General features: G+C 40.1%; 91 protein-coding genes, 5 tRNA genes and 1 riboswitch (1 of these 97 running past the window's edge). Of the genes, 47 read left to right on the top strand and 49 right to left on the bottom strand.

Annotated elements, in window-relative coordinates; all coding sequences use genetic code 11:
• Positions 1-1,448 carry the 5' portion of an energy-coupling factor transporter ATPase gene (locus tag ACTJLE_RS04390; RefSeq protein WP_481267585.1) on the bottom strand. The gene continues 943 nt to the left of window position 1, outside the view, so 1,448 of the gene's 2,391 nt are visible here — the first part of the coding sequence; the start codon lies at positions 1,446-1,448; its stop codon lies off the left edge, out of view.
• Positions 1,449-1,469: 21 nt separating this feature from the next.
• Positions 1,470-2,039 (bottom strand): ECF transporter S component, encoded by a 570-nt coding sequence (locus ACTJLE_RS04385; protein WP_481267584.1) that lies wholly within the window; start codon positions 2,037-2,039, stop codon positions 1,470-1,472.
• Between the two features lie 6 nt (positions 2,040-2,045).
• Positions 2,046-2,191, bottom strand: a riboswitch (FMN riboswitch).
• A 71-nt stretch (positions 2,192-2,262) separates the two neighbouring features.
• On the opposite strand from ACTJLE_RS04385, the gene ACTJLE_RS04380 reads away from it, so the two are divergent.
• From ACTJLE_RS04380 to ACTJLE_RS04370, 3 genes are all read left to right on the top strand, one after another.
• Complete coding sequence (locus ACTJLE_RS04380; RefSeq protein ID WP_481267583.1) at positions 2,263-3,306, top strand: glycosyltransferase; 1,044 nt, start codon at positions 2,263-2,265, stop codon at positions 3,304-3,306.
• Positions 3,307-3,435: 129 nt separating this feature from the next.
• Entirely contained in the window at positions 3,436-4,212 is a 777-nt protein-coding gene (gene ppgK, locus ACTJLE_RS04375) for a polyphosphate--glucose phosphotransferase (RefSeq protein WP_119487174.1), read from the top strand.
• A gap of 96 nt (positions 4,213-4,308) precedes the next feature.
• On the top strand, positions 4,309-5,493 hold the full coding sequence (locus tag ACTJLE_RS04370) for a pyridoxal phosphate-dependent aminotransferase (RefSeq protein WP_481267582.1): 1,185 nt from the start codon (positions 4,309-4,311) through the stop codon (positions 5,491-5,493).
• A gap of 64 nt (positions 5,494-5,557) precedes the next feature.
• Here the strand turns inward: ACTJLE_RS04370 and ACTJLE_RS04365 are convergent, their stop codons facing one another.
• Positions 5,558-7,768: a beta-carotene 15,15'-monooxygenase gene (locus ACTJLE_RS04365; protein WP_481267581.1), complete on the bottom strand. Its 2,211-nt coding sequence runs from the start codon at positions 7,766-7,768 to the stop codon at positions 5,558-5,560.
• A 103-nt stretch (positions 7,769-7,871) separates the two neighbouring features.
• Positions 7,872-9,473, bottom strand: coding sequence for an ABC-F family ATP-binding cassette domain-containing protein (locus tag ACTJLE_RS04360; protein WP_481267580.1), 1,602 nt, complete (start codon positions 9,471-9,473; stop codon positions 7,872-7,874).
• 233 nt (positions 9,474-9,706) lie between these two features.
• Here ACTJLE_RS04360 and uvrA point away from each other — a divergent pair, with 233 nt between their 5' ends.
• On the top strand, positions 9,707-12,661 hold the full coding sequence (gene uvrA, locus ACTJLE_RS04355; protein WP_481267579.1) for an excinuclease ABC subunit UvrA: 2,955 nt from the start codon (positions 9,707-9,709) through the stop codon (positions 12,659-12,661).
• Between the two features lie 96 nt (positions 12,662-12,757).
• Complete coding sequence (gene uvrC / locus ACTJLE_RS04350; protein ID WP_481267578.1) at positions 12,758-15,115, top strand: excinuclease ABC subunit UvrC; 2,358 nt, start codon at positions 12,758-12,760, stop codon at positions 15,113-15,115.
• A gap of 156 nt (positions 15,116-15,271) precedes the next feature.
• Here uvrC and ACTJLE_RS04345 read toward each other — a convergent pair whose 3' ends face one another.
• Entirely contained in the window at positions 15,272-15,790 is a 519-nt protein-coding gene (locus ACTJLE_RS04345) for a hypothetical protein (protein ID WP_481267577.1), read from the bottom strand.
• 399 nt (positions 15,791-16,189) lie between these two features.
• Between ACTJLE_RS04345 and ACTJLE_RS04340 the strand changes: the two genes are divergently transcribed.
• From ACTJLE_RS04340 to ACTJLE_RS04260, 17 genes are all read left to right on the top strand, one after another.
• Positions 16,190-17,320, top strand: coding sequence for a GuaB3 family IMP dehydrogenase-related protein (locus ACTJLE_RS04340; protein ID WP_481267576.1), 1,131 nt, complete (start codon positions 16,190-16,192; stop codon positions 17,318-17,320).
• 245 nt (positions 17,321-17,565) lie between these two features.
• Positions 17,566-19,626 carry an AMP-dependent synthetase/ligase gene (locus ACTJLE_RS04335; RefSeq protein ID WP_481267628.1) on the top strand — a complete coding sequence of 687 codons (2,061 nt, stop codon included), beginning with the start codon at positions 17,566-17,568 and terminating at the stop codon, positions 19,624-19,626.
• Between the two features lie 45 nt (positions 19,627-19,671).
• On the top strand, positions 19,672-20,160 hold the full coding sequence (locus ACTJLE_RS04330; protein WP_481267575.1) for a peptide deformylase: 489 nt from the start codon (positions 19,672-19,674) through the stop codon (positions 20,158-20,160).
• A 299-nt stretch (positions 20,161-20,459) separates the two neighbouring features.
• Positions 20,460-21,278: a 30S ribosomal protein S2 gene (gene rpsB / locus ACTJLE_RS04325; RefSeq protein ID WP_119487183.1), complete on the top strand. Its 819-nt coding sequence runs from the start codon at positions 20,460-20,462 to the stop codon at positions 21,276-21,278.
• Between the two features lie 101 nt (positions 21,279-21,379).
• Positions 21,380-22,231, top strand: a complete 852-nt coding sequence (tsf, locus tag ACTJLE_RS04320; protein ID WP_481267574.1) for a translation elongation factor Ts — start codon at positions 21,380-21,382, stop codon at positions 22,229-22,231.
• 215 nt (positions 22,232-22,446) lie between these two features.
• The gene (gene pyrH / locus ACTJLE_RS04315) at positions 22,447-23,196 is read left to right on the top strand and encodes a UMP kinase (RefSeq protein WP_481267573.1); all 750 of its coding nucleotides are present in this window, start codon (positions 22,447-22,449) and stop codon (positions 23,194-23,196) included.
• A gap of 19 nt (positions 23,197-23,215) precedes the next feature.
• On the top strand, positions 23,216-23,770 hold the full coding sequence (gene frr / locus ACTJLE_RS04310; protein ID WP_119487186.1) for a ribosome recycling factor: 555 nt from the start codon (positions 23,216-23,218) through the stop codon (positions 23,768-23,770).
• Positions 23,771-23,803: 33 nt separating this feature from the next.
• A complete protein-coding gene (locus ACTJLE_RS04305) occupies positions 23,804-24,829 on the top strand; it encodes a phosphatidate cytidylyltransferase (protein WP_481267572.1) in 1,026 nt (341 codons plus the stop codon).
• Between the two features lie 35 nt (positions 24,830-24,864).
• Positions 24,865-25,809: a prolipoprotein diacylglyceryl transferase gene (gene lgt / locus ACTJLE_RS04300; RefSeq protein ID WP_481267571.1), complete on the top strand. Its 945-nt coding sequence runs from the start codon at positions 24,865-24,867 to the stop codon at positions 25,807-25,809.
• Positions 25,810-25,856: 47 nt separating this feature from the next.
• Positions 25,857-26,522 (top strand): ribulose-phosphate 3-epimerase, encoded by a 666-nt coding sequence (gene rpe / locus ACTJLE_RS04295; protein WP_481267627.1) that lies wholly within the window; start codon positions 25,857-25,859, stop codon positions 26,520-26,522.
• A gap of 227 nt (positions 26,523-26,749) precedes the next feature.
• Positions 26,750-27,355, top strand: coding sequence for a CDP-alcohol phosphatidyltransferase family protein (locus ACTJLE_RS04290; RefSeq protein WP_481267570.1), 606 nt, complete (start codon positions 26,750-26,752; stop codon positions 27,353-27,355).
• 102 nt (positions 27,356-27,457) lie between these two features.
• Positions 27,458-28,426, top strand: a complete 969-nt coding sequence (locus tag ACTJLE_RS04285; RefSeq protein WP_481267626.1) for a DUF881 domain-containing protein — start codon at positions 27,458-27,460, stop codon at positions 28,424-28,426.
• Between the two features lie 2 nt (positions 28,427-28,428).
• Positions 28,429-28,761: a small basic family protein gene (locus tag ACTJLE_RS04280; protein WP_119487192.1), complete on the top strand. Its 333-nt coding sequence runs from the start codon at positions 28,429-28,431 to the stop codon at positions 28,759-28,761.
• Between the two features lie 3 nt (positions 28,762-28,764).
• Positions 28,765-29,601, top strand: coding sequence for a DUF881 domain-containing protein (locus tag ACTJLE_RS04275; RefSeq protein ID WP_481267569.1), 837 nt, complete (start codon positions 28,765-28,767; stop codon positions 29,599-29,601).
• Positions 29,602-29,619: 18 nt separating this feature from the next.
• Entirely contained in the window at positions 29,620-30,060 is a 441-nt protein-coding gene (locus ACTJLE_RS04270; RefSeq protein WP_119487194.1) for an FHA domain-containing protein, read from the top strand.
• On the top strand, positions 30,038-30,676 hold the full coding sequence (locus ACTJLE_RS04265; RefSeq protein WP_481267568.1) for a MerR family transcriptional regulator: 639 nt from the start codon (positions 30,038-30,040) through the stop codon (positions 30,674-30,676). The genes ACTJLE_RS04270 and ACTJLE_RS04265 overlap by 23 nt, the downstream gene beginning before the upstream one ends.
• Before the next feature lie 5 nt (positions 30,677-30,681).
• Positions 30,682-31,128, top strand: coding sequence for a hypothetical protein (locus tag ACTJLE_RS04260; RefSeq protein ID WP_481267567.1), 447 nt, complete (start codon positions 30,682-30,684; stop codon positions 31,126-31,128).
• A 142-nt stretch (positions 31,129-31,270) separates the two neighbouring features.
• On the opposite strand, the gene ACTJLE_RS04255 is transcribed toward ACTJLE_RS04260, so the two are convergent.
• The 12 genes from ACTJLE_RS04255 to hisS all read right to left on the bottom strand — a co-directional run bounded on the left by ACTJLE_RS04255 (position 31,271) and on the right by hisS (position 46,329).
• Positions 31,271-32,005 carry an HAD hydrolase-like protein gene (locus ACTJLE_RS04255; RefSeq protein WP_481267625.1) on the bottom strand — a complete coding sequence of 245 codons (735 nt, stop codon included), beginning with the start codon at positions 32,003-32,005 and terminating at the stop codon, positions 31,271-31,273.
• On the bottom strand, positions 31,998-32,345 hold the full coding sequence (locus ACTJLE_RS04250; RefSeq protein ID WP_481267566.1) for an RNA polymerase-binding protein RbpA: 348 nt from the start codon (positions 32,343-32,345) through the stop codon (positions 31,998-32,000). The genes ACTJLE_RS04255 and ACTJLE_RS04250 overlap by 8 nt, the downstream gene beginning before the upstream one ends.
• Before the next feature lie 172 nt (positions 32,346-32,517).
• On the bottom strand, positions 32,518-35,073 hold the full coding sequence (locus ACTJLE_RS04245; RefSeq protein WP_481267624.1) for a DEAD/DEAH box helicase: 2,556 nt from the start codon (positions 35,071-35,073) through the stop codon (positions 32,518-32,520).
• Between the two features lie 90 nt (positions 35,074-35,163).
• Positions 35,164-35,502 carry a hypothetical protein gene (locus tag ACTJLE_RS04240; protein WP_481267565.1) on the bottom strand — a complete coding sequence of 113 codons (339 nt, stop codon included), beginning with the start codon at positions 35,500-35,502 and terminating at the stop codon, positions 35,164-35,166.
• Position 35,503: 1 nt separating this feature from the next.
• Positions 35,504-37,426, bottom strand: a complete 1,923-nt coding sequence (locus ACTJLE_RS04235; protein ID WP_481267564.1) for a helix-turn-helix transcriptional regulator — start codon at positions 37,424-37,426, stop codon at positions 35,504-35,506.
• Between the two features lie 299 nt (positions 37,427-37,725).
• Positions 37,726-39,153, bottom strand: coding sequence for a UTP--glucose-1-phosphate uridylyltransferase (locus ACTJLE_RS04230; RefSeq protein WP_481267563.1), 1,428 nt, complete (start codon positions 39,151-39,153; stop codon positions 37,726-37,728).
• A gap of 254 nt (positions 39,154-39,407) precedes the next feature.
• Complete coding sequence (locus tag ACTJLE_RS04225) at positions 39,408-40,493, bottom strand: amino acid ABC transporter permease (protein ID WP_481267562.1); 1,086 nt, start codon at positions 40,491-40,493, stop codon at positions 39,408-39,410.
• Positions 40,494-40,498: 5 nt separating this feature from the next.
• Positions 40,499-41,176, bottom strand: coding sequence for an ABC transporter permease subunit (locus tag ACTJLE_RS04220; protein ID WP_481267561.1), 678 nt, complete (start codon positions 41,174-41,176; stop codon positions 40,499-40,501).
• A gap of 1 nt (position 41,177) precedes the next feature.
• Positions 41,178-42,011, bottom strand: a complete 834-nt coding sequence (locus ACTJLE_RS04215) for a glutamate ABC transporter substrate-binding protein (protein WP_481267623.1) — start codon at positions 42,009-42,011, stop codon at positions 41,178-41,180.
• Positions 42,012-42,079: 68 nt separating this feature from the next.
• A complete protein-coding gene (locus tag ACTJLE_RS04210) occupies positions 42,080-42,850 on the bottom strand; it encodes an amino acid ABC transporter ATP-binding protein (RefSeq protein ID WP_415700142.1) in 771 nt (256 codons plus the stop codon).
• 188 nt (positions 42,851-43,038) lie between these two features.
• The gene (aspS, locus tag ACTJLE_RS04205; RefSeq protein ID WP_481267560.1) at positions 43,039-44,835 is read right to left on the bottom strand and encodes an aspartate--tRNA ligase; all 1,797 of its coding nucleotides are present in this window, start codon (positions 44,833-44,835) and stop codon (positions 43,039-43,041) included.
• Positions 44,836-44,928: 93 nt separating this feature from the next.
• Positions 44,929-46,329: a histidine--tRNA ligase gene (hisS, locus tag ACTJLE_RS04200; protein WP_481267622.1), complete on the bottom strand. Its 1,401-nt coding sequence runs from the start codon at positions 46,327-46,329 to the stop codon at positions 44,929-44,931.
• A gap of 95 nt (positions 46,330-46,424) precedes the next feature.
• On the opposite strand from hisS, the gene ACTJLE_RS04195 reads away from it, so the two are divergent.
• Complete coding sequence (locus ACTJLE_RS04195; RefSeq protein ID WP_119487206.1) at positions 46,425-47,795, top strand: DUF349 domain-containing protein; 1,371 nt, start codon at positions 46,425-46,427, stop codon at positions 47,793-47,795.
• A 71-nt stretch (positions 47,796-47,866) separates the two neighbouring features.
• On the opposite strand, the gene ACTJLE_RS04190 is transcribed toward ACTJLE_RS04195, so the two are convergent.
• The 4 genes from ACTJLE_RS04190 to ACTJLE_RS04175 all read right to left on the bottom strand — a co-directional run bounded on the left by ACTJLE_RS04190 (position 47,867) and on the right by ACTJLE_RS04175 (position 55,415).
• Positions 47,867-48,997: an Mrp/NBP35 family ATP-binding protein gene (locus ACTJLE_RS04190; RefSeq protein ID WP_481267559.1), complete on the bottom strand. Its 1,131-nt coding sequence runs from the start codon at positions 48,995-48,997 to the stop codon at positions 47,867-47,869.
• 3 nt (positions 48,998-49,000) lie between these two features.
• The gene (gene ligA, locus ACTJLE_RS04185) at positions 49,001-51,868 is read right to left on the bottom strand and encodes an NAD-dependent DNA ligase LigA (protein ID WP_481267558.1); all 2,868 of its coding nucleotides are present in this window, start codon (positions 51,866-51,868) and stop codon (positions 49,001-49,003) included.
• A gap of 97 nt (positions 51,869-51,965) precedes the next feature.
• Positions 51,966-55,265, bottom strand: coding sequence for a tetratricopeptide repeat protein (locus ACTJLE_RS04180; RefSeq protein ID WP_481267557.1), 3,300 nt, complete (start codon positions 55,263-55,265; stop codon positions 51,966-51,968).
• Positions 55,266-55,339: 74 nt separating this feature from the next.
• Positions 55,340-55,415: transfer RNA gene (locus ACTJLE_RS04175), tRNA-Gly, on the bottom strand.
• A 377-nt stretch (positions 55,416-55,792) separates the two neighbouring features.
• Here ACTJLE_RS04175 and adhP point away from each other — a divergent pair.
• Complete coding sequence (gene adhP, locus ACTJLE_RS04170) at positions 55,793-56,803, top strand: alcohol dehydrogenase AdhP (RefSeq protein WP_481267556.1); 1,011 nt, start codon at positions 55,793-55,795, stop codon at positions 56,801-56,803.
• Between the two features lie 243 nt (positions 56,804-57,046).
• On the opposite strand, the gene ACTJLE_RS04165 is transcribed toward adhP, so the two are convergent.
• The 6 genes from ACTJLE_RS04165 to ACTJLE_RS04140 all read right to left on the bottom strand — a co-directional run bounded on the left by ACTJLE_RS04165 (position 57,047) and on the right by ACTJLE_RS04140 (position 61,325).
• Positions 57,047-57,119 (bottom strand) — tRNA-Val (locus ACTJLE_RS04165).
• Between the two features lie 40 nt (positions 57,120-57,159).
• Positions 57,160-57,231, bottom strand: a tRNA-Val gene (locus ACTJLE_RS04160).
• Positions 57,232-57,262: 31 nt separating this feature from the next.
• A tRNA-Cys gene (locus tag ACTJLE_RS04155) sits at positions 57,263-57,333 on the bottom strand.
• Positions 57,334-57,361: 28 nt separating this feature from the next.
• Positions 57,362-57,434, bottom strand: a tRNA-Gly gene (locus ACTJLE_RS04150).
• A 575-nt stretch (positions 57,435-58,009) separates the two neighbouring features.
• Positions 58,010-58,768, bottom strand: a complete 759-nt coding sequence (locus ACTJLE_RS04145; RefSeq protein WP_481267555.1) for a DUF3800 domain-containing protein — start codon at positions 58,766-58,768, stop codon at positions 58,010-58,012.
• Positions 58,769-59,060: 292 nt separating this feature from the next.
• Complete coding sequence (locus ACTJLE_RS04140) at positions 59,061-61,325, bottom strand: KAP family P-loop NTPase fold protein (RefSeq protein WP_481267554.1); 2,265 nt, start codon at positions 61,323-61,325, stop codon at positions 59,061-59,063.
• A gap of 513 nt (positions 61,326-61,838) precedes the next feature.
• Here ACTJLE_RS04140 and ACTJLE_RS04135 point away from each other — a divergent pair.
• A complete protein-coding gene (locus tag ACTJLE_RS04135) occupies positions 61,839-62,381 on the top strand; it encodes a hypothetical protein (protein WP_481267553.1) in 543 nt (180 codons plus the stop codon).
• Between the two features lie 147 nt (positions 62,382-62,528).
• On the opposite strand, the gene ACTJLE_RS04130 is transcribed toward ACTJLE_RS04135, so the two are convergent.
• The 5 genes from ACTJLE_RS04130 to ACTJLE_RS04110 all read right to left on the bottom strand — a co-directional run bounded on the left by ACTJLE_RS04130 (position 62,529) and on the right by ACTJLE_RS04110 (position 67,335).
• Positions 62,529-62,735 (bottom strand): hypothetical protein, encoded by a 207-nt coding sequence (locus ACTJLE_RS04130; RefSeq protein WP_481267552.1) that lies wholly within the window; start codon positions 62,733-62,735, stop codon positions 62,529-62,531.
• 335 nt (positions 62,736-63,070) lie between these two features.
• Entirely contained in the window at positions 63,071-64,060 is a 990-nt protein-coding gene (locus ACTJLE_RS04125) for an Abi family protein (protein ID WP_481267551.1), read from the bottom strand.
• A 316-nt stretch (positions 64,061-64,376) separates the two neighbouring features.
• Entirely contained in the window at positions 64,377-65,150 is a 774-nt protein-coding gene (locus ACTJLE_RS04120) for a helix-turn-helix domain-containing protein (protein ID WP_481267550.1), read from the bottom strand.
• A gap of 192 nt (positions 65,151-65,342) precedes the next feature.
• On the bottom strand, positions 65,343-66,446 hold the full coding sequence (locus ACTJLE_RS04115; RefSeq protein ID WP_481267549.1) for a hypothetical protein: 1,104 nt from the start codon (positions 66,444-66,446) through the stop codon (positions 65,343-65,345).
• A 13-nt stretch (positions 66,447-66,459) separates the two neighbouring features.
• Positions 66,460-67,335 carry a DUF2971 domain-containing protein gene (locus ACTJLE_RS04110; protein ID WP_481267548.1) on the bottom strand — a complete coding sequence of 292 codons (876 nt, stop codon included), beginning with the start codon at positions 67,333-67,335 and terminating at the stop codon, positions 66,460-66,462.
• A gap of 204 nt (positions 67,336-67,539) precedes the next feature.
• Between ACTJLE_RS04110 and ACTJLE_RS04105 the strand changes: the two genes are divergently transcribed.
• From ACTJLE_RS04105 to ACTJLE_RS04085, 5 genes are read left to right on the top strand one after another with little or no spacing between them, the layout of a single operon-like run.
• A complete protein-coding gene (locus ACTJLE_RS04105; protein ID WP_481267547.1) occupies positions 67,540-67,788 on the top strand; it encodes a hypothetical protein in 249 nt (82 codons plus the stop codon).
• 9 nt (positions 67,789-67,797) lie between these two features.
• The gene (locus ACTJLE_RS04100; protein ID WP_481267621.1) at positions 67,798-67,932 is read left to right on the top strand and encodes a helix-turn-helix domain-containing protein; all 135 of its coding nucleotides are present in this window, start codon (positions 67,798-67,800) and stop codon (positions 67,930-67,932) included.
• Between the two features lie 4 nt (positions 67,933-67,936).
• Complete coding sequence (locus ACTJLE_RS04095) at positions 67,937-69,898, top strand: DNA methyltransferase (RefSeq protein WP_481267546.1); 1,962 nt, start codon at positions 67,937-67,939, stop codon at positions 69,896-69,898.
• Positions 69,899-69,901: 3 nt separating this feature from the next.
• Positions 69,902-72,514 carry a DEAD/DEAH box helicase family protein gene (locus ACTJLE_RS04090; protein ID WP_481267545.1) on the top strand — a complete coding sequence of 871 codons (2,613 nt, stop codon included), beginning with the start codon at positions 69,902-69,904 and terminating at the stop codon, positions 72,512-72,514.
• 13 nt (positions 72,515-72,527) lie between these two features.
• Positions 72,528-73,232: a hypothetical protein gene (locus tag ACTJLE_RS04085; RefSeq protein WP_481267544.1), complete on the top strand. Its 705-nt coding sequence runs from the start codon at positions 72,528-72,530 to the stop codon at positions 73,230-73,232.
• Positions 73,233-73,834: 602 nt separating this feature from the next.
• Here ACTJLE_RS04085 and ACTJLE_RS04080 read toward each other — a convergent pair.
• The 5 genes from ACTJLE_RS04080 to ACTJLE_RS04060 form a co-directional block, all read right to left on the bottom strand.
• Entirely contained in the window at positions 73,835-76,432 is a 2,598-nt protein-coding gene (locus tag ACTJLE_RS04080; RefSeq protein ID WP_481267543.1) for an ATP-dependent Clp protease ATP-binding subunit, read from the bottom strand.
• 72 nt (positions 76,433-76,504) lie between these two features.
• A complete protein-coding gene (locus ACTJLE_RS04075; RefSeq protein ID WP_481267542.1) occupies positions 76,505-77,767 on the bottom strand; it encodes a DUF3027 domain-containing protein in 1,263 nt (420 codons plus the stop codon).
• Positions 77,768-77,784: 17 nt separating this feature from the next.
• The gene (locus ACTJLE_RS04070) at positions 77,785-78,174 is read right to left on the bottom strand and encodes a cold-shock protein (RefSeq protein WP_479691588.1); all 390 of its coding nucleotides are present in this window, start codon (positions 78,172-78,174) and stop codon (positions 77,785-77,787) included.
• A gap of 252 nt (positions 78,175-78,426) precedes the next feature.
• Positions 78,427-80,388: a sensor histidine kinase gene (locus ACTJLE_RS04065; protein WP_481267541.1), complete on the bottom strand. Its 1,962-nt coding sequence runs from the start codon at positions 80,386-80,388 to the stop codon at positions 78,427-78,429.
• Positions 80,389-80,390: 2 nt separating this feature from the next.
• On the bottom strand, positions 80,391-81,131 hold the full coding sequence (locus ACTJLE_RS04060; RefSeq protein WP_479691590.1) for a response regulator transcription factor: 741 nt from the start codon (positions 81,129-81,131) through the stop codon (positions 80,391-80,393).
• 381 nt (positions 81,132-81,512) lie between these two features.
• Here ACTJLE_RS04060 and ACTJLE_RS04055 point away from each other — a divergent pair, with 381 nt between their 5' ends.
• Entirely contained in the window at positions 81,513-81,806 is a 294-nt protein-coding gene (locus ACTJLE_RS04055; RefSeq protein ID WP_481267540.1) for a WXG100 family type VII secretion target, read from the top strand.
• A 163-nt stretch (positions 81,807-81,969) separates the two neighbouring features.
• Here the strand turns inward: ACTJLE_RS04055 and groL are convergent, their stop codons facing one another.
• On the bottom strand, positions 81,970-83,595 hold the full coding sequence (gene groL / locus ACTJLE_RS04050) for a chaperonin GroEL (protein ID WP_481267539.1): 1,626 nt from the start codon (positions 83,593-83,595) through the stop codon (positions 81,970-81,972).
• 256 nt (positions 83,596-83,851) lie between these two features.
• Positions 83,852-84,538, bottom strand: a complete 687-nt coding sequence (locus ACTJLE_RS04045) for a LytR C-terminal domain-containing protein (RefSeq protein WP_481267538.1) — start codon at positions 84,536-84,538, stop codon at positions 83,852-83,854.
• A 126-nt stretch (positions 84,539-84,664) separates the two neighbouring features.
• On the opposite strand from ACTJLE_RS04045, the gene ACTJLE_RS04040 reads away from it, so the two are divergent.
• The 12 genes from ACTJLE_RS04040 (at position 84,665) to ACTJLE_RS03985 (ending at position 97,438) form a co-directional block, all read left to right on the top strand.
• Complete coding sequence (locus ACTJLE_RS04040; RefSeq protein ID WP_481267537.1) at positions 84,665-85,381, top strand: uracil-DNA glycosylase; 717 nt, start codon at positions 84,665-84,667, stop codon at positions 85,379-85,381.
• Positions 85,382-85,473: 92 nt separating this feature from the next.
• Positions 85,474-86,598, top strand: coding sequence for an AAA family ATPase (locus ACTJLE_RS04035; protein WP_481267536.1), 1,125 nt, complete (start codon positions 85,474-85,476; stop codon positions 86,596-86,598).
• The gene (locus ACTJLE_RS04030) at positions 86,595-87,536 is read left to right on the top strand and encodes a DUF58 domain-containing protein (protein WP_481267535.1); all 942 of its coding nucleotides are present in this window, start codon (positions 86,595-86,597) and stop codon (positions 87,534-87,536) included. The genes ACTJLE_RS04035 and ACTJLE_RS04030 overlap by 4 nt, the downstream gene beginning before the upstream one ends.
• The gene (locus tag ACTJLE_RS04025) at positions 87,536-88,063 is read left to right on the top strand and encodes a hypothetical protein (RefSeq protein ID WP_481267534.1); all 528 of its coding nucleotides are present in this window, start codon (positions 87,536-87,538) and stop codon (positions 88,061-88,063) included. Before ACTJLE_RS04030 ends, ACTJLE_RS04025 begins: the two co-directional genes overlap by 1 nt.
• The gene (locus ACTJLE_RS04020; protein WP_481267533.1) at positions 88,063-89,199 is read left to right on the top strand and encodes a vWA domain-containing protein; all 1,137 of its coding nucleotides are present in this window, start codon (positions 88,063-88,065) and stop codon (positions 89,197-89,199) included. The genes ACTJLE_RS04025 and ACTJLE_RS04020 overlap by 1 nt, the downstream gene beginning before the upstream one ends.
• Positions 89,196-90,362 (top strand): vWA domain-containing protein, encoded by a 1,167-nt coding sequence (locus tag ACTJLE_RS04015; RefSeq protein ID WP_481267532.1) that lies wholly within the window; start codon positions 89,196-89,198, stop codon positions 90,360-90,362. The genes ACTJLE_RS04020 and ACTJLE_RS04015 overlap by 4 nt, the downstream gene beginning before the upstream one ends.
• The gene (locus ACTJLE_RS04010) at positions 90,359-90,955 is read left to right on the top strand and encodes a DUF6466 family protein (RefSeq protein ID WP_481267531.1); all 597 of its coding nucleotides are present in this window, start codon (positions 90,359-90,361) and stop codon (positions 90,953-90,955) included. The genes ACTJLE_RS04015 and ACTJLE_RS04010 overlap by 4 nt, the downstream gene beginning before the upstream one ends.
• Before the next feature lie 141 nt (positions 90,956-91,096).
• Positions 91,097-91,285 (top strand): hypothetical protein, encoded by a 189-nt coding sequence (locus ACTJLE_RS04005; protein WP_119486638.1) that lies wholly within the window; start codon positions 91,097-91,099, stop codon positions 91,283-91,285.
• Position 91,286: 1 nt separating this feature from the next.
• Positions 91,287-92,930, top strand: a complete 1,644-nt coding sequence (locus ACTJLE_RS04000) for an esterase/lipase family protein (protein ID WP_481267530.1) — start codon at positions 91,287-91,289, stop codon at positions 92,928-92,930.
• Between the two features lie 132 nt (positions 92,931-93,062).
• Positions 93,063-94,505, top strand: coding sequence for an adenylosuccinate lyase (gene purB / locus ACTJLE_RS03995; RefSeq protein ID WP_481267529.1), 1,443 nt, complete (start codon positions 93,063-93,065; stop codon positions 94,503-94,505).
• Positions 94,506-94,520: 15 nt separating this feature from the next.
• On the top strand, positions 94,521-96,959 hold the full coding sequence (locus ACTJLE_RS03990; RefSeq protein ID WP_481267528.1) for a lysylphosphatidylglycerol synthase transmembrane domain-containing protein: 2,439 nt from the start codon (positions 94,521-94,523) through the stop codon (positions 96,957-96,959).
• A 197-nt stretch (positions 96,960-97,156) separates the two neighbouring features.
• Entirely contained in the window at positions 97,157-97,438 is a 282-nt protein-coding gene (locus tag ACTJLE_RS03985; protein ID WP_004119480.1) for an HU family DNA-binding protein, read from the top strand.
• Positions 97,439-97,530: 92 nt separating this feature from the next.
• Here the strand turns inward: ACTJLE_RS03985 and ACTJLE_RS03980 are convergent, their stop codons facing one another.
• From ACTJLE_RS03980 to ACTJLE_RS03970, 3 genes are all read right to left on the bottom strand, one after another.
• Entirely contained in the window at positions 97,531-99,882 is a 2,352-nt protein-coding gene (locus tag ACTJLE_RS03980; protein ID WP_481267527.1) for a RelA/SpoT family protein, read from the bottom strand.
• 137 nt (positions 99,883-100,019) lie between these two features.
• On the bottom strand, positions 100,020-100,499 hold the full coding sequence (gene dut, locus ACTJLE_RS03975) for a dUTP diphosphatase (protein ID WP_119486643.1): 480 nt from the start codon (positions 100,497-100,499) through the stop codon (positions 100,020-100,022).
• Positions 100,500-100,793: a DUF4193 domain-containing protein gene (locus tag ACTJLE_RS03970; protein ID WP_119486644.1), complete on the bottom strand. Its 294-nt coding sequence runs from the start codon at positions 100,791-100,793 to the stop codon at positions 100,500-100,502.
• 159 nt (positions 100,794-100,952) lie between these two features.
• On the opposite strand from ACTJLE_RS03970, the gene sepH reads away from it, so the two are divergent.
• Positions 100,953-102,173 (top strand): septation protein SepH, encoded by a 1,221-nt coding sequence (gene sepH / locus ACTJLE_RS03965; RefSeq protein WP_481267526.1) that lies wholly within the window; start codon positions 100,953-100,955, stop codon positions 102,171-102,173.
• A 44-nt stretch (positions 102,174-102,217) separates the two neighbouring features.
• Here the strand turns inward: sepH and ACTJLE_RS03960 are convergent, their stop codons facing one another.
• Positions 102,218-103,492, bottom strand: a complete 1,275-nt coding sequence (locus ACTJLE_RS03960; RefSeq protein WP_481267525.1) for an alkaline phosphatase family protein — start codon at positions 103,490-103,492, stop codon at positions 102,218-102,220.
• Between the two features lie 162 nt (positions 103,493-103,654).
• On the opposite strand from ACTJLE_RS03960, the gene ACTJLE_RS03955 reads away from it, so the two are divergent.
• Both ACTJLE_RS03955 and ACTJLE_RS03950 read left to right on the top strand, forming a co-directional pair.
• Positions 103,655-106,327: a DNA gyrase/topoisomerase IV subunit A gene (locus tag ACTJLE_RS03955; RefSeq protein ID WP_481267524.1), complete on the top strand. Its 2,673-nt coding sequence runs from the start codon at positions 103,655-103,657 to the stop codon at positions 106,325-106,327.
• A 223-nt stretch (positions 106,328-106,550) separates the two neighbouring features.
• Positions 106,551-108,359 carry a PASTA domain-containing protein gene (locus tag ACTJLE_RS03950; RefSeq protein WP_481267523.1) on the top strand — a complete coding sequence of 603 codons (1,809 nt, stop codon included), beginning with the start codon at positions 106,551-106,553 and terminating at the stop codon, positions 108,357-108,359.
• A 212-nt stretch (positions 108,360-108,571) separates the two neighbouring features.
• Here the strand turns inward: ACTJLE_RS03950 and ACTJLE_RS03945 are convergent, their stop codons facing one another.
• From ACTJLE_RS03945 to ACTJLE_RS03920, 6 genes are all read right to left on the bottom strand, one after another.
• Positions 108,572-110,587, bottom strand: coding sequence for a leucine-rich repeat protein (locus ACTJLE_RS03945; protein WP_481267522.1), 2,016 nt, complete (start codon positions 110,585-110,587; stop codon positions 108,572-108,574).
• 419 nt (positions 110,588-111,006) lie between these two features.
• Positions 111,007-111,240, bottom strand: a complete 234-nt coding sequence (locus tag ACTJLE_RS03940) for a DUF3791 domain-containing protein (RefSeq protein WP_481267521.1) — start codon at positions 111,238-111,240, stop codon at positions 111,007-111,009.
• Positions 111,241-111,246: 6 nt separating this feature from the next.
• Positions 111,247-111,741 carry a DUF3990 domain-containing protein gene (locus ACTJLE_RS03935; protein ID WP_481267520.1) on the bottom strand — a complete coding sequence of 165 codons (495 nt, stop codon included), beginning with the start codon at positions 111,739-111,741 and terminating at the stop codon, positions 111,247-111,249.
• Positions 111,738-111,980 (bottom strand): DUF3791 domain-containing protein, encoded by a 243-nt coding sequence (locus ACTJLE_RS03930; protein WP_481267519.1) that lies wholly within the window; start codon positions 111,978-111,980, stop codon positions 111,738-111,740. Before ACTJLE_RS03930 ends, ACTJLE_RS03935 begins: the two co-directional genes overlap by 4 nt.
• On the bottom strand, positions 111,973-112,155 hold the full coding sequence (locus ACTJLE_RS03925) for a hypothetical protein (RefSeq protein ID WP_481267518.1): 183 nt from the start codon (positions 112,153-112,155) through the stop codon (positions 111,973-111,975). The genes ACTJLE_RS03930 and ACTJLE_RS03925 overlap by 8 nt, the downstream gene beginning before the upstream one ends.
• 227 nt (positions 112,156-112,382) lie before the next feature.
• Positions 112,383-114,500, bottom strand: a complete 2,118-nt coding sequence (locus ACTJLE_RS03920; RefSeq protein WP_481267517.1) for an InlB B-repeat-containing protein — start codon at positions 114,498-114,500, stop codon at positions 112,383-112,385.
• Between the two features lie 287 nt (positions 114,501-114,787).
• Between ACTJLE_RS03920 and ACTJLE_RS03915 the strand changes: the two genes are divergently transcribed.
• Positions 114,788-115,195, top strand: coding sequence for a hypothetical protein (locus tag ACTJLE_RS03915; protein ID WP_481267516.1), 408 nt, complete (start codon positions 114,788-114,790; stop codon positions 115,193-115,195).
• Positions 115,196-115,343: the final 148 nt, after the last annotated feature.

Below are 115,343 nucleotides of genomic sequence, written 5' to 3'. Positions count from 1 at the left end.
ACGCCTTGATTATTAAGCTTGCGAAGAATTTCTAGAATACGCGACGATGCTTCAAAATCCAATCCTGCTGTTGGCTCATCAAGAACAATAACGCGCGGCTTACAAGCAAGAACGCCTGCTATTGCAACAAGACGCTGCTGTCCTCCAGAAAGCAAAAAAGGCGATTTTTCAGCCAAATCTTCAATATTGAGCATTTTTAACGTTTCGTCTACGCGCTCTTTAAGTGCGTCTGCGCTTATCCCAAAATTTTTCGGACCATAAGCAACATCATCTCGTACAGTTTCTGCAAAAAGCTGCTGCTCGGGAAGTTGCATAACGTATCCAATAGTTTCGCGAAGTTTTTGACGATTCTTTTTAGAAGATTTCGCGCTAACAGGTATTTTTTCTACGCTTATTGATCCAGATTTTGCTTTCAACAGTCCGCACAAAGCTTTAGCAAGAGTGGATTTTCCGCATCCGTTTTCTCCCATTATTGCAACGATTTCGCCCTTTTTTACTTCCAGCGAATAGTCGCTAATTGCATCCGGCAATTTATCGTCGTAGCTAACAGTTAAGTGCGATATTGAAATTGCTGTATTTGCGTCTTCGCTATTAGCTTTTTTTGAGAAATTCGGCTTTGAAAAATCTCCCTTCGAAAAATCCTGCTTCGAAAAATCTGCCTTAGAAAAATCCGGCTTAAAATTATCGAAATATGATTCCAGCTTTTCTAAACTAATTTCGCGAAGTACACCATCTTCTAAAAGAAGTATTCGATCTGCACGCTTGCATTCGTCAAATCTGTGCGTAATTTGCACAATACTCGTGCCGTTTTTATGCAAATTTCCAAATAATTCATCAACATCTTCTAAAGCTTTAGAATCCAGCATAGAAGTTGGTTCGTCTAGCACAAGTAGCTTTGATTGCATTGCAATTGATCCTGCTAAAGCAACTCGCTGCATTTGCCCGCCGCTCATAAGACTAGGATCAGATAATCGATGTTTTTCCATGTGAACAGCTTTTAAAGCATTATCTATAAGTTTTCGCATTTTATGCTGTTCGACGTTTAAATTTTCCAGCCCAAAAGCAACATCATCTTCAGTAACAGTGGTCACAATCTGATCTTCTGGGCTTTGAAACAGAGCGCCAATAAACTTTCGCGCGTTTCTGTAAGCATCAGCATAAGCAGTAGTATTCTCAAAAACTTTTTCGCCGCACAACTTAACGTAACCGCTATCTGGGGCGGCTAGTCCTGCAATAATTTTCGCTAGAGTGGATTTTCCGCATCCGTTTGTGCCAACAATTGCCACGCGCTCACCAGAGTAAATTGTAAGACTCAGATTATTAAGCGTCCAAGTTTTTCCACCGTCGTAGCTAAAGCAAATATTGCGCAGTTCTACTGGCGTATTTTCGCTAACAGTGCATGTTACTGTTTCTTTGAGATTGCTACTGCTTGTGCTTTTATTTTGCATAATTTATGCCGTTTAGAAGATTTACTTGCTTTGGTGAAGTAGTTTAGAAATTGGCTTGTAAACAATTATCGTAACTACAACGTGAATCGCAAGTTTAACAATATTAAACGGGAGTAATGCCGGAATAATAAGAGCCGCAACTTGCGAAACAGTCATGTGAGCGTAAAGCGGCGTAATAACAAGATTTCCTGCTATTGCGAGCGCAATCGCAACAATTGAGCCAGCTATAAGGCTAATTATCGCGCCTTTTTTGGTATGCATTTTTTTGTATACGATTGCTGCTGTAACGCTAGCTCCTAAAGAAACTAGCACTGCCATAACTGTGCCGAGTGGGTTTGTAAACAAGTGCGGCGCGAATCCTAGTATGCTTACGATTGCTGCAGCTGCAGGCCCGTATGCGAATCCTGCAACTAGGCACACGATTCCTGAAGGATCGTATTTTAGGAATGAAAAGTCTGGAATAAGTGGGAATTCTATAAAACTTACGGCCATTGAAAGTGCTACAAATAGCGCATATTTTGCTATTTTTTCGCTTGACCAGCGCGCGTTTGAAGAGTTGATTTTATGACTATTCGTATTAGAAATGCCCATGACGGGTCTCCGTTTCTTCCATCCGGACTGTAACCGTTGGCTTCGGAATTTAACCGAATCAGCAGCCTAAGCTGCTCGCGGGCTTCAAAAAACGCGTAAAATACGTTTTTTGTTACCGCCAGTAAGGATTTTCACCTTCCCTGAAACTACTATTCTTTTGTATCTCATGCTAGGAACATTGTTTAGAAAATAGTGTGGCGAGGGTAAGTGCAAGAATACAAGTATGAGCAATATGGGAACGAATAAAATTGTTAATGGCAAAGCTAATAGCGTAAATAAAAGTATTGATAAGCTTGCTATTGTTGTAGTCACTTATAAGCGTCAGGAACTTTTGGATAATTTGTTCCATTCTTTTGAATGTTTGAACGAATGCCCTTGGCGAATTGTTGTTGTTGACAATGAGTGCAGCGATAAGACTCGTGAAATGGTTTCGCGTCTTGAATCTGATTTAACTAATCGTTGGGGCAAAGCAGAAAAAGACGATGAAGGAAATGAGTTGCACGTTGTTTACGCTCCTCAAGATGAAAATCTTGGTGGTGCTGGCGGTTTTAGTGCCGGAGTAAAGAAAGCTTATGAGCTTGGAGCTAAATGGTTCTGGGTTATGGATGATGATGTTGAGACGGTTCCTGAGTCTATTGAGCGTCTTTATCCTTGGACCAAGAGCCACGCTGTTATTCAAGGAAGCCGCTTAGATTATGACGGCGGTAAATTCTACTGGCAGTATGATTTTTTGGTTCCTCTTGGCATTCCAAATCCTATTGCTCCTGCAGCTTTTGGAAAAGCGGGATATCGTGTGATGAATACGATGTGCTTCGAAGGTGGTTTGATTCGTCGAGATATTGTTGAAAAAATTGGTTTCCCGGATTCGCGATACTTTATTTACTGGGATGATACTACTTACGGGTATCTTGCAAGTAAAGTGACGAATCCTATTGTTATTCCAGATATTATTCTTCGTCGAACTCGCGATATTCCAAACTGGGATATTGCAGGAGTTCGTCAGCTGAACTCAACTTCAGATATGAACCGTTACCATATTATGCTAAATCGTGGGTTTATGGCTCGCTACTTTATGGTTCATGGTGATTTTCGACCGTTTATGTTTGCGCTTGGAACTGCTTTAACTGCTGCTAAAGAGCTTATTCGCCTTCTTGCTGTTGATCGCGAGCATATTCTTTCTGGAATTGGTAAATTATTTACTGGCTGGCTTGATTCTAGAAAAATTTTGCATGATAGCATGTGGGAACCTATGCCACCTTTGAAGTAGAAGTTAAGCAGAAGCTGAGCAGAAATAAAGTAGAAGTTAGTAATCAGCAAGCGTGTCGCGCTAGATTTACGATAGAATACTTTTGAATATCCTGTTATCAGCACACATTCAGAGGGGAGTGTTAGTGAGATGATTGACACTGCACAAGCATTTGGCGTCGATATTGGTGGTTCTGGAATTAAGGCTGCTCCAGTAAATTTGGAAAAGGGCGAGTTTGCAGAACCTCGTTATAAGATTCTCACTCCTGCAGTTTCTACGCCTCAAGCGGTTGCGGATATTGTTCGTCAACAGCTTGAGCATTTTGAAGTTCCTGCAGATGTTCCTGTTGGAATTGCGTTCCCGGCTCCAATTAAGCCAGGCAAGAAGCTTGATTTTATGGCAAATCTTGACCAGTCTTGGATTGGTGTGGATGTTACTGAAGTTTTCAGTGAAGCTTGTGGTCGTCCTGTAACGGTTGTTAACGATGCTGACGCTGCAGGTTTAGCTGAGCAGAAATTCGGTGCCGCTAAAGACAAAGAAGGCTTAGTTATTGCAACTACGCTTGGAACTGGTATTGGTACTGCTTTGATTTACAATGGCGTACTTATTCCAAACACTGAGCTTGGTCATATTCAGCTCGAAAAAGGTAAGGGAGATGCTGAAAAGTATGCTGCTTCTTCCGTACGTGAAAAGCTTGATATGGGCTACAAGAAGTGGGCTAAGCGCTTAACTAAGTACTATGGTTTGATGGAAAAGTACTTCAACCCTGATTTGTTTGTTGTTGGTGGTGGAGTTAGCCGCGTAAGCGAAAAATTCCTTCCACATATTGATATTAAGACTCCTATTGTTGTTGCAACTTTGCATAATGAGGCTGGAATTATTGGTGCAGCTTATTACGCAATGCAAAAGCAAAATCAACAGGACTAAATATTAATAAAATACTATTTATTTGTTGTTGTTTTAAGCTGGGCGCAGATTTAATCTGTTGCCCAGCTTTTTTATGCCAAGTGTTAGTGTAGTGACGTGCGATTTTCTTCAAGAGTAGACGTAAGCGAGCCAAATCCTATTATTGTAGCGCAGCGAAAAGCTGTTGCTCAAGGCATAAAGCTTACTAAATTAAACGATTCTAATCCTACTGTTCACTCTCTTGCACCTAAATGTTTATCTGAACGTTATGCTGCAAATCCTAGAGGACCTATTGAATCTCGAAAACTGTTAGCAGACTTTATTAACAAGCGCGATAATCGCACTAATACTTCTGTTCCATCAACTCTTAATCCGGATCAGCTTTACGTACTTTCTTCAACATCTCAAGCTTACGCGTGGCTTATGATGCTTCTTTGTGATGCAGGAGATGCTGTTATTGGGCCAACTCCTGGATACCCGCTTATTGAGTCGATTGCGCGATTGCAGTGCGTGAACGCAATACCGTATCCTTTGCACTATGACGGTTCTTGGACTATTGATTTGCCTCGCGTAAAAGAGTTAATTGAAAATAAGTCTTTGCGCATTAAAGCGCTTGTGCTTATTAACCCGAATAATCCTACTGGCTCTTATGTAAAGAGTGAAGAGCGTAAAGAATTATTGCAATTATGCCATGATAATGACGTTGCGATTATTGCTGACGAAGTGTTCTACGACTATTATCTTGAACCTTTTGAAACAAACGCCAGGCTTGCTGGTGAATCCTCTACGCTTGTTTTTGCGTTGGACGGTTTTTCTAAAATGCTTGCAGCTCCTCACGCAAAAGTTGGTTGGATTGAAGTTTCAGGCCCTAAGGATGACGTTTACGAAGCTCAAAAAAGGCTTGACGTTATTGCAGACGACTTTTTGCCTATTGGAACAACTGTTTCTGAACGCATACCTGAGCTGTTAGAATACGCTTCTTCGCAAACTCAAAAGGTGCGTAACAGGGTTAGCGAAAATCTTAAAACTCTTCGTGAGATTTTAGCGTCTTGGCCTAATTGTTGCGTCACTGCTTTGCGCGCTGAAGGCGGTTGGAATATTTTATTGCGCGTGCCGTCTTGTATTGACGATGACGTTTTAGCATTAAAACTTATAGAAGATTACAGATTAGTTTCACAGCCTGGATACTATTTTGACATGCCTGCAAACGGGTATCTTGCGCTTTCCTTACTTCCTGAACCTAATCAGTTTGTTGATGGTGTAGAAAAATTATTGCGTACTGTAGATTCTTTACTTGCGTAACAATAGCTTGCGTAACAATAGCTTTCGTAACAATTGCCAGCAATTAGTCATACGCAATTTTGTTTTACATTAGCGTAAGCCAGAATCGAACCGTATACCACAAGTCTGGATTAAATCGAAGAGTGCTATCTTCACGACCTGTAACGAACCAGCTTAATGCTGCAATAATAATAGAAATCAGCAATAAAACTAAAATTACTGTGCGAAGTAAGTAAACAAAAGTTTTTTTGCGCAAAGAATCTTCTTTTTGAACTGTAGTATTTTCAAGAAGAAGCGTAATTCCAACAACCGCAACAATTGCAAAAGCCCAAGCAAAATCAGCAATATAACGCCATCCGATTCCAGCTTCCAAACTATCGAAAACAACAAGCACACTTCCTATTGTTAATGCTGTTAGGCAAGTGTGCCAAGCAATGCTTAAATGGCAACGTTTTCGCATAATAAAAGCGAATATTACGCCTAGTAAAGCAAGAGGGGAAAGCACAAACATTCCGCCAATCATAGGCTCAGCGTACTGCCATCTGTCAAAAGATACTGGCTGAATGCCAATCCAAGGGAAAGTTGGAATAAAACGCAAAGGCAACGCAATATAGCTAAAAATAGACGGCAAAATATTTTGCAATGGCAAACGCATAGTCGTCATATCAGTAATAGTGATTTGGTATTTGTTACCAAAGTTCAAAATTGAGCCAAAACGAAGGAAATTATATATTCCAAACGGAATAGCAGTAATTATGCAAGGAAGTATCCAAGACGCAACGTAGCGCAAAGGCTTACTCCAATAATTTTTGTTATTCCAATTATTAATAAGATTTTTAATATTAATTAAAGTATTAAGACCAGTATTAAAACAAATAACAGGTATTGCAAAAAGAACAGCTATAACAAACGTAGGTCGGCAGCCTAAGTTCAACGTAATAAAGAAAGAGCCGAGAATAATATTTCTTAAAGGATGCGCTTTTAAGGCTCCAAGGTAGAACCATACGCCAATTGATGTGAAGAAAAGCGAAGCTGCCATTGGAACAGAATAGAATGATGTTCTAAACCACAAATAAACAGTATTTGCGCTAATAAAGAACAGTGCTAAAGCAATTGATACTGTTCCTAACGAAACGCTTTTTTTAGTATTCTCAATAATTCGAATAACAAGTAAAGATCCTGAAATAAGAAAAGCAATCAGAAACACAAGAGTTGCAACAGTAGTTGGAAGCATTGCGCCTCCAGGAATCCAAATGCTAGTAATAACGCGGTAAGGTAAGAACAGTAATACTGCAGGAAGCACACCAAAATACGAATACCAGTGACCCTTGTAATATGCGTAATCCCAGTACATGTTGTGCACGTAACGGTTAAGAAGATTATTCCTAGCCATAGGATCATAAGGATTTTGCAATTGAGTTAATTCGTGAGGAACTGGAAGATTAAGATGCACTTGACCTTTTAGAAGAGCGTCAGCTGTGTGAGCGTACTGGTCGAAATCGTAAGTGTAATTTCCTGCGGTGTCAAAATGCATTGGCGTAGCGTTACGCAAATTCCAAATAATTGTTGCTACTCCAATAGCAATAAACGGCAGCCACGATAACGCAAGATACAAGCGCTGGCGTAAGCAACTAGTGTCTAATTTAATGCGCCAAAGCTTAGACCATGGATTCCATAAAGCTATAAGCATTGCAAAAACAACTAGAATCCCTACTCGTCCCCAAGACCAGCTAAAAGGCGCTCTAACATTCGCTCTAGCATCTTCAACATCAAGTACAGTTCCTAAAGGATGTTGCAGCCACACGCGCACAACGCAAGGTTGGCCGATTGCTTCATTCGGAAGTTTTAGTAAAGAAGCATATAATGCGCGAGGATTTGTGCTTTGAGGCTCGCTCATATACTGGTTTGCTTCAACTAGGACTCGAACGTCGTAAGTAATTTTATTATTCGCATTTGCTTTCTGCTTTTTAATATTTGCCGGTTGCAAGCGAATATAAGGAGATGTGCCGTCTGAATTTACTTCCAAGTATGCTTCGGAAGGGTCTGTTATAAGAAGACCGCCCGATTTTAGTCTTTTAACACCGCTTCCAAGAGTGTTATGAACAGATTCGCTATCGGTGCTGCCGGTAACACTATTCCAAAAAGGAAGATTTCCAATCGAGAATTCAAATAGCGTAATAGCAATCAAAATGATAATAGGAATACGCAAAAAATTTAATACGCGACGCATGCGACTACCTTTAGTGTCACTACTGCGATTGGTATCGTCACATAATTGCGACAAATCTTTAGACATACTCGTTGCGGTCACCACATAACCATTCTATTGCAAAGTTTCAATCAAATGTAACTTAGCTTATTCTTTCAGCTTGTTCATCTATCTTGTTCATTTAGTTAGCTTATTCTTCAGCAACCAAATCAAGATACTCGTCATTCCACAAATCTTCATCACCATCAGGCATAAGAAGAACGCGCTCAGGTTGCAAAGCTTCAACAGCACCCTCATCGTGCGTAACAAGCACAATCGCACCCTCATACTTGGCTATAGCTTTTAAAATCTCGTCACGAGACGCAGGATCCAAGTTGTTAGTAGGTTCGTCGAGAAGAAGCACGTTAGCTTGAGACGTAACAAGTGTTGCGAGCGCAAGACGCGTTTTTTCGCCGCCTGAAAGCACTTTGGCAGGTTTCATTGCGTCGTCGCCTGAAAACAGGAAGCTGCCGAGCATTGATCGAGCTTGAGTGTCGTCCAAATTTGGCGCAACGTGTTGAAGATTTTCAAGAACTGTAGCGTCTAAGTCCAAAGTGTCGTGTTCCTGAGCAAAATAGCCGATTTTGCATCCGTGACCGTATTCGACTTCGCCAGTATCTGCTGTTTCTTCTCCTGCTAGAATGCGCAAAGTTGTGGTTTTTCCGGCGCCGTTGTATCCCAAAATAACGACCCTAGAACCTTTGTCTATTGCGAGATTGATTCCAGCAAAAACAATATTAGAACCGTACGCTTTAGAAATATCTTTTGCCATAATTGGCGTGCGGCCGCATGGTGCTGGCTCTGGGAAGCGAATGTCTGCAACTTTTTCCTGTTTTTGAGCTTCGCTTGTTTCGCTAAGCAAACGTTCGGCTCTTCGCATCATGTTTTGAGCTGCTACTGCTTTTGTGGCTTTTGCGTGCAAGCGAATGCCTTGCTTCATAAGGCGTTCTGCTTTCTTTTCGGCAACTTCGCGCTCGCGGCGGCGGCGTTCTTCGTCCACTACTCGCTGATGCAAGTATGCTTTCCAACCCATTGAATACATGTCTATTTGAGCAAGTTGAGCGTCCAAATGCCAAACTTTATTAACTACTTCGTCAAGCAGTTCCGTTGAGTGGGAAATAACAAGGAATCCGCCTTCAAAGCGTTTCAAATAATTGCGCAACCAAATAATCGAGTCGGCGTCCAAATGGTTAGTAGGCTCGTCAAGAATAAGAGTGTCTGCGTCAGAAAACAGAATTCTTGCGAGTTCAATGCGCCTGCGCTGGCCGCCGGAAAGAGTGCCGAGAGTTTGTTGCATTACTTCTTGAGGTAACCCTAGGCTTGCTGCCATTGAGATTGCTTCAGATTGCACAGAGTAGCCGCCCGCTTTTTCAAAATCTTGCATAGCTTTGTCGTAGCGGTTCATTGCTTTAGTCATCACGTCCGGATCAGGGTCTGTCATTTCCTTTTCGGCCTTGCGAATCCTAGAGACAATAGAAGAAATATCGCGAGCGCTCATAATGCGATCGATAACGCTTTGTTCTGGGTCTGCTGCGTGAGTATCCTGCGGCAAATAACCCAAGCCGCCGCTTACTCTAACGGATCCTCCTGCTGGAAGCATATCTCCAGTAATAACTCGAGTAAGTGTTGTTTTGCCTGCGCCGTTTCTGCCAACTAAACCAATTTTGTCACCTTTAGTAACGTGAAAATCGGTAGGATTTAACAGCGTTCGCGCACCAATTTGAATGGTTAATGCTTGTGCGTCAATAGGCATAATTTGTAATCCGTTCCCCGAAAAAAGTAGGCTTATATTTTATGTGTACTAAGTAAGTATTAGCCAAACCAACTATTATACTCTGTAGTGTTAACGAATATTTTTAGTAACCATTTTGGGAAAAATTCACTTTACTTTTTCGAACACTTGTTCTATACTTTATTGGTATAAGATTACGCATTTAAGGGGAATTTGCGTTTCTTCGTTCTATTATTGATGCTTTTGGAGGTCCAATGGTTCAGCAGGGGAATAAACAGTCGGATGCTTTAGAAAACTTGCTTAATAATGCGCCGATTAGTGAAAATAATGGGACGATTATATCCGATTTATCAAAAGTTCCTTCGGAATGGAAAATAACTATTCAGGGAGCGCGTGAACACAATCTTAAAAATGTTAGTTTATCTATTCCTAGAAATCGCATGGTTGTGTTTACTGGGCTTTCTGGGTCCGGAAAATCTTCTTTAGCTTTCGACACACTTTTTGCAGAAGGCCAACGCAGGTATGTTGAGTCGCTTAGTGCTTACGCTCGCCAATTTTTAGGCAGAATGGATAAGCCGGATGTTGATTTTATTGAAGGTTTAAGCCCAGCTGTTTCGATTGACCAAAAAACTACCAATCGTAACCCTCGTTCTACTGTTGGCACAATCACAGAAATATACGATTATTTAAGATTGTTATTTGCTAGAGTTGGAGTTCCTCACTGCCCAGAGTGTGGTGAGTTGGTAAGCGCGCAAACTCCTCAACAAATGACTGATACTTTGCTTTCCATGCCGGAGCGCACAAGATTGCAAATTTTGGCTCCTGTTGTTCGAGGACGCAAGGGAGAGTTTAAAGATACGCTAGAATTGTTGCGCGCAGACGGGTATGCTCGAGCAATTATTGACGGCAAAATGTTAGAGCTTTCCGAAGATATTACTCTTGCTAAACAAAAAAAGCACACTATTGAAGTAGTAATTGACCGTCTAGTTATAAAAGACGGTATTCGCGTTCGACTAACCGATTCAATTGAAACAGCACTAAAACTTTCTAAAGGTGTTATGGTTGCGGATTTTGTTGACGAAGATGAAAACTCGCCAAAAAGACGACAACTATTCTCAGAGCATCGAGCATGCCCAAATAATCATCAACTAGAACTTGACGAAATAGAGCCTCGCACATTCTCATTCAACGCACCATACGGAGCATGCCCAGAATGTTCCGGAATTGGGTACAATCTTGAAATCGATCCTGAGCTCGTAATACCAGACCCAAGCAAATCTCTTGCGCAAGGAGCAATCGAACCTTGGGCAATGAATAAGTCTGCAGGAATGTACTACCAGCACCTACTATCCGGCCTTGCAGAAGACTTAGGCTTTAGCATGAGCACACCGTGGAAAGACCTGCCTGAAAACATACAACAAGACATCATGTACGGACACGATTTTACCGTACAAGTTTCATACACAAACAGGTGGGGTAGGCAGCGCGAATACTCAACAGGATTCGAAGGAGTCGTACGAACGCTTATGCGCAAACACGACGAAACAGACTCCGAACAAATGCGACAATACTACGAATCGTACATGCGCGAAGTTCCATGCCAAAGCTGCAAAGGTAAACGCTTACGCCCAGAAGTACTAGCAGTTACAGTAGCAAACACATCAATTGCTGAAGTATGCGACATGCCAGTTGAGCGCAGCCTAGAATGGGTAAACGCGCTAAAACTAGAAGGCTCCAAAGCGCTTATTGCAGGAGAAGTATTAAAAGAAATACGAGCACGCCTTGGCTTCTTAAACGACGTAGGACTAAGCTATCTTACTCTTTCGAGAGCTGCAAAAACATTATCTGGAGGCGAAGCACAACGCATTAGACTCGCAACACAAATAGGATCAGGATTAGTCGGCGTTATGTACGTGCTAGACGAACCATCCATTGGACTTCACCAGAGAGACAATGAGAGACTTATTGCCACACTGCACCACTTAAGAAACCTCGGCAACACGCTTATTGTTGTAGAACATGATGAAGATACTATTCGACAAGCAGACTGGCTTGTAGACATAGGACCTGAAGCAGGCGAAAACGGTGGAGAGGTAGTATATTCTGGACCATCTGCACAAATCACAAAAGCAAAACGCTCAATCACCGGAGACTATATTGCTCACAGGCGATTAATTGAAATACCAAAAAAACGCAGACTTGTAGACGAAAACCGTATGCTAAATATTCTTGGCGCTCGCGAACACAATCTTAAAAACATTGACGTAAGCATACCGCTTGGAGTATTTACATGCATAACTGGAGTATCGGGATCTGGCAAATCAACACTAATAAACTCAATCCTCTACCCGGTTCTTGCAGACAAACTAAACGGCGCTCGCATTGTGCCAGGAAAGCATACGCGTGTGGAAGGATTAGAATATTGCGACAAAGTAGTTCATGTTGACCAAAATCCTATTGGTCGAACTCCGCGCTCTAATCCTGCAACATACACAGGCGTGTGGGATAAAATTCGCACTCTTTTCGCTCAAACTCCGGAAGCAAAAGTTCGAGGATATGGTCCTGGAAGATTCTCCTTCAACGTAAAAGGTGGCCGCTGTGAAGCATGCCACGGAGACGGCACGTTGAAAATTGAAATGAACTTCTTGCCGGATGTGTACGTAGAATGTGAAGTTTGCCACGCGAAGAGATACAACAGGGAAACTTTGGAAGTTACGTATAACGGGAAGTCTGTTTCTGATGTTCTTAATATGCCAATTTCTGAAGCTGCAGAATTCTTCAAAGCGTATCCTTCAATTTCACGCTACTTGGATACTTTAGTAAAAGTTGGATTAGGCTATATTCGTTTAGGTCAAAGCGCAACAACGCTTTCTGGCGGCGAATCTCAACGTGTAAAACTGGCAACTGAATTGCAACGCAGGTCAACTGGAAAAACAGTTTATATTCTTGACGAGCCGACTACTGGACTTCATTTTGAAGACGTGAGAAAACTATTAACTGTGTTGCAATCTCTAGTAGATAAAGGCAATAGCGTTATTGTTATTGAGCACAATCTTGACGTTGTAAAGTCTGCAGATTGGATTATCGATTTAGGTCCAGAAGGTGGAGATAAAGGCGGAACTGTAGTTGCAGAAGGAAGCCCAGAAAGCGTTGCGCGTTGCAATAAAAGCTGGACTGGAAAATTCTTAAAAACAATGTTAAATGTTTAAATGAACGTTTAAACGGGTGCGTAAAAAATCAAAGTCTCATATTGTCGTAAAACTTACGAAAAATTGTTTATATTTATTGCTTGAAAGGAGGTGAAAATGGAAAGTAATAATACTAAATATTTGCAAAAATCGTCGGATTTGCAAGAAGAAAATCAAATTCAAAACAACGAAAACTGGCATAAAACTAAATCTGCTATAGTAAATCAGCTTAATGAAGAAGAACAAAACAAAAATGGTGTTAATGCTTTAGGAGCGCCATTATTAGGGGATACTCGTGACTTATTCCGCCCAGCTTCGAAAGATATTCCTGCACAGCCTGGAGTGTATAAGTGGCGTGACGCAGAAGGTCGCGTAATTTATGTTGGAAAAGCAAAAAATTTACGCAACCGTTTAGCAAACTATTTCCAACCTCTATACCAGTTGCATCCTCGAACTCAATCCATGGTTCTTACTGCTCGAAGCTTGGAATGGACTGTTGTTGCAACAGAATTTGAAGCTTTAACTCTTGAATACACTTGGATTAAAGCATTCGACCCGCGTTTTAACGTTGTTTTTCGAGATGATAAAACATACCCTTACGTTGCAGTTACAGCTGGTGAAACTTTTCCTAGAGTGTGGATTACTAGAAATCGTGGTTCCAGAAACACAAGGTATTTTGGACCGTACGCAAAAGTGTGGCCTTTGAGACACAGTTTAGATTCTCTACTTAAAACTTTTCCTGTGCGAACTTGTTCGGCAGCTGTTTTTAATAAAGCGCACAGAACCGGTAGACCATGCTTGCTTGCTTCAATCGGCAAATGTTCAGCTCCATGCGTCGGCAAAATTAAACCAAAGGATCATCGTGAGCTAGTTGAACGTGTTGTTGGTATTCTTACAGGCAGTGTTGGAGCATCGTATGTTGCGCAAATTACTCGTGAAATGAAGCAGGCGAGTGAAGATTTAGAATTTGAGCGTGCTGCTAAATTGCGCGATGAGATTTCAGTTCTTAATACTGTTTTGCAGCAGAATGCTGTGATGTTTGATGAAGATGTAGAAGCTGATGTTTTCGGATTGTGCTCAGATGAGCTAGAAGCTTCGATTCACGTATTTTTTGTGCGTGCTGGAATGATTCGTGGAGAGAGAAATTGGTCAGTTGAGCGCAATGATCAAATTTTTGACGGCGAATTATTGGCTGATTTATTAACTCACGTGTATGCGCAATACGAGCAGGATGCTTTACAAAATCAACAGGATTCTATAAATATTAAGCAAACTCGTGATGCTGTTGGCAGCACGCAGCAGGCTACAGCAACTGATTCTATTTTGCGAGCGCAAGCTACTCGTGCTCGCCGTGAGAGGCAAGAAACTACAGGTAGAGAAGACTTGCTTGCACCTATTTCGCCAGTTCCGCGCGAAATTATTGTTCCAATTGATATTCCTAAAAGTAGGCTTGAAGAGCTTGAATTGTGGTTGAGTAATATGCGCGGCTCTAAAGTTAGTATTCGAGTTGCTGAGCGTGGTGAAAAACGTGCTCTTATGCAACGAGCAAACGATAATGCTAGCCAAGCGTTGACTCGAATGAAATCAAGTCGTATTAACAGCATAGAAATGCGCACTGAAGCTATGAATGAAATTTCTAAAGCTCTTTTTATGAAAGAAGCTCCTTTGCGCATAGAATGTTACGATATTTCAAATACCGTAGACGGAAGTTATCAAGTTGCTTCAATGGTTGTATTTGAGGATGGTATTGCTCGCCCTAGTGAGTATCGTCATTTTAAAATTCGCGGCGAAAATGGTGATGGGAAGCTTGATGATTTAAGCGCAGTATACGAAACCATATTTAGAAGGTTTAAGCACGAGGATTCTGCTTCTGCCTCTGCTTCTGATTCTGCTTCTTCTTCTGATATTGTTTTTGCTTCTGATTCTGCAACTAGGCAACGTTTTGCTTATAAACCACAGTTGGTTATTGTCGATGGAGGACGTGAGCAAGCAAAAGCTGCAAGACGAGCTATTAGAGATGCGTGCGGCGAAGATATTACAGTATGCGGTTTAGCTAAAAAACTTGAAGAAGTGTGGCTTCCGGATGACGATTATCCGATTATTTTGAAGAGAAGCTCTGAAGGCCTGTATTTGTTACAAAGAGCTAGAGATGAATCCCACCGTTTTGCTATTTCGTATCATCGTCAAAGTCGCAGAAAAGGTGCGTTGCATTCAGCTTTTGATGACATTCCTGGGGTTGGAACAGTTTATCGTAAACGCTTACTTTCTGCTTTTGGCTCGTTAAAAGAATTAAAAAAAGCTTCGTTAGAAGATTTGCAAAAAGTTCCTGGAGTTGGGGAGAGTCGTGCGAAAACTATTTATGAAGCTTTGCATATTCAAATGGCAAAAGCTGAAGCAAACGCGGCAAACGCGGCAAACGCAGCGAACGCGGCAAACGCAGCGAACGTGGCAAACGTAGCAGACGCAGAAATCTAAAAAATAATAACAAAAACTCCTCTATGCATCTCGTTTATTGCGCATTTTATTTGCGAAATATCAAGACACACAGAGGAGTTTTATGTAGTTTTGTTTGTACATCATAAAGCTATTTATGTGTATTTCAACATCACTAACTTTTGATTTCATAATTAATTATCCTAAATCCGCATAAGTGCAAATCCATTTATTTTGTCTCAACTCCAAAACTAGCGATAGCCAATATTTTTTAGGACCTGCAGTAATTCTTACGACGCTCTCAAAATGCTTCGGGTTTACGTATACGCCATTAATGAAATCTGGGATCGGTGGCATGCTGCATGATATTGGATGATTCTTATGTGCTTTATTAGGTACATTATTATCAGTTACCACTTTCCACATATTATTCAGTTTAGTAATACATTTTTTCGTTAATAGCTGTGCCATGGTTGGAGAAATAGGCCTGCCGCGCGAAATATCAGTAGCAATGCAAGCAATTTTGCATGTTCGCAATGCAATATCAATGAATTCTTTTTCTTCTCTACTGCCAGAATAACATTTGCAAATATGGTACTCTAATTTTCCACGCGAAAATGCAATAGGCAAGTTACCTTCGCATAGTGGCAGAAGATTTTTCTCATTGTACATACCATTCGGCGGACGGCATATTTTATTGCCATCGTTATTTTCCACATTGTTTTTTGTTTCGTCGTTATTTCTGTGTTGCTCATGTCAGAAGCGTCTACAAAATCTATTTTCATTTTCCTTCTTCTCCCTATCTAAATGGGTTCAAAAGCTAATGTTTCCAACGCTTTCTTAATTCATATTTCTATGAATATAAGAAAGTTAAGATAAAATTCTACAGTGTAATTTTTGCGTAACTGCATAATTGGCAAAATTGTGGATAAATTTCAAAATATTTGCCATTTTTGTTGAAAATAAACGCTTTTTAGCGTGTCGAATTATACACATTACGGTTTTTGAATAATTTTGTCATAGCAAAATCGACGTAAATAAGCATCAAAGTAATACTATTTTGCTCAAAGATGTTAAAAATTAAATTCGTCAGCATAGGGAACTAGCCTAAGAAGTATGTCTCAAGAAATTGAAATTGGTTTGGGCAAAAAAGCCCGAGTTGCATATTCGCTTGACGATATTGCTATTGTTCCTTCGCGCCGTTCGCGCGATCCGAAAGCAGTATCTACTGCATGGCAGGTAGATGCTTACACGTTTGATATTCCAATTATTGCTGCTCCAATGGATTCGGTTACTAGCCCGGATACTGCGATTGCAATTGGGCAAATGGGTGGTCTTGGAGTTCTTGATTTGGAAGGTTTGTGGACTCGTTACGAGAATCCAGAGCCTCTTCTTAAGGAAATATCTGAGCTTCCAGCCGATGTTGCTACTCGTCGTATTCAGGAAATTTATGCTGAGCCTATTAAGCCGGAATTAATCGCTAAGCGTTTGCACACTATTCGTGACGCTGGTGTTACTGTTGCTGGTGCTCTTTCTCCGCAGCGTACGCAAGAATTCTACAACACAGTGTTAGAAGCTGGAGTTGACTTATTCGTGATTCGCGGAACTGCTGTTTCTGCAGAACATGTTTCTAAAGATCATGAGCCTCTTGATTTGAAGAAGTTTATTTACGATCTTGACGTTCCTGTGATTGTTGGCGGTTGCGCTGATTATACTTCCGCTCTGCATTTAATGCGCACTGGTGCTGCAGGCGTTTTGGTTGGCTTTGGCGGCGGAGCTGTTTCCGCAACCATGAATACTTTGGGTGTTCAAGCTCCAATGGCTACTGCAATTGCTGATGTTGCTGAAGCTCGTCGCGACTACATGGATGAATCCGGCGGCCGCTACGTTCAGATTATTGCTGACGGTGGCATGGGCAATTCTGGAAACTTCATTAAGGCTCTTGCAATGGGTGCTGACGCTGTTATGCTTGGCACTCCTCTTTCTCGCGCAACTGAAGCTCCAGGCCATGGCACTCATTGGGGTGCTGAAGCTCGTCATTCCTCGCTTCCTCGCGGCGTGCGTTCAAAGGTTGGCACGGTTGCTCCTTTGGAGAATATTCTCTTCGGTCCAAGCCATGAAGCTGACGGCACTACCAACTTTGTTGGAGCTTTGCGACGCACAATGGCATCTACTGGATACGTTGACGTAAAGAGTTTCCAACGTTGCAGCGTTGTAATTAACCCATTCCATCAAGATGTGCGTTAATAAAACTAAATAATCTAAAGTTAATAGAAAATAGTATTTCTATAGCTTTTATTACGCAAAAATAGCGGTTCGGCAATGTATGCGCTGAGCCGCTATTTTAGTATTTAGCTACAAATATTTTAAGTTGCTATATTTACTAAGTTCCTACATTTAGTAATGCTTTTGTTTGTTAATTACAATATTTATTGATATTTTTTGTAGCAAGTGCAGTCGTGTCGAAAATGTTATCAAGTACAATGAATAGTATGCTCCGAGAATTTGCTGTAGAAGCCATTCACCCAACTCAAGACGGTGATACTATTTATTCCCTCCTTGCTAATCGTGCAATGCGTGACCCTCAAGGCTTAATTGCGCAATGGCAAGATGACGATACTCGTAAGTGGCATGACGTTACTGCCGCTGAAATGCTTTCAAAAGTTCGCTCTGTAGCTCGAGGCTTGATTGCTCTTGGCGTACAACACGGCTCAAAGGTTGTTATATACTCTGCTACTTGCTACGAGTGGGGTATTGTAGATTTTGCTTGCGCCTGCATTGGAGCTGTGAGTATTCCAATTTATGAAACGGATTCGGCTCTTCAAGCTGCAGATATTATCGATGAAGTTAAGCCGGTTATTGCTTTTGCTGGCGATGATGCTCATGCGCAATGCTTGGAACGTGTGCGTCAAGATCATAAGCGTATTACTTTAAAAACTGTTTTTAATTTCAAAGCTGGCGGCTTGGAAGCTGTTATTGATTTTGGTAAATCAATAAGTGACGACGAGTTAAATAAAAGTATTGCGTCTGTTAAAGCAGATGATTTGTCTACTATTGTTTACACCTCCGGTTCTACTGGTAAGCCAAAGGGAGCAATGCTTTCGCACCGTAACTTTACGCATATTGTTTTTGCAGGATACGATGTTCTTAGCGACATGCTTTGCAAGCCAAATCGTCTTCTTTTGTTCCTTCCTTTAGCTCATTGCTTCGCGCGCTATATTCAATACGTTGCAATTGGTGCTCACGGTGTTATTGGCTATGTTCCTAATGCGAAGCATTTGCTTGCAGACTTGCGTAGCTTTAAGCCTACATATTTGCTTGGCGTGCCTAGAGTTTTTGAGAAAGTTTATAATGCTGCTTCTCAAAAAGCTGGTGCTGGTATTCGCGGACGTATTTTTGCTAAAGCTGTTAAACATTTTATTCAGTGGTCTCGCGATAACGTTGACGGCAAAGCTCATTCGCTTGCGTCCCGCATTAATCACGCAATGTATATGAAAACTGTTGGTTCTTCAATTCGTTCAGCTTTGGGACCAAATCTTTCATGGCTTGCATGCGGAGGCGCTCCAATTAATGCTGATTTAGCTCACTTCTTCAACGGTTTAGACGGCATTACTTTTATTCAAGGCTACGGTATGACAGAAACTGCAGCCCCGTGCGTAGTAAACTTCGAGCATGCAAATCAGGTTGGTTCTGTAGGTCGCCCAGGTCCTGGAATTGCTATTCGTCTTGCAGACGATGACGAAGTGTTAATTAAAGGTCCTAACGTTTTTATGGGCTACTACAACAAGCCTGAGCTTACTGCAGAAGTTATTGACGAAGATGGATGGTTGCATTCTGGAGATCTTGGTGAGATTGACGACGAAGGCTTCCTTTCTATTACTGGTCGCAAGAAGGATATTATTATTACCGCTGGTGGAAAAAATATCAGTCCTGCTCCTATGGAAGGAATTATTTCTCAATGCCCACTCGTATCTCATGCTGTAGTAGTTGGAGATGGTAAGCCATTCGTTTCAGCTCTTATTGAATTGGATCCAGATATGGTTCGTTCTTGGATTAAAAATAAGGGCATGGATGAGAATCTTCCTATGAGCGAAATTGCTACGAATGATGCTGTTCGTTCCGTTGTTCAGCAGTTTATTGATCAAGCTAATAGCACTGTTTCTCGTGCTGAATCGGTTCGTAAATTTGTTATTTTGCAAGATGAATTTACTCAAGACGCAGGAACTCTTACTCCAAGTATGAAGATTGTGCGTCCAAAGATTCTCGTAAAGTACGCTGATATTATTGAAACTCAATTGTATGCTCCAAAACCAAATACTAGGCCGCTTCCAGCAACAGTTAAGATTCTTGATAAAACTACTGAAACTGTTAAGCAAGCGCAAGAAACAGTTAAGCAGGCTCAGGAGGTTGTAACTCCTCGAGTTCGTCAAGCAATTGATCAAGCTGCAACTCATCTTAAGCGTTTTGGTGAGGAGGCATCAACTGAGTCTTCTTCTACATCTCGTGATAGTAAAGATACTAAAGATAGCAAAGAAGAATCTTCTAATTTGTAATAAATAGTCTTTGTTAACTTTACTTGTGCGATGAAGGAGTATTGAGTGACTATTAGAAAAATCCGTGTTGTTCCGGATCCAGTATTACGTACACCTTGCGATGAAATTCGCGAGATTACGCCAGCAGTTAAACATTTAGTTGAAGACTTGTTGGAAACCGTAAACGATCCAGGACGAGCAGGATTGTCAGCTAATCAAATTGGCGTAAGTCTTAGAGCTTTCTCGTACAATATTGACGGCCGTATTGGTTATATTCTCAATCCTGTGCTTGAAGAGCTTAGTGGAGAACAGTACGATGACGAAGGTTGCCTTTCTGTTCCAGGCTTATGGTACAAAACGCGCAGAGCTAATTATGCTCGCGCACGCGGTATTGATTTAGATGGTAAAACAGTTGTGCTTGAAGGCGAAGGGCTAATGGCCAGAATGCTTCAGCATGAGTGTGATCATTTAGACGGCCACATTTATTTAGACAGGCTAGAAAAGGACGTTCGTCGTCAAGCTATGCGTCAATTGCGTAATAATATGCGTGATTAGTTTTTGCAATATTAAAAATTTGCGTTATATCGGTATTTTTTGTTGCTTATAAAGCTTCGAAAAATACCGATTTTTAGTATTGTGTACCTGATATAATCACACTTTGTGTGTCGATTTTGAGCATGATTATTGTCGCGTTATATGATTGCTCGCTTTTTTATTGTCTACAATGATGCACAAATACGCGCCATGTACGCGCCCGTTCGTGTCGGTCGGCTTGTGTTTAAACATAAGTTTTAAGCCAAGTTGCATGCGAACAGACATGGCCAGGCAAGAACCGACAAGAAAGGTATATTGATATGGCACAGATTACCATGAGCGAAATGCTGAAGGCTGGCTTACACTTCGGTCATCAGACTCGTCGTTGGAACCCAAAGATGAAGCAGTTCATTCTTACCCAGCGCAATGGTATTCATATCATCAATTTGTTCAAGTCTCTCGACATGATCGACAAGGCTTATGACTTCATCAAGCAGACTGTTGCCCACAATGGCACCGTGCTTTTTGTTGGAACTAAGAAGCAAGCTCAGGAAGCTGTACAGAATCAGGCTACTCGCGTAAACATGCCTTATGTTTGCGAGCGTTGGCTTGGTGGTATGTTGACTAACTTCCAGACTGTTTCTACTCGCGTGAAGCGCTTGAAGGAACTCGAAGAGATGGACTTCAGCGATGTTCGTGGCTCCGGCTTGACCAAGAAGGAACTTTTGCTTCTCGAGCGCGAGAAGGATAAGCTTTCGAAGCAGCTCGGTGGTATCCGCAACATGAACCGCACTCCTTCTGCAATGTTCGTTGTTGACATCAACAAGGAAGCTTTGGCAGTTGAAGAAGCTCACAAGCTTGGTATTCCTGTTGTTGCTATCGTTGACACCAACACTGATCCTGAAGCTGTTGAGTATCCAATCCCAGCTAACGATGATGCAATTCGCGGCGTTGAATTGTTGACCAGCTTGATGGCTGATGCTGTTGCTGAAGGCTTACTCGAGCATGCTGGTAAGGGCGCAAAGTCCGAAGGTGCTGACGCTCAGCCAATGGCAGCTTGGGAAAAGGAATTACTTACCAAGGAAGGCGAAGCTGAAGCTAAGCCTGCTGAGGAAGAAAATACTGAGGCAAAGGCCTGATAAGCTAATTTGCAACCAGATTCTTAAATTAAAGCTGCAAAATCCAATTAATTATTTGCTTTTTGCAGCTTTAAGAATCCTATTGATACGAGGAGAACAAAATGGCAGCAATTACTGCAGCGTTGATTAAGCAGGTGCGTGAAGAAACTGGCGCCGGCATGATGGACGTTAAAAAAGCTCTTACTGAAGCTGAAGGCGACGTTGCCCGCGCTAAGGAAATTATCCGCGCAAAGGGTATTCAGGCCGCTGGTAAGCGTGAAGGCCGCAAGGCTCAGGAAGGCACCATCGCTTCTAAGGTTGTTAAGTCTGCTGAAGGCGAAACTGGTTATGCAGTTGAGTTGAATTCCGAAACTGACTTCGTGGCAAAGACCCCTAAGTTCGTGGAATTCTCCAACACTGTTCTTGACCATGCTGTTGAAGCCAATGCTTCCACTTCTGAAGAAGTACTTGCAGCTCCAGCTGATGGCGCAACTGTTAAGGAATCTGTTGAAGAAGCAGCAGCTTTGTTCGGTGAGCACGTCAAGGTTGGACAGGTTGCTAAGGTAAGCGGTCCACACGTTGAGATTTATGCTCACAAGAAGTCCGTGGAATTGCCTCCAAGCATTGTTTCCATGATTGCTACTGACGAAGCAGGCGCAAAGGTTGCTCACGAAGCAGCTTTGCAGATTTCCGCTATGGGTGCTCAGTGGCTTCGCCGCGAAGATGTTCCAGAAGAAGTTTTGGAATCCGAGCGTCGCGTTGCAACCGAGAAGTCCTTGGCTGAAGGCAAGCCAGAGAAGATCGTTCCAAAGATTGTTGAAGGCCGCATGAACGCCTTCTTCAAGGAGACTGTGCTTCTCGAGCAGGCTTACGTTAAGGATCCATCCAAGAGCGTTGGCGACTTGTTCAAGGAAGTCGGTGGTGCCGCTTTGGCCTTCGCTCGTCTTGAGGTTGGCAAGGGTGCTGCTGAGTAAGCATTCTTTATGCTAAGAATCAATTTTGGTTCTTAAAACTAGTGGGTTGTGTGCATTTTTGCGCACAACCCATTTTTATATTTATTTTCTGTTTTATTTTCCACTTTATTTTCTGCTTTAATTTGTGCTTAAATATGAGCGTTTTATGTGTCGCGTTTTATAGATAAAATAGCAAAGATATACTTGCATTCGCCGTGATGACTGGAGGAATCTGTATGGCTATTGCACAAACGGAGGAAAGCAAGTCCCGTAGGGTTTTATTGAAGCTCTCAGGTGAAGCATTTGGCGGCGGCGCTGTTGGTATTGATACTCATGTAATTCGCAGAATTGCTGGGGAAATCATGTCTGCAGTACGAGATGGCGTTCAAGTTGCTATTGTTGTTGGCGGTGGCAATTTCTTTAGGGGAGCTGAACTTCAGCAGGCTGGTATCGATCGTAGCCGTGGTGATTACATGGGTATGTTAGGTACAGTTATGAATTGCTTAGCTCTTCAAGATTTTCTTGAACAAGCAGGTCAAGCTACTCGCGTACAAACTGCTATTACTATGGGACAAGTTGCTGAACCTTATATTCCATTAAAAGCAATCCGTCATCTTGAAAAAGGTAGGGTAGTTATTTTCGGTGCTGGTGCCGGTATGCCTTACTTCTCAACGGATACTGTTTCTATTCAGCGCTCTTTGGAAATTCATTGCGATGAAGTTTTAATGGGCAAGAATGGTGTAGATGGTGTTTACAGTGCAGACCCTCGCAAAGATCCTAATGCACGTAAATTCTTAACGTTAAATTATCATCGTGCTCTTGTCGATGGATTAGCAGTAATGGATGCGTCCGCACTTTCTATGGCTCGCGATAATAAACAAAAAATTCGCGTATTTGGTTTAGAGGGTGAAGGTAACGTAACTCGCGCACTTGTGGGTGAATCTATTGGCACATTAGTGTCTGATGCAGAACCAACATTTGCTTAAATATTACAAAGGAGAACAAATGTCAGCAATTATTGATCAAGCAAAAGATCAGATGAATAAGTCTGTGGAAGCCACTAAAGAGAATTTCATGGGTATTCGTACCGGTCGTGCTAACCCTGCGCTTCTTAATGGCATTATGGTTGATTATTACGGTGCGCCAACTCCAATTAAGGCTGTTGCTTCTATTGGTGTTCCTGAGCCTCGCACACTTTCTGTAACTCCTTTTGATGCTTCTCAAGCTAATGCTGTTGAAAAAGCAATTCGTGACTCCGACTTAGGCGTTAGCCCTAACCGAGACGGCAATGTTATTCGCGTAACAATGCCAGAACTTACTGAGGAACGCCGTAAGGAATACGTTAAGCTTGCTAAAACCAAGGCTGAAGAAGGCAAGGTTGCAGTACGCAATATTCGCCGTAAAGCTAAGGAATCCATTGATAAGTCAGTTAAAGATGGTGATCTTGGTGAAGATGAAGGCGATCGTCTTCTTAAGGAATTAGATAAAGTAACCAAGCAAGTTACTGATTCCTTGGATGTATTGTTAGAAGGAAAACAAAAAGAAATTATGGAAGTCTGATATTTCCTTAATTTCAAACTGAATGGGTGCCGTATGAGTCAACAAAAAAGTGATGATTTCGTCGATGATGTCAATCAAATTAGTAACGTTTCAGTTTCTAAAAAAGAAAGTGAACCTACTTTAAGTAAAGTTGATAATAGCGGCACTCATGCTTTAAATGATATTAATCGCAGAACCGGTCGCAATATGCCACAAGCTATTGCGACCGCTGCAGTGCTTGTTGTAGCAATTGTTGCATGCTTGCTTATAAGTATTGACGTTTTTGTTGTACTTATGGCAGCTTTTATGGTTCTTGCATTATGGGAATTACACGTCGATTTTGCAACTCTTGGATTACGCATTCCATTCGTAACATTATCTTTGTGTTCTCTTGTTACTATTTTTGCAACATACTATGCAAAATGGCATGCTGTTGTTATGGCAAGTGGTATTACAGCATCACTATTTCTTACCATAATTTGCGCAACTCTTAGTATTACTATTCCAGCTAGAACATTACATGCTGTAGAGAAAAAGCTTCAGGGTTTTTCGTCTACTAAATACGAGCATACGTTATTTACGAATACAGCTGTTTCGCTTTTTGTAGTTTTGTACATTCCGCTACTTGCTTCTTGCATTGTTCTTGCTTTAACTAATACGCGTTACGCTGTTGCGCACGCTATGCTACTAGTATTCTTGCCTGCTTTAAGCGACACTGGTGGCTTATTCGCTGGAGCTTGGCTTGGTAAGCATAAGCTTTCTCCGCGTATTTCTCCTAAAAAGTCTGTTGAAGGCTTAGTTGGTTCCATGCTTTTTGCAATTATTGGCGCGTACGCGATTATTGCAGGTTTTTATGGATCTTACTGGCTTAATTGCTGGTGGATGCCGTTGGTTATGGGTATTGCTTCTGGAATTGTTGGTACCTTCGGAGATTTATGCGCTTCTATGTTAAAGCGCGATATTGGAATTAAAGATATGGGACATTTGCTTAAAGGACACGGTGGAGTTCTTGACCGTGTAGATTCTATTTTGCTGTGTGGCCCGGTTCTTTTAGTTCTTTTGCATCTTGCTAATTTTTAATCTAGCAATCGTGGGTTTCAACTAAAATCGGCAACATGACAGTCTGCTATATTCCTTCACCAAGTATTTCACAGTTGACGCTTGGCTTTATACATATAAGATTTTATGCGCTTTCTATTCTTGCTGGAATTTTAATCGCAATGTGTATTACGACTCGTCGTTGGAAGCGAGTTGGTGGCGATTTTAACCAAATTTTAGATCTTGTACTAGTTAGTCTTCCAGCTGGAATTGTTGGCGCACGCTTGTATCACGTTATTACCACTCCAGAAAAGTTCTTCGGATCCAATGGTGACTTTTTAGAAATTTTTAGAATATGGAATGGTGGACTTGGTATTTGGGGCGGAATATTTCTTGGCGCGATAGCTGCTTGTGCTTTTTGCAAGTATAGAAAATATCCTGCTTCTTTACTTGCGGATGCTGCAGCTCCTGCTGTTCTTATTGCTCAAGGCGTTGGTAGGCTTGGAAACTGGTTTAATCAGGAACTTTACGGTGCTCCAACAACTTTGCCTTGGGGTTTGAAACTAAACTATGATGCAACTCAAGCAATCGGTCACGCTGAACGTTGCTACGATGGCTTAACATGCCCTGCAGGAACGTTATTCCACCCAACATTCTTATACGAAATGATTTGGAATTTTATAGGAGCAGCATTACTTATTGGTTTTGGAAAAGTTCTTTATAAAAAACTAAAAGCCGGCTCAATATTCATGCTGTACGTTATGTGGTACACGTTAGGGCGTGTTTGGATTGAATCGTTACGAATTGATTTTTCTCATGTTTTCTTAGGCGTAAGAATTAACGTGTGGGTTTCTATTATCGTATTTATTATTGCAACTGTAGCTTTTGCGCTTCTTCAACGCTCTAGTAGCACCAGAGACAGTCTTATTGAACGTCTTATTGATGTTACTTCAGATGAGCGTGAGCGCGAATCGCAGAATGCGAATGCGAAAATAAAATCTGGCTTAAATCAAAGCAAGTAATTAGTTATTTTGCATGCTAGTCTCTTGCATTTCCTAGAATGGAACGTATGAATATACAAATAGCACCTAGTATTCTTTCCGCAGATTTTTGCAATCTTGAGCGCGATCTTGACGCAATTTCAAATGCGGATCTTGTTCACGTTGATGTGATGGATCATCACTTTGTACCTAACTTAACTTTGGGAGAGCCAATTGTTAAGCGTATTTGTGAAGTAACTAAGCTTCCTGTTGATGTTCATTTAATGATTGAAGATCCGGATCGTTGGGCTCCTGAATACGCAAAGCTTGGAGCTTCCTCCGTTAGCTTCCACATGGGTGCAACTCATGCTCCTGTGCGTTTAGCTCGTCAGCTTCGCGATATGGGTTGCAAAGCATGCTTTGCTGTGCGTCCTGCAGAGCCAGTTGAACCTATTTTCGACATTCTTGACGAATTCGACATGATTCTTATTATGACAGTTGAGCCAGGCTTTGGCGGACAAAAGTTCTTAAGTAATCAAATGAATAAGGTTCGTCGTTTGCGCGATGAGATTACGCGTAGGGGACTTCAAACGCACATTCAGGTTGATGGTGGCGTAAGCCCTTCGACGGCTGCAACTGTTGCTGAAGCTGGAGCTGATGTGCTTGTTGCTGGTTCCGCAGTTTACGGTGCTGCAAGTCCAGCTGAAGCTATTGAATCTATTCGCAATACTGCTCAGGCTGCTTGGCGCGCTTAATTGAAAATTTTGGGGGCATATTTTATGTCCCCATTTTCTTAAAAACTTGAGTACTCGCTAGTAGGATTCAATTGCGTATTGCGCATTGCGTTTAGTAAAATGCGATTGAATCGAAAACTGAAATTAGTAGCTACTAATTAGTACTAATAATTACTAATTATCTATTATTGATTAATAATTAGTAATTAGTAATTAGTAATTAGTAGTTGGCAATTATGGAAGGTAATATGGTTAAGTTAGTTAGAAATCAGGAATATAGCCCTGAAGCGATGAATCGTGTACTAACTGTACCTAACTTAATCAGCTTCTTACGCATATGCTCAATACCATATATTGCGTGGCTAATTACGCAACATAATATGATTTTGTCTCTTGTTATTTTAGCTATTTCAGCATTCTCTGATTGCCTTGATGGTTATATTGCTAGGCGCTGGAATCAGGTAAGTAAATTAGGGCAAATTCTTGATCCTATAGCCGACAGGTTACTAATTGTTTGTAGCACTTTAGCTTTAGCAATTGCGAAAGTTATACCTTGGTGGGCGTTGTTACTAGTTGTGCTTCGCGACGTTATTATGGCGACTTTAGTTATTGTACTTGCGCAATATGGTTACGGTCCGTTGCCGGTTAATTTCGTTGGAAAAGCTGGAACTGCGCTTATTATGCTTGCAATCGTTTCTCTTATGATTGTTTACGCTGTTTCTACAGAAGCGATGTTTCCGCTTTATGCTGCTGCATTATCTTGTGGAATATGGGGTATTGTTTTGTATTGGTATGCAGGACTGCTTTATTATAAGCAAGCTTATATGCTACTTGTTAAACAAAAGGCAAAATAAGGCATGTAGGTGCATATGACTCAGCATAGTGTATTTATTGGCGCGCACAATAGCGACGATAGTAGCGAAAGCTTTAAATTAGAGCGCAGTGCTAATCTTACTATGCCTGAGTCTTTTGAATCTCCTGACGGCATAACATTATCTCGTAGACGTGCACTATTTTCTAGCTCATTTACTAATCTCGAATCTCACCATGTTGCTTTAAGCGCTAACCGTTTTGCTCATCATCATGATCGAAGACGATATGTTGATGATTATGCGTTGCGTTTGATTGATGATTTAACAAACCGTCCTGTTGACCCAATGTTTATGGATTCGCGTTTAAGTAAGCAGCCTGTTAAGCCTCTGCATCTTTGGTTTACGCGCACTATTGTGTTTCTTATTTGTATTGCTATCGGCACTGTTGGAAGCCAGTTCGTGCGTAAGCTTCACACTGATCCTAGAAAAGCAATACGTTCTTCATTAGCAAATGAGCTTGTTGGATACACTACTCGTTTTGACAAGCTTGTTAAAGAAGTAACTGTTTTACGAAATAATGTAGACCGCGAATCTCAGCGTATTACAACTCCTGAAGAGGATCAAGTTAGCAAATCGGATGATATTCTTAACGGAACTCGAGCTGTAGAAGGCTCTGGCGTTACTCTAACTATTGCTAATCCTCTTTCTGCAGGAAATGATGCAAGTGGTGGATCTTTGCCTCGTGAAACTAATGGCGCTAGAATCCGTCTTGTTACAGATCACGATATTCAAAAACTTGTGTCCGTATTGTGGGAATCAGGTGCGGAAGCTATCTCTGTTAACGGGCATCGAATCGGCGCTCAAACTTCTATTCGAGTTGCAGGTCAAACAATTCTTGTTGGCGTTAATCAAACACAAAGTCCTTATGTTATTGAAGCAATAGGTGACTCTAACGAATTAATGCGAGCGTGTAATGCGGCTTCTAAAACTCGATGGTACTCATCTCTTGTAAATGCAGGTATTACTCCGCAAATTTCACCTTCGAGAGTTATACGATTAAATGCATCTAGTACTGGTGATATAAACTTTGCAAATGAAAGAACTAGGAGATAAGCATGGCAGCAATTCTTGGCTTGATTTTAGGAGCGCTTATCGGCATAGTGGTACATCCAGATATTCCTGTTGTTCTTCAACCATATTTGCCAATTATGGTTGTTGCAGCATTGGATGCATTGCTTGGAGCTGCTCGAGCGTATTTTGAGCGAAACTTTTCGGATAAAGTTTTTGTTATTTCCTTCTTTTCGAACGTTATTGCGGCAACGCTGCTTGTTTTGCTTGGAAACCAGCTTGGCGTAGGTGCGCAATTGCAAACTGCTGTTATTGTTGTTCTTGGAATTCGTATTTTCTCTAACGTATCAGCAATTCGCAGATTCATCTTCAGGAGTTAGCATATGGTTCGCACGTTTTCTCATGCTCCTAAAGGTGACGATATTCTTCACAAGTTGCGCCGTCAAAGTGCGCATGATTTAGAAAGTGACGAAACTCAAACTGGTTCTTTCCCAGCTGTTCAGCATAAGGTAAAGCCTTCGTTAAGCGGTCATATTACCAGAACTCGCATGCTTACAGGCTTGCTTATGATGCTGTTGTGTGCGCTTTTAGGATTTGCTTATATGATTCAAGTTAATCGCAGCAGCTCTTTGCTGTACGAAACTATGAGCGAAGAAGAATTGACTAGGCTTATTACAGAGACTCACTCTCAAATTCAAAGCTTGGAAAGTAGAAAAGCAGAATTAACAGGTCAGCTTAATTCTTTGCGTGAAGCAGTTGATAAGCAGGATGAGGCTCGTCGAATTGCTCAACAGAATGCTCAAACTAACGGACTTATTTCCGGTCGCCTTCCAGCAATAGGAAAAGGTATTGTAATTCACATCACAGCTGGCGAAAAAGAAAATATTGATGCTGCTACAATGTTTCAGCTTATTGAAGAATTGCGTAATGCTGGCGTAGAAGTTATGTCTATTAATGACGTTCGTATTGTTACGTCAAGCTATATTTCTCAAACAAAGCATGGTCTTTTGTGCGATAGCGTGATGATAGAACCGCCTTATATTGTTAAGGCTATTGGAGATCCGCAGAATTTGCAGAATGCTGTGAATATTGCGGGCGGTGTTGGATCACGTTTGAAAATTAAATTTGGTGCTTCTGTAATTGTTTCGCAGTCTGAAGAGGTAGAAATTACTTCGACACGCGAACCAAAACAGTACCAATATGCCAAACCAGTCGAGTAACAAGGTAGAATAGCAAGTATGACTGAACCGATTCCTACCGCTGGCGAAACCACTATTATTGGTATGCCAGCTATTCATATTCCAATGAATACAACTTCTGATCGTCCTTTGCAGCAGGATGATTTTGAAACGATAGCAAAATTGCTGCCTGGAACCGCTTTGTTGATTTCAACTAGGGGAGCGGTGTCCGGTTCTCGTTATCTTCTTGACGAGGATTTGGTATCAGTTGGCCGTGATTCGCATGCTGATATTTTGCTTGATGATTCCACAGTTTCTCGTTCTCACGCAGTGTTTAAGCGCGTTAACGGCGTGTTTAGCATTGTAGACGCTGGTAGTTTGAATGGCACGTATGTAAATCGTGAGCGTGTTGAGGAAGCTGTGTTGCACAATGGCGATGAAATTATGATTGGCAAATTCCGATTGGTATTTTTCGCTCATGACTCAGTCACTGTCCGGTAATCAGGATGATGCTGTTCAGGGGGAGTTGTTTAACTTTTCTCTCTGCGCTGATCAATCCTGTGGATACCGCGGTAGCGTAGCTATGAAGGTTGCCGGTATTACTTACCGGCAACTTGATTATTGGGCGCGCAAACGCATTATAGAGCCTTCTATTAGCCCGTCTAATGGTTCAGGCTCTCGTCGTTTATATTCGTTTAAGGATATTGCGATTATGGCAGTTGCAAAAAGGCTGCTTGACGCTGGAGTAAATTTGGTTAATGTTACTACGGCTATTATTTTTCTAAATCGTTATTCTGAGTCGCGTTTGCGAAATATGACGATTATTTGTGACGGTCAGTCTGTGCAAGAATGTGATGAGAACCAGGAGAATATGCGTCGCATGCTGGCTTCTGGTTTTGCAGTATTTGCCATTGCTGTTGGTCGTATTATTTCTCGAGTTGAAGATGATTTATCTGCTGAAACTTCAATTGATGCCTGCAATTCCAGTGATGCTAATGATTCTAGTGATGTTAGTGAGTTTAAAGAGAAAAGCCATCAGTATAATCGCAAATCTTTTGCAAAAAATAGTTCAGCAAAAGGTGATTCTTGGAATCTTGTGCAAGAAACGTGGGGATAGTAAGTATGCGTGAAGCTATTATTTCTGCGGTTATTATTTGCTGGCTTGCGTCTGTTTCATTGTTTTTATTTAGTTCGTTTATTACGTTACGTTTTTTATTTAGATTTCAAAAAATCGCTTCTAAAAATTCTAAGGATTCTAAAAATTCTGTAGATTCTGTAGACTCTGTAGATTCTGTAGATCCTGAGCGTAAAAATGCAAAGCAGGAATGCAAGAGCGTGCAATTAATGCCTTGGAGCATTGTTATTACGCATTGTTGTGGGCTTCCGTGCGCAATGCTTTCTTACATGCTTTTGCATATTGCTTGTGATTTTGGATTTTTGCAAAGTGATTCTTATAATTCTTCACTATTTATGAATTCAGTTCTGATTTCTTCATATGTGATTGTTATTGGGCTTATTCTTGCGAATCTTTTCACTATGGTGTTTTGTGCGTTTAAGGTTTGTAAATAGCTAATTTGACATAACGTACATTATCGGGTAAATATAATATGGAATTATAATATGCGATTTATCCAACGAAAATAGCTAATACCGACATTTCCTTTACAGTTACGTATAGAAAATAACGTATGAACGCAAAATCCTCACAGCTTTAAGCAAAATATTCTAAAACAGCTGTGCTTAATTCGCTTACGTTATCAATAATTCTGTACGATCCGTGCGCTTTAAGCTCGCCAGGCTCAGCATAACCCCAAGCGCATCCCAAGCAATCTAATCCGCATTCTTTTGCGCCGTCAGCGTCAGTCCAACGGTCGCCAACCATAAGCGCTTTGTCGCCTTGAGCTGAATCATAACCAATCTCATCAAAAACGTAGCGAATAACTTGCGCTTTAGTAATACGCGACATATCTCTACTTGCGCCATAAATTCCGTCAATAAGATTATTAAATCCAAAATAATCGCAAATTGGCTTCATCTGATATTCAGGCTTGCAAGATGCAGTCGCCAAATAAAAACCTGCTTCGCGCAATTTAATAAGCTGCTCAGGAATACCATCGTATACTTTATTAAGCAAGCAGCCCGGAATTTTGTTTCCAGGAACATTCGGATCATCAAATGCAGCAATCTCGGAATAATATTTTCGATAAATAGCAAGACCTTGCATTTGCAGATTTTCCGGAACTTTAATTCGCTGGAAGGATTCCAAAATCGACGGTCCTATAAAACGCTGCATTTCAGCTTCGTCAGGAATAGGCTGACCTATTTCTTTCAAAGCAAGTTTAGCGCATGTAATAATGCCTTCATCAGATTTCGTTAAAGTGCCGTCAAGATCAAGCAGAACAACACGTCGTGAGTTATTTTTTGAAGACGTTGAGCATTCACTCATAATCAGGAATCCAACCCTCATGATGCATTTTCAGACGCTTATCAAGCAAAGTCTTCAATTCTTCTTCGCTGCGGCGTTCAAGAAGCATATCCCAGTGAGTGCGAGATGGCTTATTAAAATCATCATCCGGACGATCATCTTCGCCTTCGCGATGTGCAATTGTACCGCAGCGGCATTCCCATTCTTCAGGAACTTCAGCGCCTTGAGCAAAAGGAAGAATCGTGCGATGACCCTTTGGGCACACGTACACAACATCATTACGTGCAGCAAAATCTACATTATCGTCAGATTCCAATGATTTTGCGCCAATGCTCATACCGCGTAAACTGCGTTCTGCCATAGTATCTCCTTGTGTAAGTACTTAATAAAACTACCGAATTGCACGGACGAGACAATCTCATCTACGCAATTATTTTAAAATAAATAATATGCTTTCTATATTTCGTTACATGTTTTATTACATATTTTATTACATATTTTGTTATGTATTTCGTTACGTATTTCCTTATATGTTATACATCTGAATAAGATACAACACCACGATTCATTAGTTTTGCAGCTTCACGCGCGCATGAAGCAAGATTCGTATCAACTCCATCAATAGCTTGAAGATACTCTCCCGCTACAGAAAGTTGAGTAAGTAAATCTATAAGTCGTTTTGCTTGACGCACGAAGTCTCCGCCAGTGCTGTCAGTATTTTGCAAAATTTCAGCTAATTCAGCACCGTTAGCCCAATCGTACATAATATCTATTGCGCCAAATTCAAGTGGTCTTAATTCAGGCAAATGAGCATTCGCGCATAATGCACTAGTGCGCATAAACAATTCCTTCATGCGCAATACCGTGTTAAATATTGCGCCGTCTTGACCTCCTGGATATCGTCTTGGCTCCCCTGCTGAAGGCCCTCTAGATTCATAAACTAATGCAGACAAGCATGACAATAATTCAAGAGGCGTAAGATTGTTAAAAATTCCTTCGCAAATAGCTTCAGCAAAAACAATATCTAACTCGTTATAAAGTCTTCTAAGTAATTGTCCACGTTCAGTAAGCTTAAAAACATGGTTTTGTGAAGAATTTTCAGCTTGCAAATAATCCAAACTGTACAATACGTCACAAATATGGTCAAAAGTGCGTGCCACGGATCCAGTACGAGACTCATAACGTTCACGAACTTGTTCAAGTTCCTTATGCTCTCGCATCCAATGGTATCCCCAACGCAAATGTTGTTGAATATCCGGGCATCCTGCGCAAGGGTGATTGCGCTCAGCTTCACGCAAGCGCGCAATAGTTTCATCTAAAGCTTTAAAAGCTGCGGAACGCTCGGCATCAGTTTTGAATAAAGTGTGCTTAAGCTTACGGCGCTGATCATGCTGAGCATCCTTAAGTTGCATACGCAATTTCAGGAATTCAGCAAAATCGCCTTTATCGCAGTAGAATGCTTTCTCGTAGCCTTTAAGCGCCTCTTGAAGATCCGACATTCGTTCATGCAAACGTTGCGCTGAAGAATTTGCTTCCCACTGTGCAAAAGAGCGATCCAAAGTTGTGCGAGCAGTATCAACATCGCTTGAGTTGAGCAAATTAACAGCCATATTAAATGTTGGAACGAAGCTAGAATGCAACGGATACACGCGCTTACTAGAAAGTGCTGCAGCTTGTTGAGGCACAAAATCAGCGTGGTCTACAAGCACTGCGTGGCCAATATCATCAATTCCGCGCCTTCCAGCACGCCCTGTAAGTTGAGTAAATTCGCCTGGAGTAAGAGGAACGTGTCCTGTGCCATCAAACTTTACTAGCTTTTCTACAACAACGCTTCTTGCAGGCATATTTAAGCCCAAAGCTAGCGTTTCAGTAGCGAAAACAACTTTAATAAGTCCACGCTCAAACAGTGTTTCAACAATATGCCTAAATAGTGCAATCATTCCAGCATGGTGAGCTGCAAATCCTTGCTCAAGTGCAAAACGGAAGCGTTCAAAACTTAAAGCGTGCAAATCTTCTTTAGAAAGCTGATTTGCAACCATGCTGTCAACAATTTTACGAATCTCGTACATCTCATCGTCAGACGTAAGCGTTAAACCAGCATTCAAACATTGTTGAACAGCTTGATCGCAGCCTGAACGAGAAAATATGAAGTAGATTCCAGGAAGCATCCTCAAGTAATCTAATTCGTCAATAACAGCCCAACGTTTAGGAGTATGACGGCTAGCAGATTTATCTGCCTCAGCCACTCCCCTTTTAACAACGTGCTTTTTACCTTTTCTATAGCGGTATTTACTATCGCTGTACGATTCTTTACGGCGACGCGCTCTATGCTCCCAGTCGTTAAGTTTTCTAGTTAAAGCTGGGTTGACGCGTTGAGTAATATTGCCTTTTGAATCATGATCATACAAATCTAATAATTCAGGCTCTGTTTCAGAATCTTCTTGAATAACAACATGTCTTTCAAGCGGCACAGGCCTATGCTCGTCAACAACCAAATGAGTTTTTCCGCGCACAGATTCAAGCCATGCAGAAAAATCTTCAACATTCGACACAGTTGCCGACAATCCGATAATTTTTACTGATTTTGGAAGATGAATAATAACTTCTTCCCACACAGCTCCACGGAATTTATCTGCCAAATAATGAATTTCGTCTAAAACAACGAAGCCAAGAGATTGTAAAGTAATTGAGTGCTCATATAGCATATTTCTCAAAACTTCAGTAGTCATTACCACAATATCTGCTTCGGGATTTACAGAAGTATCCCCCGTTAATAAGCCCACTTTATCAGTGCCGTACAGTTCGCAAAAATCGTGATATTTTTGATTACTTAGCGCTTTAATTGGCGTAGTATAAAAAGCTTTTACGTTACGTTTTTGCGCAAGAAACACAGCAAAATCAGCAACAACAGTTTTTCCAGCTCCTGTTGGAGCTGCAACTAAAACGTTACTTCCAGCTTCTAAAGCTTCAATTGCTTCATGCTGAAAATCGTCTAAATCAAAAGGTAAGGAACGTTCAAAATTTGCAGCCATTGAACGTTCATGCTTAATAACTTCACGAAAAGCAGCAAAACGTTGCGCAGGAGACATCTCAACGTCACCGTTTTTGCAGTTATCTGTTTGTGAATTATGCAAAATATGCTCCACGCTATCTTTATTGTTCAAAATGTTTTATGAGCTTTATAGTTTAATATCTTCTTCTCGAAGCGATTTTTCATCCCAATGTTGCCAAATTTTCATATGATTCTCGCGAATTTTTTGATGGCGTTCAACAACTTTAGTACGCGTATATTCGTAACGTTCTGATGCAACTTTAATAGGCAAAGTAAAAAGAGGATCTTTAGGCTCGTTGCTACTTTTATTAGAATCGTTCAAAGCTTCAAACTTAGAAGTTGCAACATCTGCAAAACTAAAGCAAGTTTTGGCTAGTCTTATTGCACTTAAAACAACTACCGCCACTCCAGCGGCAATCATGCACAGCATAAACACTGTGATGACTAGCCAAATCCACCAAGGCATACTATTCCTCCGCGTTAGTGCTATCAGCGTGATTAACGCTTAACTCACGCTGAGCGCGCGCAATAATCATACTACGCAATGTTTCTGGAGCAACAGCTGTAATATGACGTGCGTGCGCAATGCAGAAAGCAACAAACCACGAGTCGGATGAAACAGTAAGATGAACTTTCACTCCGCTTCCATAAGGTTCCATAGTAGCGCCGGAAAGATTCTTCAAGAAATTCAGCTCAGTTTCGTCAGTAATAAAGCAAGTTTCTGTGCCATTATCGAAACTCCATTTACGAAGTTCGCTTACTGGAACGTCTGGAATTTCAAGTTGCGAAGTAGGCTCCACAACTTCTGCTCGCTCAATACGAGCAACGCGTAGAACCTGCCAAATTCGAGGCAAACCATTTGCTTTATTAATAGTTACATCTTTGGCAACTAAATCGCGCTTGTCTTCCGGAGTTTGCTTCTCAACGTCTGTCCAAACTGCAACGTAATACACGCCTTCATCAACATAAATTTTTGAAGGAGCAACAATCTTGCGGCGAGTTCGTCCAGCGCCGTCCGTGTATTCCATATCAAGCAGAGATTGAGAATTAATTGCGCTACGAACTATAGAGCAGTTTCGAGGCTCAATCTCGTACCCGGTTAAACTAAGCCATGGCGTTTGTCCTGGAAGAACGTGACGGCGTAAGCGCTTATACAAGGACTCGGCTTGCGCGCGCTGTTCAACAGGCAAAAGCAAAGAGTGAGCTAAATAATTAGCTGACGCTGTAAGCATGCTTAAATACTGTTGCGAAATGCCAGCAAGACGTTCCAATCCTAAGGAATTTGTGGCAGATACAATGCCCTCGTTTTCTAGTAGAGTCCAATCAATATCGAAGAATTGGCTTCCTGCCATTTCTCCATCGTCGGAAACAGTAGTAAGAGTATTAATATCTTTGTGAAGAATCGTCACAAAACGACGAAGCTCATCCTCATTCTTTGGCTTTCCAATAAAACGTTCAGCGAGTTCGTTTAATGGGAATTCTTCACCAAGATGAGCCGACAAGAACAGCATTAATCGCAAGCGACGGTCTACTTCACTACCAGTCTGGAATGAAGAGCCTTTCTTTGCGTGAGCTTTATCAGCTTCTTCGCTTTGTTCTTCAGTGTTTTGCAAAAGATTTTCGTTGTTTTCTTCGTTATTAAGATGCTCATTTTCGTCGCATGATGCAAATTCAACTGCTGCGTGCAAACGACGGTGGAAAGCGTCAACTGCCTCTTTAGGGCTTATAACGCTTGAGCCTGGATGCTCGAGAACGAACATTGCTAAGTCGTCTGCATCCGTATAAGCAACATTCAAATGTTCTCCGTCAACATCAACAGTTGCTGCAAAACGTCGAGAGTCAATAACTTTCACTAACGAATCTGGAAGCATTTGAGTGCCTAAACCTGGAGCAATAGAGTCCAAACCTAAGCCAGGAATAGGAGTTTGAGGAACTCGAGGCGCTGTGCGAGAAGTGCGCTGCTGATCGTGCTGATTTAATTCAAGAGAAGAAATAGACATCGATCGTGCAAGATAATTAGCAGTAGCAAGCACCGGCAATTCAGACTGGTCGAATCGCATACGTACGCGAGGCTCATCGCCTAATTGCAAACGGTAAGACGCAAAATCTTGTCCTTCAGATTTTGAAGAATATTCAGGTTGCCTAGATTCAATAGCAATGCCCATTGCTGCAAGCTTTGCGCGATCGCGCTGGAACTGCTTAGCAAATGCTGCTTTTGCAGCTTGATCTGCAAGTTCACCGTATGAATCTGCGTATGCTTTTACGCGCTGTGCAATTTGCCGCGAAGTTAACCATTGCGGGAATGCGGAAGACAACACAGCTAATACATCAAGCTCGTGTTTGCCCCATTTGTCGGAAAAACGTCGCCTTCCGTTGCTTCCTTCTACCATTAGTCCTCACGTATCGTTATTAGTTCTGTTTATTTATGCGATAATTCATACAAGTAATTGTTGTATTCACATACTTACTTGAAGTGCAATATCACAAGTGCCTTTTCTATTTTAATGGTGTTTTGCGGTACGTGTGGACATTTTTTCAAAAAACTTATAATAATTATATATTTTTTATTCACACGAATACAAACAACGTTGAAAATACGCCATTTTTCCGCGACACGCCATATAAATTTTTTTCTATAAATATTTATTTCTAAGTATTTATAAGAATCGTAATCCAACGAAAATTTGCTTTAAACCCAAGAATCTGGCTCAATTCCTTGAGGACCTACAAATTCTCCATTCGGAACATAACTCGGCTCCCCTCTATCTTCTAATACTGCATCAGAAAACATAGAAACTTGGTTGCCGAAAGTCCAATCTCCGCGAATTGTTACCGATTTAGCTGCAGCAAGTGCAGGAACAGAATACGGGAATCTTTCGTTAAAATCGTTAATATTTTTGTAGTAGCGTGGATCTAAATCAATATCTGGGAAAATATAATTTCCATCTTCCATCTCGTACGAATCAGTAAGATGGAAGCGATCCGAACGCATAATAAACAAGTCGTTAGTTGTTTTTACTGGTAAGAATCGCATGCGATCTACTTCTACGCAAATTGCGTCATCAAAAAGTGAAGCTACTGCACCCATAGCAGTTTCTAATTGCACTACTGGAGTACTAGTTTCATCTGTTGGATCAACAGTTTTTCTATTACAAATAACAGGAAGAGGTAGTATTCCGTTGTATTCTTCCAACTTTTTTTGTAAAGCGTCAACTCGAACCCAAATATTGTTGGTATTAAAATATGGGTGTTTTTTAATACTTTGCGCGCTTCTTCGATCTTCAGGATGAACTTGCGTCATTTCGCGCAGCATTAAGCGGCCGGTTTGAGCATCCCTAACAATATGGCCACCTTTTCGATCTGCTTGAGTTCTTTTAGCAACTTCAATCATGATTGGAGCGCCAGTGTTTTCAAAATGTTGAGCAAGAGTTCGAGACGGCCTTGCGCCTAAATTATCGGAATTTGAAATAAACAAGTATTTAATGCCATGTTCTTGTAGCGTTCGCAGCAAATCTGATTCCCAAAGAGTTGAGAATATGTCACCGTGGCCAGGCGGGCACCATTCAAGAGAAGTGTCTTGTTCGCAAGTAACAGGCTCTCCTGTTTCTTCCACTAATTTTGGTTCTTGATGCTGAATAATTTCTACAGGAATTTCTTCTTGAATAAATTTGCGATTTCGTTTAAGCACTTGCAAAGTGTCTTTAGAAGTGCGGAAGGAATTCATAAAAATAAGAGGAAGATCTACGCCTAATCTTTGCCTTGCTGTAAGAACTTGGCCAATAATAATGTCAATAAAACGCATTTGACGAGCCTTGTGCCTGCGAACAGGAAGAAGAGACTTAGCGCAGGACAATCCCATAGATGTGCCCAATCCTCCGTTAAGTTTAATAAATGCTGTTTTTGCAAATGCGTTTACTGCTTTATCGTGATCGATAGTTTCATAAATCTCATGAAAATTAGGAACAGTTTTGATTGGTTCTACTGTGCTTTCGCGAATAAATTCACTTGACTGATCGTTGCGCCACACATCGTACAAGTGAGCAAATTGTTCTATAGCAGTATCGCTCATATTGTGTTCGCGCATCTTTGCAGCGGACAACTCAAACGCGTCATCCATGTAAAAGCCTCCTCGTATGCATGTGACCCTAATAGTTTAGCGATTTGTGTTGCTATGCGCAAACATTGCTTCGTTTTTTATGCATATTTGAAGTTATTTTCACATTTTTATCAAAGTTTAAGTAATTTAGTAGCAATTAAATAGAAAATAAAAGCGTACAAAAATAGAAGCATTTAAAAAAATAAAAGCGTAGCCAATAACAATGCTATTGACTACGCTTAGTAATTTATTTATTTATTTACTTACTTATTTATTTACTTATCTTTTGAATAATCTTCATCATCTTCTTCTGGCTCATCGCCTGTTTTTAGATGATGCTCATCATATCCTTGCAAGTATTTCGTGTGACGCCAATGGTGAATAGAAGCGTTAGTACCACGGTGGTGAACGTGATACTTTCGAGGAGTACCACCATAAGGTAGCTCTTTAACTTCGTCTGCCACTGCCATCTGGTTCACGTTAGAAGGATCCATAATTGCGATTGGTGCAACAGGGTCTGCTTCTGTTGGTGCTGCAGTACGATTCTGCAAATGAGAAGGTAGCCATTCTGCAAACCACGACAAAGCAAGGCAAATCAAGAAGTAAATAACTGCTGCAACGCTTAAGGTTTGCAAAATATTAAAGTACATTGATCCAAGTCGACGAGATTCCTGAAGCAAATCAGTGTACATAATAATCGAACCAAGAGCAGTATCCTTCAAAACAACCACAAGCTGAGTTACAGCTGCAGGCATCATAGCAATAATAGCCTGCGGCATTTCGATTTGCGTAAGAGACTGGTACTCGTTTAAGCCTAATGCTAACGAAGCTTCACGCTGACCGTTTGGAAGATTACCAACGCCGGATCGCACTAATTCTGCTACAACGGAACCGTTGTACATAATCAAAGCCAAAACTACAGCCCAGTAGGATGCATCTTTCATACCGGAAAGTGCAAAAGCTCTCCACAAGAAAATCATAAGCATTAATACTGGTACAGCTCGGCAGAATTCAACGATTATTGCAGAAACGCCGCGAATAAGGAAATTCGGAAGCAAACGCAATAAGCCGAATAATAAGCCAAAAACAATAGAGCCGACTACTGCAAGCAAAGACGCTTTTAAAGTCATCCATAAGCCTGGTAAGTAAAAATCAATCCAAGCTTCAGACTCTAATGCTGGATTCCACAACACCCAAGAAAGCTGGTTTTCGCCCTCAGGAGGATTGCTTAAACGCATCAAAATAGCAATAACTACGGCAGCAAAAAGGAATCCTGCAATAATATTTGCAATGCGGATCTTCTTAAGTGCTTTTGGACCTGGAGCATCAAATAATAATGATTGTTCACGTTTTTTAGCCATCGCTATCACCTTCTTACAGCAAGCTTGTTAGACAAGTATGTTGTCAAAATGCCAATAGGAATAATGAGAATGATGTATCCCAAAGCGAATATTAAGAAGATTGGAACAATCAAATCCGCATGCTTCTCAATCATTTCGCTCATCATTGTTGAAGTTTCTGTGGCAACTGACGCTGCTGCTGCAACTGTAGAATTCTTAAGCAACGCAATAAAAGTGTTACCCAATGGTGCTACAGAACCGCAGAAAGTTTGTGGCAAAATAACTTGGGTTGCTGACTGGAAGAAATTTAATCCAAGAGCTCGGCAAGCTTCCGCTTGGCCAACAGGAACAGTATTAAGGCCGGATCTTAAAGATTCGCACACAAATGCTGCAGTGTACAAAGACAAGCCAGCAATTGCAAGCCAGAAGAAATTCACTTCAAAAACTGATGAGAATCCGAGTTTAAGCTGAGCGTACACGCCTAAAACCGTGAAAACCATAATTATTGTAAGAGGCATGTTTTTAAACAGCTCAACGTAAGCGGTTGCCACCATGCGCAAGGATGCAACTGGGCAAATGCGCATAGTAACAAGTATTATGCCAATAATTGTGGAAAAAAGTATACTCCATAATGTGATTTCAATATTAACCAAGAAAGCTCCTGGAATATTGTATTCACTAAAAAGTTGCACGAAATCTTGCATGTTAGTTCTCCCCCTCTTGAGGAATTGGCGGATTATACTTTGCGTTTGGCTTAAAACCAGTTCCGCGCAAATTATCGTCCAGTGCTCTCTTCCAAGAACCGTTGCGCATCATGTCTTTTAATGCTGCGTTGATTCGTTTTGCCAAGCGAGTGTTGCCTTTTTTGATACCAATTCCGTAATATTCTGCGGTAAATGGTTTGCTAACAAGCTTTAAGCGTCCTCTTGAAGCGGTTGCTAAGCCTGCGAGAATAATATCGTCTGTAGTTACAGCATCCACAATGCCGGAGAATAATGCAGTTGCACATTCCGCATAACCTGGCTGTTGCATAAGTTGCACTTTTGAAGAGAACTTCTCTTTAATAACTATTGCAGATGTTGAACCGGAAACTGAGCATAAACGCTTTCCGTCCAAATCGTTTGGACCGTTTACTTTATGCTCACTCTTACGAACTAATAAATCTTGACCAGCAACAAAATATGGACCTGCAAAAGATACGATATTCTTACGAGCGTCCGTAATCGAATATGTTGCTACAATCATATCGACGTCACCGTTTTGAAGCATTGTCTCTCGCTGCTTAGATGGTGATTCTTTCCATACGATTTGATCTTCTGAATATCCGAGCTTTTTGGCAACATATTTAGCAACGTCAACGTCGAAACCTACGTAAGTTCCGGCTTTTTTGAAGCCCATGCCAGGCTGATCAAACTTAATGCCAATTCGTATTACTTTTTTACCGTCGCTGCGGTCGCATGCTGTAAGAGGCATAACGCAGCAAACTGTACAAAGCACTGCTAATATCGCACGAAAAATGCGATTATGTAATATTTTCATATCTTTTCCCTTCATAAGAACTGTTTTTCATAGTTTCAGCAGTAATAGCTAAAAAATGAAAATCGCTATTAGTGCGTAAGAATCTTGGAAAGGAAATCTTTTGCTCGATCAGTTTTTGGATGCTCGAAGAATTCTTCTGGAGTACCTTGCTCGAGGATTTGGCCGTCTGCCATGAACACAATACGATCTGCTGCCTTACGAGCAAAGCCCATTTCGTGCGTAACGCAAATCATTGTCATTCCTTCTTTTGCAAGCTCGACCATAACGTCAAGAACTTCGTTGACCATTTCTGGATCAAGTGCAGAAGTTGGTTCGTCAAAAAGCATGACTTTTGGTTGCATTGCAAGAGCGCGAGCAATTGCAACACGCTGCTGCTGGCCGCCTGAAAGCTGAGATGGCATTTTATTTGCTTGATTATCAACGCCTACTCGAGTAAGCAATTCCATTGCGAGTGTTTCTGCGCTTTGCTGATCCATATGACGGACTTTCATTGGCGCAAGAGTTACGTTTTCAAGAATCGTCTTGTTTGCAAAAAGGTTGAAGGACTGGAACACCATTCCAACTTCTGCACGCAAAGCAGCAAGCTCTTTGCCTTCTTGAGGAAGTGGATTACCATCTATGCGAATATCGCCAGAGTCGATTGTTTCGAGACGGTTGATTGTGCGGCACATGGTTGATTTACCAGAACCGGATGGGCCAATAATTACGAGAACCTCGCCCTTATTAACAGTAAGATTAATATCTTTAAGAACGTGAAGTTTGCCATAATGCTTTTCAACATGGCTTAATTCAACGAGGGGATTTGCCGCTTGGTGCACTTTAGCAGTGCTAATAGTCATATCCTCGGCGTTTGGATTTGACTTTGATACTTGCTTATCCATAAAAAGAAGTCTAGCTAAGCTGTGTTACGGTTATTTATCACTATCGTTACGTTTTGTAACTCTTACGTTACAAATAAAGCCGTTGATTGCGATTATTAAACCAACAATCAACGGCTTCGTAACAATTAAATTTTACAAGTAACTATTTACTCGTCTTCTTCTGGATCGTAGTCGACACCAGTTTCTGCGCGCTGCTCGTCCGAAATTGGAGCTGGAGCGCCAGTGAGAGGATCGCGGCCACCGCCAGCCTTCGGGAAGGCGATTACGTCGCGGATTGAGCTTGCGCCTGCCAAAATTGCAGCAGTACGATCCCAACCCAAAGCAATACCTGCGTGAGGTGGAGCACCGTACTTGAAAGCTTCAAGCAAGAAGCCAAACTTTTCGTCAGCTTCAGCCTTGTCAATTCCAAGCACGTTCAAAACACGATCTTGAATATCGTCGCGGTGAATACGAACGGATCCGCCGCCCATTTCGTTACCGTTGCAAACAATATCGTAAGAATCGCTCATTGCATGCTCAGGATCTTTATCGAACTTATCAATCCAATCAGCAGATGGCATTGTAAATGGATGGTGCATAGAAGTCCACTTTGAGTGACCGACTGCAACATCGTCATCATCTGGATCGTCAGTGCGCTTAAACAGTGGGAAGTCAACAACCCAAGTAAAAGCAAACTCGTCAGGATGAAGCAAACCTGCGCGGCTTGCCAATTCAACACGAACTGCACCAAGCAAAAGCTGGGAAGATTCGCGGCTGCCTGCTGCGAAGAACACTGCGTCTCCGTCTTCTGCTCCAACAGCTTCCTTAAGTCCTGCGCGCTCTTCTTCGCTAAGATTCTTAGCAACAGGGCCTTTAAGCTCGCCATCTTCGCCGAAGACTACGTAAGCTAAGCCCTTAGCGCCACGCTGCTTAGCCCAATCCTGCCAAGCATCAAACTGGCGACGAGGAGTTTCAGCGCCACCCTTAAAGAGCACAGCACCAACGTAAGAAGCTTGGAATACGCGGAATGGAGTGTTCTTAAAGAAGTCAGTCAACTCAATAAGAGGATTTCCAAAACGCAAATCTGGCTTATCGGAACCATACTTATCCATTGCTTCCTGCCAAGTAATACGAGGCAATGGAAGAGTGATTTCGTGACCAGCTTCTTTCCAAATAGCAGCAATAACGCGCTCTGCCATAGCCATAACATCTTCCTGGCTTGCAAAGCTCATTTCCATATCAAGCTGAGTAAACTCAGGCTGACGGTCCGCACGGAAGTCTTCATCACGGTAGCAGCGAGCAAGCTGATAGTAGCGTTCAACGCCAGATACCATAAGAAGCTGCTTCAAAAGCTGTGGAGACTGTGGAAGTGCATACCAAGAGCCTGGAACCAAACGAGCTGGAACAACGAAATCTCGAGCGCCTTCTGGAGTGGACTTAATAAAGGTTGGAGTTTCAACCTCAGTGAAGTTCATGTCTTCCAAAGCGTGACGAGCAGCCTTAGCCATATCGGAACGCAACTTCAAATTACGCTGCATTGATGGGCGGCGCAAATCAAGATAACGATACTTCAAACGCACATCTTCGCTAGGAAGCTTGTTTTCAGACTCGTTTTCCAAAGCTGTAGAAACTTGGAATGGCAAAGCGTCAGACTTTGCAAGAATATTAACAGTTTCTGCAACAATCTCAATCTTGCCAGTGGCCAAATGGTCATTCTCGTTACCATCTGGGCGCAAGCGAACTTCACCAGTTACTTGCACAACGAATTCGCTACGCAATGGACGCGCAGTTTCTTCATCGTAAATAACAACTTGCACTAAGCCCGTGTTATCACGAACATCAACGAAGGCAACGCCACCGTGATCACGGCGACGATCAACCCAACCAGCGATGGTTACTTTTTGCCCGACCAACTCTTCAGTCACTTCAACGGCATGATGTGTGCGATACGCCGTCTGGCTCATAAGTCCACTTCCTCTACAATCTAATTTTGATATATTCATTTGTTTCTATTGACACTATTTTGCGCTTAAAATTCAGGCAAATTTGCAAGAACATTATTTAGCGCAAGAAACTGTCTGCCGGGCATAAACAGTATCCGGTTGCCAAGACGTGGCATCGGCGGATTCCTGCTCGCCTGTAATAATATTTTTGACTTCATCGTGAGAAGACTCAGATTCAGTACTGTCAGCTGGGAACCATACGTAAGGAATACCAAGCTTATCTGCATACTTGATTTGCTTACCAAGTTTCGCTGCGGTTGGTGCAACATCGGCTGCAATACCGCGTTCGCGAAGCTTTCTAGCAATTTCATTGCATGCTGGACGATCTTCTTCATTCCATACTGCAACCATTACTGCAGCAGGAGAAACTCTAGAAACTGTAGCGCCTGCAGTGTGAAGCATATAAGAAAGTAAGCGAGACATGCCAATAGACAAACCTACGCCTGGATACTTCTTCTTACCTTGCGAAACAAGATTATCGTAGCGTCCTCCAGAGCATATAGAGCCTAATGATGCTGCATTATCAAGGAAAGTTTCGTAAACTGAACCAGTGTAGTAATCAAGTCCACGAGCAATCTTCAAATCAGCAACCACTGCACCCGGACGAATGCGCGCTGCTTCGTCAACAATCATTGCCAGTGTTTCAACACCTTGCGAAGCTAAAGCATACGATTCGTTATCCTCGCTTCGGAAAATATTGTGCTTATCGCATAATTCGTCAAAACGAGACTTCAACTCTTCGCCTGTTCCAGCAGTAAGCTCTGCTAATTCCAAGCATGCTGCAGCTTGAGAATCCGTAGCACCGCACTCTTTTACCAAAAGCTTAGCTACTTCTTCAGCGCCGATTTTATCAAGCTTATCGATTTCTCGAAGTACGCCTTCGATATCGGTTAAGCCAACACCACGGTAGAAGCCTTCAGAAAGCTTACGATTATTAGCGTGTACCGTTGCTTTAGGAAGACCAAACTTGCGTAAACGTTCAAGAGCTTCAACCATTACAAGCGGTAACTCAACTTCGTAGTGAGATGGAAGTTCACCATTTCCAACAACATCAATGTCTGCTTGAACAAATTCACGGAATCGTCCTTCTTGCGGACGCTCGCCTCGCCAAACTTTTTGCATTTGCCAACGCTTGAATGGGAATGCTAAATCTCCAGTATGTTCAACTACGTAACGACTTAACGGAACAGTTAAATCAAAATGTAAACCGATTCGATCTTCAACTGGAGTGTCAGATTCGTGTCCAACTTCTTGCAAACGCGATAATAAATAAATTTCTTTGCTAGTTTCGCCTTTTTTCAACAAACTTGAACCCTGCTCTACGGCACGCGTTTCAATGCCAATAAAACCATTGAGTTCAAAGACTTCTCGTAGCGTGTCAATTACTTGCTGTTCTACAGCGCGTTCGCCAGGAAGCCATTCAGGGAAACCTGAGATTGATGAGCCTTGTACCATGTCCACTATAATAGGTGGTGTTGCGGAAAAATCATGGCTTACCGTCATACTTATTCGTAACACTGTTACCGTGCATCTGCTGTAAGGAGTCGACCGTGACCGAACAGACTAAACCTGAAGAAAATACTCAATCCACTACTACCCCAAAGCCACACGCGCCGTCGCCGGCTAGCTTCGCGCATAAAGCTCGTGTTGTTGCTGCGGCACCAACTATTTCCTATAGTGAGGAAGACATTAAAGCCGCGAAAAGCTTTGGCCGAGTTGATGAAAATGGCACCGTTTACGTTAGTGAAAATGGTGTTGAACGTGAGGTCGGTCAGTATTCCACTGGCACTCCTGAGGAGGCTTTGACTTTCTACATTCACCGCTATCTTGATTTGAAGATTAAGCTCGATTTGTTTGCTAAGCGTTTGGAATCTTCAAACGTAAAGTCGAAAGAAATTGACGAAACGCTTAACGCTTTGAAGGATGAGTTAGAGAATCCTGCAGCCGTTGGTGATCTTGCTGCTTTGCGTGCTCGACACGCCGAGCTAAAGGCAAAAGGCGATGAAAAAAAGGAAGCAATCGCAAAATCTCGAAAAGAAGCTCTTGAAAAAGCTTTGAAAGAGCGTGCAAACATAGTAGAACGTGCTGAAGCTTTAGTTGCACAAATGAACGAATCTACTAATTGGCGTGAGCTGAACGATAAATTGCGTGCGCTTTTTGACGAGTGGCAAGAGCATCAGCGCACCACTATTCACTTGAACAAAGCCGATGCTGACGCATTATGGCAGCGTTTCTCCAAAGCTCGTTCCGCATTCTCCCAAGCTCGTAACTCTTGGGTTAAGGAGCGTGAGCATGTGCGTAATAATGCTAAGCAACTTAAGGAAGCTATTATTGCTGAAGCTGAAAGCTTGAAGGATTCCAAGGATTGGCGTGAAACTTCAATGAAGTTCAACGCTTTGATGGATCGTTGGAAGAAGGCTGGAAATGCTGGCCGTCAGCATGATGACGCTTTGTGGACAAAGTTCCGTGAAGCTGCTGATGCTTTCTACCATGCTCGTCAGGCTGACCGTGAAAAGTTGAACGCTGGAGAGCATGAGAATCTTGCAAAGAAGGAAGCTTTGCTTGTAAAAGCAGAAGCATTGTTGCCTGTAGAAAATGAAGAAGCAGCTAAGAGTGCTCGTAAGGCGTTGTCTCAAATTCAGGAAGAATGGGATGCTATTGGTTTCGTTCCTCGTGAAGACATGCGTCGTATTGAGTCTCGCTTGAACGACGTCGATAAGAAGATTAAGGCTGTTGAGGAAGCTGCTTGGAGGGATGCTGATCCTGAAGCTAACGCTCGTAAGTCCAGCTTTGCTTTGCAATTGGAAGCGCAGCTTGAAGAGCTTAACGCTGCTATTGCAAAGGAAACTGATAAGAAGCGCAAAGCTAAGTTAGAAGCTGAAAAAGCTACTAAAGAGCAGTGGTTGAACGCTGTTAAGTAACTAGTTTTATAAATTAGTTTTATAAATTAAATGAAAATATGGGGTGCTTGAAAAATCAAGTTACCCCATATTTATTTTTGATTAGATTCTTCCATTAAAGATTTAGCAAGTTGCACGAAAGTATTAGCTAATTGAGAGTCAGCTAACTTTCCTTCTTCGTCTAGTACTGCAGGACGCCCAGATTCGCCAATTTCTCGAATACTTGGATCCAATTTTAGCTGAGCTAAAAGAGGCACGTTTGTGTTAAGAGCTTTGCAAAGTTGCTCACTTACTCGTTTCCCGCCTCCGGAACCGAATATTTCTAAGCGCTCGCCGTTATTTTCAAACCAGCTCATATTTTCAACAACTCCGCGCACTTTTACTGGAATTTGTAAAGCCATAAGTCCTGCCCTAACAGCTACGTCCGAGGCGCTAGGTTGAGGGGTTGTAACAACAACAAGCTCAACATTAGGCAAAGATTGCGCAACAGCTAAAGCCATATCCCCTGTGCCTGGAGCTAAATCAAGAAGCAAAACGTCAGGATTCCCCCACCAAACGTCTGAAAGAAACTGTTCTAAAGAGCGCTGTAAGCGAGGTCCTCTCCACAAAATTGCGCGGTCGGTTCCAGCAAACATGCCAATAGAAATAAGCTTTACTCCCCAAGACACAACCGGCATAAGCATTCCGTTAAGATTAGTCGGTTGAGATTTTACGCCGAACATGCGCGGCAAAGAAAAACCGTATACGTCCGCATCAATAGCTGCAGTATCGTAGCCTAAAGCTGCAAAAGTTGCAGCTAAATTAGCTGTTATAGAAGATTTTCCAACGCCGCCTTTACCGGACGCAATAGCAAAAATTCGCGTGCGTGTTCCAGCTTTGTTAAAAGGATTCTCTTTACGCTCGGCTTTTAAATCTGCTACTAGCTTTTCTAGCTTACTTTTGCTCATAGCTGTAGCAGTAACATGAGGAATAAGCGTTGCTTGAGGATATTTAGATACAGCTTCTTGAACGCGTCCTGTAATAATTTCCGCGAGCGGACAATTTGGCACAGTCAGCTCAAGATTAATTTCTACATCATAAGCTGGCTTTTCGCTTAAGGCTTTAGCTTCTTTAACATGCACGCCTGTTACCATATTTAGTTCGGTAACTGAGCGTCCTAATTCTGGATCAATAACGCTACCCAGCAAATCGTAAACTTGTGTTTCGAGTTCGCTTGTGCTCATGCGTTATGATTCCGTTTCGTTGTTGGTTGCGTTGTTATTGTCGTCGTTAGTTTCGCTGCTTGCATCGCCGCTAGTTACGTCGTCAATATCAAGCTCAGATTCTTTTTCAAATTGTAGTGCTTTTTCTACGCTACCAGTTTCCAAAAGAATACCGAATTGACGCTCGTTAAGCATAGTAATACCGAGTTCTTGCGCTTTAGTTGCTTTAGAACCTGCATTTTCTCCAAGAATTACGCAATAAGTATTCTTACTTACGGACCCAGAAGCTTTACCTCCTCGAGATGTTATTGCCTCCTTAGCTTCATCTCGACTAAATCCTTGTAATGATCCCGTTACAACAACTGTTTTGCCTTGTAGAGTTTGCGGAAGCTCATTATTTTCAACTTTGCCAACTACTCCGGCTTCTTTCCATGCTTCTAGCACTTCAGCTCGCCAATTGTTGCTATCTTTAGCTTGCTTAAACCAGTCGTAAACAGCTTGAGCAATTTCTGGGCCAACGCCATCAATTTGAGTAAGCTCTTCAACCGACGCGTTTGCAATATTTTCTAAAGATCCTAATTTTGCTGCTATAAGACGCGCTGTTGGAGGGCCTAGTCTGCGAATAGAAAGAGCAACTAAAACTCGCCACAATGACGCATTTTTGCCTTTTTGAGCTATTTCTTCAAGCATGCTACGCGTAGTTTCTGCAGGTCTTGTGTACCAAGGTACGCTAATTGTTTCTTTAGAATTGCTGCCAGCTCGCTTATCTTTCCAAAAAACTACTTTCGCATCTTTAGGAACTTGGAATTTAGGATATTGAGGATCCCATTCGCTATTTTCGTTTGAAGATTCAGCAAATTTAGCTTCTAGTGTGCGAGTCCAGAAAGCTCTTACTTGATGCCAAAGACCAGATCCGCCTATTTTGCGAGTGCGCTTTTTAAATTTTCCGTCTTTCCCAGCTTCTTGCCACTCTTCAACAAGAGGAATCTCCTTCCAAACCATAACGTTTCGTAACTCGTCTGCAGTAATGCTAAATAATCCAGCTTCACTTTTAAGAACTGCAGATTGCGGTTTTGGTAATGTTAAGCCCTCTTCTGGCACATATGGTTGCTGAGTTGAGCCTCGCTTAATTACAATCTTGTCCATGTTTGGGCAATAAACTTCCGCAGTATTCGGCCTAGAATCTTCAGGATTCGTAAGCGCTAAAGCCGCGTTATCTCCCAAATTTTCAATATCGAAAGCTTGCCTCGAAGCCAAGTGAATTATGCGCTCAGTAAGTTGCGCTGGGCAATTTTCAACATTTGGGCAACGAATATCTTTATCCCCTTCTTTTGCTGGAGCTAACTTAGTTCCACAAGATGGGCAATATTCAGGCATAACAAACTTTTTAAGCTCGTTTTCCCTACCTTCCCTAGCTTTAAGCACAGGTCCAACTAATTCTGGAATAACATCCCCAGCTTTGCGCACTACAACAGTGTCTCCAATAAGCACACCCTTATGCTCAACTTCGTAGGAATTATGTAGCGTTGTGCGAGAAATAGTCGATCCTGCCACAGTTACTGGTTCAAGAACTGCCACAGGAGTTACTCTTCCTGTTCTACCAACTTGAACAATAATATCCTTCAAAACTGTGTTTACTTCTTCAGGAGGATACTTATACGCAATAGCCCATCGAGGTGCTCGAGAAGTTGAACCAAGCTGTTTTTGCAACGCTCTGTCGTCAACTTTTACAACAATACCGTCTAATGCGTGCAAAATATTTGCCCTATGCTCGCCGTAATAGTCAATCATGTCTTGAATTTCAGCAAAATTAGTGACTTTACGCGTGTACGGAGAAATTGGCACACCCCACTGTTGGTAAAGCTTGTACGCGTCAGATTGGTTAAAACTAGTTTCGCTATTAGCGCGCGCTGTATTTTCCTTCCAACGGAGTTCGCCTAAACCGTGCGCAAAAAAGCTTAAACGACGTGTTGCTGTAACACGAGGATCTTTTTGACGAAGCGAACCAGCAGCTGCGTTTCTAGGATTTGCAAAAGCAGACTTTCCAGCATCTTCCTGCTCGTCGTTAAGCTTACGAAAATCGGACCATTTCATAAAAACTTCGCCGCGAATTTCTACAAATTCAGGAATATCTTCAGGATTTTCCGCGTGAAGTTGCGATGGTATTTCTTCAATAGTTCGAACATTAAGTGAAATATCTTCTCCGGTTACGCCGTCGCCTCTAGTAAGACCTTGCTCAAGAGTGCCGTTTCTATAAATAAGATTTAGCGCTAAACCGTCGATTTTTACTTCGCACGTCATAGGAAGCGGTTTAGATTCAGGCCATTTAAGATCGCGCAAAACGCTGTCGTACCAGTCGTGTAATTCATCAAGCGAAAACACGTCATCCAAACTCATCATGCGCGAAGGATGTTTTACGGAAGTAAAATCGTTAGAAAAAGTTCCGCCTACGCGGTGCGTTGGAGATTGAGGCGTATCAAGTGTTGGGAATGCTGCTTCTAACTCGCTTAGTGTGCGCATGCGAGCGTCATAAGCGGCATCAGAGCTTGTTGGAGCGTCCTCAACATAGTAGGCAATTTGATCAGATTGCGCCCAAGCTGCAAGTTTTGCCCACAAATGCGCTGCCTGCTCAGTTGTTAATAATTTAAGATTAAGATTTCCTAAAGCTAATGCGTCCGCGTCTGTTGGTTGAAGTTGAGCAATCCAATAATCTACGTTCTCATTAGGATTTGCCACGTTAGTATTGTGCTGAATTTTAGAATTTTGCTCTTCAGTCGATTCAGTTTTATAAGTTTCGCGCGTGCTTTCATGAGTTACAGGTTGCTCATCAAAATCGTCAAAAAGTGTCCACTGCGCACTTTGTGACTCTGTATCATTGTGAGCCTCACTCATAAAATCCCCTTTAACTTAAAAACCATTTTAAAGTATTACTTAAGCTTTACGTATTTCTTACGTATTCTTACTAATTATTACGCATCCTTACGCATTCTCACGCATTTAGCGAACGTAAGAATTGCGACTGTACTGCGCCTTCCAAATCTTCAGACGAAGACATTCGAATATGCGCAACACACAAAGTTCTTGCAATCACAAACATTCCATCGTTAACCGTAAGCTTCGCAGCTTTGCCAATAATATTATTTGCTTCAATATTTGGCCATACAGGAATATCTTCATGCTCGAAACATTGATGCACTTCATCCATATTAGTCGGAGCTTTATAACACTGCGAGCGCATTCTAGATAGTAGCTCTTCTAGTTCCATTTGTAATGGTTCTATTCTTCCTGGAGCTAAATAGTCTGCCATGCGGTATGCGCTGGCTGCGAGCATGAACCTGTCTTGCATCCATGCTGCGTAAGCTAATCTGTAGTATGCGAATGCTGCGTCATCTTTGTCGAAAGATACTCTTAAAGCGTTTAAGCATGCTGCTATTACTGATGCCCAATCTTCTTGCTGGGATAATGCTGCAGCTAGTCTTAAGTGCGATAGTGCGTATGTTGGCGCGTAGGAAACCATTGTGTTTAAGTGTTTTATGGCAGCGTCTGGTTGGTGTAGTTGTGAAAGCAGGTCTGCTAGTTCCATGTGTGCGTAGAACAGTCCGTCTGGAATGAGTAGTGTATGCTCGTCTGGAGTGGCAAATAGTCGATTGTATACTACTCTTTCTGCGTATGAATTAAAGTAGCGTGGCACAGTGTTTTCTACTGCGAACATTGAGTCGAATTGAGCTATGTTTTGCTCGTATGATTCAATTGCTTGCTTAATATCGCCTTCCATAAGCTGTTCTTGCGCTTTAATGCGCATGGATCGTATATCTTGCGATGCTTTGAAAGAAAGCTCTGGTATTGGAGTTTCGTCTATTAATGCTCGAGTTACGTTGCTTGATTGCGCGCTAAGCTCTGGGTCGCCAATATTTTCAATAATATTCATTGCTTCTCGAGCTTTTTCTGCTGTTGTTGGCATTTGCAGTGCCGCAATGTGGTGGAAGTCGGCTACTGCTTGTTGGAGCAAATCTTCGCGTTGAATTGATAAGCCTTGTGCAAACTGTGTTCCGAGTATTTCTTCCTGGTCTTGGTCGAATACTGCGTCTGAGAATTCTGGCTCTTCTTGAGCTCCATGCGGAGCAAAAGACGCATCGTGTAGGTCGAATGATGCTTCTACTGTATCGAGCGATCCGTCTTTTAGTATGCGCATATTTGCGTTGGATTGCTTGTATATTTCTATTGGATTTTGTAATCCGTAAGTGCGAATGTATTTTACAAAGTTTTCGCGCTCAAAAGTAACTGTTATAAGAGTGCGTATTGCAGGAGGCTCGCTAAAAGCTGCTAGCGGATTCGCATTATTGGCACTGTTATAGTTATTAGTGCTGCTTTCGTTACTTTCGTTAATTTCGTTACTGTCTTTATCTTCTATACTTTCAGCGTTATTGCTGTTTTTAATATCTGATTGCGTACGCTCGTTTTCGCTTAGCATGCTGTTTGCAAAATCGCTTGTATGAGCATCTACTAAGGATTGTGCTGCTTCTACTACGTCCGCAAGTGGAAGATGCTGTAAATCTTGCAATTGTGCAGGATCTCCATGAACGTCACCATCTTTCGGCTCGCCTTTTGAAGGTGATGCAGCTGCGCTCATGCTATTAAGCGCTCTAAGTGTACGGCTTAGTAGAGTGTTGATTGCGCTGTCTTGAGCAGCAACCATTTCTTCCAATCCGATTGAATCTAATCGAATAGAAACGTTCTGTATTTTTTCACTTGCACCAAAAGCAAGAGTTGCAAGCATAATGCCAATTCGCAAATTATAGTTTGTTGACATACGCGATTTTTCAGTATCGCTATACTTATGCCACTGATTTTTTAAATTATCGTATTTGTATACTGGCATTAGCGATGATCCTGTAGAAGTAAAAGCTAACGCTACTTTTCCATCGTTAAGATTAGAGCGAAAATCAGCATCAAAACGGAACGGCAAATATAAGCTTCGTATAAGCTCAGAAAGAGACTGACGGTACAGCCACTCTCCTGCTTCTGCTTGTTTTAAATAAGACGCTGATTGCTGACATTTACGAGCTTTTCGCCACAAGTGCATTAATGGGCGTATGCTGTCGTCTCTAAGTGGACTGCCAAAATTGCTCATTCCAAAAGTTTCGCTAGCAATAAAAGCAGGATCTTCAATAATTGCGTTATCAATAGCAGCAATACTTTCGAGGCTTATATTGCTTTCTAAACTTTTGCCGCCTTTAGAAGCGTTAGTTTGAAGGCATTGATATATTGCTTGTAAACGGTTTAGCGCACCTTCAATTCGCAATACTTTTAACGCAGCTGATGGCTCTAATGAATCATCCCAAATTAAGTAATGTGCTGAAGTTCGTTGAGCTTCTTTAAAATGCAATCTTTCAGCCCCGTGTACTGCTTCCAAGCTGTGAGTAGGCTCTAATGCGCCAACATCGTGCATAACGCGCTCATAGTAGGACTCTAATCCAGACACGCACAAGCCTTCTTCGCGTATTGATTTAATATCAGCTATGCTGCGTCTAATAGCTCCAAGAGGAGCTTCGGTGTGTAAACGGTGCAAAACGTGATAATACCCAAATCCAACTAAGCTTTGATGTAAATCTGGTATGAAGAATGATGCGAAAAATAGTGTAGCAATAGCGTCGGCATACGATAGATTGCATCGCATAGAATCCGGCAAAAACACGCGCGTTGCTTCAATCGTGTACTTTTTATTCTTGCCGTTATTTTGGCAAAGCCATGAAGCAACTTTATGCAAGCCGTCGTCTAGTGAGACTTGCATAACAACATCGCCGTAAACAATTGGCGAATTGTTAATATTGCCAAATACTTTTCCGCACTTTTTAACAATATGCTTAATAAGATTATTAGATTTAGGAATTGAGGCCGATCCGTAAAATCGTGCGCTATTGCACAAATCAAAAGAACCTTGCTCAATTAAAGACAATTGCGGAAGTCTTTCGATAGCTTCTTCTGGAGTTACTTTATCTCCTGTATAAACTCTTCCGTCTTCGTCTGCAATCGCAAGTTGACGAAAATATTTTCCGTCTTCTTTGCATAAGCCTAGCGAAATAGCAAATTTTTTGCCTGGAATTTTAAACCATGCTAATTGCGTATTCGAAGGTAATTTTGGAAAGTTGTTAAAAATTTTGTGCTTAGCGAAAGTAGGAATAGAAGTGACTTCGCCATTGGCCCATAAGGATTCAATAGCGTCAAGCATAATTGACCTACAATCTTCTTTCGAAGCTGCCTGCTCGGTAGATTGTACGTCGTCAGCCATAATCCCCATTCTTTCAAAATCGATGCTAGTAGCAATTATGGAAACACGATTTTATAAATAAAATACTAAAAAAATGGAGCGGACAACGGGACTCGAACCCGCGGTCTCAACCTTGGCAAGGTTGCGCTTTACCAACTAAGCTATGTCCGCAAAACAAAAAGCCATCTTAGTTAATTTTTTGCTTAAATGCAACTTTGGGATGTCGCGCAATATTGAAAAATTCTAATATTGCTTAATTTTCAATGATTTTACGGTGTGTTGTTTTATGCGTGCGATTCATTTGAGCGTTTGCTGCACTTTTAATGTACTGTTGCCGTTCGTTAACGGTTTATAATTGATGCTTTTTGTAAACTTTTGACACTTTTATGTTTAATTGTAAGATTTTTTGCGCAAAATATTTTTTTTTAGACCAATTAGCCATAAAAAATGATATTTTTAGAAAAAATGCAAAAAATTATGTAGAATAGTCGTAGCCGTTGTTCTTGAACCAATGAAGAAACAAGAACAAATAGAACAAGGAGGTCTCTATGAAGGCTATTGTTGCAACCAAAGATAAGAAAGCTCAGGTTGTTGAGAAGGAACTTCGTCCGCTTGAATTTGGCGAAGCATTGTTGGACATGGAGTGCTGTGGCGTGTGCCACACTGATCTTCATGTGAAGAACCAGGATTTTGGCGATAAAACTGGTGTTGTGCTCGGTCACGAAGGCATTGGTATTGTTCGTGAGGTTGGGCCTGGCGTTACCACGTTAAAGCCTGGCGATCGCGCATCGGTCGCATGGTTCTTTAAGGGTTGCGGATACTGCGAATATTGCACTACTGGTCGCGAAACTTTGTGCCGTAGCGTATTGAACGCAGGCTACACGGCAGATGGTGGTATGGCTCAACAGTGCATTGTTGCTGCTGATTATGCTGTGAAAGTTCCAGATGGTTTGGATCCTGCTCCTGCAAGCTCTATTACTTGCGCAGGTGTAACAACCTATAAGGCTATTAAGGAATCTGGAGTACATCCTGGCGAATGGCTTATTCTTTTTGGTCTTGGCGGCTTAGGCAATCTTGCTTTGCAGTATGCAAAGAAGGTTTTTAGCGCTCATGTTATTGCAGTTGATGTTAATGATGCACAACTTGAGTTTGCTAAGCAGTATGGTGCTGATTTGTGCGTGAATCCATTGAAGGAAGATGTTGCTGAGTTTGCTATGAAGAAGGTTGGCGGCGCTCACGGTGCTGTTGTGACTGCTGTAAGCAAGGATGCATTTAATTCTGCTGTTAATTCAGTTCGCGCAGGCGGTACAGTTGCTGCTGTTGGTTTGCCTCCAGAAGATATGGAACTCAGCATTCCTCGCTTGGTGCTTGACGGCATTCGCCTTGTTGGCTCCCTTGTTGGCACGCGTAAGGATTTGGCTGAGGCTTTCCAGTTTGGTGCTGAAGGATTGGTTGTGCCGCAATGCCATATGCGCAAGATGGAAGATATTAACGATATCTTCGACGAAATGCTTGATGGCAAGATTCGTGGCCGTATGGTAATTGATCTTTCGCACTGAGATTTCGCACTGAGATTTCGTAGTGAATTTCGTAGTGAAATTTAGTAGAAATTTAGTAGAAATTTCAAACTGAAATATATTGAAATATATTGTAGAAAAGGATTTATAAGAAGGTTTATAAGAAGGTAATTTAAAGGATATGAGGAAAGGCTTTCGAGTTTTTCCTCATATCCTTTTTTGTTGCTTAACTAGAAAATGGGTGCAAAAACAAAAAAACGCAGTGTAAACACTGCGTACATATTGTGGGTGATATAGGAATCGAACCTATGACCCCTTCCGTGTGAAGGAAGTGCGCTAGCCGCTGCGCCAATCACCCAAAATTTTTTTAATTATGCGTGAAAGGCAATCCTTTCGAGTGGGCGATACAAGGTTCGAACTTGTGACCCCTTCCGTGTCAGGGAAGTGCGCTACCACTGCGCCAACCGCCCAGGTTGTGTATTAAGCTAACCCGCTTAATCGAGGTGGGTACGAGAGTCGAACTCATCTATACGGCTTTGCAGGCCGCTGCCTAACCGCTTGGCTAACCCACCGTAAGGTCGAATAACTCATCGGACCTAGAGCGGACAACGGGACTCGAACCCGCGGTCTCAACCTTGGCAAGGTTGCGCTTTACCAACTAAGCTATGTCCGCAATGCATTCTTGCTAACTATGTCAGCGCCGAAGCACGAGTAACTACTATACTCTAAATATTCTCAAATGCAAGCCCTCCCCTATTTTGGCGTGTCGCTTGATTTTTGTTGTGTGCTGGATGGCGGTTTGTTGCTGACGTGTTTTGCGGACATTCTTTAGTTAGTACCGTTATTTTCTCAGTTCGTTGACTGAGTTTTTAACAGTGTTTGGGCTGTGAGTGTTACTTTCTCAGTTTGTTAGCTGAGTTTTTAACGGTGTTTAGGCAATCATCGTTAATTTCTCAGTTCGTTGACTGAGTTTTTAACGGTGTTCTGCCAATTACCGTTATTTTCTCAGTTGGCTGACTGAGTTTTTAACGGTGTTGAAGAACTTGGCTTATGCACACGAATATTCGCCAGATTGGCTTTACACACTTTTGATGATTGCTCGACATTATGTATTAATTTTAAATTAAATAATTTAGTAAATAAGATTATATATGATACAATGATGGAACAAATGGATTGGGAGTACTCGGTCGGCGAAAGCTCTAGGCGTTGTGCCTAGAGCTTTTTGCTTTTCTTATTCTTGTGCAATCAATAAGGTTCCTTTTCTGGATAGACTTTTACGCCATAACCTTTAATTTCTCCATTCCAAGATCTCCTGATTTTATTTCTCAATATGTCATACGCTCTATTAGATTGTGTAGGATGCAAATAACGTATGCCAATAGGTCTAGCAACTAAATCAGCTAACTGAAGACCTTGCAAATTAGCAGATTTACTTATGCAATTAAAATCAAACATTCCTTTAATGCCGAGAATATTAGAAGAATCTATAAAGTTATTAAAAGCCTTTTCAAGATTAGAATCCTCTTTATTGCCACGACTCTCAAAAATAATAGGAATTGTTTTCCCAACTTGATTACGTTCCTGCAATTCATAAAAAATGCGCTCAATACCAAAATTCATGCCAATAACATAAGGATTTTTAGGAGAATTGTAATGAGAATATTTATTCTTGTCGATCACTGTTGAAACAATCGTAAAATTAGATGATTCAATTATTTGATTTAACCTATTGAAGAATTCATTTCTTACAGTATCTTCCATAAGAATATTAAAAACTCCAGTTCTTTTACGAATCTCACGCTCATGAAGTATAGGAATATTTGAACCGAAAAAATCAAACTTTAATTTAAGAATCTCTGGCACAACATGTTCCACATAATGCTTCTTTTCAAAGATACAAAAAGACAAAACAAACACAGGATACTGTTTGTCTATGCTAACAAGACTTTGGTCACCACTTTCATCAACAAAAACAATGTAATCGCCAAAAGTATTTTTCTTCATGTCCTACTTACCAACTCTCATATTTTGTATTCCCCAAAATAGTAAATATCACGAAATATTATACCAGTAACATAAATTGTACTAATAATTTTTTATTGAAAAATAAGTATAAATCTAGAAGGTATTGTTTATTTCAGTCGTTTTTTTTTATTTATATCTTGCATCAAAATTATTGCGTTAAGGAAACAGTTTTGATACGCGGGTGCTGGCAGTTTTAAATACTTTGCGGTTAGATTATAGCGACAAAAATATTGGACACTAACTGCAGTGCGCTAGTGTCCAATATTATCTATTATTTTGTTAAGTTGCTTTCAGATTTCCACTTTTCTATGAGTTGCAATGCTTCTTGCTCAGAAGCATGATTAAGATCGTCATTATTATTTTCATAATTCAGTACAAACGAAGCCAATATTATTTGCTCTTCCTTAGTAAATTCATCTAATCGACTTTTATCAAAATTTTTTATGGAAGCATAAAATTCTTCTTCAGAAACTAGATTAAAACAATTTTCTGAATAAAATTTCCAGCCCGTTAAACTATTATATGTTGTTAAGCATAAGAATTTAAGCTTATCTATATCATTATCAAATAGATTTGTAACATACTCGACAGCATCTTTCATGTTAATATATTTCCATATGTAAAATGCTGTATCGAATTGGTAAGAACTTAATATATCTTCGGATTTTGAAATAGATTTAATTTTTGACGCATAAATTTTTTCAATATCTGCTAAATGTTTAAGACTAATGAATTGAAAATCTTTACGTTCATCTTCACATCCGTATTTTTTGTAGGCAAATCCAATATATCTAATTATTGTAGATGTTGTGCCAATGTTGTATTTATTAATATTTTGAACTGCAGAACTAATAATTTCATACCTATCGTTTTCTTTATCAATATAAGCGACTATTTTTAATAATATGTGTTCTGAATATTCAGCTGCAGACGTGTTATAGAAAACAGATGGATATGGGTCTTTAAATTCATATTGTAATTCAAATAACATAGATGCAATTAAAGCAAGTCGATTATTTGGTATTTTACTATCAATAAGTAATGCTTTTATATTTTTTAAAAATAATACAATGTTACCGTTTTTATTAAAATTCTTAACTTTTTGCATGAGAGCAAATTTGCTACAATTATTTATGCATTCAAGAATTACTTCTCTTTGAATTTTTATACTTGATAAATTAAAACTGAAATATAAATCAAATTTCTCAATAGAACCAACGCGCATTTTACTAATAAGTTCTTCTTCAGATTGAGGATTTGCTAATTTATGCTCATTAATGTCTTTTGCAAATGTAGGAAACATAGTTGAAAGAATATCTATTACTTTGTTACAGTCAAATTCAAGACTACTAAATTTCTCATTGCAATATTTTAAGTAATCTATGTTATCCTTGCCAATCATTAGAAGACTATGTTCACGGCATTGGCATAATGCATATGCATTATAAGAAATCCATTCATATAACTTAGGCTCGAAGATTTCTATTGCAGTAATAGCTAATAAATCAACAAATGATGTTTCTTTCCATAAAGCGCCATATTTGAATTGGAACGCGTTAAGTAATCTATTTACATCCCTTATATTATTTACATATGGATTTACGCACTTTTCAAGTACTGTTTCAAAATATTTGTTATTTTCAAATTCTTCTTCATTCTTGCTTTTATGAACAATATCATTAAGGCGATCTCTTAATATTTCATGCACTGTTGTTTTATCAATTTCAGGAACTTCAAAAGAAACTTGAACAATTTTCTTTAAATATTCATCCCCGTTAATATTGTGATATTCAGACAAAGCATTGCAAACAATTTCCCTATCCATTGTAAGGACATAAATTATGTTTGGAAAATCGCCTACTTGCTTAACCAATTGGAAAATGTCTTTAATCTGAGGAGTAGTCAATCTATCTATATCATCAATAAAAACAATTATTTTGTGGTTAAAATCTTTTAGTGCCTCACACAATTTTTCTTTAGCTTCATTCAAACTAGGATTTTTCATCAATTTAGCACCTACTGCTTTGAATGTAGTTTTCAATATAGGAGCGATTGCAGGCCCAACTACTGGAATAAGTAATGAAACGTCAATAATATCGGAATATTGACTTATAGCCTTTCCGATTTTTCCTTTATTCTCTTCTCCTTTAGCTACGCCTAATTTATTCTTCAATTCATGAAAAAATAAACTAATCAAATTGTTTTTATCTGAATAATTCCATGGCGAAAATCTTATAATTATTGGATAATGACATTGATCTTCTTCTTCAGCTTTTTGTGAAGTAAAAATTTTTTTGATTCTTTTGTATACTTTTGAATACCATTTTTTCTTCTCTGATTTATCTACTGGAATCTCAGATATTGCCATATTAATAATAGATGTCTTGCCACTACCCCACTTTCCATACAAACCGATTACAAGACCATCTTTGCTATCATATTCACAAATCGATCTTCCAAATTGTTTAGCAAAAACAGATCTTCCCAATAAATCTTCATCAGCTTTTTCAATAGGTTTATCTGCAACGTAGCTCATATTCTTTCTCCCACTTTTGCAATTGCAGTATTTCGTATAATAATCTATATTCTAATCATTTATGCAAATTATTCTTTAGCCAATACTTAAATATTATGTATTTCAAAAATTGAGCTATAATCCAAAGATTTTGAAAATGCTATCGCATAAAACGCAAACTTGAAGATAGAGTATTACTGGTTGAAATACCGAAATAAAGGGGTTATAAGTCTTACACTAATAACCCAGTAAAAGAAAAAAGAAGAACCCGACGCATCAGATTCTTCCAGGTTTAGTCCGAAGACGTCCACCGCAATTCAACTACAATGCTATCACACTCTTATTTTTCCTATAAATTTCCGCCAATATTTTCAATAGGTTTATAGTTTACGTAACTTAATTAAGCACTTTTCACAGCCTTCATTGCAATACTGATATTTTAGATTGTAATATAAATAAAATAAGGCTTTAAAGAATTGAGAGAATATTTTGAATAGCATTCAGTCATTATGCATTAACATTAACTTAAATAATTTGGTAAATAGCATAATTATTTCAGTTGCATCTTCTCTTTTAATTACAGGCTTATATTTTATTTTCCGCGCTTTTAGATTAGATAAAATTGGTCAATATATATTTCATGAGAATAATAAAATTCCATATGTTGAACTTGACTTAAATAAACAGATTGTGCGTAACATAGGAATGGAACCTGCAACTGATATTGAATTATTCAAAATTAATTTTCCTTTAGATAATAGTTTTAATTACATGCATGTAGCGTATATATGTGCTTTGCCAAATTTGATTCAAAATCAAAAAGAAAATATTCAATATATCCCAGATGATTGTTTAATGGTTCATGAATATTGTTTTATTCTTCAATACTCAAATATTTCAGGAATGTATTTTTGGACTTTAATAATTCCAACTAGCCCAAGAGGTGACAACTTTATTCAAATCAATCCTCATTTTATAAAAGATAGACATAAACTCAATATTGCTAGTAATAAATGCGGATGTCCAAGATGGATAAAGATTGCAGTGTTAAAAGACAAGAAAAAATCCAATGGCTAAAATTGTTGCGTTAAGGAAACAGTTTTGATACGTTCAGCCGCGATGCTTTCAAGATAAATTATTGGCTCATATACTGGCAATGCTTGAAAGACTTAATTCGAACATATTTAAATACAGTGAAACGTCTATATAAAACAACTTTAAACGTTATACAGCCTGTTCTGTGAGAGTTTCAAGTGCATCTAAGCCATTTAGCTTATGTTCTGCATCTAATGCGTCCCAGTATATTGAATCTTTAGTAAGTTTTGATTTTAAAAATCTTAATCTTTTATAATCATTCTTACTGTGCAATTGTTTAGATTCAGAATTGTAGATAACGCGGAGTCTAACATTAATTATTGAAATACCAAGCATATGAAATCGACTTAAACGTACTGCGCTTCCCTGCTAACAACATATGCATTAAACTCTTAGACTCTAACGATTTTTAAAGTTTAGAGCACATTCAATTCTTAAATTGCAAAGCCGCTTACAAAAAAAAGAACCCCCAGATTTGAGCACTGTTAGTAGGCTTAGGGGGCTGCTGTTATCAGCAAGTTTATCACTATTTCTAGATATTTGCTATTTCTATTCAACGACTCAAAATAAAAGAGGGAGCCGAAACTATGTCAGCTCCCACAGGTGTGTGTCCGCAAACGCACACCGCAATTACGTTTACATTATACTTCATAGTGCGTAAAAGCTAATTATCAAATATAATTTTTTAACTTTGTCATCCTTTTCTTCCAATCTTTCTTAATAACTGCTTTTACAACGTTTACATTACTTTTAGAAACAGAATTTATATAATCTGAAGTTATTTTTTCATATTCATTAATAAAAGACTTTATTTCTCTTTTGGAAACATGAAGAATTTTTAGAAAATATGACACAAGCACAATGTAATCACCAATACTATTGAAATTAACATAAGGTAAATGAATCTCATTAATCAAGCAAGCTGTCATAGGTCGCGACGGTTTCGCTTTTTTAAAACGCGTATCGAAAATGGCAGAATTATGGGCAATTGCATTTCTTAAATCTTTTAACAGATAAATATATTCATAAACAAGCTCACGATTCGTATCAGATGATAAATTCAATCCAATTTTTTTAGAAATATCTTCTCTAACCTCATATGTAAGACACGACAAAATATTTCCAAAATCTCCAAGCATAGTTATTTCGAATAATGCCCAAATTGGGACATCTGCATATTTATCATAAAAATGCGTAATTTTTGAATCTTTATTCTTATATGCACGCGCAAGGTTACGTTGAATAGAATTTTGTAAATCTAATTTCTTTTGCTGAGCTTTTCTTTTTTGATCATTAGTAAAATTCTTTGGAGAATTATTTGCACCACTAACCGATCTAGTCAGCATAGCTTGGATACTTTCCGAACGACTTTTCCTAAGTATGCACTCCATCGCTATATTTTTTACAGCTGTTTCTATGAACATAATTTTTCCATAGAAAAGTGACTTCAACTCTGAATCGTATTTTATTGTTGCATACACTTCGCCATATGAAGAAAATGGTATTTGATGTCTACTTTGTGTATCGCTAAAAAAACGATAACCTTTATATCCATGAAAATATCCAGTATTTATTAGTTGTCTTTTTTGTGCACTACCAGAAATCATTACGCCACTATCTCTAAGATGTCGCATTAAAGAATCAACTGTTTTATAAGACATTACGTCTATCCCCTTCTCTGAAATTTTTTACTTCACAGTAAAATTTATTTTTACAATTTTACTATGCACGCTTGAAAGTTAGAAAGATGTGATTGGATATTAGTATTAGGCGGTTTTGCGTACATAGTGAAAACTATCGCTAAAAAGTTTAGCGCACTGCGTCTTTAAGCTGGTTGCTTCAGAAGGTAGCACGTAGCAATCGTCAAACACTGTTACTTTCTCAGTTGGTTAGCTGAGTTTTTAACAGTGTTGAAGAACTTGGCTTATGCCCACGAATATTCGCCAGATTGGCTTTACACACTTTACATATAAGACTTTATTTTGTGAGATTGTATTCAGTAATCAGTTCCGAGAGCTCGTTTAATCCTGCTTGGCGCTCGCGAACGTTAAGAGACTCAGCCAAATCTGCAGCGCACACTGCAATTGGCATAAAGGATTTTGCCGATGATTCTTGTGTGCCTTCAGTAATGTTTGAAGACACATTTTGGCGAATAAAATCGAAAACCTCAGAATCTTCGATAACGCGGAGTCTAACATTAATTATTGAACTATCCGCGCCGTCTTCGCTCTTTTTAAGATGAAACTTATTTATTAAATCCACTAAATTGTTGCTACTTACGTATCCTTCTATTTCGTCAGTTTGCGTAAGTTGGAACTGTGTATGCATATTTCCGGTTGCAGCAGAAAGTATTAAGTGCTTTGAAAGCTCTGCTAAACGCGATTTTCTGCACCAATATTCCATTGTTTTCGCACGATTTTTAGATCGATTAACTAGCTCTTGCGGAGTAATCGAACGCAAATATGTTTCTATACGATACTTCTGCTGCCTATTGATCCATGAAACTTCACAACCACTAAGCATAAATAATGCTGCAAAAGCTAATGACGGAGCGTATGCTCTACCGCTTTTAGAGTTTTGTTGTTTGTAACGATTTACAGAATCTAGTGAAATTAAGATCTTCCTACTTCCAAATGCGTATGTTGTTAGTAAATGATTCGAGCACAATGCGCTAACTCTCTGAGTGCTAACTGCTAGCTTTGCTGCAGCTTCCTCACGCGTAAGAAGAGTATCATTCACAAAAATAGACATAACGCAAGTGTATCAAAATTGTTGCGTTAAGGAAATAGTTTTGATACGTGGGTATTAGTTATTATTAAAGGGTGCCAGGCTAGTTTTATTTCAAAAAAAATATCTATCATATTCGCTTACACGCTTTTGGCTTATAATCCTATGATTCTGGTTTTAAGAAAAAGTTTATCATTTTATGCTTCATAATCTTATCTATAAATCTTTTCTTGTTCTTTGGTTTATCACATTATTTAGTGATTCATTATCAAAATGAATTATACGATTTAGAGTCGGCCCAATATTTTCCAATGGTTTAATTGATTCTGGAAAATTTTTCACAATTGTTTCACGCAATGATTTTGAAATTTCACTCAAAGCGGGCGAAACAGCTTTAGTAATATACTCATTGATTCCACTTGTTTGAATGATTCTAGTAAATGAAGATAAAACATTTTCTGAATCTGTATCTCTCAAATGTTTTCTGTTCTCAAAATCAGCAATGGCAATATCTAACTTCTTTATATATTGCTTAAGTAGATTTCTATATTTGCAAAATTCAGTATCAGAAATTTCTTTGTTGTGCACTACTTTGTTTCTTATTTTTCTAATTTCATCAAGACTATTTCTAGTTAAATCTATATTCCTTTTACTAAAAAGTCTTTCCCATAATGCTATCTTTTCACCCTTATTTAATATATTAATAATATTATTTGAGGTTTCCCGCTTTTTCAAAGCTAATTTTGCATCTTCAATTACCTCATTTGCATCTTCAATAGATTGTTCCTTAAATAAATAATCAATATAATTTTGAAAAGTAAAACAATCTAAAGCAATCTCAATATAACGATTTTTATTCCTTATATTCTCTGCAATATCATTCTTAATTTCTTCGTCAACTAAAGTTTTTTTAATCCATTCTGTACCATATGCGCTTAACACAGTAAGATATACAAATTGCCTTAATTTTCTTTCAAATGTGAATATATACTTAGACAGATTATTGCAGTAATATTCTGAAGCTCCATCAAAAATGACAACAACGTTATATTTGCATCTTAGATCATTTTTTATAAAAGCGCGCTTCAAAGACTCGATTGAAATTGCTTCTTTTCTTGTAGTTTTCTTATTAATAGTTAAAATTTTTAGTCTAATTACTTCGTCTATTTTCTGAATATTATAATTAAATTCTTGATTATAGTTGTGTAAGCATAATGTTTTTTCTTTAAAAGAAATCAGGTCTGCGAAATTTTCCTTAAATGAATCAATATCATTTTCGCTATCCTTATTTTTTAGCATAAATACAAGGTCAATAAACATAAGTCACTTCGATTCAGATTTTACTTTTCCATTTGTTATACAATCTACTTCTAACAACACGTATATTGGGATTAATGCCTTTTGCAAAATACACTAATTCTTGATAATCAAATTCTTCCATCATTGGGCCGCATATCAATTCCATGTCGTCAAAATATTTACCATCAATGTTAAAGTCTACATAATGAACGATGGGTTGATTATTTGATAATAAATCATTAACAATTTCTTGACCAACATTAGCACTATATTTCTTATCCCTAAGAAATTTTATTTGATCAAATGGAATATACATTACTGAATATCTCCATTCTTTTTGGAACTCCCACTCAGTACTTTTATATTTCCCTAACACATTCGCGTCAAAACAAAAAAATTCACCATCCTGTCTCAAATATCTAGGATAGATAAGTGATTCATCGTCTGTATATGTTACTTTTGCATTTAAGCGCTGGGTAAGAATGTCTCTATCTTTGTCACTTATAATAAATTGCGGCATTAGCTTAAATCTACATCCAAAACAATATTGCGCAGGTACTATAAAAGTTTCATCCGTTGACTTTTCCGATGGTTGATCTTCTTTATTAATGCAATGCTCAACGTAATCATCATAATTATTTTTAAAAGGAAAACTTCTTAATTTTATGCAAACGCCTCTGCTAGAATCTCCATACATAGACCATTGTGGTATGCTTTCTCTATTCTCACTCCAGCAGCTTGAAAAAATAAATTTCCCCAAATTGCGACCTTCACCGGTAATTGCTTCAGTTTTATCATCCATACATTCAAGTGAAGTTAGTCTCAAAGTTTTATTCATTAAAATTAGCTTTGCCGATTTCAAACTAGTGTAATGGTATAAATATTCTGGTATTCCTTCAACTATTTGCATAATAAACTTCCTTATCCTCCCCTATATTTCTTTTAGCACAGCAAAATCTCTTTTTTTATCATTTAATTTATTATCAAGCAGAGTCCATTTTAGATATATTTCAACATTTTCAATCACTTCAATTCTAGCAAGACATACGGTATTTGACTGTCAAAGTAAACAATAAGCACATAGCTAATCCGTGGTTCAGTAGATAATAGACGCATGAATATTGCAGATCAGCATAAGAAGGCAGTAGAGTTTATTGAGCGCTGGCAAGGTCGCGGCGACGAAAAGCAGGAAACGCAGAAGTTTTGGCTTGACCTTGTGCAAAACGTTTTGGATGTTCCAGATGTGTTAGTAGCTAATTTGCACAATGAGCTAGAGAAACAGTATGCAGATCCGGATAGTGAAGAAGAACATCATTCTTTAGCATTGCTAACCGTTCGCATAGTGTTTTGCTTATATGATTAAGATGCTGGAATATCATCAGCTTCCATAGCTAGAATTAGCAAAGGTGAGAACGTGAATACAGAGACACTACTACGCATCTGTCAATACTTGGAATGCGACATCAAAGACATTTGCGAAGTAAAACAGGTAAAAACGAAGAGGTGAAGTGATGAAAAACATTTTTGACACGGTAGCAGACTTACTACTTACAAACGATAAATACAAAGCCGAAGATGGTAAGCTTCTTAAAGCTGTTGTGTACAGTGATGTTATGGCAATGAGCGATGATTTGCTCACCCTTCTCCTTTCAAACGAACGCGTAAAAGAAACCTTTTTCAAAAACGTTCAAAGCACGCTCGTTTTTGATAAGCAAAAGTTCTCTTGGTTCATGGAATCAAAGGAATTCTTGCCTGACTCTTACACGGCTTACACAAACAAAATTGGGCTTACTCATAACGGCAGTTTCATCTCGCAAACAAACGATGTTGTGCTCGACTTCCCTTACAAGGATTGCGTATTGGAAGGCGGTCAAGATAAAGATGATCAAAAACGCAGTGAGATTTTCTATAACGAAACGATAGCAAGTGATGAGATTTCGCGCATGCTTGCACCCAAAGTCTTCACGAATGCAAAACGTTACACCGCCGTTGGTGAGAAAGATTTAACTGGAGAACTAGATCCTAATACTATTCATGTTGAAGAAGAAACCGGCATAACGCTTAAAGACGATGATAATTTAATCATCAAAGGAAATAACCTTATTGCCTTAGCAAGTTTGCTTAAACGCTACGAAGGTAAAGTAAAGTGCATATATATTGATCCACCTTATAACACGGGCAATGACAGCTTTAATTACAATGACTCGTTCAACCATTCCACATGGCTAACCTTTATGAAAAATAGGCTTGAGTTGGCTAAAAAGTTACTTCGTGAAGATGGTTCTATTTTTGTTCACTGTGACGATAACGAACAAGCATACTTAAAAGTTCTTATGGACGGAATCTTTGGTAGAGATAATTTTATAGCTTCTGCACCGAGAAAAACAGGTGCTGGCGCGGCTGCAAATAGAGCAGACTACGTATTAAGGAAACCATACGATTTCATACTAATTTACACTCTTAATAAATTAAAAACACATTTCAACAAACTGGTAATAGGAGAAAAGGAATATCCTTATCAAGATGAATACGGAAAATATAGCTTGGGTTCTTTCCAAGCTACTGGTTCTGACTCTACAAAAAAAGCAAGACCTAAACTATATTACCCAATATACGTTGACGCTAATAACAACCTATCTTTAGTAAAAGATGATAGCACAGTAAAAACTATTCTTCCTAACAAAGTTAAGGAAGAGGATGGAAGATGGATGTGGAGCAAAGAAAAATTTGAAGCTGATAGCGAAAAATACTTATACTTTGATGGCGAGAGACTGCAAAGAAAAATATATTTTGATAAAAATAACGACCAAACAATTTATCAAGTTGAGAAAGCTTACTTCGACGAGACAATTTATCAAAATTCTAAAGGAACAAAAGAGCTTCAGAGTCTACTAGGATATAATGCTTTTAGCAATCCAAAGCCGGAAGGATTAATCTCAAAAATACTTGATATATCCACCAATCCTTCTGACCTCGTCCTTGACTTTCATCTCGGCTCTGGCACTACTGCCGCCGTTGCTCATAAAATGGGACGACGGTACATTGGTGTTGAACAAATGGATTACATTCAAGATATAACTGTTGAACGTTTGAAGAAAGTTCTTGAAGGCGAACAAGGCGGTATTTCTAAAGCTCAAAACTGGCATGGTGGTGGCTCTTTCGTTTATTGCGAGCTTAAAGAAGACGCGAACACGCTTATTACCACTATTCAAAATGCGACTGAAAATACTATTGAAAGCGTGAAGGCTTCCATTTACGCAGATGAGCGTATTGTGCCTTATCTTACCAAGCAGGAACTCGCTGATGCGGATAAAGACTTTGAGAATCTAACATTAGAAGAAAAGAAACAAGCACTCACAAAGCTTATAGATAAAAACAAGCTATACGTTAATGCTTCAGATATGGATGATGCAGCATACGAAATCAGTGATGCGGATAAAGCTTTTACGAAGTCTTTCTACGAGGAGGCATGATCCATGGCTGAATCATTTTTATATGAAAAACTTGATACGCTTAAAGAGATTAATGAGCTTTCGCCTATGCCCGATATTATTGAGCATAGTTTATCTCAAAATATTGTTTTGCGAGAGTATCAAAAAGAGGCTTTCCAATATTTCGTCACTTACTTTGAAAAAGATGGTTTGCGTAAGAATAAGCAGATTCATACTCTTTTTCACATGGCAACAGGATCCGGTAAAACGGTGATGATGGCAGGGCTTATCCTCTATCTTTACACAAAAGGTTATCGTAAGTTCCTCTTCTTTGTGAACCAAACGAATATCTTGAAAAAGACGGAAGAAAACTTTTTGAACGCGCTTTCGTCTAAGTATCTTTTTGCTGATAATCTTTCCTATCTTGGTATGAAGATTAAAGTGAAAAAAGTAGACCGGTTTAGCGATACGGTTCTAGATGATGATATTGAACTACTGTTCACTACTACTCAAAAGTTACATACGGACATGTGGTTTGCTAAAGAAAACGCGCCAACATATACTGATTTTGAGAATGATAAAATCGTTTTTATTTCGGACGAAAGCCATCATATTAATTCTTATACGAAGAAAAAGACTAGTAGTGAAGAAGATGCTGAGAAAAGCTGGGAATATACAGTTAATAATGCTTTTACTTCTAATAAAGACAATATACTACTGGAATTTACAGCTACGGCTGATCTTAAAGATAAAAACGTGCTTGCAAAATATGCTGATAAAATCGTATACAATTATCCTCTAGAACGATTCCGAGAAAGTGCCTACACTAAAGACTTCCAGAATTTTGCGACTGATATGAATCTCTGGGATCGTACGCTTATAGCTCTTATCTTGAGTGAATATCGTCGTTATCTTTTTGCGGACTTAAAACTGAATATTAAACCAGTTATTATGCTTAAGTCGCAAAAGATTAAAGAGTCTGAGGCTTTCCATGACGAGTTTTTCAAAAAGCTAAATCAGCTCACGAGCTATGAAATCATGGCTTTACAGAGTGCTAATATTCCGCTTCTTTCAAAAGCTATAGCTTATTTTGAGGAAAAAGACGACACTCTAGAAAACTTAGAGCATAGTCTTAAGAACTCTTTTGCTGAGGAAAACACCATTATTATGAATGGTGGCAGTGATAACAATGATGTGAATCAAATAAGAGTAAACTCGTTGGAAGACAAGGATAATCACATCCGCCTTATTTTTGCTGTTGACATGCTCAACGAAGGCTGGGATGTTCTGAATCTTTTCGATATTGTGCGCTTGTATGATAGTAGACAAGGCAGTGGTAAAGCAGGTCAGATTGGCTCCTATACGATTAAAGAGGCTCAACTGATTGGTCGTGGAGCACGCTACTGTCCATTCGTTTTTAATGGCGACAAAGACCTTAAATATAAGCGTAAGTTTGATGGTGACCTTACGAACGATTATCGTATTCTGGAAACAATGCTTTTCCATAGTCTGAACGATTCACGTTATATTACCGAGTTAAAACAGGCGCTTGTTGCTACTGGTTTGCAAGCAGAAAATCCAATCGTTCTTGAATATCATTTGAAGGATGATTTTAAAGATTCTTCATTTTATAAAAAAGCTTACGTGTATTCGAATGAACGCTTGCCTCGAGGTCGTGCGAATATTTCAACTATTGAAGATAGTTTGAAAACAAAAATATACCGCTATTCGCAAAAATCTGTATCTGGAAAAGTAGTAAACCTTTTTGGTGAAACTGAGAACGTTAATAATTTAACTGCAAAACCAGCATCAAAATCTTTTAAGGATATTGATTATAATATTTTATCTGGCGCAGCATCCTGCTACCCAGAACTCTGTTTTAATGCTATAAAAGATAAATATCCTAATGTTACTTCATTAAAAGAGTTTTTAACCTCGGATAATTATCTTGGAAACTCTATTTTAGAGATTACGCAAACTCAAGATAGTATAAGCGGTAAAGATTTATTTGAAGCTTGTAAGAAAGCTTTTTCGCAAATCGCATCATATATTGCGACTATTAAACAAGAGTTTGTTGGAAGTACTGTGTTTAAGCCGCACATGCTTAAAAATGTTTTACATGACAAAAAGATATCGCTTAATTCAATTACTGCAGACGGTGGTCATGGTGACTCGCAAAACAACTGCGCTAACGCTGATTATCGCATGAATCTTGTTGATGAACCGTGGTACGTTTTTACGGACAATTATGGTACGAGCGAAGAAAAACTGTTCGTAAAATATTTTAAGTCAACTATTGAGCCGAAGCTTAAAGCAAAAGGACTTGAATACTATCTTATTAGGAATGAGAGAATCCCTGAGCTTGCCATTTATTCGTTTGATTCAGGAGAACGTTTTGAGCCTGATTTCTTGCTCTTTATTCGTGAGAAAGAGCATGCGGATGTTAAAACATATCAAGCATATGTTGAGCCTAAAGGTAGTCAACTTTTATTTGAAGATGAGTGGAAAGAAAAATTCTTAGGGCAGATTGAGAACAATTACAAGATTAACGATATTCTAGGAAGAGGATACAAGATTATAGGTCTTCCATTCTTTAATCAAGAAAACAGAATGTCTGAATTAGACAAAGCACTAAACGATTTAGTATCAAAATTATAGTGAGGTAATAGTAGTGATAGAAAATACTTATCCAGTTGCTCTTTCTCGCCTAGGCGATGAAGACGATACGAGAGAAAAACAAGCTGAGAGAGCAATCACTTGGCTATGCAAACAATCTGGTGGCGATATTACTGTAATAACACCTAGAAAGTATTTTGAAAATAATGCCATAAAACAGTTAATTCAGATTAAAGGTGTTAAGCACTACTCGTGGCGAGAAAATGACGGCCAATACCTTACTGGTCGCGTATTATATGCTTGGCCAAATCGTGAAAGACTAAGTAATTTATGGCACTCTCAGTTAGACGCCTTAGCAGTAATTGAATGGGGTGAAGATAAAGATTGGATGACAATAACTAAACCTATCATTCTTCTACCTAACAAAATAGTTGAACCAACAGCTACCGATGATTTTGAACTTGATAAATTACCTAATGGAATTAGTGACATCTTATCGTATCTCGCTGGTATGGCTGATGGATATTCTCAAGGTATGAAATGGAACGAAGTTGAACAACTGAAATCCGACCTTATGGAATGTCCTGCACGATGGGAGGCGGTTACTACTGAACAAATCAAACAGGAATGTTTGCATCTTGGAATGAAATTAACTGACATAGATAAAATAACTGAGTTAGTTGCACGTAGGCAACATGGAAACACTTTCAATCTTTCCAAGAGCAGCTATAAAGGTTTCAAATTTAATCCGAACATGTGAATAAAAGATAATCCCACTGCAATTTTTAACATGTTAACAAAAGGCTCAAGTAGTGTGATGCTTGCGAAACATATAACACAGAAAGCAATAGTTTCAGAGTTCAGAAGAAAAAGTTTCAGAGTATAAAAGGAAAAGTTTCATTGCATCCAAGAGTTAAGAAACTAGACTATAACTTGCCTATAATTCTTTATATGCGACAAGCTCACTTCACTATAGGAAGTGTTGATTGCTGTTAGCAGAGTGTCACCAGTTTTGTGTGACCCTCTAGCATATTTACTTTTCCGAAACAATGAACATCTGAATTACGGAATCTCCTAACACCTTTTATCCACAATTGCGTAGAAACTGTTGTTTTTCGATTTTTAAGTGCATAAGCTTGATTATGAGATATGTAAATTTTGAGCTTAATTGCCAATGTAATGTGCATGGCATCTGACACAACTACTAAGTAAAAAAAAACTATATAAATAAACTATATAAACAAATTTATAAAATATAGAAACGCATAAACGCAAAAATCCCGACGAGATTTACACGCCGGGATTTTTGTTATTTTAGATTATTTTTATTTCGCTTTAAGCTTCGTCAGCATTTTCAGAAGACTAGGCTTTATCTGCAGAATTAGTTGCGGAAGCATCTGCATCAGTTTCAGACTTACCTTCAGCCTTACTTTCAGCAGTATCTTCAGGCTTATCTTCAGTAGTACCTTTAGAATCTAACGCCTGGAATTTTTTACTCTTAAAAGTAAACTCCCCCAGCAATCCTTCGCCTTCAGAATCAACCTCAATATGCTGACCGTCGGAAATATCTCCAAGCAAAATCTTCTCGGAAATAATATCCTCAATATCGCGCTGAATTACGCGACGCAAAGGACGCGCACCGAGCAAAGGATCAAATCCCTTTTGAGCAAGCAAATTCTTAGCAGAATCAGTAAGCTCCAATGACATATGATGGTCGAAAAGACGATCATTCAGCATCTTTATGTCCATGTCAACAATTTGACGCACTTCTGGCTCAGTAAGCTGACGGAACACAATCGTGTCATCCAATCGGTTCAAGAACTCAGGACGGAAATGACGCTTAAGCTCCGAATTAACCTGATCCTTCATAAGCTGATACGTAGAATCAGAGCCGCTTCCAAGCGTAAAGCCAGTAGTTGCAGCCTTAGCAATATCGCGGGTGCCGAGATTGGTCGTTAAGATAATAATAGTGTTCTTGAAATCAACCTTACGACCCTGTCCGTCAGTTAAGTGGCCATCGTCAAGCACTTGCAAAAGAGTGTTGAAAATGTCTGGATGCGCCTTTTCAATCTCATCGAAAAGCACTACGGAGAATGGCTTCCTGCGAACCTTTTCTGTAAGCTCGCCGCCTTCTTCGTAACCAACGTATCCTGGAGGTGCGCCGAAAAGCCTAGATGCAGCATACTTTTCAGCGAATTCCGACATATCTACGCGAATAAGAGCATCGTCATCGTCAAACAAGAAGTTAGCAAGTGCTTTCGCAAGCTCCGTTTTACCAACTCCTGTAGGTCCTGCGAAAATAAACGATCCGCAAGGACGCTTAGGATCTTTCAATCCAACGCGTGCGCGACGAATAGAGCGAGCCAACGCGGATACTGCTTCATCCTGGCCAACAATTCGCTTATGCAATTCTGTTTCCATTTTAAGCAGCTTCTGCGATTCAGCTTGCGTAAGCTTTACAACAGGAATGCCAGTAGTGCTTGAAACAACGGAAGCAATCATGTCTTCGTCAACAACCATTTTGACTTTAGACTCGCCTTCACGCCAAGCTTTTTCTTTTTCAGCTGCCTCATTTTCAAGCTTTTCTTGATCGTCGCGAAGATTAGCAGCTTCTTCAAAATCCTGCTGCTTAATAGCTTCGTTCTTCTTTTCGGAAAGCTTGGAAATCTTATGATTCAGCTCTTTTAACTCAGGTGGTTGCGTCAAGCGCTTAATTCTTAAGCGCGCTCCAGCTTCATCAATAAGATCAATAGCCTTATCTGGAAGGTGTCGATCCTGAATATAACGATCCGAAAGCTCAGCAGAAGATTGCAAAGCTCCATCCGTAATAGTCACGTGATGATGATTTTCGTAGCGAGAACGCAAGCCTTTAAGAATCTCAATCGTTTCAGCAATAGTAGGTTCTGGAACCTGAATTGGCTGGAAACGACGCTCCAAAGCAGCATCTTTTTCAATATACTTACGATATTCATCTGTTGTAGTAGCACCAATGGTCTGTAGCTCTCCACGAGCAAGCATTGGCTTTAGCATGTCGGATGCACCAAGAGCACCATCGGCAGATCCTGCTCCAACAATCGTATGAATCTCGTCAATAAAAAGTACAATATCGCCGCGCGTTTTAATTTCTTTAAGAACTTTTTTCAAACGCTCTTCAAAGTCACCGCGATACCTAGAACCTGCAATCATTGAGCCTAAGTCAAGCGAATAAATTTGCTTATCTTTTAACGTTTCTGGCACATCGCCTTCAACAATCTTTTGAGCTAGGCCTTCTACAACAGCAGTTTTACCAACGCCAGGATCTCCAATAAGCACAGGATTATTCTTTGTGCGTCGGCTAAGCACAACCATAACGCGTTCAATTTCTTCAGAACGGCCGATAACAGGATCAAGCTTGCCTTCTTGAGCTTCAAACGTTAGGTTGCGTCCAAACTGGTCAAGTAATGCTGAACCGGACTGGTTGCGTTTGTCTTGCACACTACCAGCATTAGCTAGCTCACCTTTTTCGTTTTTATTATTCGAAGAATTGTCTCCACGAATAAGGTCAACAACTGTGCTTCGCAAGTCTCCAAGATCAACTTCCATCTTAATAAGAACTTGCGTGCCAATGCCTTCGCCTTCGCGAATAAGCCCGAGCAGAATATGCTCAGTGCCAATATAACTATGACCAAGTTGCAATGCTTCTCGTAAGCTTAGTTCCAACACTTGCTTTGCGTGTGGAGTAAAAGGAATGTGACCTTCTGGGGAAACAGCACCCTTTCCAATCATTTCTTCAATTTGCTTACGGGTACCGTCCAAATCAACACCCTTTAAGCTCAATGCTTTTGCAGCTACGCCTTCACCTTCGCGAATAAGCCCGAGCAGAATATGCTCAGTACCAATGTAATTATGCTGAAGAGCGCGAGCTTCTTCTTGAGCTAACACAATCACGCGTCGTGCGCGATCAGTGAACCGTTCAAACATAAGTTCCTTCCGTTCTTTTCTTTCATACCATGGTAACTAGTTGCCATGACGCGAAGATTACGTAAGTATTAATTATTTGTGCTGTCTGCGAGACTTTCTTTTGTACAAGTGCATTGTCGTAGAACCTACAGTTTTAGTAGTTGCGTCTTCTTGATTCGACTCCTCTACCGAAGCGTTAACTTCCTTACTTTCGACAGCTTTGTTTAAATCATATAAATTATCTGTGCTATCTAAGCTATCTAAGCTATCTGATTTATCTGATTCTTCAATATTGCTTGTATCGTTTTCGTCATTTATATCAGCTTTAGACTGAAGATCTTCTTTGCTGCTATCGCTAGAATCTTCTAATTTGCGACGCTTACGACGATGCGTTTTACTATCTTCAATAGCTTCTTCAATAAGCTCAACATCTGCTCGTTCTTCACGCGGAGCTTGCTGAATAATATCAATATGATAGTCGTCATAAGCTGGAGCAGATTGTACCCAAAGTTGCGATGGTTCTGGCGGATCAATATCGGAATGTTCTCCGCATGCGTGATCAAGCGAAACAACTCTGCCGTCATCCGGGCTCCACATATTCGCGCATACGCCAAACATTGAGCCTAAGCTTCCTGCTAACGGAATTAAGAATCCGCAAGATGAGCATGCTTTACCGTCTGCAATTTTTGTTGATAATGACTTTGGACCATGCTGCCCTGAATACCAACGTTTGGCTGTTTGCGAAAGCGCTTCTGCGGTCATTACGCGTCTGCGAGACAATCGAAATGACGAAACAGCTTCTTCAAGATCCTCATCAAAATCATTTTCAGAATTAGATTCTTCCGATTCTTGAGTTTCTTCCGATTCTTGAGTTTCTTGAGATTCTTGAGTTTCTGCAGACTCTTTAGTTTTTTCCTTAGAATTTTCTTCGGTATTTTCTTCGGTATTTTCGCTAGTTTTTTCTTCGGAATTTTCTTCAGAAATATGATGAACTGGACGGAAACCATCTTCAAGACGAGCATCATTCTCATCCGTTCCAATTGAATCCATAACTGAAAGATCGCTTGGCTTTAAGCGATCCTTCCACGGAATCCAAGGTGGAGGGAGCAGAGAATCATCCGTTGGAATAAGCGTTGACTCGTTTACGGTCCAACGTTGCAATTCTGTGTCATGGTATAGCGTTACAGACCACTGCCAGCCTTCATAACCAACTAAATTGCACTTAAAGCGAAAATCTGTAACTCCGTCTTCAAGCTCAATTGAGGTCACAAAATCGCCTACAGCATCTGTGCGCTCTGAAGTTTCCACAGCTACACTACGAGCTAGCTCTTGTGGATCCATCACTTCATCAGTCATAAATAATATTCCCGAAACTATTCCTGAACGTCAAAATTGTCTGCAACTGCACGCAATAAATTAGCAAGCTTCTTGCTTTCAGCAGTCGAAGGATAATGACGACGTCGTAAACCGTTACCTGCAGAATCAAGCAGCTTAATAAGATCTTCCACAATTGCAGCCATATCTTCTGCTTTTGGACGTGTCGCTTTTACAAGCGATGGAGCTGTTGCAAGCACATTAAGACCCATAGCTTGAGGACCTTTGCGTCCTTCAATTACTGAAAACTCAACACGTGTGCCTTTGTGCAAAGTTTTTACAGTTGCAGGCAACGCTGCTGCAGGCAAGAAAACGTCCTTACCGTCATCTCCGGCAATAAAGCCGTACCCCTTCTGAGTATCGTACCAACGCACGCGCCCATTGGGCATATTACACCTCACTCATTAATCACTAATAGTCGCATGCTGAACCGCTCAAATTTAAGAGCTTATGTTCATATGCGAAACAGCTATACTAGTGTACCAATATTACTATTACATGTATGCTTTTTATATTGTACCGCATACACGCGGGGTAAACGAATTTATGCATACAAGTATATGTTGCGTATGAAATTACTTACTTATCTACTTGCTTACTTATTTGCTTACTTATTTGCTTACTTATTTGCTTACTTACTTCTAATTTGACTCGCTGATTTTAGTTGATTGATATGAATCATCAATTTCTCTAATTGGAAGCACAACCGTAAGAGTTAAGCCATGAGGTTTAACATCTATTGAGTCGGAACCATCCATAGTATCGTCAAGATTAGTTTTGGAATTGTCAACTATTGTTGTTGGGTTTGAAATTGTTGCGCAAATAAAACCATGGTGAGCTTTTACTACAGATTGCGCAATAGCCATACCTAAGCCTGTTCCGCCCTTTTCTCTAGCTCTCGAAGGATCTGCAATGTAGAACCTTTCAAAAATACGAGAAAGAGATTCTTCAGGAACTCCAGGACCGTGATCAACAACACGAATCACAACGTATTTATTGCCTGCATTAGTTGATTGGCTTACTTCAGCTGCTTCCAAAAATTCTTTCAATGATTGGCTAACTGAAGGTAAATGTGAAAGCTTATCTGGAGTGATTGAGGCTTTCATAATGCCCATAGCAATTTCTACAGGAGAATCAGTTGGAGTGTATCGGTGAATATTTCCAACAATATTTGTCATGACTTGACGCAATCTTGCTCCATCTCCAAGCAAAGAAACGTCAGGTAGTTTTCCGCTTTTGAATATTAATTTACGCTCGAAATTGCAATTAGTGCAATTCATAAGCTTCCACTCATCCGAAAGCGTAAGATAACCTTGCTGAACAGATCGCGCAGGATCCAAAGCGTGCAAATCATTAGCTGCGTCGGAAATAATTGGCGACAAACTCACTTGCTGAGAAGTGTTAATTCCACGTCCTTCGTCAAAACGAGCCAAAGAAAGTAAGTCTTCTACTAATTCAGTCATTCGCTCACTAGAAGCTTTAATATGAGCAATAGAATCGTCTGCACGCTCCTGCTCGCCTGGCATATTTCTCCACATGGTGTACAGCTCTGCGTAACCATGAATAGCAGCAAGCGGCGTACGCAATTCGTGACTTGCGTCTGAAACGAATCGCTTCATTTTTTCTGTCATTGCTTCCTGCTCGTTGAAGCCTCGTTCGATTCGAGCAAGCATAGAATTCAATGAAGCTGCTAAAGATCCTACTTCCGTATTTTCAGGAGCAGAAGGTACTCGCCTACTCAAATCACCAGATGCAATTTTTGAAGCAGTTTTTTCAATACGCTTAAGTGGAACTAAAGTTGATTGAATAATAATAGCAGCAAAAACAGCTCCGAATAAAATAACGGCAATACTTACCATAATGCAATATCGAGTAAGCGTATTTACTGTGTCAAGTTGATCGCTTAAAGATAGTGCAATATATACGTAACCCTTCACATTCATGTCGGAATCGTAGTTGCTACGTTGACCCCAAGTTAGTACCAATACTCTCCAAGGTGCCTTTGCTGCATCCTTAGTCATTTGATCAACATTATCAGTGTCACCTTTAATACTTGCTGGAGCAGTATATGGCTTGTGTGTTACAACAACTTTAGTAAGAGAACCATCTGGTGGCAGTTTTGGCATAGAAACAAAATTGCCCTTAATTTTTGGCACTAACGGAGTGGCAATAATTTTATTATGCATATCTCTAATCTGCATAAAGTAGTCGTTTGGACCTGCAGTTGGTTGATTAGCATCTTTGCCTCGTAGCACATCAATATTGTCGTAAATAAGTTGCGCTTGATCTGCAAGCTGAATATCTGTTTTTTCAAGAAGGTAATTGCCTACCAACTGTCGAATAGATAAAGAAATGCAAAAAGCAGCAACAGTTAAAACTGCTAACGTGCAAGCTACAAGCCTTGTGCTTAAAGGTATGGCGTTTACTTTACGCTTCAACCAACAAGTTTTTTTAGGCTTAGTTTCTTTCGCAGCAGAAGAGTCTTGGAACACAACAAGACTTTTGCCAACATTAGAATCTTGCGCATTTTGAGTAGAATTTATATCTTTTACTTCATTATGCGATTCTTCATGATCCTTGTTGCCATTATTATTGCGTTGCATAATCAGGCTTGACCTGCCTTCGGTTCGCGAATCATATAACCAATTCCGCGCTTTGTTTCAATAAGAGGAACAACTTTCTGCGGCTTTCCAGAATCGTCAGTAATTTCTATGCCGTCAATTTTCTTTCTTAAGTAAGAAATATACGATTCAACAATAGCTGCGTCTCCGCCCCAATCGTATTGCCATACGTGGTTTAGAATTTGGCTCTTTGATAATACGCGTCCTTCATTATCCATCAAATAATGCAATAGCTTATATTCAGTTGGACTAAGCTCAATAGATACGCCGCTTCGAGTAACATCGTGCGAATCCTCGTTAATTTCAAGATCGGCTACTCGAACAATAGGTGTTTCTTCATCCGGCTCTTGCGTTCTGCGAAGAATTGCTCGAATTCTTGCCACAACTTCTTCCAAACTAAATGGCTTTGTGACGTAGTCGTCTCCGCCAACAGTTAAGCCCATAATCTTGTCTTGAGTATCGTCTCGAGCAGTTAGGAATAACACAGGAACTTTAATACCGTTTTGGCGAATGCGCCTAGTAACAGTAAAACCATCAATATCTGGGAGCATAACATCCATAACAATAAGATCAGGCTTTACTCGTTCAATAACTTCAACAGCTTCGGATCCTGACGCAGCGGTTTCAACTTCAAAACCGGCAAAATGCAGCGATGCTACCAAAAGTTCGCGAATTGATGGTTCATCATCAACAACAACAATAGATGCTTCAACGTTCTTACTCATACTGATTAGCATCACTTATGAAGCTGAATGTTTCCTGAATAAACGCTGAAAATAAAACTAGTTGTGTAGTAAATTTTTTATTACAAGCTACGCATAGTGCATTATTTGCTAGCTTTGCGAAGAGAAGATTTAAATACTGCATATTTTTTAGTTTAAAAAATATTAATTGTGGATAAATGATGACCTTTTAACCACATTAGTAAATAAGTCTTTGATTGATTTTTTAAATGGAATATATTCATTTTAGCGTTACATTACAAAAGTAAGTGCAACAAAATGTATGAGCTTTATAAGCTATATAAACCTTGATTTCTTACGGTGTAATGTAACGCAAAATTTAGAAAAATTGCGTTTTATGACGCGTACAAAATGGAGGGGATTATGGCACAATTTCGAGTTGATTCGGAGCAAATTCAGCAGTCCGCAGCTGCTGTTGGCACCTCGGTTGGTGCAATTAGGGAAGCCGTTAACGGCATGTATGCCAATTTGCAGCAGTTACAAAGCGTGTGGACGGGTCCTGCGGCCACGCAGTTTGCGTCCACAGCTCAACAATGGCGTGCAGCGCAGCAACAGATGGAACAGTCTTTAGAGGCTATTCAGCAAGCTATGCAACATGCTTCCGGAGTGTATGTTGATGCAGAAACTCAAGCTACTTCCCTATTTGGAATGGGCTGATTTAGTTAGTTTTCTGTAGCAAATTGAAGTGAAAAAAGAAGATGGCGGCATACTTTAATTCAAATATACCGCCATCTTTTTTAAAATTATTTTTTAAAATTATTAAGCTACGTAACTTGCAGCTTTAACATAATTTATTTCTAAATTTATGCTAATTTTCTATTTAGTAGCCCATGTCAGCGCCGGCTTGTGGTGCTGCAGCTGGCTTTTCTGGCTTATTTGCAACTACAGCTTCAGTAGTTAAGAACAAGCCAGCAATAGAAGCAGCGTTCTGTAGTGCAGAACGAGTGACCTTAACTGGATCGGTTACGCCAGCAGCCATCAAATCTTCGTAAGTATTGGTTGCAGCATTAAAGCCTTCACCTTCTGGAAGTTCGCGCACCTTGTTAAGAACTACGTCTCCAGAAACACCAGAGTTTTGAGCAATCTGCTTGATTGGAGCTTCAACAGCGCGGAACACGATTGCAGCACCAGTTGCTTCTTCGCCCTTAAGCTCAGTAATAGCAGGAGTCTTCTCAATCTTTGCAGCAGCCTGAACCAAAGCTACACCACCGCCTGGAAGCAAACCTTCCTCAATAGCAGCTTTAGCGTTACGAACAGCATCCTCAATACGATGCTTACGTTCCTTAGCTTCTACTTCAGTAGCAGCGCCAACCTTAATAACAGCTACACCGCCAGCGAGCTTAGCAAGACGCTCCTGAAGCTTTTCGCGATCATAATCAGAATCCGTGTTTTCAATTTCACCACGAATCTGAGCAACGCGAGCATCAACATCTTCCTTGGATCCAGCGCCGGAAACGATAGTTGTTTCATCCTTAGAAACAATCACCTTAGCTGCGTGGCCGAATACAGAAGCGTCAATAGAATCAAGCTTCAAGCCGAGGTCATCAGAAACAACCTGTGCGCCAGTCAAAATTGCCATATCCTGAAGCATGGCCTTACGACGATCGCCAAATCCTGGAGCCTTTACAGCTACAGTGTTGAAAGTGCCACGAATCTTGTTCAACACAAGCGTTGGCAATGCTTCACCATCAACATCTTCAGCAATAATAAGCAATGGCTTACCAGACTTCATAACAAGCTCAGCAATATGAACAATGTCTTGCTGGCTGGAAACCTTGCCAGAAGTGAGCAAAATGTATGGATCTTCAAGAACAGCGGTTTGATCGTCAGCATTAGTGACGAAGTAAGGGGAAATATAACCCTTGTCAAAACGCATGCCTTCAGTGAAGTCCAAATCAAGACCGAACTTGTTGTTGTCTTCAACAGTAACAACACCGTCCTGGCCAACCTTATCCAAAGCTTCAGCAATCTTTTCGCCAACTTCAGGATCTGCTGCAGAAATAGTTGCAGTAGCAGCAATCTGTTCCTTGGTTTCTACATCTTTTGCAGAAGCAAGCAATTCCTTAACAATTGCTTCAGCAGCTTTTTCAATACCGCGGCGAAGAGCAATTGGGTTGCTGCCAGCAACAACATTCTTCAAACCTTCGTGCACCAAAGACTGAGCAAGCACGGTTGCAGTCGTAGTACCATCGCCAGCAACGTCGTCAGTCTTCTTTGCGACTTCCTTAACAAGCTCGGCACCAATACGCTCATATGGGTCTTCAAGATCAATTTCCTTAGCAATGGAAACACCATCGTTAGTGATGGTTGGAGCGCCATACGCTTTGTCGAGCACAACATTACGACCCTTTGGGCCAAGTGTTACCTTTACAGTATCAGCAAGCTTATCGAGACCTGCAAGCATACCCTGACGGGCGTCCTCTTCATAGGCAATAATCTTTGCCATTGTTCCTCCGCATACGTTATTTTGAACTATTCACTGAAGTCTTAAGCAATAAGCCGTCAGCTGCTTATTATCACTCTCAAGACTCGAGTGCTAATTTGAAGATTAGCACTCTCTGCCCCCGAGTGCCAACTTTTTTGGCGTTTATGTTGAAAATACTTTAAAAAGGTATAAAAAAAAATAAAAAATGTCGGTTAGAAATAAATCTAACCGACATTTTATTTTTAAACTTTACTTATATTTGTTTATTTGTTTTAAATTACTTGCATAATACTGCTACGATTGGCGCAGAAATATCTTTCTCGTTTTCTACAGCAGTAATACCTAAAGCTTTTGCAACATCAAGAGCTGCAGCTTTTTGCGATTCGTCTTTATACCAAACAACAGAATCGCTTGGAACAGTGCCAGTTGGATTTCCAGCAGTTACGTTTGCGTAACCAGCCTGCTTCAACTTATCCGCATTCTTAGCACCGTATCCGTTAATCTTCGTGGCATTAATAACCTTAACCGCAACAGATTTATCAACTGCGTTCTGAGATGCAGAATTATCCTTGGAATTATTTGAATCAGAATTATCTGACTTATCTGACTTATTGGATTTATTGGATTTGTTTGCTTCGTTAGACTTGTTGTCTTTGCTTGAATCAGCACCCTCGTCATCGTCAGAATCTTCGTCTTCACGACTTGAATCAGCTTTTGACTTCTTTTCAGTTTTTGATTGAGACGTCTGCTGATTATGGTTCCACGGCAAAGAAAGATGCGAAATCTCACCGGAACCAATAGACCAAACTAGCAAACCGGCTACAATTGCAATAATTAGCGCAACAACATAAGGAAATATTACAGCGTACCAAGCAGGATTTCCGCGATGCACACCAACTGGACCCTCTGGTGGCTCATCAAAAGCATCGGGCGTATACGACACGTTCTGATCATTTCGCGCCATAATTGCATTCCTCCAACAGATTTATTAAAACAATATGAAACCATACTAGCGAATGCTGGTCACAAAGCACAAATTTGATTTAAACAATTTTCTTACTTAATTTATGCCTCGTCATACAGTAAGCATATGAATCCTGCACATATTAAACCTTTAGATGAATTAATGGATCCAGATTGGGCTAAAGCTTTAGCTCCTGTAGAGCCGCAAATACGCGCAATGGGAGTGTTTTTGCGAGAACAAATTGAGCAAGGACACCATATTCTTCCAGCAAGCCATAATATTTTGCGAGCTTTTAGTATTCCTTTAAACAGCGTAAAAGTTTTAATTGTTGGGCAAGATCCATACCCTACTCCAGGACACCCAGTTGGATTAAGTTTTTGCACTGCTCCAAATGTTCGTCCATTGCCAAAAAGTCTTATTAATATTTACAAAGAATTAGTAAGCGATCTTGGTGTGCAAATGCCTAAAAGCGGTGATTTAACACCATGGACTACTAAAGGAGTAATGTTGCTCAACCGTTGCTTAACTGTTGAAGCAGGCCAAGCAAACAGCCATCAAGGTAAAGGCTGGGAAGCAGTAACAGATGAAGCTATTCGAGCATTAAATAATCGAACTGACAGCAATGGAAAAACTTTGCCGCTAGTTGCAATACTTTGGGGCAGAAACGCTCAAAGCTTAGCTCCTTTGCTAACTAACGCAACTATTATTTCCTCCCCTCACCCAAGTCCTCTTTCTGCAATGCGAGGATTTTTTGGCTCAAAACCATTTTCTAGAGCGAATCAAGCTTTAATTAGTATGGGTGCTACGCCAATTGATTGGTCATTAGAAAATCAAGAAGTTTAGTATAGAATTTTTAGAACGTATGCTTTAAAAAATTAAGCTAAAATGCCTGTTTTTATAAAACGCAGTACTGTATATCGGTTACCATAGTTCACATGGCATTATTCCCACCGCAACCACAGAAACAACCTGTAAATACTAATCCTTCAATGGCACCTAATATTCGCATCGGTTCAGCAGCACCGCAGTCGGCCGCCGCAACTTCTGCGAATGCTCAAGTGCCTGCAACTATTTCAAGCGATGACATACGCCGCTGTCAGCAAATTGCGAATATTTTACGCGCGCGTTTTGCACAAACTTTAGTTGGGCAAGATTCTTTGCGTGAGTCTCTTATTCTTACGCTTATTGCAGGTGGACATATTCTTATTGAATCTGTTCCAGGTCTTGCAAAAACTACTGCTGCACAAACTTTAGCAACAGCAATGTCAGGTAGTTTCCGTCGCGTGCAATGCACTCCTGATTTGATGCCAGCAGATTTAGTTGGTACGCAAGTCTTTGATTTTGCATCCCAGCGTTTTACTACACAAATTGGCCCAATTCATGCAAATATTATTTTGCTAGATGAAATTAATCGTTCAAACGCAAAAACTCAATCTGCAATGCTTGAAGCAATGGCTGAAGGTGCCACAACTATTGGCGGCGAGCGCATTGCATTACCTCAACCTTTTATGGTTATTGCAACGCAGAATCCTATTGAAGAAGAAGGAACGTTTAATCTTCCTGAAGCTCAAATGGATCGCTTTATGGTAAAAGCAGTTATGACTTACCCTAGCGTTGATGAGGAAGTTAGTATGCTGCAATTGCTTACTTCGCGCGGTTCGGATGTTGTAGATCCTGCAACTCTTACCTCTAAGCGTATTAGTTTGCAAGATGTTGTGTTTATGCGTGCTGCAGCTCGTCATATTCACGTTTCTGAAGCTGTAATGAAGTATGCTGTTGATATTGTTGCAACTTCTAGAGGCAAGGGTTCTAATCCGCTTCCAACTATTAATTCTCTTGTTCGAATGGGTGCTAGCCCTCGAGCTTCTATTGCGCTTATTCGTATTGCGCAGGCTCACGCTTTGCTTTCCGGAAGAGATTATGTGATTCCTGAGGATGTGAAGCTGTTCGCTCATGAAGTTTTAAGGCATAGGATTCTTTTGACTTTTGAAGCGTTGGCTGATGCTATTACAACCGACCAAGTAATTGACGCATTGGTAAAGACGGTTCCTGTGCCATGATACCTATGAAGCGTTTAGCATTGTCTGAACCAGCTAAAACTGTTCGTCGTAAAATAGAGCTACTTGATCAACATATTGATTTGCCTATTGCTAGAAGAGCGTTGGGCGTGTTGGAAGGAGATCATCCTTCTCACCGTCGTTTTGGTACGGGCGATGTTATTGATATTCATGCTTGGCAGCCTGGAGACGAAGCTCGAATGATGAATTGGTCTGCCAGCGCTCGTTCTGGTCAGCCTATGGTTTCTTCTCGCGAACGCACTTCTTCTTCTCATACTTGGATTATTTTTGATGCGAGTATTAACATGAATGGTTCGTGCCGTTTAGAAGAGACTTTATATGAGATTGCTTCTAATGTTGCGTGTTTTTTTGCTGCGTTAAGTTTGAAACGTCATGATGCTGTTTCGCTATTGTGTGCTGATGGCAGTGATATTGTAAGAGTTCCTACGTCTCGTAATCTTTCTGATTTTGAGCGTAATCTTGATACTGTTTTGCTTAATACTCGTCGCAATACGCGAAATATTGATGCTTTGATTGCTTCTATGCAAAAAGTTGTTGATAAGAATGGTCTTGTGGTTCTTATTACTGACGAGTATGCGTTGCAAGCTCATAATGCTGAGTCTTTGCGCAAAATTACTCAGAATCATAAGCTCGTAGTGGTTACGCTTTCCCCAGTTAATCCTTTTGACAAAAATCTTAAATCTTCTATAACTGACGGTGTTACGTTACGTAAAATTCCAGCATTTTTTAAAAGTGAGAACGCAAAACAGGAAACGCAAGTTCGAAGAAATACTAGAAATCAAGCTTTGCAAGACATGTTGAGTGGTGTTAAAGCTTCGCTAATTCACGGTTCTTCGAGTGAAGAAGTTTTCCATATTGCTGCTAAAACTGTGAGCAGCACAAGCTATCTCACTACTTCATTACTACAGGAGGACGAGTAATGAGTATTGAGAATGTTTGGGGTACGTTTAATGAGAACTATTTATTTGCAACAATATTAGGTGTTTCTTTTATTGTTTTTGTTGTATGCGCAATCATATTTTATTTTTCGTTTAAAAATACGGTATTGTCTGCTGATTCTAAATCTTCTGACGCTCCGGCTCACGTTCAGCACGCTAATAAGCAGGCTTGGCGCAAAGATATTGACGAAATTGTGCAAAAATACCATAAGAATGAGCTAACTTCAGATCAGGCTTGTGCAAAACTTGCTAAAATAGCTAGAATTTACGTTTCTAGCATGAGTGGAGAAGATATTCACACTCATACTTTGGGAGAAATAAGCTCTTTGCGTTTAAAGTGGCGCAATAAAAAAGGCGCGGACATGTTACGTCAAACAATTGCAGCACTGTATCCTCCTGAGTTCGCGGATTTAAACAAAAACGAGCAAGCTAAAAATACTACTGTTGAGCAAGCTGCGGAATGGGTTCTTGTGTTACTTGAAGGCTGGCAGACGAAGGGGCAACGCTAATGAGTGGGAATATTTGGCAAACAATATGGCCTTGGAAATGGCAGTGGCCGCTATTTTTTGTTGCATCTGTGCTTTTTTGCGCAATTATTTTTATTGTGATTTTTCTTTACGATATTATTCGTCAGCATTTATTGCAAAAAAAGTATCAGAAAAATAATGGTGATTTTTCGCAAGAATTCTACACTTTTACTTTTGACGACGATTTGCAAGGAGCTTTCGCTAACCATTCTTGGTACATGTGGAGAATGTTTAGAAAGTTTGCAACTATAGCATTATCGTTATCTTTACTTGGTTCTATTGCTGTTGCGTCTAGGCCTTCTAGAGTTTTTAACGCAAACGAGCAAGTAAGTTCTAGAGATATTGTTCTTTGTTTAGATGTTTCCGGTTCTGCTTTGCCTTACGATCGTGAAGTGATTCAAGCATATCTTAATTTTATTGAGCATTTCCAAGGTGAAAGAATTGGCTTAAGTATTTTTAATTCAACTTCTAGAACTGTTTTTCCGCTTACTGACGACTACCGTTTAGCTAAAAAACAGTTGCAATACGCTGCTAATTTGCTTGGTGGTGTGCAATCTCAAAAACATATTGACAATATGCAACAGCGTCAATATCAAGAGATTTCAGACTGGCTTGAAGGAACGCAGAATCGTAAGAATGCAACATCTCTTATTGGAGACGGTTTAGTAAGTTGCGCAGCAATGCTACCGGGATTTATTTATGGAGCAGCTCACAACAATAGTAAAAAGAATAGCAGGTTTAATCGTAGTGCTTCGATTGTTCTTGCAACCGATAATGTTGTTTCCGGAAAGCCAGAGTATTCGCTAAAACAAGCTTTGGATTTAACAAAGCAGGCAAGAATTACTGTAGACGGCTTGTATTCAGGCGCAGCTCAAAACGAGAATGATGACACGACTATTCAAATGAAGCAGCTGATTGAATCACACTCAGGCGTGTTTCTTTCAAGAAGAAATAATGATTCCGTGCTTAATTTAGTAACAGAAATTGAAAAACGTCACAGTGTTACTCCGCAAGGCACAACTCAGTCTGCTTTTAGTGACGATCCGGGAATTTGGGTTTTGCTTACCACAGTTAGCGTTGTGGTGTGGCTTGCTATTGCAAAGAGGATGAAGCGATGATACCAAAACTACTTTTTGCTACTACCCTACTTTCAGCTTCTAAAATTGAAGCTGGTGACACTTCTAAAGCAGGCCAAATTGTTTTAGCACCTTCTTACGGGTGGATTATTGCGTTTATTGCTGTAGCTGTTGTGCTTGTGGCAATGTGTTTTGAAATAATACCTTTGCGTAGAAAATCGTTTTTAAGCGACGAAACTTTTGCAATGAGATTACGACGCATTGGAATATGCGTAATGCTAATAATTTGCATACTTTCTCCTAGTATTATGAAAGCAACATTGCAACGTGCAGTAAACGCAACGAATGTTGTTATTGCGCTTGATATTACCGGCTCAATGCGCGCAAAAGACGCTGATTATGCTAAAAAATCAAAAATTAGGCGCATTGATGCTGCTCGAGATATTGTTAAGCAAATCACTAAATCTTACGCTCACGCAAGTTTTGCAGCTATTTCTTTCGGAGCTTCTACATCTGTTGACGTTCCTTTAACACCTGACGCAAGAGCTGTGGATAATTGGATTGAAACGTTACGAACCGAACCAACAAGCATTGCTACTGGAACAAGTCTTGACGCACCGTTAGATCAAACTCTTCTTACTACTAAAGCAATTCACGACGCTCACCCGGATGACACAACTGTTTTGTATGTGATTAGCGACGGCGAGGAGACTACGCAAAGAAAACGCAGAACATTCTCATCATTAAGAGCATACATTACTAACGCGTTTGTTATTGGAGTAGGTTCAGCTAAAGGCGCACGAATACCGTTAAAAGGTGACGGATTGCAACTTGACGATTTATCTTCTGGAGAAGACGCTGACAATTCTGGCGAATCATCTTCAGATGAATCGTCTTCAAACGAACCGTCTTCAAAAGAATGGGTTATTGACCCTTCTACAGGAAACCCCGGTATTTCGAAACTTGATGAGAAAAATTTGCGAAATATTGCAGATGAGTTAAGCGGAAAATACATGCACGCTACTATGAATCACACTTTTGGCGAAGAAGCAAAACCAATTCTTTCACACCAGTGGCGCATGAACGAAACAGCTAAGCCTCGTTTACGCCCTGAACCAATTATTTGGCCATTTGCAATAATCGCTTCAGTTCTTTTGCTGTGGGAATTGATGGCTTGGTTCTTAACTTCAAGGAAATTAGTATGAAAATGCATATGAAAATTAATATGTCAAAACGAGTTATCGTTAGGTTAATTACTTTTATTTTCATGCTTATTGCCGTATTTGCAGCATACTATGCAATCGTAAACTGGAGAGCGCAATTTACGTATAATGCTGCAACAAGTAGTCTTATTTCAAACATAAAAGAGTCAAAAAAGCTTGATATCGATAAGAAGGTGCTACTTACTCAGCAGCAGCAAACTGACGCGCAATTTAATGAAGCTTTAGCACAACGCATGCTTCTTCTTCCTAATCTTTCTAAGCGCATAAATCATAATGCTGAAATATCGCGAAAACTAACTGAAAAATTGAAAGAAAAAAACAATAGTAATATTTCTTCTAAATTAAGAAAGAATCAGCCAAAGGCGAATAATAATAAAAAAGATGAAGACGAGACTGAATCTTCGAAGCCTAAGCTGAATAATACGCAGCGCAATAAAGTAGAAAACTTGCTTAAGCAGAACGATAAGGTTGATTCTCAATCTTATAAAAATCGGCAAAGTCAGCAGGATGATTCGGATCAGGAAAAAACAACTAAGCGCACTAAAAATAGTGATGGTGCAAATAAGCCTTGGTAATAATTTATAAAAAACTCGCGAAAAATTTTATAGAATTATAAGTTTCTATAAGTTTTGCTAGGTTTTAGAAGGTTTTTAAGCTTTTATCCACAATGCTTATTTTTGCGTGACATCTTTTGCATAAGCGTGTGTAATACAAGTATGAACACGTATTATGAATGGCAATGGCTTATACAACGCACTCAAGAGTGCGCTCGCTGCATTATTGCAGAATCTGCAGCGAAAGAATTAGACGACTGGCAAGGTCTTGCTGCCGAATATTTTCGCGAGAAAATGAGTGATATTTCTCATCAAGCTTATTCTCTCTACAACATTCGTGGAGGAATATAGTATGTCTTGGAAAGTTATATCCTCCGTTTCAGGCGGCATAAATCTTACTACTTCTAGGCGCTCAGCTTATGAGGCTGTTTCTAGAAAATTGCGCGCTCATGCGCATGAGTTATCAACTCTAAGTTCTTCTTGGCATCATGCAGCAATGGTTATTTCCAGCCAAATGTCAGCTTTTAAAAAAGCTGATGGTTTTGCTGGAAATTATGTGACTTCTTCACCTTTTGCTTCTAAAAATTCTGCTTCTTCACTAACACCAAGCATGTGCTTAAGTTATGCGAAAGAATGCCAAAGATTGTCTGAGCGTTTAGAATATCTTTCCTCGCTTATTATTCGAGCGAATAGTATTTATGAAAGTGCAGATTTTAGAGCGAAAGAAGCTTTTGATAATAAGATTGCGTTTATAGCTTCAATATTTCCTACTATTTCTTTGCAACTTTTTTCTGCTGGAGCAATGTCAGCTTTGAAAGATTCTAAGGAAAATACTGGCTTTAAGTATTTTGCAAAATGGTCTAACGCAACTCGTTATTCTCAGCAGGGAATGATTCGTGGATTATCTAGAAATATTATGCTGAATCCTGTTACATCTTTGCCAATATTTACTTTAGGAATAATGCAAAGCAGTCGTAAAAATGATCTTCCGAAAAAAGCTAAGATTGCGTCACGTAACTTTTTGAAATATGTTAGCGAAAACTTTAAATCCCCAGTTCCTTTTGTTTCTGGCGCTTTAAGCTTAGTTACAGCTCGCATTAATAATGCTAATCAGGGAAATAATTTACGAGTTACTCGCATAAAACAGCCTTTGAAAAAGCCACAATTTGTGCTTTCAAAGCCTGGGCATACTCTTCGCGACGCACTTGATAATCTTACAGAGCTTGGTAGAGGAAACTTAGGTATTCGTCCACCTTTAGCTAATCCGGATGCTGCAACTATTGCTATTCAACGCTTTAAAAAAGCTGATGGTCGTACTTCATGGTTGGTTATTATTCCTGGAACTGACGGCAAACCTCATTCGCCTTTTGGCTGGGAGCAGAATCTTGAAGCAATGAGCAATACGCCTTTAGCTAGAAAACAGGCTGATAGCACAAGAATGGTTATTGAAGCTATGAAACGTTCTGGAATTAAGCCTAAAGACCCAGTTGCGCTTATTGGGCATTCGCAAGGTGGTATTGTTGCTGCAAGTATTGCAAGCGACTATTCGAAAAAGTACAACATTAAGCATGTTGTTACTGCAGGCTCCCCTATTGCTAATCATCCTATTCCTAAACGAACTTGGGTTACCAGTATTGAAATGGAAGATGAGTTAGTGCCTTCTCTTGATGGAAAGGAAAATCCGATTAGAAATAATTGGGTTACTATTCGAGGTAGAGCAACGCATGTTCGAGAAACTCCAAGACCATTTCCTCCTGGAGTAACGCGTTTTTCTGGGAGACTCTATTCGAAGAAAAAGTTTGATAAGAAAGGAATATTTGTTGAAGACGTTCCAGAAGATGGTACTTTAACGCATGATTTGCATTATCATCGAGCAGCGTACGAAGATGCTATGCAGTTAGGTTCTAAAAGCGTTCGCAGCCAGGATAAGCATTTTTATGATGTTATTGACGGCGAGCTACAGAGCACAACTTTATGGCAAGGAGTGATGAATTAGCGTTCAGTTAGCTTCATATTAGTGTTACATAAGTGTGAGATTAGTGTTCGATTAGCGTTCAAATAGCGTAAATAATACGCGTATTGCTTTTGTTTATAAAGCTAATTCGCAGCATGATGTAACCTTGCAATTATGAAGCTTACTGATATTTCTCCTGCAATAGCTCTTACTCCACTTGATGGACGATACCATAAACAAACTTCAGCACTCGTTGAATATTTAAGTGAACCTGCGCTAAATCGCGAACGTATGCGCGTAGAAGTTGAGTGGATGATTCTTTTAGCTAACGGATACGCTGGAAATAATTGGAATCCTATTGTTCGTGGTGTTAAGCCTTTAACGGACGAAGAGTGCGCATACTTGCGTTCTATTCCAGAAGATTTTGATGCTGAAGGTATTGCACGTCATGCTGCTCACGAAGCTGTAACGCATCACGATGTTAAAGCAGTTGAATATTACATTGATGACGCTTTGGATGAAGCTGAAGAAAAGTTGGGTCACGAAACCGAATTGTCGTCATTAAAAACTTTAGTGCACTTCTCTTGCACAAGTGAGGATATTAATAATCTTTCTATTGCAAGATGCGTTAAGCAGGCAGTTTACAACGTGTATCTTCCAAATTTGAAAGCAATTGTTTCTTATTTGGTTGAGCATGCTAAAGAGTATCGCGACTTGCCAATGCTTTCTTTAACTCACGGCCAGCCTGCTACCCCAACAACTTTGGGCAAAGAATTAGCTGTGTTTGCTTACCGTTTGCAACGTCAACTTAAGCATCTTGATGCACAAGAATATTTGGGCAAAATTAATGGCGCAACCGGCACTTTTGGCGCGCACTTGGCAGCTTTTCCGGAAGTTGATTGGATTAGTGTTTCTAAAGAATTTGTTGAAAATCGCATGAATCTTCAATGGAATCCTTTAACCACTCAGATTGAAAGTCACGACTGGCAGGCTGAACTTTATAGCACAGTAAGCCACGTGAATCATATTTTGCACAATCTCGCAGTTGATGTGTGGATGTATATTTCTCGCGGAATTTTCGTGCAAGTTCCTGTAAAGGGAGCTACCGGCTCTTCTACAATGCCGCACAAGGTTAATCCGATTCGTTTCGAAAATGCTGAAGCTAATCTTGAAATTTCATGCTCACTATTCGACACTTTGTGCGCAACTTTGACAGAAAGCCGCTGGCAGAGAGATCTTACAGATTCTACAACTCAAAGAAATGTTGGTTCTGCTTTTGGCTACGCGCTTCTTGCTTTGAATAATCTTTTAGGCGGCTTGGAATCTATCCACCCTAATAAAGATTTTATGGCTCGTGAATTAGACGAAAATTGGGAAGTTCTTGGCGAACCAATTCAAACAGCTATGCGAGCTGAAGAAATCGCTGGTGTTCCTGGAATGGAACGTCCGTATGAGCAGGTAAAAGAACTTATGCGAGGCCATACTATTTCTCAAAAAGACGTTGAAGAGTTTATTGCTTCTCGAGCTTTTGATGAAAGCACTGCTGAAAGATTGCAAAAAATGACCCCAGCTTCTTACACTGGTTTTGCTTCACGATTGGTGGATTTTATTCAATAAGTAGACGGTAGTGAAATGCAATCTAGCATAAATCCAAATCTTGTTATTGAAGATTCGCAGCCTAGCTTAGTTCGAAGTTGGGCTGATTTGCTTTACTCGCTATGCTCCATTTTTGTTGTAGCACTTACAGTGTTATCAACAATTTGGTTTTCTTCAACAGCAAATGTTGTTGAAATAAACGCAAGTAACGCAAGCAAAATAATAGTTGGCCTTGCTATTAACGGCATGCCATGCGCGCTTATTCAACAGGCTCTTACGCTTATTGTTGTTGCTGAAGTGATTGTGCATATGGCTTCCGATAGGCGTTGGGTTGATACTTCTATTTCGGTTATTACGTTATTTATAACCTATGGTGCAGTTTGGCTACTATCCGGAATTTTAATGTCAACTCATAATTCGACTATGATTTCCGCGTTGCATCCGCAACCGGTGTCGAATTGGTCGGAACTAATTCCGGATACATACGCTGTTTTAGTTGCTTTTCTTACAATAAGCGGCCCTAGACACGAATACCGCCACGTTAAATGGGGTTGGGATGCGCTGTTTATTGTTACTGCAATACTTCTATTTTCTTCCTGGGACTCCTACCCTGGAGTTCTTATATCGTATTGCTTAGGAAGAGCAATCGGAACGCTTATTCGTTTCGCAAAAGGAACGCGTAGTAAAGGCGCTTGGGGCGACGATATTGTTCTTGCGCTCAAAAATATTGGAATCGATAATCTTACGCAACTTATTCGCAGAACTCAGCAAGCTGATCATACTGGAGTTCTTCGCTCAAGCCTTGACGATGATTTAATCGAAAATTCTAGACTTTACGACGCAACTGATATTCACGGAATGCGTTACGTAATTTCCGTATTGGATAATCAAGTGCATTTGCCAGGCTATTTAAACCAGCTGTGGCAGTGGGTGCGTTTGGTTGATATTCCAACTCGTCGCGATCGTTCAGCTAGGCATTCAGTTCACCATCATCTTTCTATGCTTCTTGTTTTGCGTAATCTTCATTTGCCAACCGCGAATGTTTACGGAGTAAGCGATAGTGATAAATCTTCAATAATGGTTTTTCACGCATCGAATGCTTTGCTTCCATGCAATCTAAATACTCTAACTGTTGAAGACGCTGCAAAACTTATGCGCTATGTTGATGCCGCTAATATGCGCGGTATTACGCATAGAAGGATTACTCCGGAAACTATTGCTCGCTTAGAAGATGGAACTCCTGTTATTGCTGGATGGCAAAATGGCGATGTTGCAAGCGATTCAACAAATATTGCGTTAGATAAAGTGCAATTACTTACGCTTATTGCAGCATGCACAGATATTGATACTGCAATTGAAGCTGCTCTTAACGCTTGGGGTGCGGATAAGTTGGCAGAAATGCTTCCGTTTATGCAAAAAGCTGCTATTCCTGCTTCAACTCGTTCTCTTCCTTCTTGGAATAAGAAAGTTTTTGAAAATCTTTGTACTTCTTTGACTAAAACTGTTTCTTTGCACACTGATGAAGAAGACTACGACACTGTGCGTTTGGCAAGATTTAGCGTTAGGTTCTTTGTTAGCTTGGTGCTTTCGGTTGTTGCAGTTGCTGTTATTGCCACTCAATGGCATCCTCAAGAAGTTTTCGCAGCACTACGAAACGCAAATAGTTACATGGTATTCATGTGCTTTATTTGCAGCATGCTTGCTTGGGTTGGTTCTGCAATAACGCTTGGATCGTTTATGGATGATCAAAAACCTTCCGCAACAATTTTATTCGCATCACAGGCAGCTTCTGGTTTTACTGCAGTTTCTATGCCGGCTGGAGTTGGTCCTGCTTTCGTAAATATGCAATTGCTTAAGAAGAATGGTTATAATTCAACTCAAGCTACTGCTATTACTAGCGCAGTTTGGCTTATTCAAGCACTTATAACAACAATCGTATTGCTTGTTATTGGCATTTTTACTGGTAAAAATGTGCTTTCGGGTATGATTCCTGCACATATGCTTATTACAGTTATTGGAATTATTACTCTTATAGTTTGCACTTTAATGGCTATACCTGCAGCAAGAAAAGTTGTTCGTAAGCATTATCTTCCGATTCTTTCTGATTACGGTCATCAAATTAAGGAACTTATTTCTAGGCCGTTACAGCTTATAGTCGGTTCTTTTGGAGCAGTAGCTTTAGTTGCTTGCGTTGGTTTGGGTTATTGGGTTGCTTTACTAGCTTTCGGATACTATGCGAATCCTTGGGAAACAATTCTTTTGTTCTTGCTGGCTAATACTGCAGGTTCCGCAGTACCTACGCCTGGCGGTTTAGGAGCGGTTGAAGCATCGCTTACATTTGCTTTTACTTCTGTAGGCGTTCCTCCTGCTATTGCATTATCTTCTACACTGCTTTACAGGCTTATGTTCTACTGGTTAAGAATACCTTTGGGCGCAATTGCAATGAATTGGCTTAACAAAAATGAGCTAATATAATTGCAAATTTTGCAAACAATTGTGTAGTTAATATAGTTCATATCGCATTATGACTACTACAAAAACATTTTTTATGAAAAATAACTAAAAATATTAAGAAAAATGCAAAAAATGGCTACATTTGTAGGGAAAATGTACTAATATCAAGTATGAACGTGGCCTTTGCAAGAAAAGGCCCCTAACACAAAGGATGCTGCATGGCATACAACAAGTCTGATCTTGTTTCTAAGATCGCACAGAAGTCCAACCTGACCAAGGCGCAGGCCGAAGCCGCCGTCAACGCATTCCAGGATGTGTTCGTTGAGGCTTTGCAGTCCGGTGAAGGTCTTAAGCTTACCGGTCTGTTCTCCGCAGAGCGCGTAAAGCGCGCTGAGCGCACTGGCCGCAACCCGCGTACCGGTGAAACCATCAAGATTCCAGCTTCTTACGGTGTACGTATCTCCGCTGGTTCCTTGTTGAAGAAGGCTGTTACCGCCTGAAATTAGGTGTTGACGCATTTTGTGCGTAAATTAAGAAGGACGCTCCGAAGTTGGAGCGCCCTTCTTTTTTAATCCCGTTTATTTAATCTCGTTTATAAGTCGCCACGTTCCATTTTTCTCAAACGCGGCTCTGCACTATCTTTTGCGCCTGTAATACGATAAACGTCAAAAACGCCTTCGATTTTACGAATAGCAGCAAGTAGCGTAGCTAAATGCTGAGGATCTGCCATTTCAAAAGTAAATTGGCTAGTTGCAACACGATCATCACCTGTAGCAATCGTTCCGGAAAGAATATTTACTCCATGGTCAGAAAGAACTCGCGTAACATCAGAAAGCAAATGCTGCCTATCCAAAGCTTCAACTTGAACCTTAACTAAGAACAAGCCTTTATCGCTAGTCCACTGAACAGGAATAACACGTTCAGGCTGCGTTTTTTGCAAGTCAATCATATTTTGGCAGTCAGTTCGATGCACTGATACGCCTTGGTTTCTTGTAATAAAACCAATAATATTATCTCCAGGAACTGGCATGCAGCATCGAGCAAGCTTAACCCAAACGTCTCCTACACCTTTAACCGAAACGCCTAATGCGCCGTTAGATTTACGGTTACGCTCAACGTGCTTAAGTGGAAGCGCTTCCTGCTCTACTTCTTCCGCAACTTCGTCAGCGCCAGCATCTTTAACTAATCTGGAAATAACGTTTTGCGTAGAAACTTGACCTTCGCCAATCGCAGCGTATAAAGACTCAACGTTAGTTGGCAAATTAAGTTCATCAGCAACACCAATTAAAGCCTGCTGAGTCATCAAAGTAGTAAGAGGCAAGTTACGCTTACGCATAGCACGAGTTAGCTCGTCCTTGCCCTCTTCAATGGCCTCAGAGCGGCGTTCCTTGCTAAACCATTGGCGAATCTTATTTCTAGCGCGAGGGCTTTTAACAAAACTCAACCAATCTCGAGACGGGCCTGCAGTATCTGACTTTGAAGTAAGAACTTCAACCGTGTCTCCATTAACAAGTTTCGTATCAAGAGGAACCAAGCGCCCATTTACTCGAGCGCCCATCATTCGGTGTCCAACTTCAGTGTGAACAGAGTACGCAAAGTCAACAGGTGTAGCATCCTGTGGAAGCGCAACAATACTCCCCTTTGGAGTAAACACGTAAACTTCTGAAGCTCCAAGATCTTGCTTTAGCGAACCCAAGAACTCGTCAGAATCAGGCGTTTCACTAGTCCAATCTGCAAGCTGCTGAATCCATTTAAGATTATCTGCTTCGCTAAGTTCTTTACGATCTTCAAGCTCTCCTTCGCGCTTACGATCGTCACTATCTGGCTTACTTAAAGCTCTACCAGCCTGGCCGTTTGCCTTGTACTTCCAGTGAGCAGCAATACCAAATTCAGCGCGCCTATGCATATCCCAAGTGCGAATCTGAATCTCAACAGGCTTTCCACCAGGGCCTACAACCGTGGTATGCAAGCTTTGATACATATTTAGCTTAGGAGTTGCAATATAGTCTTTAAAACGTCCTGGAACAGGGCTCCAACGTGCGTGAACCGCACCTAATGCTGCATAACAGTCGCGAATTGAATCAACAATGATTCTAACGCCAACAAGATCGTAAATATTTTCAAAATCGTGCCCACGCACAATCATTTTTTGGTAAATAGAGAAGTAATCTTTTGGACGACCCTTTACGGAAGCTTCAACATGCTGAGCTTTTAAATCAGCATTGATTTCTTCAAGAATTTGACGCAAATAAACTTCACGCTGACCGGCTCTACGAGCAACTAAAACCACAATTTCGTTATAAATTTTTGGATATAAAACTTTAAAACTTAACTCTTCAAGCTCTGTTTTAATTGCGTTCATACCAAGACGATTTGCTAAAGGAGCGTAAACGTCAAGAGTTTCACGAGCTTTTTTGTGTGAACTTGCTGGTTTAACATAACGCCATGTTCGAGCATTGTGCAAGCGGTCTGCAAGTTTTACTACTAAAACTCGCACATCCCTGCTCATAGCAACTACCATTTTTCGAATAGTTTCTGCCTGAGCGCTTTCACCATATTCCATTTTTGAGATTTTGGTAACGCCATCTACTAATCCTGCAACAGTGTCACCAAATTCTGCCCTACACTCTTCAAGCGTGTAGTCTGTGTCTTCCACAGTGTCGTGTAACAATCCTGCTGCAACAACAATCGGACCCATACCAAGATCTGCAAGTATTTGAGCAACTGCAAGAGGGTGAATAATATAAGGCTCTCCAGATTTACGGCGTTGCCCTGTATGTTGCTTTACAGCGCGAGCATAAGCCCTGTGAAGAATGCTCATGTCTTCATCAGGATGATGCCATTTACACATGCTTAAAATTGGCAACAATGGGTTACGAGAATCCGCGCTGATTTCGCATCCAAGTCTATGAGCACCTTTTACATCTTCTTGAAGTTCACCCATTGCAACACCTCCTGGTATTGTCTACTATCCTACCCGCTACAAGCATTATGCTCTACAAAATTTTTATAAGCAAATCAAATAAATCTGAATACAATAAATCCGACACAGCATAAAACTGGTCGGATTATTGAATTAGATTATTTTACTCCTGTTGAGCCAAAGCCTTTATCTGAACGATCTGAACCAGGCAATTGTGCAGCTGGAATAAATTGCGCTTCTACGTAACGTTGTATAACCATTTGCGCAATGCGATCGCCACGATGGAAATGCACTGTGTTTTCAGGGTCCAAATTAATAAGTGGTACTTTAATTTCCCCACGGTATCCAGCATCAACTGTTCCAGGAGCGTTCAACACAGTTACGCCCTGCTTAGCTGCTAAACCAGAACGCGGATGCACTAAAGCAACATAACCTGCAGGCAAGCAAATAGCAACACCGGTTGGCACAAGCGCACGTTCAAATGGTCGCAAAGTAAAATCTTCAGTAGTTCTTAAATCAGCTCCAGCATCACCTGCATGCGCATAGCAAAGCGGAGGCAATTGAGAGCCTTCATCATTAAGATACTGAATTAATACTTCAACCTGTTCGGGGCCAGTATAGGTCTCGTCATATGCCATTTAAGCTGCGCACTCCTTGCAAACCGGCTGACCGTCAGCAGTAGTTTCAGCCAACTGGCTCCTATGCTTAACTAAGAAGCATTCAGAACAAATAAATTCGTCGCCTTGCATAGGAATAACAGTTACAGAAGCATCTTCGTTGCTTAAATCAGCACCTGGTAATTCGTAGTCTTCAGCAATAGCGTTTTCATCATCATCAATGTCGCTGCTTGTATTTTGAGAACCTTTGCTCAAAGCTTCCAACGACTCTTCGTCCTCATCTTTGCTACGAGGAGAATCATAATCCTGTGCCATTATGGTCCTTTCGTTTTTAAAGCTACCTTACGCGCATAGCATACACGAATGGTACCCCGTGGAATACACATATTTTATTTTACATATAGTGGTAAAGAATGCAGTGTATGGACTAAAGTATATACATAGTATTGTTACAAGCGAAGAAAGTGGTGCATAATGCTTGAAAATCCGCCAAAAGCGGCGAGTTTCGACCATGTTGATGCAGACGGCAATTTGATTTTTATTTGCGAAAACACGCCGTTGAGTATTCAAGTGGACGACACGCTGGAACGTGCCATTGCCGAATCACACCAGATTACTCGTCAAAACAACGACAAAAACGGCGAAGCAGACAATAACGCTACTTCGACTACAGCAACTTTACCTATTTCGCAAATTCAAGCCTTAATTCGCGCAGGCGTTGACCCTTCTCACGTAGCTCAACGTTACAATGTGAGCGAAACGCAAGTTCGACGCTTCTCTGCGGGTGTGGAAACAGAAAAACAGTACGCTATTGAGCAGTTCCTTCTAGTACCTGCACCAAAGCAAAGCAATATGCGCACTCTTGCAGACTTAATCGAGCGCACATTAGCTAAAGCACATATTGGCATGGAAACCATTAAATGGCGTGCAACACGTCGAGGTTTAGAGCCATGGCTTATTACAGCGACTTTTAAAACTGCCACACGAACTATTAAAGCTGAGTGGACTTGGAATATGCACGATAATTCAGTTACGTGCGCAAATCCTTCATCTCGCTTATTACTTGGAGAAGACGTAAACGCTGCTGAAAGCGCAAAACAGGCACCGTACGGCGGAGCTTACAGAGACACTGTAAGCATTAACTTCCCGTTTAATTCAGAAGAGTTGCCTGGAAATTCTATTCGCTCTGCTCGAATTGAGCGCGCAGTTTCGCAATGGGAGCTTCGTAACAGCGATAAACTTTCCGAAATAGCGCCTCAAACTGACGAGAATCAAGACTTGCAGTTCGAAGAAAATAAAAACGAGTCCGTTAAGAATTCTAAAAAAACGTCAGCACTTAAAAATGCGGGCGCAAAAAATAATAATTCTGAACAGACGCCGCTAATTGGTGCGGAAGAATCTTCTAAGAAGGAAACGCATTCTCCAGTTCAATCTGCACTTATTGACGATTCTCAAGCGCAAAAGTCTTTAGCTGCAAAAGTTAAAGAAGCAGAAAAAGCTGACGCTGCTGTAACTAAATCAGCAAGCGATGACGCAAACGCAGTAGTAAATAAAACTAATGCTGATGAAACAAGCGGAGTTGAGCAAAGTCAAGAATCTAATCGCGCTGAAAAAACATCTGCGGATCATAATAAGCGTAGAAGCGGTAGAGCTGCTGTTCCGAGCTGGGATGAGATTTTATTCGGCGAAGGCTGATAAGTCTGATATTGCTTTGTGAAGCTTGCTTTAAGTCAATAAGCTTACTTTAGGTCAATAAGACATGGAATATCCATTTCCATGTGAGTTATTGATCCGTGCACGCTTGGAAGGCTCATTGCTTTTTCGGACTGAATACGAGAATCAACAATAGTGCAAGAGTTACATGCTTGTACTAAAACATCTCCAATTACATCTTCCGCATTGGCATTAACTTCACCAAAAACACCGTCTTGAATAGCTTGTTTTTTACTTCGAATAAGCGCGTTATTGCCAAGAACTTCTTTCCAACGGCTAATAATATCTTCAGTATTAGCTTCAGAATCTGCATAAAGCATAACCGAACGAGGCTCTCCACCAACCAAGCTCACTGAGCGCATCAAATTTTCGTTCTTTGCAATATCGACAGTCAAGTCTGGATCGACTTCAATCATTCCATGATCTGCCGTAATAACAATTACAGTTCCAGGCGCGCAATTTCGCTGCAATAATCGCAATTGCGCATCAACTTGCTCAAAAGCCGCAACCCACTGCTCAGAATTCCAACCATAATTATGACCAACCTTATCCGTATCTCGCAAATATAAATACGTTAAGCCAGGAGTTTTAGTTGTTTCTGCAGCTTTCATAATTCTGGCTCTAGGAGTGCCGCCAGTAATATAATTCGCTCCACGAAAAGCAGCTTTAGTAAGAGGAGAATGCTCAAATTTTGGCAAACTTACACTATCTGAACGAACGCCTTTAGAAACCAAGCTTTCAAATATAGTTGGCTGCTGCTGTAATTCCAAAGGATCTGGAGCGTCATTAAATTGAATAAGCTGAGAAAGCTTTCCTGTTTTAGGATTCTTTTGGGTATACCCGGTCATGCAAGTAAGACCTGGGCATGTGCCAGTACCGAAAGTTGCCATTGCGGCAACAGTTGTGCTAGGAACGCAAGTTAAAATAGGACGCTGATTTAAAGGCTCGTTTAAAAGCGAACGCAAATAAGGTGCGTGACCTTTGCGCATAAGAATATTCCAATAACCTAAACCGTCAACAAGCACAACAATTGCAGCACGAGACTTAGGAATGCCAAGACTTTCACGCAAAACACTTGGGTTTTTATGTATTTTAGTGCATACAGGAGCGCCAATTGCGTCACTTAAAGCTGGCAAAATTGAAGAAATATGAAGCGCTCCCCCAATTCTTTTTGAAGAATCACTATTAGAAGAATTGCTATCGTATTCGCTTTTACTAATTTCACCACTCGTAAAATCTCCATAAGAAACATTGCTAACAAATTGCAACAATTCTTTTTGAGAAGGCACGTCAACACTCATACTCACTATTGAACCACTGATATAGAATAGAGCAAAATAAAATTGAGCGAGAAAAGCCCACAAAAAGCTTATTAATTAAGCAAAAATTAAGTAAAAACATGTAGTTTGTGCATATAAATTGGTAATATTAATAGCCGTAATATTATTCAAGGAGTTCTCAATATGCCTTCACGCCGTCATGCAACACAGCAAGCTTTCGATCCTAGAAAAGTTAAAGAGCATATTGTTGAAACACCATTGAATGAGGAAATGAGCAAATCATTCCTCGAATACGCTTATTCTGTTATTTACGCTCGCGCTCTTCCGGACGCAAGAGACGGCATGAAGCCTGTGCAACGCAGAATTATTTACCAAATGGGCAATATGAATTTAAGCCCTGATCACGCTTACATGAAGTCTGCTCGCGTAGTTGGCGAAGTAATGGGTAAGTTGCATCCTCACGGAGATTCAGCAATTTACGAAGCAATGGTTCGATTAGCGCAACCATTTTCACTACGTTTGCCTCTTGTTGACGGACACGGTAACTTTGGTTCTCTTGACGACGGCCCTGCAGCATCACGTTATACGGAAGCGCGTTTAGCTCCAGCAGCTCTTGGAATGAACGCGGATATTAACGAAGATACTGTTGATTTTGCGCCAAACTACGACAACAAGCTTAAAGAGCCTACTGTTCTGCCGTCTGCTATTCCAAACCTGCTAGTAAACGGAGCTTCCGGTATTGCTGTTGGTATGGCAACAAACATGGCAACGCATAATTTAGGCGAAGTCGTTGCAGCAGCAAAATACGTTATGAAACATCCTGAAGCCACATTGGACGATCTTATGAAACTCGTTCCAGGACCGGACTGGCCAGGCGGAGGCATTATTATTGGCCGAAGCGGAATCCGCGAAGCATACGAAACAGGACGAGGCGCGTTTACAACTCGCTCTACAACGCATATTGAGAATATTACCGCTCGCAAAAAAGCGATTATTGTTACCGAACTTCCGTTTATGGTTGGTCCTGAGCGAGTTTTAGAGCGAATTTCGCAAGGTGTTAAAGCTCGTAAACTAGATGGCATTTCTGGAGCGATTGATTTAACAGACAGGCACAATGGCACTCGTCTTGTTATTGAAATTAAAACAGGCTTTGACCCTAACGCAGTTCTTGCGCAACTTTTTAAGCACACTCCTCTTCAAGAAAGCTTTACTATTAACAATGTTGCGTTAGTAGACGGCAGACCTCACACAATGGGATTGCGTGAGCTTTTGGACGTGTGGATTGCACACCGCAGAACAGTTGTTAGAAGGCGCAGTGAATTTAGGCGCACGAAAGCTAAAGAGCGCTTGCACTTAGTTGACGGCCTTCTTCTTGCGCTTCTTGATATTGATGAGGTTATTCAAGTTATTCGCTCTTCTGAAGACGCGGATAGTGCAAAAACCAAGTTGATTAAAGTATTTGATCTTGACGAAATTCAAGCACAGTATATTCTCGACTTGCGTTTACGCAGACTTACTAAAATGAGCCGAATTGAGCTTGAAGCTGAACGCGACGATTTGCTTAAAAAAATTGAAGAACTTAACCAAATTTTAGGCTCTGAAGCGAAACTAGATAGCGTAGTAATAGCAGACATGGATGCTGCTGTTAAACAGTGGGATACTCCAAGACGAACAATTCTACTTGACGAAAATGAAGACGGAAGCTTTACTCCAGTTTCTTCAAGCGTAAGTAAAAACAGCGAAGATGATGCTATTAAAGCCGTTCAATCTGCTAATAAAATTACTTCAACACAAGCAGACTTAGCAGCCGCAGCCAAGCTCACGCGTAAATCTGGAGAAACAGACGCTGCAACAGCCGCGTCGGCAGCCTTGCAACTAAGCGACGAACCTTGCGCAGTAGCATTAAGCACTTCCGGATTAATCGCTAGAACAAGTGCCGAAGTGTTAGAACATTGGAATTCGCACAACAACAACGTATTTGACACACCTTGCGCAACAATGTTCGCAACAACTACTCGCGCAACATATGCTCTTATTACTTCAGCAGGACGCTTAGTATTAGCGCAAGTTTCGGATCTTCCACAACTACATTACGAAGAAGAAAAGCCGGCGCTACTATCTCACGGAGTAAAAGCGCAAGAATTGTTGCTGTCAACTCAAAGCACTGAGCCTGTAAAAGGCGAACAAGTGATTGCGGCAATTGCATTAGACAATTCTAACGAAGCTACACCGCTTGCACTTGGAACAAAAAATGGCGTAGTAAAACGTTGGAACTGCGAAGCTCCAACAACCATGGACTCGTGGAGCATAATCGACTTGAAAGATGATGATTCTGTTATTGCTGCAGCACCAGCTAAAGATAACGACAGGCTCGTGTTCATTAGCACAGATTCTTCGCTTTTAACGTTTGACGCAAAGCAAGTTCGCCCTCAAGGACGCACAGCAGGCGGAATGGCTGGCATTCGCCTAGCAGAAGGCGCTAAAGTTGCAACCTTTGCTGTTGTGCCAGAAAAAGCAATCGAATGGCATTACGAAGAAGGCGAAAACGGATTATTCTCCGCATCTGGAACCGTAGTATTCACTGTTGCAGGAGACAGCGAAGCGCTTCCTGGAACAGAAAACGGTGCTGCAAAACTTACGCCGTTCGACATGTACCCAACAAAGGGGCGCGCAACCGGCGGCGTGCGCTCGCAACGATTCCTTAAAGGTCAAGATACTTTAATTCACGCATACGTTGGATACTATCCTTTGCAAGCTGTTACAGAAGGTGGAAGTAACGTGGAGCTACCTAAACCAGATATGCGAAGGGACGGTTCTGGAACCGAACTTGTATCCCCAATTGCGCACATTGGGTAGGAAAAATAGTAAATAAATATTTTATACAGCATTTATTTATTAAAAGCATTTGTGTATTAAAGTAACGTAGTAAAATCGATACTGTTGCTTACGGAAATAATCTGTATAAAAGCCACAAAATAGCTTAGATATGGGTTTAAAATAAGTTATAAAAAGTTATAAAAAGGCTATAAGTCGGTTAGTCGATTAGTCGGTTATATAGATACAGAGAAAAGGAACGATTATGGCATTTTGTACTAACTGCGGTGCCAGTGTTGATGCAAACGATAAGTTCTGCGAACATTGCGGCGAATCTATTGAGCAGGTTACGCAGCCTGAGCAGGTTACGCAGCCTGAACAAGTTACTCAAACTGAGCAGGTTACGCAGATTAATCAAGTTCCGCAAACTGAACAATTTACGCAAGCTAATCAACCATCCGAGCAAGCCGCAATCACACAAAAACCAAATAAGAAACATTCAAAGCTGATTGTTGCAATCATCTCATTAATTGTCATACTAGCTGCTGCTATTTTCGGCATCACATATTACTTTGTGAATCAAAACAAAACGGTTACAATTCCAGTAATAAAAGTTGCGAATGCTCAAGAAGCTGTTAAAAAACTTCGAAGCCGAGGCTTAAAAGTGCGCGTTATTCAAGAATTTGGGCGCGCAAAGCGAGGATCTTTCTTAAAGATAAAGGGCGCCAAGCCAGGAGAAGCTGTAAAAGCATCTAGAATAGTTACCGTCGTTGAATCTTTAGGTCCTGGAATGCCAAAAAATGTTATTGGCAAAACATTGAAGGAAATCACTAAAGAAGTAAAAGAAATGGGAATCAAAGTGCAGGTTCATAAAGTTGCTGCAACTTCAAAGCCTGGCACTGTTGTAGCAACTTACCCAACTCCTGGACACGCTTTTGTTCCTGCTTACGAAGGTGACAATATGCACATCGCTATTGCTACACCTATTGATAGTAAAGACTATGGAAAAGTTGTGCCTGCAGACATATTAGGAAAAGATAAGAATACTGCAAAGAAGATGCTTGAAAAAGCTGGCATAACTAACTACAAATTAAAGCCAAGATTCTCTTCGAAAGATTTCGTTGGTAAGATTACCGGCTCCTACCCTGATTTAGGCGACTTATATGCCATGAACACTGGAGATATTACAGTGTATTACGGTGTTGGTGCCAATGAAACAAAAGAAGTGCTAACTAAAAAAATGCATTTGGGCGGAATGGATAATGCTGATGTTCGAGTAACAAAAGGCCTTTCTCCAATTGCAGGAGTTTGGTGCAAGAAAGGCGGCGATTGCCTGTACTTCAATGAAGCACCATCGTCTAATCAAGGTGAATCTACAGTTGTGTTGGGAACGCGTATTGGCGATTTAATGCATGATGGAACGTCGCCTATGCTTATGTCTGATGACAATTATCTTAGTATGAGTAACTTTTCGCAAGATATATCGGCACCTATTCTGTACGATAAAAAATCACCTGCGTATGACATGATGAAAAATCATTTGCTTTCTGGCGATACTGGCGCAGTAGAATTCTACAAAGGATTCGGCCTACCATCTTGCGGAAACGATATCTCATACCCATCACCAGGTACAGTAGTTTGTGAGCATGGTAAAGAGATAAACGCAGAAAACAGTCCTGAAAAATTTGATGATCAAGGAATGTATACTGGTTCTTCCAAAGATGCTAATACAGGATTAACTTACAAAATGCATGATTTCTTTGTGCTAGTTCCTGTAAATACAAAATTTGAGGAACTTGAAAAGAGCGGATACTTTAAGGGCGAAGGTAAAAATAAGCCTGATTTTAGCCGACCGTTCATTATGCGAAGAGATCCAAAGCTGTACGATAAAACACAAGTAGCTATTCCTGATGACAGTGGGGTTGGACCAGATTATCCAACTAGCCCGTTTGTGCCGACAAGAAAGAACAAGCCAGTTCCTTTCGCGCCAGCTCCAGACGATAGCAACGTTTACTACAAGCTTGAAGATCCTATTAACTGGTCACTGCTTGATATTATTAAAACGTTTAATTAGTGCTTTTGCTAAATTGCAAAACAAATTAGAATGAGTACCCGTTAGCTGTTTGATATTGAAGCGCACCGCGCTTTCAACGCAAAATAAGGCTTCTGCTTAGTGTATTAAACATTAAACAGAAGCCTTAATTATTAAAACGTAAGCAATTAAAACGTAGGCAATTAAAACTACGTATTGCTTGCCACTTACGATTTACAATTTACAAGTTACAACTAATTTCTGCGCTTGCGCGTTGCAGCAAATGATTCAGCAAGTCCGGCAAGACCAGCGAAAAGCGAAGCAATTGCGGAAGCGAGAACTGGGGTTGCAGTTGAGCCGGTTTTAGACAAGCGATAACTTTTGGCAGAAACGTGCTTCAATTCTGGACGCTTTTGCTGAACAGCAACGTAAGACTGCTCTTGCTTAGTTGAAACTTCTGCGGACTTTGGCTCAGAAGAACACTGATCTGATTCCTGTTTAAATGCCGAAAGAGCAGCATTCTCAACCATAAACGGAACAGCCATAGGAGAAGACTCATAAGGCTTAACAGGAAAATCAGTCTCCGGAGTTAGGTCTATATCCGGAATATCATCCCAATCAATATCCTGCTCCGGTTCCGGTTCCGGCGTTGGAGCTGGTTCTGGTTCAGGCTCCGGCTCTGGCGTAGGAACTGGCGGAGTTGGCGGTTTAGGCGTATAAGAGCTATACACCGAAATATCGCCATTCACAGTAGTATCACCAGTGAACTGAGTAACTTTACCATCTTGCCGCATAAGCCAGCCGTTAAAAGTAAACCCAGGCTTCGTAGGATCATCCGGCATAGACTGGTCAGTTAAAGAATCGCCATTTATCGAGTAACCATCTTCAACATGTCTTACTGAACTATTGCTTCCGTCTACAAACGTAACCGTGTCAATCTTAGGAAGAATTTTATATGTAAAATTAGCGTTAATAATAGGTCTTGCTGGAGTAAAGCCTGCGTGACTATCACAAAGCATCCATGCACCGTATAGAGTACCTGGTTTTGATGCAATAATCTTACCGTCTTTAGTTTTGTTAAAATATCCAGTTTTTTCAGCAAGAACATAATTTTGACTATCCTTGCTAGTTACAAAACCTCCATAAGAGGATATTGTGTCAGGATTTTTATCATTTTGCTTAATAATAAGTGGATTCTTAAATTCATCACCAACTCTAACTTTTATTTCAAATTCCTGGCCAAAGAATGGCATTTCTTTCATGTCATTACTCAAACCATCTATTGGCAATAATTCATAATCACTCGTTTTATTAGCAAAATCTATTTCAGAAATCTTATTTCTGCTAAATGCATATTTCAAAATTCCAGCCAAATAGTATTCTTTTTTATCTTCTTTGTTGAGCTTGTCTTTACCATCAATCTTTCCATCAAATACGACCTTTTGAATTTCATTAGCATGAAAAGCACCATTTTGTATAGAAATTACATTTTTAGGAATTACAACTGTTCCTTTAATTTTGTTCCAGCCAAATGCTCCGTACCCTATAATTTTAAGAGATTGAGGAAGCGTAACACTTTCGATATATTGTTCGCCATCAATATGTTTATTCTCTCCACCAACTTTTGTCACAGCACCATTAAAAGCAACATCTCCGATTACTTCAATACCATCTGGAATGACAATATGCGGATTCTTCTTAAGCTTAGCAAGGCCCTTTTCATTAAGACCTTTTATTATTTTATCAACAATACCGGTAGAAGTCTTAACGTACTTCCTATAACCAATCTGCTTGCCGTCAGGAGTAATGTTAAAATCATCACGCGTCCAAGTCAAAGAATCATCAGTAGGAGTAGTAGAAGAATTAACACCATCACTATGCTCGGAAGTGCTTATTACACTTCTATCTTCATGCATGCTTTTTACAACATCAGTTTGTGAAATATTTGTTTTATTAGCTTTATTAGCTTCAGAAGAGCCAATATCTTGAGAGGATTTTACAACAGAAGTGCTATTGAAAGCAGACCCCCCCCCATTAGCTGAACTAGAATCTTCACTCTTCAAGTTTTGAGTCGTAGATGAATCATCTTTAGAAACTTTTTCAGAAGTTACTCCATCAACAGAAGTTACAGTAGAAGCATTCACAGAACTAGTAGAAGTAGAAGTAGAAACATCAGCAGCATTCGCGCTCTGTGCCATGCAAAAAGCGCAAGCCGCAGTAGCAATACTTGCCATCGTAGTAGACAGCAAAATCGAAGTTCTTTTATTCATCTTGCCCTCTTTTTAGAAAATATAAAAATTATTTAATAAAAACTCACACACTCTGCTCTCATAACATTGCTAAGCAACGTATATATACAATTATATGAATAACCTCATATCAACATAACAAAATGTGACCAAGCTCACAAATTAGCAATTACTATTTACCAAACAAATCAGAATGAGTGCCTGTGCAACTGTTTGATATTGAAGAGCAGTGATATTTCAACTCAAGCGAGGTCTCCCCTCGTCACACACCGTTACTAACTCAGCTACCCAACTGAGAAAGTAACGATAATTGGCAAAACACTGTTAAAAACTCAGTCAACCAGCTGAGAAAACAACACTCACAGCCTCAACACCGTTACTGACTCAGCTAATCAACTGAGAAAACAACAATGTTAAGCAAAACACCGTTACTATCTCAGTCAACTAGACGCATTGTTAGAACTACTTGCATCATGCATTTCTTCTAGCAAATCTTGCACCAAATATCCATCACTCATACAATGCATATCCGAAATACCGTTGCGCATTAAATCGTAAGTAACGGAATGATAAAACACGTCAAGAGCCTGCTCATAACTCAAACCAGCACGCTCAGCTAAAAGACTTACAACCCTCGCATACTTCTTTTGCAACAAAACAGGATTCGCCTTCAAAATCCCTCACTCCCCTAAAATTTTGCCACTTACACACTCGCTTTTTACGTATGTAAGACACAAATCAATAGCTTTTTGACTTCTAAAACAAATTTGATTATTGGGCTTTTCATATTTTAGCCTACCCAAAGCTTCAGCTTTAGTAATTAAATTATCAAAAAACAATTCAAGAGTGTTATAAACCTGATCGTTTGCCACTCCGCCGATTACTACATCAAAACTACTTGAGTCATTCCCGGAACGAGCATTAAGTATAAAATTAAGCCATTCTTCAGAATATGAATCAAACTTAAGCACAGACAATTCATTAAGAGCATCCTCATCAAAATCATAAGAAGAAACAAAAGCATCTTTGCCCTTGCGAATAAATTTCTTCGCCCACTTATCAGCCTGGCTGCGTATTGAAGTAGTGTAAAAACCTGCACCGAAATCAACATCTTTACGCGAATGCAATATGTCCGGAAATTCAACAGGCATAAACGAACCGTGATAAACAATCATACTTCCACACCTTTTTCGCGCATGAAAGAAATAATATCGTTCGTAATATAATCTTTTCCTTGAGTATGCAAAACATCATAAGATGGAACAATATAAGACATAAGAATATTACTTTTCTTAGTCAAAGCATCATACGTATCACGAGGGTTTTGATTAAGCTTTTTAGCAACATTTTCAATACAAAATATTGCAAAATCAAGCTTATCTTTGTCAAAGCTCGTTTGATTAATATCATTCATCTTCAAGATCTTTCAAAAACTCATCAAATGAACTATATGTTTTCACATTAGGATTAAATTTAAGTTGTTCAGCTTCTTCAAATGCAGCAAGCGTATCAGCATTAGGAATATGATATTTCTTGCAAAGGGCACAATCTGTTGTAGATAGATCAGAAATAGCATCTAAATCAGGCATACAACCCTCCTTTTGTAATAACATTATTAGAAATACATCTACTAGATAATGCGTATACAACAAGTTCTAACACATCTAACACAAGTCTACATCAAAAAAAATATAAATAAGGCTTCTGCTTAGTGTATTAAACATTAAACAGAAGCCTTAATTACTAAAACGTAAGCAATTAAAACTACGTATTGGTTATAACTTGTAAATTACAACTTACAAATTACAACTTATAACTAGTTTCTGCGCTTACGAGTTAAAGCAAATGATTCAGCAAGTCCGGCAAGACCTGCGAAAAGCGAGGCAATCGCGGAAGCGAGAATTGGGGTTGCAGTTGAGCCGGTTTTAGGAAGATGCTTAGCAACGTGCTTAGCTTGTTGTTCCGGCTGCTTTGGTTGCGAAGGAGCTGGTGCAGGTTCCGGCTCTGCTTCAGCAGGCGGCAAAATCGGAGCTGGAGCAACAATAAACGGAACAGGAACTGGCTCCGGCTCTTTATCCGGAGTCAAATCTATATCCGGAATATCATCCCAATCAATATCCGGCTCAGGTTCAGGCGTTGGCTCTGGTTCTGGCGTAGGAGCTGGCGGAGTTGGAGGGGTCGGCTTCTTAGTAACAGTCACCGTGGCAGCTGCTGTAGCAGTCTTGCCGCCGTTATCTGTTACACTAAACGTAATCTTATACGAACCAACTTTAGTATTATCAAAGCCACCATTATCAGTAAGCTGAACGCTGCTCTTTAAATCTCCATCTTCTTTATCGGTCGCAGAAACAACAAGACTATTTAAATCAAGCGAATCACCCTCAGTAATCGTCTTATTCTGAACTGTAATAACTGGTGGATAATCCTTGAAAATAGAGTAAACTGTTAAATCTTTATTTACAGTAGTGCTATCATCAAATACTTCACCAGTGCCGTCTTGCTTTTCATTCCAACCTTCAAAAGTAAACCCAGACTTCGTAGGATCATCCGGCATCTTCTGACCTTTAACACTCTCATCACTTATTCTTTTGCCTTCCTTAACTTGCACAGAAGCATAATTACTGTCATTGCCATTTACGAACGTAACCTTGTAAATCTTAGCCATAGGAATAATGTTGTAGGTGAATCGAGCAGAAGCAACATTGCGATTTTCCCCATTAACTGTGTCGTACAACATAACTAAGCCGCTTAATTTGCCAACTTTTTTAGCTATATATTCACCTTTGCTATTCTTTTCAAAATAAGATGAATAATCAAGTGTAACAAGACTACCGTTTTCAACAAAGCCTTCCATAGAATTTAGATGACCAGCATTTTCGCTAACACAAATAGGTCTTTTATATGCTTCTTCTACTTCAATAGTGATCTCTCCCAAATCCTGATTACTAAACGGTGCAGCATTTGGGTTATATTTTTCTTTACTATCAACACGGAATTTATAATCTGCCAGATTCCCCTGAAAATCTATTTCCTTAATTTTATTAGCTTGAAATGCTCTATTGCCGAGTCCTGCAACATAATAAGCATGATCATCAGTAGAATTAAATTTTCCAGTCTCTGCAAGCGTGGATTCAAACACTACTTTTTCTATTTCATTACCAAGGAAAGCCGCAGGATGAATTGCTATAACATTTTTAGGAATAACAATAGTTCCCTTAATTTTCTGCCACGAAAAAGCGCCATCTTCAATCACCTTAAGCGAATCAGGAAGTGTAACACCCTCAATATGAGTTTTATCAGTTTTTTTCCCAATAAAAGCTTGATTAAGAATTACTTCAACACCGTCAGGAATGACAATATGCGGGTTCTTCTTCAGCTTTGCAACGCCCTTTGCATTAAGTCCAGGATATCCATCAGTCTTGTTAAGCCCCGTGAGCCCAATAATTTTACCATCAGCAGAAATGTTAAAGTCATCACGCGTCCAAATCGTATCGTCTTGATCAGTAGTTGTATTATTACTCGCAGGACTATTGCTTTGGGCATTTTGTTGAGTGATAGTTTGAGATTGGCTAGAAGCAGAACCACTTGTAGCAGCATAGATTGCTGTAGATTGAACAGTTGTTGCAGAATCCGCAGTCTTCCCCTGTTCTGCAGTATTCTTAGGTTCTACAGTATTCTTAGACTCTGCAGTATTCTTTGGTTCTGCAGTTTTTACTTCCTTCTCAGAACCTTTAGCGAAAGCAGACCCCCCCCCATTGGTTGTATTAGAAGTTGCTGTAGAGGAAGTTGCGGAAGGAGAATTTACAGTCGTACTAACGCCAGTAGTCGCTGATGTTTCAGCAGCATTCGCAGTCTGTGCCATGCAAAAAGCGCAAGCCGCAGTAGCAATACTTATCATAGTCGTGCTCAAAATCACGCAAGTTCTCTTATTCATCTTCATCTCACCTAAATTTCTATTCCAAAACAATTGCCAAAATCAAGTACAAAAGTACAAAAATGGAATCAACACCCAAAATAAACCGCATACTGGTATTCGGGACATGAACAATTATAGAACCAAGCAAAAAACAAGCAACAAAATGTGACCAACCTCACACGCAAACTTGCAACAAGATTAATCAAACAAGATGAACAATCCACAAAGAATTATATTTGCATCAATAGATGCGTTTTTCTTGATAAAAACGATTATTTTTTGTATCATAAAAGTGGAGGTGGTGTATGAACAAGAACTATAATCAGAATCACACAAAAGAAGAAATTTCAGCAATACTTGCAAAGATAAAAGACTGCATAAAAAATGACCGTTTTACCATCTCGTTAAACGAAAATCGTCAGGAAAACATAAACTTCATTCGAGAATACAACATACGATCAGATATTCAGAAAAATATACTTCTCAACATTGAAGTAGAAGATTTTTGTCATTCGTTAAAAAACAAAAAAAGAGGCTATGAATATGAAACGCTTTACGTATTCGCGCCACGAGTAAAACTATCACACGTAGGTAAATGTGAGATGGTAAACATTTACACGAAGTTTAATATAATTACTATTTCTCAGCAAAATAGAACAGTTGTTATTTCATTCCATAAAGCAAATAAACAGATAGATTATTTATTTAACTAATCTAATAAACAACTCAAAAAAAATAATAAATCTGCTAATTTTCAATAAAAGGCTCATAATGAAAGATAATAAAACGTTTTGCGAAGAGTGCAGGAATGATGTTGAGTACTCAACAAAATCCGTTCCAATGAGTGCATCTATTAAAGGG

It is taken from the genome of Gardnerella sp. CCPDSM (assembly GCF_056754715.1).
This window is presented reverse-complemented; position numbering and strand designations above follow the sequence as displayed.

What these genes read in the sequence shown, in the direction of transcription:
- ACTJLE_RS04385 (WP_481267584.1), bottom strand. Translation starts at nt 2,039, where the DNA reads ATGGGCATTTCTAATACGAATAGTCATAAAATCAACTCTTCAAACGCG.
- ACTJLE_RS04380 (WP_481267583.1), top strand. Translation starts at nt 2,263, where the DNA reads ATGAGCAATATGGGAACGAATAAAATTGTTAATGGCAAAGCTAATAGC.
- ppgK (WP_119487174.1), top strand. Translation starts at nt 3,436, where the DNA reads ATGATTGACACTGCACAAGCATTTGGCGTCGATATTGGTGGTTCTGGA.
- ACTJLE_RS04365 (WP_481267581.1), bottom strand. Translation starts at nt 7,768, where the DNA reads ATGTCTAAAGATTTGTCGCAATTATGTGACGATACCAATCGCAGTAGT.
- ACTJLE_RS04360 (WP_481267580.1), bottom strand. Translation starts at nt 9,473, where the DNA reads ATGCCTATTGACGCACAAGCATTAACCATTCAAATTGGTGCGCGAACG.
- uvrA (WP_481267579.1), top strand. Translation starts at nt 9,707, where the DNA reads ATGGTTCAGCAGGGGAATAAACAGTCGGATGCTTTAGAAAACTTGCTT.
- uvrC (WP_481267578.1), top strand. Translation starts at nt 12,758, where the DNA reads ATGGAAAGTAATAATACTAAATATTTGCAAAAATCGTCGGATTTGCAA.
- ACTJLE_RS04340 (WP_481267576.1), top strand. Translation starts at nt 16,190, where the DNA reads ATGTCTCAAGAAATTGAAATTGGTTTGGGCAAAAAAGCCCGAGTTGCA.
- ACTJLE_RS04335 (WP_481267628.1), top strand. Translation starts at nt 17,566, where the DNA reads ATGCTCCGAGAATTTGCTGTAGAAGCCATTCACCCAACTCAAGACGGT.
- rpsB (WP_119487183.1), top strand. Translation starts at nt 20,460, where the DNA reads ATGGCACAGATTACCATGAGCGAAATGCTGAAGGCTGGCTTACACTTC.
- tsf (WP_481267574.1), top strand. Translation starts at nt 21,380, where the DNA reads ATGGCAGCAATTACTGCAGCGTTGATTAAGCAGGTGCGTGAAGAAACT.
- pyrH (WP_481267573.1), top strand. Translation starts at nt 22,447, where the DNA reads ATGGCTATTGCACAAACGGAGGAAAGCAAGTCCCGTAGGGTTTTATTG.
- frr (WP_119487186.1), top strand. Translation starts at nt 23,216, where the DNA reads ATGTCAGCAATTATTGATCAAGCAAAAGATCAGATGAATAAGTCTGTG.
- ACTJLE_RS04305 (WP_481267572.1), top strand. Translation starts at nt 23,804, where the DNA reads ATGAGTCAACAAAAAAGTGATGATTTCGTCGATGATGTCAATCAAATT.
- lgt (WP_481267571.1), top strand. Translation starts at nt 24,865, where the DNA reads ATGACAGTCTGCTATATTCCTTCACCAAGTATTTCACAGTTGACGCTT.
- rpe (WP_481267627.1), top strand. Translation starts at nt 25,857, where the DNA reads ATGAATATACAAATAGCACCTAGTATTCTTTCCGCAGATTTTTGCAAT.
- ACTJLE_RS04290 (WP_481267570.1), top strand. Translation starts at nt 26,750, where the DNA reads ATGGTTAAGTTAGTTAGAAATCAGGAATATAGCCCTGAAGCGATGAAT.
- ACTJLE_RS04285 (WP_481267626.1), top strand. Translation starts at nt 27,458, where the DNA reads ATGCCTGAGTCTTTTGAATCTCCTGACGGCATAACATTATCTCGTAGA.
- ACTJLE_RS04280 (WP_119487192.1), top strand. Translation starts at nt 28,429, where the DNA reads ATGGCAGCAATTCTTGGCTTGATTTTAGGAGCGCTTATCGGCATAGTG.
- ACTJLE_RS04275 (WP_481267569.1), top strand. Translation starts at nt 28,765, where the DNA reads ATGGTTCGCACGTTTTCTCATGCTCCTAAAGGTGACGATATTCTTCAC.
- ACTJLE_RS04270 (WP_119487194.1), top strand. Translation starts at nt 29,620, where the DNA reads ATGACTGAACCGATTCCTACCGCTGGCGAAACCACTATTATTGGTATG.
- ACTJLE_RS04265 (WP_481267568.1), top strand. Translation starts at nt 30,038, where the DNA reads ATGACTCAGTCACTGTCCGGTAATCAGGATGATGCTGTTCAGGGGGAG.
- ACTJLE_RS04260 (WP_481267567.1), top strand. Translation starts at nt 30,682, where the DNA reads ATGCGTGAAGCTATTATTTCTGCGGTTATTATTTGCTGGCTTGCGTCT.
- ACTJLE_RS04255 (WP_481267625.1), bottom strand. Translation starts at nt 32,005, where the DNA reads ATGAGTGAATGCTCAACGTCTTCAAAAAATAACTCACGACGTGTTGTT.
- ACTJLE_RS04250 (WP_481267566.1), bottom strand. Translation starts at nt 32,345, where the DNA reads ATGGCAGAACGCAGTTTACGCGGTATGAGCATTGGCGCAAAATCATTG.
- ACTJLE_RS04245 (WP_481267624.1), bottom strand. Translation starts at nt 35,073, where the DNA reads ATGTCTCCTGCGCAACGTTTTGCTGCTTTTCGTGAAGTTATTAAGCAT.
- ACTJLE_RS04240 (WP_481267565.1), bottom strand. Translation starts at nt 35,502, where the DNA reads ATGCCTTGGTGGATTTGGCTAGTCATCACAGTGTTTATGCTGTGCATG.
- ACTJLE_RS04235 (WP_481267564.1), bottom strand. Translation starts at nt 37,426, where the DNA reads ATGGTAGAAGGAAGCAACGGAAGGCGACGTTTTTCCGACAAATGGGGC.
- ACTJLE_RS04230 (WP_481267563.1), bottom strand. Translation starts at nt 39,153, where the DNA reads ATGGATGACGCGTTTGAGTTGTCCGCTGCAAAGATGCGCGAACACAAT.
- ACTJLE_RS04225 (WP_481267562.1), bottom strand. Translation starts at nt 40,493, where the DNA reads ATGGCTAAAAAACGTGAACAATCATTATTATTTGATGCTCCAGGTCCA.
- ACTJLE_RS04220 (WP_481267561.1), bottom strand. Translation starts at nt 41,176, where the DNA reads ATGCAAGATTTCGTGCAACTTTTTAGTGAATACAATATTCCAGGAGCT.
- ACTJLE_RS04215 (WP_481267623.1), bottom strand. Translation starts at nt 42,011, where the DNA reads ATGAAAATATTACATAATCGCATTTTTCGTGCGATATTAGCAGTGCTT.
- ACTJLE_RS04210 (WP_415700142.1), bottom strand. Translation starts at nt 42,850, where the DNA reads ATGACTATTAGCACTGCTAAAGTGCACCAAGCGGCAAATCCCCTCGTT.
- aspS (WP_481267560.1), bottom strand. Translation starts at nt 44,835, where the DNA reads ATGAGCCAGACGGCGTATCGCACACATCATGCCGTTGAAGTGACTGAA.
- hisS (WP_481267622.1), bottom strand. Translation starts at nt 46,329, where the DNA reads ATGGTACAAGGCTCATCAATCTCAGGTTTCCCTGAATGGCTTCCTGGC.
- ACTJLE_RS04190 (WP_481267559.1), bottom strand. Translation starts at nt 48,997, where the DNA reads ATGAGCACAAGCGAACTCGAAACACAAGTTTACGATTTGCTGGGTAGC.
- ligA (WP_481267558.1), bottom strand. Translation starts at nt 51,868, where the DNA reads ATGAGTGAGGCTCACAATGATACAGAGTCACAAAGTGCGCAGTGGACA.
- ACTJLE_RS04180 (WP_481267557.1), bottom strand. Translation starts at nt 55,265, where the DNA reads ATGGCTGACGACGTACAATCTACCGAGCAGGCAGCTTCGAAAGAAGAT.
- adhP (WP_481267556.1), top strand. Translation starts at nt 55,793, where the DNA reads ATGAAGGCTATTGTTGCAACCAAAGATAAGAAAGCTCAGGTTGTTGAG.
- ACTJLE_RS04145 (WP_481267555.1), bottom strand. Translation starts at nt 58,768, where the DNA reads ATGAAGAAAAATACTTTTGGCGATTACATTGTTTTTGTTGATGAAAGT.
- ACTJLE_RS04140 (WP_481267554.1), bottom strand. Translation starts at nt 61,325, where the DNA reads ATGAGCTACGTTGCAGATAAACCTATTGAAAAAGCTGATGAAGATTTA.
- ACTJLE_RS04130 (WP_481267552.1), bottom strand. Translation starts at nt 62,735, where the DNA reads ATGCTTGGTATTTCAATAATTAATGTTAGACTCCGCGTTATCTACAAT.
- ACTJLE_RS04125 (WP_481267551.1), bottom strand. Translation starts at nt 64,060, where the DNA reads ATGTCTTATAAAACAGTTGATTCTTTAATGCGACATCTTAGAGATAGT.
- ACTJLE_RS04120 (WP_481267550.1), bottom strand. Translation starts at nt 65,150, where the DNA reads ATGTCTATTTTTGTGAATGATACTCTTCTTACGCGTGAGGAAGCTGCA.
- ACTJLE_RS04115 (WP_481267549.1), bottom strand. Translation starts at nt 66,446, where the DNA reads ATGTTTATTGACCTTGTATTTATGCTAAAAAATAAGGATAGCGAAAAT.
- ACTJLE_RS04110 (WP_481267548.1), bottom strand. Translation starts at nt 67,335, where the DNA reads ATGCAAATAGTTGAAGGAATACCAGAATATTTATACCATTACACTAGT.
- ACTJLE_RS04105 (WP_481267547.1), top strand. Translation starts at nt 67,540, where the DNA reads ATGAATATTGCAGATCAGCATAAGAAGGCAGTAGAGTTTATTGAGCGC.
- ACTJLE_RS04095 (WP_481267546.1), top strand. Translation starts at nt 67,937, where the DNA reads ATGAAAAACATTTTTGACACGGTAGCAGACTTACTACTTACAAACGAT.
- ACTJLE_RS04090 (WP_481267545.1), top strand. Translation starts at nt 69,902, where the DNA reads ATGGCTGAATCATTTTTATATGAAAAACTTGATACGCTTAAAGAGATT.
- ACTJLE_RS04080 (WP_481267543.1), bottom strand. Translation starts at nt 76,432, where the DNA reads ATGTTTGAACGGTTCACTGATCGCGCACGACGCGTGATTGTGTTAGCT.
- ACTJLE_RS04075 (WP_481267542.1), bottom strand. Translation starts at nt 77,767, where the DNA reads ATGACTGATGAAGTGATGGATCCACAAGAGCTAGCTCGTAGTGTAGCT.
- ACTJLE_RS04070 (WP_479691588.1), bottom strand. Translation starts at nt 78,174, where the DNA reads ATGCCCAATGGGCGCGTGCGTTGGTACGATACTCAGAAGGGGTACGGC.
- ACTJLE_RS04065 (WP_481267541.1), bottom strand. Translation starts at nt 80,388, where the DNA reads ATGCAACGCAATAATAATGGCAACAAGGATCATGAAGAATCGCATAAT.
- ACTJLE_RS04060 (WP_479691590.1), bottom strand. Translation starts at nt 81,131, where the DNA reads ATGAGTAAGAACGTTGAAGCATCTATTGTTGTTGTTGATGATGAACCA.
- ACTJLE_RS04055 (WP_481267540.1), top strand. Translation starts at nt 81,513, where the DNA reads ATGGCACAATTTCGAGTTGATTCGGAGCAAATTCAGCAGTCCGCAGCT.
- groL (WP_481267539.1), bottom strand. Translation starts at nt 83,595, where the DNA reads ATGGCAAAGATTATTGCCTATGAAGAGGACGCCCGTCAGGGTATGCTT.
- ACTJLE_RS04045 (WP_481267538.1), bottom strand. Translation starts at nt 84,538, where the DNA reads ATGGCGCGAAATGATCAGAACGTGTCGTATACGCCCGATGCTTTTGAT.
- ACTJLE_RS04040 (WP_481267537.1), top strand. Translation starts at nt 84,665, where the DNA reads ATGAATCCTGCACATATTAAACCTTTAGATGAATTAATGGATCCAGAT.
- ACTJLE_RS04035 (WP_481267536.1), top strand. Translation starts at nt 85,474, where the DNA reads ATGGCATTATTCCCACCGCAACCACAGAAACAACCTGTAAATACTAAT.
- ACTJLE_RS04030 (WP_481267535.1), top strand. Translation starts at nt 86,595, where the DNA reads ATGATACCTATGAAGCGTTTAGCATTGTCTGAACCAGCTAAAACTGTT.
- ACTJLE_RS04025 (WP_481267534.1), top strand. Translation starts at nt 87,536, where the DNA reads ATGAGTATTGAGAATGTTTGGGGTACGTTTAATGAGAACTATTTATTT.
- ACTJLE_RS04020 (WP_481267533.1), top strand. Translation starts at nt 88,063, where the DNA reads ATGAGTGGGAATATTTGGCAAACAATATGGCCTTGGAAATGGCAGTGG.
- ACTJLE_RS04015 (WP_481267532.1), top strand. Translation starts at nt 89,196, where the DNA reads ATGATACCAAAACTACTTTTTGCTACTACCCTACTTTCAGCTTCTAAA.
- ACTJLE_RS04010 (WP_481267531.1), top strand. Translation starts at nt 90,359, where the DNA reads ATGAAAATGCATATGAAAATTAATATGTCAAAACGAGTTATCGTTAGG.
- ACTJLE_RS04005 (WP_119486638.1), top strand. Translation starts at nt 91,097, where the DNA reads ATGAACACGTATTATGAATGGCAATGGCTTATACAACGCACTCAAGAG.
- ACTJLE_RS04000 (WP_481267530.1), top strand. Translation starts at nt 91,287, where the DNA reads ATGTCTTGGAAAGTTATATCCTCCGTTTCAGGCGGCATAAATCTTACT.
- purB (WP_481267529.1), top strand. Translation starts at nt 93,063, where the DNA reads ATGAAGCTTACTGATATTTCTCCTGCAATAGCTCTTACTCCACTTGAT.
- ACTJLE_RS03990 (WP_481267528.1), top strand. Translation starts at nt 94,521, where the DNA reads ATGCAATCTAGCATAAATCCAAATCTTGTTATTGAAGATTCGCAGCCT.
- ACTJLE_RS03985 (WP_004119480.1), top strand. Translation starts at nt 97,157, where the DNA reads ATGGCATACAACAAGTCTGATCTTGTTTCTAAGATCGCACAGAAGTCC.
- ACTJLE_RS03980 (WP_481267527.1), bottom strand. Translation starts at nt 99,882, where the DNA reads ATGGGTGAACTTCAAGAAGATGTAAAAGGTGCTCATAGACTTGGATGC.
- dut (WP_119486643.1), bottom strand. Translation starts at nt 100,499, where the DNA reads ATGGCATATGACGAGACCTATACTGGCCCCGAACAGGTTGAAGTATTA.
- ACTJLE_RS03970 (WP_119486644.1), bottom strand. Translation starts at nt 100,793, where the DNA reads ATGGCACAGGATTATGATTCTCCTCGTAGCAAAGATGAGGACGAAGAG.
- sepH (WP_481267526.1), top strand. Translation starts at nt 100,953, where the DNA reads ATGCTTGAAAATCCGCCAAAAGCGGCGAGTTTCGACCATGTTGATGCA.
- ACTJLE_RS03960 (WP_481267525.1), bottom strand. Translation starts at nt 103,492, where the DNA reads ATGAGTGTTGACGTGCCTTCTCAAAAAGAATTGTTGCAATTTGTTAGC.
- ACTJLE_RS03955 (WP_481267524.1), top strand. Translation starts at nt 103,655, where the DNA reads ATGCCTTCACGCCGTCATGCAACACAGCAAGCTTTCGATCCTAGAAAA.
- ACTJLE_RS03950 (WP_481267523.1), top strand. Translation starts at nt 106,551, where the DNA reads ATGGCATTTTGTACTAACTGCGGTGCCAGTGTTGATGCAAACGATAAG.
- ACTJLE_RS03945 (WP_481267522.1), bottom strand. Translation starts at nt 110,587, where the DNA reads ATGAATAAAAGAACTTCGATTTTGCTGTCTACTACGATGGCAAGTATT.
- ACTJLE_RS03935 (WP_481267520.1), bottom strand. Translation starts at nt 111,741, where the DNA reads ATGATTGTTTATCACGGTTCGTTTATGCCTGTTGAATTTCCGGACATA.
- ACTJLE_RS03930 (WP_481267519.1), bottom strand. Translation starts at nt 111,980, where the DNA reads ATGAATGATATTAATCAAACGAGCTTTGACAAAGATAAGCTTGATTTT.
- ACTJLE_RS03925 (WP_481267518.1), bottom strand. Translation starts at nt 112,155, where the DNA reads ATGCCTGATTTAGATGCTATTTCTGATCTATCTACAACAGATTGTGCC.
- ACTJLE_RS03920 (WP_481267517.1), bottom strand. Translation starts at nt 114,500, where the DNA reads ATGAATAAGAGAACTTGCGTGATTTTGAGCACGACTATGATAAGTATT.
- ACTJLE_RS03915 (WP_481267516.1), top strand. Translation starts at nt 114,788, where the DNA reads ATGAACAAGAACTATAATCAGAATCACACAAAAGAAGAAATTTCAGCA.